At 64.5% G+C, this 115,343-nt stretch carries 94 protein-coding genes, 1 tRNA gene, 1 other RNA gene, 1 pseudogene and 2 riboswitches; of the genes and pseudogenes, 54 read left to right on the forward strand and 43 right to left on the reverse strand.

The window, feature by feature from the left end:
• The coding region (locus EAH75_RS10595) for a ligand-binding sensor domain-containing protein (RefSeq protein ID WP_240046144.1) at nucleotides 1–2,521 on the reverse strand (2,521 nt) is incomplete at its 3' end.
• A gap of 178 nt (nucleotides 2,522–2,699) precedes the next feature.
• On the opposite strand from EAH75_RS10595, the gene EAH75_RS10600 reads away from it, so the two are divergent.
• Together EAH75_RS10600 and EAH75_RS10605 are read left to right on the forward strand one after the other, a co-directional pair.
• Complete coding sequence (locus tag EAH75_RS10600; RefSeq protein WP_140649525.1) at nucleotides 2,700–4,160, forward strand: GTPase; 1,461 nt, start codon at nucleotides 2,700–2,702, stop codon at nucleotides 4,158–4,160.
• 31 nt (nucleotides 4,161–4,191) lie between these two features.
• Nucleotides 4,192–4,668 (forward strand): hypothetical protein, encoded by a 477-nt coding sequence (locus EAH75_RS10605; protein WP_140649523.1) that lies wholly within the window; start codon nucleotides 4,192–4,194, stop codon nucleotides 4,666–4,668.
• A 6-nt stretch (nucleotides 4,669–4,674) separates the two neighbouring features.
• Here EAH75_RS10605 and EAH75_RS10610 read toward each other — a convergent pair whose 3' ends face one another.
• From EAH75_RS10610 to ubiH, 3 genes are all read right to left on the reverse strand, one after another.
• Nucleotides 4,675–5,469: a dienelactone hydrolase family protein gene (locus EAH75_RS10610; RefSeq protein ID WP_140805437.1), complete on the reverse strand. Its 795-nt coding sequence runs from the start codon at nucleotides 5,467–5,469 to the stop codon at nucleotides 4,675–4,677.
• Between the two features lie 77 nt (nucleotides 5,470–5,546).
• The gene (locus EAH75_RS10615) at nucleotides 5,547–6,758 is read right to left on the reverse strand and encodes a UbiH/UbiF/VisC/COQ6 family ubiquinone biosynthesis hydroxylase (protein WP_140649520.1); all 1,212 of its coding nucleotides are present in this window, start codon (nucleotides 6,756–6,758) and stop codon (nucleotides 5,547–5,549) included.
• The gene (gene ubiH, locus EAH75_RS10620; RefSeq protein WP_140805439.1) at nucleotides 6,755–7,984 is read right to left on the reverse strand and encodes a 2-octaprenyl-6-methoxyphenyl hydroxylase; all 1,230 of its coding nucleotides are present in this window, start codon (nucleotides 7,982–7,984) and stop codon (nucleotides 6,755–6,757) included. Before ubiH ends, EAH75_RS10615 begins: the two co-directional genes overlap by 4 nt.
• An 86-nt stretch (nucleotides 7,985–8,070) precedes the next feature.
• Between ubiH and EAH75_RS10625 the strand changes: the two genes are divergently transcribed.
• The 9 genes from EAH75_RS10625 (at nucleotide 8,071) to EAH75_RS10665 (ending at nucleotide 17,294) form a co-directional block, all read left to right on the forward strand.
• On the forward strand, nucleotides 8,071–8,679 hold the full coding sequence (locus EAH75_RS10625) for a hypothetical protein (protein ID WP_140649518.1): 609 nt from the start codon (nucleotides 8,071–8,073) through the stop codon (nucleotides 8,677–8,679).
• Nucleotides 8,680–8,685: 6 nt separating this feature from the next.
• Nucleotides 8,686–9,258 carry a cob(I)yrinic acid a,c-diamide adenosyltransferase gene (locus tag EAH75_RS10630; RefSeq protein ID WP_140649517.1) on the forward strand — a complete coding sequence of 191 codons (573 nt, stop codon included), beginning with the start codon at nucleotides 8,686–8,688 and terminating at the stop codon, nucleotides 9,256–9,258.
• Nucleotides 9,259–9,269: 11 nt separating this feature from the next.
• On the forward strand, nucleotides 9,270–10,187 hold the full coding sequence (locus EAH75_RS10635; protein WP_170212216.1) for a histone deacetylase family protein: 918 nt from the start codon (nucleotides 9,270–9,272) through the stop codon (nucleotides 10,185–10,187).
• Nucleotides 10,188–10,426: 239 nt separating this feature from the next.
• Nucleotides 10,427–12,808 carry an LPS-assembly protein LptD gene (locus EAH75_RS10640; RefSeq protein WP_140805441.1) on the forward strand — a complete coding sequence of 794 codons (2,382 nt, stop codon included), beginning with the start codon at nucleotides 10,427–10,429 and terminating at the stop codon, nucleotides 12,806–12,808.
• Between the two features lie 34 nt (nucleotides 12,809–12,842).
• Entirely contained in the window at nucleotides 12,843–14,186 is a 1,344-nt protein-coding gene (locus tag EAH75_RS10645) for a peptidylprolyl isomerase (RefSeq protein ID WP_140649514.1), read from the forward strand.
• Nucleotides 14,187–14,201: 15 nt separating this feature from the next.
• Complete coding sequence (gene pdxA / locus EAH75_RS10650) at nucleotides 14,202–15,191, forward strand: 4-hydroxythreonine-4-phosphate dehydrogenase PdxA (RefSeq protein WP_140649513.1); 990 nt, start codon at nucleotides 14,202–14,204, stop codon at nucleotides 15,189–15,191.
• A complete protein-coding gene (gene rsmA, locus EAH75_RS10655; RefSeq protein WP_140649512.1) occupies nucleotides 15,188–15,976 on the forward strand; it encodes a 16S rRNA (adenine(1518)-N(6)/adenine(1519)-N(6))-dimethyltransferase RsmA in 789 nt (262 codons plus the stop codon). Before pdxA ends, rsmA begins: the two co-directional genes overlap by 4 nt.
• A 67-nt stretch (nucleotides 15,977–16,043) precedes the next feature.
• On the forward strand, nucleotides 16,044–16,427 hold the full coding sequence (gene apaG, locus EAH75_RS10660; RefSeq protein WP_140649509.1) for a Co2+/Mg2+ efflux protein ApaG: 384 nt from the start codon (nucleotides 16,044–16,046) through the stop codon (nucleotides 16,425–16,427).
• 15 nt (nucleotides 16,428–16,442) lie between these two features.
• Entirely contained in the window at nucleotides 16,443–17,294 is an 852-nt protein-coding gene (locus tag EAH75_RS10665) for a symmetrical bis(5'-nucleosyl)-tetraphosphatase (RefSeq protein WP_140649507.1), read from the forward strand.
• Between the two features lie 60 nt (nucleotides 17,295–17,354).
• Here EAH75_RS10665 and secA read toward each other — a convergent pair whose 3' ends face one another.
• Both secA and EAH75_RS10675 read right to left on the reverse strand, forming a co-directional pair.
• Nucleotides 17,355–20,084 carry a preprotein translocase subunit SecA gene (gene secA, locus EAH75_RS10670; protein WP_140805443.1) on the reverse strand — a complete coding sequence of 910 codons (2,730 nt, stop codon included), beginning with the start codon at nucleotides 20,082–20,084 and terminating at the stop codon, nucleotides 17,355–17,357.
• 182 nt (nucleotides 20,085–20,266) lie between these two features.
• Entirely contained in the window at nucleotides 20,267–21,196 is a 930-nt protein-coding gene (locus tag EAH75_RS10675; protein ID WP_140649502.1) for a M23 family metallopeptidase, read from the reverse strand.
• A 27-nt stretch (nucleotides 21,197–21,223) separates the two neighbouring features.
• Between EAH75_RS10675 and EAH75_RS10680 the strand changes: the two genes are divergently transcribed.
• A complete protein-coding gene (locus tag EAH75_RS10680) occupies nucleotides 21,224–21,706 on the forward strand; it encodes a DciA family protein (RefSeq protein ID WP_140649500.1) in 483 nt (160 codons plus the stop codon).
• Between the two features lie 231 nt (nucleotides 21,707–21,937).
• Here EAH75_RS10680 and lpxC read toward each other — a convergent pair whose 3' ends face one another.
• The 17 genes from lpxC to rsmI form a co-directional block, all read right to left on the reverse strand.
• A complete protein-coding gene (lpxC, locus tag EAH75_RS10685) occupies nucleotides 21,938–22,852 on the reverse strand; it encodes a UDP-3-O-acyl-N-acetylglucosamine deacetylase (protein WP_113723383.1) in 915 nt (304 codons plus the stop codon).
• Between the two features lie 462 nt (nucleotides 22,853–23,314).
• Nucleotides 23,315–24,499: a cell division protein FtsZ gene (ftsZ, locus tag EAH75_RS10690; protein ID WP_140649498.1), complete on the reverse strand. Its 1,185-nt coding sequence runs from the start codon at nucleotides 24,497–24,499 to the stop codon at nucleotides 23,315–23,317.
• A 130-nt stretch (nucleotides 24,500–24,629) separates the two neighbouring features.
• Nucleotides 24,630–25,862, reverse strand: coding sequence for a cell division protein FtsA (gene ftsA, locus EAH75_RS10695; RefSeq protein ID WP_140805445.1), 1,233 nt, complete (start codon nucleotides 25,860–25,862; stop codon nucleotides 24,630–24,632).
• Nucleotides 25,863–25,890: 28 nt separating this feature from the next.
• On the reverse strand, nucleotides 25,891–26,625 hold the full coding sequence (locus tag EAH75_RS10700; protein WP_140649494.1) for a cell division protein FtsQ/DivIB: 735 nt from the start codon (nucleotides 26,623–26,625) through the stop codon (nucleotides 25,891–25,893).
• Nucleotides 26,622–27,557, reverse strand: coding sequence for a D-alanine--D-alanine ligase (locus EAH75_RS10705; protein WP_193557776.1), 936 nt, complete (start codon nucleotides 27,555–27,557; stop codon nucleotides 26,622–26,624). Before EAH75_RS10705 ends, EAH75_RS10700 begins: the two co-directional genes overlap by 4 nt.
• 2 nt (nucleotides 27,558–27,559) lie before the next feature.
• Nucleotides 27,560–28,999, reverse strand: coding sequence for a UDP-N-acetylmuramate--L-alanine ligase (gene murC / locus EAH75_RS10710; protein ID WP_140649491.1), 1,440 nt, complete (start codon nucleotides 28,997–28,999; stop codon nucleotides 27,560–27,562).
• Entirely contained in the window at nucleotides 28,996–30,069 is a 1,074-nt protein-coding gene (gene murG / locus EAH75_RS10715; protein WP_140649489.1) for an undecaprenyldiphospho-muramoylpentapeptide beta-N-acetylglucosaminyltransferase, read from the reverse strand. Before murG ends, murC begins: the two co-directional genes overlap by 4 nt.
• On the reverse strand, nucleotides 30,066–31,304 hold the full coding sequence (ftsW, locus tag EAH75_RS10720) for a putative lipid II flippase FtsW (protein ID WP_140649487.1): 1,239 nt from the start codon (nucleotides 31,302–31,304) through the stop codon (nucleotides 30,066–30,068). Before ftsW ends, murG begins: the two co-directional genes overlap by 4 nt.
• Nucleotides 31,304–32,407 carry a phospho-N-acetylmuramoyl-pentapeptide-transferase gene (mraY, locus tag EAH75_RS10725; protein ID WP_140649485.1) on the reverse strand — a complete coding sequence of 368 codons (1,104 nt, stop codon included), beginning with the start codon at nucleotides 32,405–32,407 and terminating at the stop codon, nucleotides 31,304–31,306. Before mraY ends, ftsW begins: the two co-directional genes overlap by 1 nt.
• Nucleotides 32,397–33,785 carry a UDP-N-acetylmuramoyl-tripeptide--D-alanyl-D-alanine ligase gene (locus EAH75_RS10730; RefSeq protein WP_140649482.1) on the reverse strand — a complete coding sequence of 463 codons (1,389 nt, stop codon included), beginning with the start codon at nucleotides 33,783–33,785 and terminating at the stop codon, nucleotides 32,397–32,399. The genes mraY and EAH75_RS10730 overlap by 11 nt, the downstream gene beginning before the upstream one ends.
• Entirely contained in the window at nucleotides 33,782–35,290 is a 1,509-nt protein-coding gene (locus EAH75_RS10735; RefSeq protein ID WP_140805447.1) for a UDP-N-acetylmuramoyl-L-alanyl-D-glutamate--2,6-diaminopimelate ligase, read from the reverse strand. Before EAH75_RS10735 ends, EAH75_RS10730 begins: the two co-directional genes overlap by 4 nt.
• Nucleotides 35,287–37,104: a peptidoglycan D,D-transpeptidase FtsI family protein gene (locus EAH75_RS10740; RefSeq protein ID WP_140805449.1), complete on the reverse strand. Its 1,818-nt coding sequence runs from the start codon at nucleotides 37,102–37,104 to the stop codon at nucleotides 35,287–35,289. Before EAH75_RS10740 ends, EAH75_RS10735 begins: the two co-directional genes overlap by 4 nt.
• Nucleotides 37,104–37,364 carry a cell division protein FtsL gene (gene ftsL, locus EAH75_RS10745; RefSeq protein ID WP_193557784.1) on the reverse strand — a complete coding sequence of 87 codons (261 nt, stop codon included), beginning with the start codon at nucleotides 37,362–37,364 and terminating at the stop codon, nucleotides 37,104–37,106. Before ftsL ends, EAH75_RS10740 begins: the two co-directional genes overlap by 1 nt.
• A gap of 5 nt (nucleotides 37,365–37,369) precedes the next feature.
• On the reverse strand, nucleotides 37,370–38,326 hold the full coding sequence (rsmH, locus tag EAH75_RS10750; RefSeq protein WP_140649473.1) for a 16S rRNA (cytosine(1402)-N(4))-methyltransferase RsmH: 957 nt from the start codon (nucleotides 38,324–38,326) through the stop codon (nucleotides 37,370–37,372).
• Between the two features lie 42 nt (nucleotides 38,327–38,368).
• Nucleotides 38,369–38,815 carry a division/cell wall cluster transcriptional repressor MraZ gene (gene mraZ / locus EAH75_RS10755; protein WP_140649471.1) on the reverse strand — a complete coding sequence of 149 codons (447 nt, stop codon included), beginning with the start codon at nucleotides 38,813–38,815 and terminating at the stop codon, nucleotides 38,369–38,371.
• 324 nt (nucleotides 38,816–39,139) lie between these two features.
• Nucleotides 39,140–39,506: RNase P RNA component class A (rnpB, locus tag EAH75_RS10760), an RNA gene on the reverse strand.
• Nucleotides 39,507–39,533: 27 nt separating this feature from the next.
• On the reverse strand, nucleotides 39,534–40,361 hold the full coding sequence (gene rsmI, locus EAH75_RS10765; RefSeq protein ID WP_140649468.1) for a 16S rRNA (cytidine(1402)-2'-O)-methyltransferase: 828 nt from the start codon (nucleotides 40,359–40,361) through the stop codon (nucleotides 39,534–39,536).
• 81 nt (nucleotides 40,362–40,442) lie between these two features.
• Here rsmI and EAH75_RS10770 point away from each other — a divergent pair, with 81 nt between their 5' ends.
• The 28 genes and pseudogenes from EAH75_RS10770 to EAH75_RS10905 all read left to right on the forward strand — a co-directional run bounded on the left by EAH75_RS10770 (nucleotide 40,443) and on the right by EAH75_RS10905 (nucleotide 71,931).
• On the forward strand, nucleotides 40,443–42,347 hold the full coding sequence (locus EAH75_RS10770) for a penicillin-binding protein activator (protein ID WP_140649703.1): 1,905 nt from the start codon (nucleotides 40,443–40,445) through the stop codon (nucleotides 42,345–42,347).
• A complete protein-coding gene (locus EAH75_RS10775) occupies nucleotides 42,347–42,700 on the forward strand; it encodes a YraN family protein (RefSeq protein ID WP_140649466.1) in 354 nt (117 codons plus the stop codon). Before EAH75_RS10770 ends, EAH75_RS10775 begins: the two co-directional genes overlap by 1 nt.
• Before the next feature lie 689 nt (nucleotides 42,701–43,389).
• On the forward strand, nucleotides 43,390–44,052 hold the full coding sequence (locus EAH75_RS10780) for a DsbA family protein (protein WP_140649464.1): 663 nt from the start codon (nucleotides 43,390–43,392) through the stop codon (nucleotides 44,050–44,052).
• Nucleotides 44,053–44,467: 415 nt separating this feature from the next.
• On the forward strand, nucleotides 44,468–45,208 hold the full coding sequence (locus tag EAH75_RS10785) for a hypothetical protein (RefSeq protein WP_140805451.1): 741 nt from the start codon (nucleotides 44,468–44,470) through the stop codon (nucleotides 45,206–45,208).
• Nucleotides 45,209–45,312: 104 nt separating this feature from the next.
• On the forward strand, nucleotides 45,313–46,566 hold the full coding sequence (locus EAH75_RS10790) for an ABC transporter permease (RefSeq protein WP_277752540.1): 1,254 nt from the start codon (nucleotides 45,313–45,315) through the stop codon (nucleotides 46,564–46,566).
• 56 nt (nucleotides 46,567–46,622) lie between these two features.
• Nucleotides 46,623–47,801, forward strand: coding sequence for an ABC transporter permease (locus tag EAH75_RS10795; RefSeq protein ID WP_161596186.1), 1,179 nt, complete (start codon nucleotides 46,623–46,625; stop codon nucleotides 47,799–47,801).
• A 179-nt stretch (nucleotides 47,802–47,980) separates the two neighbouring features.
• A pseudogene (locus tag EAH75_RS10800) lies at nucleotides 47,981–48,097 on the forward strand (transposase); the annotation flags it as partial.
• Nucleotides 48,098–48,832: 735 nt separating this feature from the next.
• On the forward strand, nucleotides 48,833–49,312 hold the full coding sequence (locus EAH75_RS10805) for a toxin co-regulated pilus biosynthesis Q family protein (RefSeq protein WP_240046142.1): 480 nt from the start codon (nucleotides 48,833–48,835) through the stop codon (nucleotides 49,310–49,312).
• A 46-nt stretch (nucleotides 49,313–49,358) separates the two neighbouring features.
• Nucleotides 49,359–50,231, forward strand: a complete 873-nt coding sequence (locus tag EAH75_RS10810) for a virB8 family protein (RefSeq protein ID WP_140649453.1) — start codon at nucleotides 49,359–49,361, stop codon at nucleotides 50,229–50,231.
• Complete coding sequence (locus EAH75_RS10815; RefSeq protein ID WP_140649451.1) at nucleotides 50,228–50,995, forward strand: TrbG/VirB9 family P-type conjugative transfer protein; 768 nt, start codon at nucleotides 50,228–50,230, stop codon at nucleotides 50,993–50,995. The genes EAH75_RS10810 and EAH75_RS10815 overlap by 4 nt, the downstream gene beginning before the upstream one ends.
• On the forward strand, nucleotides 50,992–52,164 hold the full coding sequence (locus tag EAH75_RS10820) for a TrbI/VirB10 family protein (protein ID WP_170212213.1): 1,173 nt from the start codon (nucleotides 50,992–50,994) through the stop codon (nucleotides 52,162–52,164). Before EAH75_RS10815 ends, EAH75_RS10820 begins: the two co-directional genes overlap by 4 nt.
• A gap of 36 nt (nucleotides 52,165–52,200) precedes the next feature.
• Complete coding sequence (virB11, locus tag EAH75_RS10825) at nucleotides 52,201–53,232, forward strand: P-type DNA transfer ATPase VirB11 (protein WP_140649699.1); 1,032 nt, start codon at nucleotides 52,201–52,203, stop codon at nucleotides 53,230–53,232.
• Complete coding sequence (locus EAH75_RS10830; protein ID WP_140649449.1) at nucleotides 53,233–54,243, forward strand: lytic transglycosylase domain-containing protein; 1,011 nt, start codon at nucleotides 53,233–53,235, stop codon at nucleotides 54,241–54,243.
• Nucleotides 54,244–54,447: 204 nt separating this feature from the next.
• Entirely contained in the window at nucleotides 54,448–54,846 is a 399-nt protein-coding gene (locus EAH75_RS10835; RefSeq protein WP_140649447.1) for a TrbC/VirB2 family protein, read from the forward strand.
• Entirely contained in the window at nucleotides 54,839–55,147 is a 309-nt protein-coding gene (locus tag EAH75_RS10840) for a type IV secretion system protein VirB3 (RefSeq protein ID WP_140649445.1), read from the forward strand. The genes EAH75_RS10835 and EAH75_RS10840 overlap by 8 nt, the downstream gene beginning before the upstream one ends.
• 52 nt (nucleotides 55,148–55,199) lie before the next feature.
• Complete coding sequence (locus EAH75_RS10845) at nucleotides 55,200–57,680, forward strand: VirB4 family type IV secretion/conjugal transfer ATPase (protein WP_140649442.1); 2,481 nt, start codon at nucleotides 55,200–55,202, stop codon at nucleotides 57,678–57,680.
• A 39-nt stretch (nucleotides 57,681–57,719) separates the two neighbouring features.
• Entirely contained in the window at nucleotides 57,720–58,505 is a 786-nt protein-coding gene (locus EAH75_RS10850; RefSeq protein WP_140649440.1) for a hypothetical protein, read from the forward strand.
• 74 nt (nucleotides 58,506–58,579) lie between these two features.
• Nucleotides 58,580–59,689 (forward strand): type IV secretion system protein, encoded by a 1,110-nt coding sequence (locus tag EAH75_RS10855; RefSeq protein ID WP_140649438.1) that lies wholly within the window; start codon nucleotides 58,580–58,582, stop codon nucleotides 59,687–59,689.
• The gene (locus EAH75_RS10860; RefSeq protein ID WP_140649436.1) at nucleotides 59,686–60,204 is read left to right on the forward strand and encodes a DUF4189 domain-containing protein; all 519 of its coding nucleotides are present in this window, start codon (nucleotides 59,686–59,688) and stop codon (nucleotides 60,202–60,204) included. Before EAH75_RS10855 ends, EAH75_RS10860 begins: the two co-directional genes overlap by 4 nt.
• A gap of 68 nt (nucleotides 60,205–60,272) precedes the next feature.
• Nucleotides 60,273–60,608, forward strand: a complete 336-nt coding sequence (locus EAH75_RS10865) for a hypothetical protein (RefSeq protein ID WP_140649434.1) — start codon at nucleotides 60,273–60,275, stop codon at nucleotides 60,606–60,608.
• Nucleotides 60,609–60,909: 301 nt separating this feature from the next.
• Nucleotides 60,910–61,446 carry a hypothetical protein gene (locus tag EAH75_RS10870; protein ID WP_140649432.1) on the forward strand — a complete coding sequence of 179 codons (537 nt, stop codon included), beginning with the start codon at nucleotides 60,910–60,912 and terminating at the stop codon, nucleotides 61,444–61,446.
• Nucleotides 61,443–63,152: an XVIPCD domain-containing protein gene (locus EAH75_RS10875; protein ID WP_140649430.1), complete on the forward strand. Its 1,710-nt coding sequence runs from the start codon at nucleotides 61,443–61,445 to the stop codon at nucleotides 63,150–63,152. The genes EAH75_RS10870 and EAH75_RS10875 overlap by 4 nt, the downstream gene beginning before the upstream one ends.
• Before the next feature lie 191 nt (nucleotides 63,153–63,343).
• On the forward strand, nucleotides 63,344–65,020 hold the full coding sequence (locus tag EAH75_RS10880; RefSeq protein WP_140649428.1) for a type IV secretory system conjugative DNA transfer family protein: 1,677 nt from the start codon (nucleotides 63,344–63,346) through the stop codon (nucleotides 65,018–65,020).
• 50 nt (nucleotides 65,021–65,070) lie between these two features.
• Nucleotides 65,071–66,438: an FAD-binding oxidoreductase gene (locus EAH75_RS10885; RefSeq protein ID WP_140805453.1), complete on the forward strand. Its 1,368-nt coding sequence runs from the start codon at nucleotides 65,071–65,073 to the stop codon at nucleotides 66,436–66,438.
• Nucleotides 66,439–66,618: 180 nt separating this feature from the next.
• On the forward strand, nucleotides 66,619–67,221 hold the full coding sequence (locus tag EAH75_RS10890) for a uracil-DNA glycosylase family protein (protein WP_140805455.1): 603 nt from the start codon (nucleotides 66,619–66,621) through the stop codon (nucleotides 67,219–67,221).
• A gap of 121 nt (nucleotides 67,222–67,342) precedes the next feature.
• Entirely contained in the window at nucleotides 67,343–68,614 is a 1,272-nt protein-coding gene (locus EAH75_RS10895; RefSeq protein ID WP_140805456.1) for a nucleoside permease, read from the forward strand.
• A gap of 84 nt (nucleotides 68,615–68,698) precedes the next feature.
• Nucleotides 68,699–70,819 (forward strand): TonB-dependent receptor, encoded by a 2,121-nt coding sequence (locus EAH75_RS10900; RefSeq protein ID WP_140805458.1) that lies wholly within the window; start codon nucleotides 68,699–68,701, stop codon nucleotides 70,817–70,819.
• The gene (locus tag EAH75_RS10905) at nucleotides 70,816–71,931 is read left to right on the forward strand and encodes a PepSY-associated TM helix domain-containing protein (RefSeq protein WP_241668932.1); all 1,116 of its coding nucleotides are present in this window, start codon (nucleotides 70,816–70,818) and stop codon (nucleotides 71,929–71,931) included. Before EAH75_RS10900 ends, EAH75_RS10905 begins: the two co-directional genes overlap by 4 nt.
• A 60-nt stretch (nucleotides 71,932–71,991) precedes the next feature.
• On the opposite strand, the gene EAH75_RS10910 is transcribed toward EAH75_RS10905, so the two are convergent.
• A complete protein-coding gene (locus EAH75_RS10910) occupies nucleotides 71,992–73,773 on the reverse strand; it encodes a GGDEF domain-containing protein (protein ID WP_140649416.1) in 1,782 nt (593 codons plus the stop codon).
• Nucleotides 73,774–73,890: 117 nt separating this feature from the next.
• Between EAH75_RS10910 and dusB the strand changes: the two genes are divergently transcribed.
• The 3 genes from dusB (at nucleotide 73,891) to metK (ending at nucleotide 79,099) form a co-directional block, all read left to right on the forward strand.
• Nucleotides 73,891–74,877 carry a tRNA dihydrouridine synthase DusB gene (gene dusB / locus EAH75_RS10915; RefSeq protein WP_140649413.1) on the forward strand — a complete coding sequence of 329 codons (987 nt, stop codon included), beginning with the start codon at nucleotides 73,891–73,893 and terminating at the stop codon, nucleotides 74,875–74,877.
• A 98-nt stretch (nucleotides 74,878–74,975) separates the two neighbouring features.
• A riboswitch (cobalamin riboswitch) is annotated at nucleotides 74,976–75,184 on the forward strand.
• Between the two features lie 197 nt (nucleotides 75,185–75,381).
• Complete coding sequence (gene metE / locus EAH75_RS10920; RefSeq protein ID WP_140649411.1) at nucleotides 75,382–77,673, forward strand: 5-methyltetrahydropteroyltriglutamate--homocysteine S-methyltransferase; 2,292 nt, start codon at nucleotides 75,382–75,384, stop codon at nucleotides 77,671–77,673.
• Nucleotides 77,674–77,899: 226 nt separating this feature from the next.
• Entirely contained in the window at nucleotides 77,900–79,099 is a 1,200-nt protein-coding gene (gene metK / locus EAH75_RS10925) for a methionine adenosyltransferase (RefSeq protein WP_140649409.1), read from the forward strand.
• Nucleotides 79,100–79,171: 72 nt separating this feature from the next.
• Here the strand turns inward: metK and EAH75_RS10930 are convergent, their stop codons facing one another.
• From EAH75_RS10930 to EAH75_RS10945, 4 genes are read right to left on the reverse strand one after another with little or no spacing between them, the layout of a single operon-like run.
• Nucleotides 79,172–80,233 (reverse strand): GSU2403 family nucleotidyltransferase fold protein, encoded by a 1,062-nt coding sequence (locus EAH75_RS10930; RefSeq protein WP_140649407.1) that lies wholly within the window; start codon nucleotides 80,231–80,233, stop codon nucleotides 79,172–79,174.
• Nucleotides 80,234–80,286: 53 nt separating this feature from the next.
• The gene (locus EAH75_RS10935) at nucleotides 80,287–80,829 is read right to left on the reverse strand and encodes a DUF6933 domain-containing protein (RefSeq protein ID WP_140649405.1); all 543 of its coding nucleotides are present in this window, start codon (nucleotides 80,827–80,829) and stop codon (nucleotides 80,287–80,289) included.
• A gap of 19 nt (nucleotides 80,830–80,848) precedes the next feature.
• Nucleotides 80,849–81,037, reverse strand: coding sequence for a hypothetical protein (locus EAH75_RS10940; RefSeq protein ID WP_193557773.1), 189 nt, complete (start codon nucleotides 81,035–81,037; stop codon nucleotides 80,849–80,851).
• 15 nt (nucleotides 81,038–81,052) lie between these two features.
• Complete coding sequence (locus tag EAH75_RS10945; RefSeq protein ID WP_140649403.1) at nucleotides 81,053–82,216, reverse strand: Fic family protein; 1,164 nt, start codon at nucleotides 82,214–82,216, stop codon at nucleotides 81,053–81,055.
• A 133-nt stretch (nucleotides 82,217–82,349) separates the two neighbouring features.
• Between EAH75_RS10945 and EAH75_RS10950 the strand changes: the two genes are divergently transcribed.
• The 3 genes from EAH75_RS10950 to EAH75_RS10960 all read left to right on the forward strand — a co-directional run bounded on the left by EAH75_RS10950 (nucleotide 82,350) and on the right by EAH75_RS10960 (nucleotide 85,255).
• Nucleotides 82,350–84,224, forward strand: coding sequence for an ATP-binding cassette domain-containing protein (locus EAH75_RS10950; protein ID WP_140649401.1), 1,875 nt, complete (start codon nucleotides 82,350–82,352; stop codon nucleotides 84,222–84,224).
• A gap of 91 nt (nucleotides 84,225–84,315) precedes the next feature.
• The gene (locus EAH75_RS10955) at nucleotides 84,316–84,945 is read left to right on the forward strand and encodes a glutathione S-transferase family protein (RefSeq protein ID WP_140649398.1); all 630 of its coding nucleotides are present in this window, start codon (nucleotides 84,316–84,318) and stop codon (nucleotides 84,943–84,945) included.
• Between the two features lie 4 nt (nucleotides 84,946–84,949).
• Nucleotides 84,950–85,255: a GIY-YIG nuclease family protein gene (locus EAH75_RS10960; RefSeq protein ID WP_140649396.1), complete on the forward strand. Its 306-nt coding sequence runs from the start codon at nucleotides 84,950–84,952 to the stop codon at nucleotides 85,253–85,255.
• A 34-nt stretch (nucleotides 85,256–85,289) separates the two neighbouring features.
• Here EAH75_RS10960 and EAH75_RS10965 read toward each other — a convergent pair whose 3' ends face one another.
• The 8 genes from EAH75_RS10965 to ppc form a co-directional block, all read right to left on the reverse strand.
• A complete protein-coding gene (locus tag EAH75_RS10965) occupies nucleotides 85,290–86,618 on the reverse strand; it encodes a sensor histidine kinase (RefSeq protein ID WP_240046141.1) in 1,329 nt (442 codons plus the stop codon).
• Between the two features lie 7 nt (nucleotides 86,619–86,625).
• A complete protein-coding gene (locus tag EAH75_RS10970) occupies nucleotides 86,626–88,026 on the reverse strand; it encodes a sigma-54-dependent transcriptional regulator (protein ID WP_140649393.1) in 1,401 nt (466 codons plus the stop codon).
• A gap of 56 nt (nucleotides 88,027–88,082) precedes the next feature.
• Nucleotides 88,083–90,494 carry an ABC transporter permease gene (locus EAH75_RS10975; protein ID WP_140649391.1) on the reverse strand — a complete coding sequence of 804 codons (2,412 nt, stop codon included), beginning with the start codon at nucleotides 90,492–90,494 and terminating at the stop codon, nucleotides 88,083–88,085.
• Between the two features lie 2 nt (nucleotides 90,495–90,496).
• Nucleotides 90,497–92,932, reverse strand: coding sequence for an ADOP family duplicated permease (locus EAH75_RS10980; RefSeq protein ID WP_140805460.1), 2,436 nt, complete (start codon nucleotides 92,930–92,932; stop codon nucleotides 90,497–90,499).
• A 52-nt stretch (nucleotides 92,933–92,984) separates the two neighbouring features.
• Nucleotides 92,985–95,426 (reverse strand): ADOP family duplicated permease, encoded by a 2,442-nt coding sequence (locus EAH75_RS10985; RefSeq protein ID WP_140805462.1) that lies wholly within the window; start codon nucleotides 95,424–95,426, stop codon nucleotides 92,985–92,987.
• A complete protein-coding gene (locus EAH75_RS10990) occupies nucleotides 95,423–96,187 on the reverse strand; it encodes an ABC transporter ATP-binding protein (protein WP_140805464.1) in 765 nt (254 codons plus the stop codon). Before EAH75_RS10990 ends, EAH75_RS10985 begins: the two co-directional genes overlap by 4 nt.
• 151 nt (nucleotides 96,188–96,338) lie before the next feature.
• A complete protein-coding gene (locus tag EAH75_RS10995; RefSeq protein WP_140649383.1) occupies nucleotides 96,339–97,592 on the reverse strand; it encodes an efflux RND transporter periplasmic adaptor subunit in 1,254 nt (417 codons plus the stop codon).
• A 160-nt stretch (nucleotides 97,593–97,752) separates the two neighbouring features.
• Complete coding sequence (gene ppc, locus EAH75_RS11000; RefSeq protein ID WP_140649380.1) at nucleotides 97,753–100,458, reverse strand: phosphoenolpyruvate carboxylase; 2,706 nt, start codon at nucleotides 100,456–100,458, stop codon at nucleotides 97,753–97,755.
• A gap of 96 nt (nucleotides 100,459–100,554) precedes the next feature.
• Nucleotides 100,555–100,685: riboswitch (S-adenosyl-L-homocysteine riboswitch) on the forward strand.
• A gap of 80 nt (nucleotides 100,686–100,765) precedes the next feature.
• Here ppc and ahcY point away from each other — a divergent pair.
• Nucleotides 100,766–102,208, forward strand: coding sequence for an adenosylhomocysteinase (ahcY, locus tag EAH75_RS11005; RefSeq protein ID WP_140649378.1), 1,443 nt, complete (start codon nucleotides 100,766–100,768; stop codon nucleotides 102,206–102,208).
• A 100-nt stretch (nucleotides 102,209–102,308) separates the two neighbouring features.
• Here ahcY and EAH75_RS11010 read toward each other — a convergent pair whose 3' ends face one another.
• Together EAH75_RS11010 and EAH75_RS11015 are read right to left on the reverse strand one after the other, a co-directional pair.
• Nucleotides 102,309–102,872 carry a DUF3228 family protein gene (locus tag EAH75_RS11010; RefSeq protein ID WP_193557772.1) on the reverse strand — a complete coding sequence of 188 codons (564 nt, stop codon included), beginning with the start codon at nucleotides 102,870–102,872 and terminating at the stop codon, nucleotides 102,309–102,311.
• Between the two features lie 34 nt (nucleotides 102,873–102,906).
• Complete coding sequence (locus tag EAH75_RS11015) at nucleotides 102,907–103,569, reverse strand: FMN-dependent NADH-azoreductase (RefSeq protein ID WP_140649374.1); 663 nt, start codon at nucleotides 103,567–103,569, stop codon at nucleotides 102,907–102,909.
• Nucleotides 103,570–103,804: 235 nt separating this feature from the next.
• Between EAH75_RS11015 and EAH75_RS11020 the strand changes: the two genes are divergently transcribed.
• From EAH75_RS11020 to EAH75_RS11045, 6 genes are all read left to right on the forward strand, one after another.
• Nucleotides 103,805–105,226: a PLP-dependent aminotransferase family protein gene (locus tag EAH75_RS11020; RefSeq protein ID WP_140649373.1), complete on the forward strand. Its 1,422-nt coding sequence runs from the start codon at nucleotides 103,805–103,807 to the stop codon at nucleotides 105,224–105,226.
• A 146-nt stretch (nucleotides 105,227–105,372) separates the two neighbouring features.
• Nucleotides 105,373–105,825, forward strand: coding sequence for a carboxymuconolactone decarboxylase family protein (locus EAH75_RS11025; RefSeq protein ID WP_140649372.1), 453 nt, complete (start codon nucleotides 105,373–105,375; stop codon nucleotides 105,823–105,825).
• A 149-nt stretch (nucleotides 105,826–105,974) separates the two neighbouring features.
• Nucleotides 105,975–106,295 carry a DMT family transporter gene (locus EAH75_RS11030; RefSeq protein ID WP_140649371.1) on the forward strand — a complete coding sequence of 107 codons (321 nt, stop codon included), beginning with the start codon at nucleotides 105,975–105,977 and terminating at the stop codon, nucleotides 106,293–106,295.
• A 175-nt stretch (nucleotides 106,296–106,470) separates the two neighbouring features.
• Nucleotides 106,471–107,295, forward strand: a complete 825-nt coding sequence (gene metF / locus EAH75_RS11035; RefSeq protein WP_140649369.1) for a methylenetetrahydrofolate reductase [NAD(P)H] — start codon at nucleotides 106,471–106,473, stop codon at nucleotides 107,293–107,295.
• A gap of 25 nt (nucleotides 107,296–107,320) precedes the next feature.
• Nucleotides 107,321–107,914 (forward strand): DUF4124 domain-containing protein, encoded by a 594-nt coding sequence (locus EAH75_RS11040; RefSeq protein WP_140649693.1) that lies wholly within the window; start codon nucleotides 107,321–107,323, stop codon nucleotides 107,912–107,914.
• A gap of 67 nt (nucleotides 107,915–107,981) precedes the next feature.
• Complete coding sequence (locus tag EAH75_RS11045) at nucleotides 107,982–108,899, forward strand: branched-chain amino acid transaminase (protein ID WP_140649367.1); 918 nt, start codon at nucleotides 107,982–107,984, stop codon at nucleotides 108,897–108,899.
• A 69-nt stretch (nucleotides 108,900–108,968) separates the two neighbouring features.
• On the opposite strand, the gene EAH75_RS11050 is transcribed toward EAH75_RS11045, so the two are convergent.
• The 5 genes from EAH75_RS11050 to EAH75_RS11070 all read right to left on the reverse strand — a co-directional run bounded on the left by EAH75_RS11050 (nucleotide 108,969) and on the right by EAH75_RS11070 (nucleotide 112,746).
• Nucleotides 108,969–110,252 carry a sensor histidine kinase gene (locus EAH75_RS11050; RefSeq protein WP_140649365.1) on the reverse strand — a complete coding sequence of 428 codons (1,284 nt, stop codon included), beginning with the start codon at nucleotides 110,250–110,252 and terminating at the stop codon, nucleotides 108,969–108,971.
• A complete protein-coding gene (locus EAH75_RS11055) occupies nucleotides 110,236–110,922 on the reverse strand; it encodes a response regulator transcription factor (protein ID WP_140649363.1) in 687 nt (228 codons plus the stop codon). Before EAH75_RS11055 ends, EAH75_RS11050 begins: the two co-directional genes overlap by 17 nt.
• Nucleotides 110,923–111,236: 314 nt before the next feature.
• Nucleotides 111,237–112,157, reverse strand: a complete 921-nt coding sequence (rimK, locus tag EAH75_RS11060) for a 30S ribosomal protein S6--L-glutamate ligase (protein WP_140649361.1) — start codon at nucleotides 112,155–112,157, stop codon at nucleotides 111,237–111,239.
• Nucleotides 112,158–112,167: 10 nt separating this feature from the next.
• On the reverse strand, nucleotides 112,168–112,635 hold the full coding sequence (locus EAH75_RS11065) for an ATP-dependent zinc protease family protein (protein WP_140649359.1): 468 nt from the start codon (nucleotides 112,633–112,635) through the stop codon (nucleotides 112,168–112,170).
• Nucleotides 112,636–112,672: 37 nt separating this feature from the next.
• Nucleotides 112,673–112,746, reverse strand: a tRNA-Gly gene (locus tag EAH75_RS11070).
• Between the two features lie 313 nt (nucleotides 112,747–113,059).
• On the opposite strand from EAH75_RS11070, the gene EAH75_RS11075 reads away from it, so the two are divergent.
• Nucleotides 113,060–115,333: a DUF6600 domain-containing protein gene (locus EAH75_RS11075; protein ID WP_140805466.1), complete on the forward strand. Its 2,274-nt coding sequence runs from the start codon at nucleotides 113,060–113,062 to the stop codon at nucleotides 115,331–115,333.
• Nucleotides 115,334–115,343: the final 10 nt, after the last annotated feature.

Here is a 115,343-nt window from a genome sequence, read left to right on the forward strand (position 1 = left end):
GGATCTCGTGGCTCAGCGTGGCCAGGAACTGGGTCTTCGCCGCGCTCGCCGCTTCGGCCATCTGCCGTTGCTGCTCGACCAGTTGCATGTGATGGCGCTGCGCCAGCCGCCGACGCCAGCCGCGCAGGACCAGCCCGACGAAGGTGGCAAGCAGCAGCACGTAGATCACCCACGCCCACCAGCGCACCCACGGCGGGGCTTGTACATGGATGCTCAGCGGTGTCCGCAACGCGGTCCACTGGCCGTCTGCACCGGCCGCCATGACGTCCAGCGTGTAGTCACCGGCAGCCAGCCCGGCAAAATCCCGCTCGCCGCGATTGCCAGCATCGACCCAGCCGCTGTCAAACCCGTTCAATCGAAAGCGGTAACGGTTGACCGCCGGGTTGATGAACGAAGCGAGGCGCACACCCACGCGCAGGTCACGATCACGCCAGCCCAGTTGCACCACCTTGCCGTCGAGGGCAATGGCGCGCACTTCGCCGGCGCGTTGCACGTTGAGGTACGCCAGTGTCAATGCCGGTAACGGGCCGGTTTTTTCCGGATGCAGCAATCGCTCGGGCTGGAATGCCACGACACCGCCGCTGTTGACGGCAAACACCATTCCCCCGGGCGCCATGGCGGTCGCACCCCCGTCGAAATTCGCGTTCAACAGGCCATGCGCCGGACCAAACGACCGGAAGCGGCGTGTCTGCTGATCGAACTGCCACAGGCCCGGATTGGCAAACACCCATAACCGGCCTTGTCGATCCACCCGCAAATCGCGCAGATCAGACTTCAGCCCCTCATGGCTGAGGTCGATGCTGTCATCACGCACCGCACGTCCGTCGGCATATCGGTAGTGTTCGAGGTTCGTCCCGGTGGCCAGCCAGAAGCCCGTCGCATCGAAGGCGAAAGCAAGGATCTCCTGTCGTGGTACGCCGGGTACGAAAAGCAGCTTCCCGTCCTTGCCGTCTCGGCGCAGCAAGCCGCCTTCGCTCGCATACCAGAGGCTACCCGCATGGAAGGTGAGTTGATCGGGACGCAGGATGCCATCGTTTCCCTGCTCCATCACCACCGATGCAATGGTCAAGCTGTCGGGGTCTACGACGAATACGCCTTCACCCCATGAAGCGACGTATATCCGTCCATCGTCACCAGCACAGAGCAACACTGGTCGTGTCACCTGAGCATGGTCGAGATCGATCCGGATGAGCTTGCCGCGGTCGAACAGGTTGAGCTGGGGTGGGTTGTCGATCCATAGCCGGCCACGCGAATCCTCAGCCAGGGACACGATCTGGCCCTGCATTCCCTGCACCACATGCTGCACCCGACCGGTGGTCGCATCCAGCTTGTCGATCCACCCATTGTTGCCACCCAGCCACAACTTGCCGTCACGGCCGATGAGAATCGTCGACGCCGTAATCCCGGACAGGCTGCCAGGATCGTCAGGAATGTGGGTAAAGCGTGCAAACCCGTTCCAGCCCGGTGGCAGGTAGGCAATGCTGGACTGCTCGAAGGTGATCCACAGCCCACCTTCACCATCGAGCGCGGTCTGCCACGTCTTGTTGCCCGGCAGTCCGCCCGACAACAACGGTTGACCGGTGATCCGCTGCAGATGCCCATCGCCATGATCCAGCAGCACGCCATCGGCCGTGCCGATCCACAGTCGCCCCAACGAGTCGCGGGTGCTGCTCATGATCCGCTGCGATGACAGCTGCTGGCTCGCCAGCGGTCGCGCCACGCCATCAGTGCCGATGATCAGCAGGCCGCCCGTCAGCGAAACCCTGACTTCGCCGTGACCGCCATCGATGCGCCAGGCCTTGCCGATGTCGCCATGAAACGAGGGATCCACCGGCACCTGGTGCATCGTGCCATCGGGCTCGCGCAGGTAGAGGCCACTTTCTGCGCCGATCCACAAGCGACCATCGGCCTCGGCCAGCAGCGCACGCGTCTGACCAAACGAGGCAGAATGTTTCCCATCGACATCCAGCGGCACGTGGTCGAAGCCGCTCCGGTCCGGTCGCATGCGATCAAGGCCGTTTTCCGTGGCTACCCACAAACTGCCGTCGACTGTCTGCGCGAGACCCCAGACTTCATTGCCGGCGAGGCTGGCTGGCTGGCTGTCGTCATGCGTCCAGTGCCGGAAGCGCCCGCTGTTCTGGTCATAGGCAATCAGCCCGGTCGAAATACCACCGGTCCAGACCCGGTTGTCGCGATCGATCAGCAGCGAATATGTCGCATTGGCAGGCAGGGAGCCAGGGTCATCCGCCGCGTGCCGAAACACTTTGAAGCTGACCCCGTCGAAACGCACCAGGCCGCCGGCCGAGCCAAACCACATCAAGCCGTTGCGATCATGCGCCACGGCGTAGATCGCTCCACTGGGCAGGCCATCTGCCGTCTCATAACGTCGAAACTGCGGCGTCGGCAACAGGCCCGCCGCCTGCGTGCCGGGTGCCGTTGCGGCCACGGCGCCAGGCACGGGCACAAGCGCAGCCAGGGCCATGCCCAGCAGCCAGGTCGACAACTTCAGTGCTCCCCCCATCCAGCCCCTCCGCGAACCGGCACCACGAAATCCGCACCAGCTTCGATCGAAGCCATGTCACCTCAATGCCCGATAGTGCCAAAACCACGAACCGGGCGCGAGCAAAGCCTTGCGCGTGCCGCTGCGGAACGCTTCGTATCGGGCCCGGCACAAGAGCCAAGCCCGCTAGAATGCATGCATGTCCCGACGCCTGCGATTGCTGTTCACCGCACTGGCCCTGGCCGCGCTGCTGTGGCTGCTGTTCGCCGCCGCCGAACGCGCGCTGGCGCTGGCGCAGCGCTTCCTGGCTTTGCCGGAGTGGCTGCAGTGGACGCTCGGCAGCGTCCTGCTGGTCTTCGCCGCCGCCGGCTTGAGCGTGCTGTGGTGGCTGCTGCGCCCGCGACGCCGGCGTCGGCCGCTGCCGGTACCCGACCGCAGCAGCCTGGAACAGCGCATCGGCCAGCTGCGCGAACGCGGCGCGGATACCGGCGCACTGGCAGCCGAGCTTGGCGAGCTCGATCGGCGCCGCGTCAGTGCGCGCGTCTATGTCGCGCTGTTCGGCGAGATCTCCACCGGCAAGTCCAGCCTGATTCGCGCCCTGGCACCGCACGCCCAGGTCGCCAGCGATGCGCGCGGCGGCACCACCCGCGAAGTCGGTCATTACGACGGCGCCTTCCCGGACGGCCGCACGCTGGTGCTGGCCGACGTGCCCGGCAGCCGCGAGGCCGGCGGCGAGGCGCACGAAACGTTGGCATGCGAGGAAGCATTGCGCGCGCACGCCGTGATTTATCTGTGCGCCGGCGACCTCAACCGCAGCCAGGCCGACGAGCTGCGCTGGCTAGCCGACTTCGGCAAGCCGTTGCTGCTGGTGCTGAACAAGGCCGACCAGTGGACGGCGGTCGAACGCGACAAGTTGCTCGCGCGCCTTACCCAACAATCGCGCGGCATCGCCAGCGCGGTGCTGGCGATCAGTGCCGGCGGCAGCGAGCGTTATCAACGCCAGCTCGCCGACGGCAGTACCGAGTCGGTCGAACGCCAGCGCAAGCCGGCTATCGAGCCATTGTTGCAAGCACTCGATCGGCTCACCGCGCCGGGAGCCGAAGGCCTGGAGAACCGGCGCGAGAACGCCGTGCTGGCCGGCCTGCATCAACGCACCGGCACGCTGGAGGCACGGACTCGCGCTGAAGAAGCCGAGCGCATCGTGCGCAAATACGCCCGCCGCGCCATCGTCGGCGCGCTCGCCGCAGTGGCGCCGGGCAGCGACCTGGTGATCCAGGGCGTGCTCGCCACCGGCCTCACCCGCGCGCTGGCCGAACTGTACGGCGTGAAAGTCAGCGACGTGCAGATCGAGGACTTCGTGCAACAGGCCAAACTCACCCTGCGCACCGGCAGTTCGATCGTGCTCGCCGTCGCCGGCAATGCGCTGAAAGCGTTTCCCGGCCTGGGTACGCTGGGCGGTGGCGTACTGCACGCGTTCGCCTACGCCCTGATCTTCGACTCGATGGGACGTGCACTGGCCGCCTCGCTGGCCGAACGCCAAAGCCTGGACCAGGATGACGCCAGCGCCCGGTTGAAGGAACTGCTCGCCGATGCCGGCGGCACGCGGCTGCGCCAATTGGCTGCGCTTACGATCGACGCGGTGCGCGATCGGGTCGATTGAACAAGCACAATCCCAATCCATGGATGGCCCGATGCCGAAACCACTGCCCCCAGAATTCGCCAGGCTGTTTCACGCGTACCACATGGCCCTGGACACCGACCGATTGCCCCTCTGGCAAATGATCGCCATCGGAGCCGCCACGGTCGGCTTCGGCCTGTTCCTGGAGTCCGGCTACTTCAAACAAAAGCGTCAACTCATGGTCGGCTTCCGCGCCGGAGTGATGATGGGGCTGCTCGCCTCTTCAATGAGCGTTGGCTTGCTAGCCTTTGTGTCATACAGGTCGCTGCTCTGCGGGGCCATCAAATGCATGGGCAGGCACTGTCATGGTTACGATTTCACCGACCTTCTCGACCATAGGCATTTGTCCAGCGACAACTTCTTGTCCATGACATTCCAGCCCCTCAGTTTCTGGTTAAGCTATGCAGAGCTGTCCTTGTTCACCGCGGTCGCGCTGTTCGTACTGTTCGGGTGCATTCGCTCCGCGGCGCACTGGCGCGAGCTGGACTGACTACACCTACGGCGTTCCCGCAAATGCCGCCCGCAGCCAGTCATGCATCAACCGGTAACTGCGCGCGGCCGCGCGTTCGTCGTAGCGACAACCGGGGGAGTTCTCGCCGACCTCGGTAAAGCAATGCACCGCGTGGCCGATCACCACGAATTGCCAGTCGGCGGGGCTGGTGCGCATCTCGTCCATGAACTTGTCCGCGTCCGGCATGGTGCCCTTGTCGTCGGCGCCGTTCATCGCCAGCACGCGCGCCTTGATGTTCTTCGCCAACGTCGGATTGTCGGTATCCAGGCCGCCGTGGAACGAGACCACCGCGGCGACGTCGGCGCCACTGCGCGCCAGATCCAGTACCGCCGAGCCGCCGAAGCAGAAGCCGATCGCGGCCAGTTTGCTGCTGTCGATCGGCGCAGTCGCGACCTGAGCCTTGAGCTGGGCCAGCGCCTCGTTCACGCGTTTACGCATCAGCGCGCGGTCGCCGTACAACGGTTTCACCGCCGCCTGCGCCTGATCGGCATGGCCTTGTTGCGGACGCACGCTGGCGCCGTACATGTCGGTAAGCAGGATCACGTAATCCCTGCCGGCGATCATCTCGGCCTTCTTTACGGCCGCGTCGTTGACGCCGTACCAGTTCGGCACCATCACCAGGCCTGGCCGCTTCGTCGCGGTCGCATCGTCATAGATCAGGATGCTGTGGAAGCGGGTGCCGTCCTGGCTCCATTCGACGGTCCGGTGCACCATCTTCGCCTGGGCAGCGAAACTGGAACCGGCAAGCAACAGCAGACAGCAGAATCGGGCGATGCGCATGATCAATCCTCCGGTGGGCTGACAAGCTCCCGCCCCTGTACGCGGGGCGGATGGTATGGGTTTCTACCTTGCAGGGTTCACAGTCCGGCGGCGTGCTCCGAGAGGCGCCGCTTCAACGGGGCCAGGCGATCGAGCAGACACACGCCGACGCCGCGCGCGGCGACCAGCGCCGGCGACTGCCACGCATAGATGCGCGCCAGCGCGTCGAAGCCCAGCGCATCCAGCGTGTCGGCGCTGCGTCGGCGCCGCGCGTACCGGCGCAGCACATGCGCCGCGCCGATGTCGCGGCCGGCGGCGCGCGCGGCGACCAGCGTATCGCGCAGCTCGGCCACATCGCGCAGCCCCAGGTTCACACCCTGGCCGGCCAGCGGATGTACTGCATGCGCCGCATCGCCCAGCAGCACGAAACGGTCGGCCTGATAGCGCTCGGCCAGCTGCAGCTTCAGCGGAAATGCCGCGCGCTTCGTGGTGGCAAGGATGCGACCCAGCCGGAAATCGCTGGCGAGGCCGAGTTCATCGAGAAAAGCCTGGTCGTCCAGCGCCAGTACACGCTGGGCCTCGGCCTCGGGCAACGACCACACCAGCGAGCTGCGACCATCGCCCAGCGGCAGAAGGGCCAGCGGCCCACTGCGCATGAAGCGCTGCCACGCGGTGCTTTCGTGCGGCCGCTCGGTAGCCACATGCGCCACCACGGCACGCTGTGCGTAGTCGCGACCTCGCGTGTCGATGCCGGCCAGCTGGCGCAACGGCGAGGCCGCGCCGTCGGCTGCCACCAGCAATCCTGCCGCCAGGGTCTCGCCATCCGCCAGTTCCAGCTGGATGCGATCCTCGTGCGCCTCGAAACCTTGCACTTGGGCCGGGCACAGGCGATGCACGCCGACAGTTTCCAGTGCCTGCCACAGGGCCCACTGCACCAGCGAGTTCTCGACGATGTAGCCGAGCTTGTCGCGGCCTTCGCTGGCCGCATCGAAATCAATGGCCGCGCCGCTCTCGGCATCCCATACATGCATGTGCGCATACGAACCGGCGCGCGCCTGACGGATGGACGTCCAGACGTCCAGATCATCCAGCAGCGCGATCGACGAGGGTGCCAGGCCCACCACGCGCAGGTCCACCTCGGCGTGCACGCTCCATGGGGTTGGCGCATGTGCTTCCAGCAACGCCGTGCGGAAGCCGGCGCGCGCCAGCGCCAAAGCGGCGGCGGCGCCGACCATGCCACCGCCGACCACGGCCACGTCCATTGCCGGAGCGCGGCGGCGCGTTGAAACATCGAGCGACGAGGTATTCATGGCAGCCGCTCCAGCACGGCCAGCGGCGGTTCGCCGCGAAAACCCATGCCGCGGCGCGCCAGTGCCCGTTGCAGCGGTGGCACCCGATCGCAGGCCAGCAATGCCAGCGATCGCAGCGGCGCCAGCAGCGGTTGCGGCAGGCAGGCCAGTCGCACCAGGCCATGACTCATCGCCATGGTGCCTTCGCGATCCGGCGCACGGCGTACGGCATAACGTTGCAACACCTCGGCAGCACCGGGATCGGCAGCCGTTGCGATCAGCTCGGCCAGGGTCAGAGCATCGCGCAGGCCGAGGTTGAAGCCCTGCGCACCGATCGGATGCACGGTCTGGGCGGCATTGCCCACCAGCACAGCGCGCGGCCCGGTCAGCCGGGTCGCTGCGACGCGATGGATCGCGTACGGATGACGCTTGCCGGGCCGGCTCAAGCGGCCAAGGCGCCAGCCGAAACGCCGCTGCACCAGTTCGATGAAACCCGCATCATCCAGCGCAGCGACCGCGTCCGCCTCGTCAGCGGCCACGGTGAGCACCAGCCCGCAGCGCCCCTCGGCCAGCGGCAGCAGCGCGATCGGGCCGTCATCGGCGAACCGCTCCCAGGCGCGGCCGGCGTGGCTGCGCTCGGGCGTGACCGTGCAGACGAACAGTGTCTGCCGGTAATCGTGACGCTCGGCGTCGATACCCAGCTGCGCGCGAACGAAGGAAGCCGTGCCATCGGCGCCGACCAGCAGTGGTGTGTCGATGCAGCGCACGCCATCGGCATGGTTGATCTGGGCACGCCAGCCACCAGCCAGAGGTTGCAGCGCGGACAAGGTCGCGGGTGCGAGCCGGGTCAACTGGGTGCATTCGTCCAGCCGGCGCAGCAACGCCGCGCCCAGTTCGCGCGCCGGCAGGGTCCAGCCCAGCGCATCGACGCCCTGCCTGTCCGCATCGATGCGCGCACTGCCGAATTCTCCGGCGCGACTGACATGGATATGCCGGATCGGGGTAGCTCGCGCCGCGGCATGCCGCCACACGCCGATGGCCTCGAGGCCGTTGACGGTGGCCCGCGCCAGCGCCAGGTTGCGTTCGTCGTAGCTGGGCTGGGCATCGGCACGCGGGGCGGCTGTCTCGACCAGGGTGGCGGCAATACCCGCCGCATCCAGCGCAATGGCCAGGCTGGCGCCGACCAGGCCGCCGCCGACGATCAGTACGCCAGGTTCGTTCACGGCGGAGGATTCGTGGACATTCATGCGTCGATGATACGCGTTGGAGCCGCCTGCGTTGCAGCATTGGGCTAGACTAGCGGTCTGTTCAAACGCCCACATGGAGCCCCCTCATGGTCAAGACACTGGCCCAACGCCTCGGCATCTTCGTGGCACTCGCCGCGGTGATGGCGGCCACCCGCATGCATCACTCGCTGCTGCATCATTTCGATGCGCTGCCGGATGCCTCGTGGGGCATTTTCTTCCTGGCCGGTTTCTGGCTGCGTGGGTCCGGCCGCTGGGCGTTTCCGTTGCTGATGGCTGAAGCAGTGCTGATCGACTATCTGGTGATCAGCGGCCAGGGCCTCGACTTCTGGAGTCACTACTGCGTATCGGTGGCCTACTGGTTCCTGATCCCGTCGTATTTCAGCCTGTGGCTGGGCGGCAGCTGGCTGGCCAGGCACCAGATCGGCCTGCGTCTGCAGACGCTGGGCATGGCCGTGATCGCGCTGGCGGTCAGTTGGGCCGCCTGCTACCTGCTGTCCAATGGCAGCTTCTACTGGCTCAGTGACAGCGTGCCGCTGCCGCGCAACTCTGCTGCATGGTTCGCCAATCTGGGCGACTGGTATCTGCCGTTCCTGCAGACCACGGCCTTGTATGTCGGTATCGGCGCCGTGCTGCACGTACTGGCGGTGCAGATCGCCCGCGCACTGCACGCCGACCAAGCCAAGCTGTCGCGCTGAATCCCAGTGGGCAACCGGCTTTCGAAAATCTACACGCGCACCGGTGACGACGGCAGCACCGGGTTGGGCGACGGCTCGCGGGTAGGCAAGGACTCGCTGCGGGTCAACGCCTATGGCACCGTGGACGAGCTCAACAGCACCATTGGTATGCTGCTGGCGGCCGACGGCGTCACTGCCGACGTGCGCGAGGCGCTGACCCAGGTGCAACACGACCTGTTCGATCTGGGTGGCGAGCTGTGCATCCCCGGCATGGCGATGGTCGAGGACAGCGACATCAACCGGCTGGAAACCATCCTGGACGGCTTCAACGAGCCGCTGCCGCCACTGAAGGAATTCATCCTGCCCGGCGGCGGCATGGCGGCGGCCTGCGGTCATCTGGCGCGCACGGTATGCCGCCGCGCCGAACGCGAAGTCATCGCGCTGGCGCGGGTGGAAGCTATCCGCAGCCAGCCGCAGCGCTACCTCAACCGGCTGTCCGACTTGCTGTTCGTGATCTCACGCGTACTGGCGCGCACCAGCGGTCACGGCGAGGTGCTGTGGCAACACGAGCGCCGGCGCAAACCCCAGCCTGCCGAATAGGCCGCCGGGTGCTGCGGCTGTACACCCATCCGGCCTGTCTGCAACACGATCCGGGCCCGGGACATGCCGAGCGCCCGGCGCGGCTGCGCGCGGTGTTGCAGGCGCTGGACCAGGATCGTTACGCGGCGCTCGATCGCGTCGAGGCGCCGCTGGCCACGCGCGAGCAGTTGCTGCGGGTCCACAGCGCCGCCCACATGGAACGCGTCCTTGCCAGCGCCCCGGCCACCGGCCATCACCGTCTGGACGAAGACACCCTGATGTCACCCGGCTCGGTCGAGGCAGCACTGCGCGCAGCGGGCGCCAACGTGGCGGCGGTGGACGCGGTAATGAATGGCGACTGCCAGCGTGCGTTCTGCGCCGTGCGCCCGCCCGGCCACCATGCCACCCGTGATCAGGCGATGGGTTTCTGCCTGTTCAACAACATCGCCGTGGCCGCCGCGCACGCGCTGGCCGTGCACGGCCTCAAGCGGGTCGCGATTGCCGACTTCGACGTGCATCACGGCAACGGCACGCAAGCCATCTTCGAGCGCGAGCCGCGCGTGCTGTTCGTCTCCAGCCACCAGTCGCCGCTGTATCCGGACAGTGGCCATGAGGACGAGCGCGGCAGTGGCAACATCGTCAACGGCACACTGTCGCCCGGCGCCGGTTCGCACGAGTTTCGCGAACTGTGGGACATCGTGCTGCTGCCCCGTCTGGACGCATTCAGGCCGCAACTGGTGCTGGTCTCGGCCGGTTTCGATGCGCACCGCAATGATCCGTTGGCGGACATCCGGCTGGGTCATGAGGATTACGCCTGGATCACTGAGCGGCTAGTGACGCTGGCCCGCACGCATGCCGGCGGCCGACTGGTTTCCACGCTGGAAGGCGGTTACGACCTCGCCGCGCTGGCCGCCTGCGCCAGCGCGCATGTCGGCGCGCTGATGGACTGAATTTGCCTGCGACGGGCTGACTGTCCGCCCCGCCGCCCACACCAGCGGGAGTGATATCGGATGAAATCGACAGCAAGTGGTGCTGTGTCCCCTGCCAGCCCGACACCGTCTGCGACCGCGCCGTCGCTCGTTTCTCGCGCCGCATTGCTGAATCCGCGCCGCGGCCGGGAAACGTTTGCCTGCCGTATAAGAGGCGTTTCTGCTAGCTTAACGAGCCTTCAAAGTCGGCAGATTTCCCAGTGATGCACAAGCTACCTCCACGCCGCCTGTTGGCGATTGCCGCAGCACTTGCCCTGATCGGCGGCCAGGCCGACGCCAGCAGCGGTCAGAGCACTCCCGCCACCTCGCCCGGACAGGCCGATCAGGCCTGTCCGCTGGGTTCGTTTCACTGCGCACCGCGCCCCTACAACTACGCCATGTGCCGCCCGAATGCGTTGCTGGATTTCTACGACCCCAGCCTCGGCAAGGACGTCAGCCTGCGCGAAACCAGCCTTACCAAGGTTGACGCGCAGCATGTGGACAGCTCCAACCAGTCGGTCTACCACTTGTCCGGCGACGTGAAACTGCAGCGCGCCGACCAGCAGCTGCAAGCCGACAGTGTCGACTACAACAACGTCAGCACCGATTACGACGCTCGCGGCAACGTGCGTTACCAGGAGGCCGGCCAGCTGCTGGCGTCGTCGCACATGCGGGGCAATACCGATGCCAGCCGCGGCATCGCCGACGACGTGCGCTACCAGATGCTCGATGCGCGCGGCAACGGCGTGGCCAAACAGGGCCACATGCTGGATGCGCAGCACTCGCGCTATGTGATGGCAACATATTCCACCTGCGATGTCGGCCATCACCTGTGGGAGTTTCGTGCCAAGTCGATCACCATCAACAAGGAAACCGGCGTAGGTGTGGCGCGCGACGCCACCATGCGACTGGGCAACGTACCCTTCCTGTACCTGCCGTATTTCAGCTTCCCGACCGACGACCGGCGCAAGAGCGGCTTCCTGTATCCGGCCATCGGCAACACCAGCCGATCCGGTTTCGAGGTAAGCGCGCCGTACTATCTGAACCTGGCACCGAACTACGACGCCACGCTGGACCCACGCATCTACAGCGATCGCGGCGCGATGCTGGCCGGCGAATTCCGATACCTGGTACCGGGCAGCAACGGCCAGATCAACGTGGAATACGTGCCGAACGATCACGGCGAAAACGACGGCCTTGCCGACATCAAGGGCGACTCGCGCTATCTGGTCAACCTTTCCGATCGCACGCAGCTCTGGAAAGGCTGGCAGTTCGTGGGTTCGTACAACCATGCCTCCGACAGCAGCTACCTGTACGACTACGGCGACGCCCTGTCGCATGCCGCGATCTATACGCTGGCCTCCAATGCCGCGGTCATGGGCGGCGGAAAATGGTGGCACGCGTCGTTCGGCGGCACCATCTACCAGAACGTGAACCCGTTCGTGACCGACAGGGTACTGCCGTACGATCAGCTGCCCTACGCCACCTTCGGCATGAACGTGCCGCTGTCGCGCTGGCTGGAATTCGGCATGGACACCTCGGCCGTGGCGTTCCGCAAGACTGGCTTCGTCGAGGGCGAGCGCGAGGATCTGTACCCTTATCTGGCCGCCGATTTCGGCACCTCCGCATGGTTCGTCCGGCCGAAAGTGGCCTATCGCTACACCGCCTATCAGCTCGACAGCGGCTACGACAAGTATGGCTATGGCGGGCTGCTCGGCAGTGGCGGCGTCTCGCCGTTCACGCAGCAGTCTCCGAGCCGCGCCCTGCCGATCGTCAGCGTGGACAGCGGGCTGGTGTTCGATCGCAACGCCTCGCTGTTCGGCAACAGTTACACGCAGACACTGGAACCGCGGATCTACTACTTGTACGTGCCATATCGCAACCAGAATAATCTACCGGTTTTCGATACCAGCCTGATGTCGTTCGACTACTGGCAGCTGTTCTCGCCGAACCAGTTCTCCGGCGCCGATCGCCAGATGGATGCGAACAACGTCACCGCGGCGCTGACCACGCGCCTGCTCGACGACAGCGGCGCGGAACGGCTGTCGGCCAGCATCGGCCAGATCCGCTACCTCAGCCCGCAGCGGGTGCTCGGCACCGACTGGGTGCGCTCGGCTTACGTGGCCCAGCTCGACGTGCAACTCAGCGATCGCTGGCGGCTCGCCAGTTCCTACCAGTGGAGCCCGAACACCCGTCTCACCGACATGGCCGCGGTGGAACTGCAGCGTCGTCTGGGCACCGACGGCGTCTTCAATTTCTCGTACCGCTACCGTCGCGGTCTGCTGGAACAATACAGCGCTTCGGCGGTCTATCCGTTGTCCGAACGCTGGCGACTGGTGGGATCGTGGACTTATTCGGTAAAGGACCGCGAGACCGTCGAAGCGCTGGCTGGCGTGGAGTACGACAGCTGTTGCGTGTCGCTGCGGCTGGTCGATCGAAACTACGTCAACCAGGCTTACTACGGCTTCGGTCCTGCTCCCACGGGCGGCAATATCAACCAGCGCGACAACGCGATCATGTTCGAAGTGGTTTTCAAGGGGCTCGGCTCGTCGGGCGGCCAAATCGATCCACTGTTGCGCCGTGATATTCTCGGCTATCAATAAACGCATTCGCCCCGGCGATTCAGGCTTTCCATCGATGAAGCAATCCTTTGCATCTCTCCTGCTCGCGCTCGCGATCATGCTCCCCGCCCACGCCCAGATACTGGCGCCTGCCGCACCGGCCAGCCAGCCGCTGGACAGGATCGTGGCCGTCGTTAACGAGGACGTGATCCTGCAGAGCGAACTGAACGACGCCGTGGTGTCGGTACAACAGCAATATGCCGGGCACACCGAACAGTTGCCGCCGATGAACGTGCTGCAGCAGCAGGTGCTCAACCGCCTGGTACTCATGCGATTGCAGGTGCAGAAGGCGCAGGATCAGAACATCCGCATCTCCGACGCCGACATTGACCAGGCGATCGCGGGTGTGGCCGAGCAGAACAAGCTCACTCCCGAGCAGCTGCGCGCCGAAGTGGAGCGCAGCGGCTCCAGCTTTGCGTCGTTCCGCCGGCAGCTGGGCGACCAGCTCATCGTGCAGCGCCTGCATCAGAGTGTGGTCCAGGACTCGGTGTCGATCACCGACAGCGAGATCGACAACCTGCTCAGCAGCCCGACCTACAAGGCCGGCGAAGTGCACCTGGGGCATATCCAGATAAGCATTCCCGGTGGTGCCGACGCCGCCGCGATCCAGACCAGTCAGGCCAAGGCCGAGCAGGCGATTGCCGCCATCAAGGGCGGCATGGATTTCAACGCCGCAGCGATCCGCTTTTCCGATGCGTCCGACGCACTGGAAGGCGGCGACCTCGGCTGGCGCCGGATGGACGAGATTCCGCCCGCCTTCGCCGACACCATCGCCTCGATGAAGCCCGGCGAAGTCAGCCCGGCGCTGCGCGGCCCGACCGGCTTCCACATCCTCAAGCTGATCGACCAGCGTCAGAGCAGCCGCAAGGTGGTCACCGAGCTGCATGCACGGCAGATCCTGATCAAGCCGAGCGAGCTGGTATCAGCGACGCAGGCCGAGCAGAAAGCGCGCGACCTGTACAACCGCATCGTCAACAAGCATGAAGACTTCGCTACCCTGGCGAAGGAGAACTCCAAGGACGACACCACCGCCAATCTCGGCGGCGACATGGGCTGGTTCGCACAGCAGGCATGGGGTTCGACCATCGGCAAGGAACTGGGCCAGCTGAAGGACAACGAGGTGTCGCAGCCGTTCCAGAGCGAAGCCGGCTGGCACATCCTGCAGCGGCTCGGCTCACGTCAGAGCGACCAGACCGTGCAGATCGAACGCGACCAGGCCCGTCAGGCCATCGGTACGCGCAAGTCCGAACAGGTCTACGACGACTATCTGCGCGATCTTCGGTCCAATGCCTACATCAACATCCTGGTTCCCGAGTTGCGCGATACGGACACCCAGGCTGCCGCTGGCACCTCGCCGTAAGCTGATTTGAATACCATGCCACTGCCCCGGCTCGCGGTCACTGCCGGTGAGCCAGCGGGCATCGGTCCGGAATTGTTGATCCGGCTGGCCGCCACCTCGCTGGCGGCCAGTCTGGTCGCGATTGCCGATCGCCACGTGCTGGAGCGCGCCGCCATGCGCTGCGGACTGCGCATCGAGTTGACCGACGACGATGGCAGCGTGCAGACCGAGCGCCAGCCCGGCACGTTGCGTTTGCGGCACACGCCGCTGGCGGTCGACGAAGTACCTGGTCGACCCGACCCGCGCAATGCCCGCCACGTACTGGACACGCTGACCGAAGCGGCCGATGGCTGCATCGCCGGTCGCTACGACGCGGTGGTCACCGCACCCTTGCAGAAGTCCTCGATCAACGATGCCGGCATCCCCTTCAGCGGGCACACCGAGTTCTTCGCCGAACGCGCCCATGCCGACGTGGTAATGATGCTGGCCAGCCCGGAACTGCGCGTGGCGCTGGTCACCACGCACCTGCCGCTGGCCGCGGTATCGGCCGCCATCACGACCGAAGCGTTGACCCGCACGCTACGCATCGTGCATGCCGAACTGCGTCGCAAGTTCGGCATCGCCGAACCGCGCATCGCCGTGTTGGGCCTCAATCCACACGCTGGCGAAAGCGGATACCTGGGTCGCGAGGAAATCGACACACTGATCCCGGCACTGGATGTGCTGCGCGGCGAGGGCATGCACCTGCTCGGTCCGGTGCCTGCCGATACGGCGTTCGTTCCGGCCCTGCGTCACCATTACGATGCCGTGCTGGCGATGTATCACGATCAGGCGTTGCCGGTGCTGAAGAGCGAGGCGTTCGACCGCACCGTCAACCTCACCCTCGGCCTGCCGTTCATCCGTACCTCGGTCGATCACGGCACCGCGCTGGATCTGGCCGGCACCGGCCAGGCCGACCCTGCCAGCCTGATCGCGGCAGCGTGCATGGCCATGGATCTTGTCGCACGCAGCAAGGCTTCCGCATGAACGCCCGCCCCAAGAAAAGCTTCGGCCAGCACTTCCTGCACGACCGCCGCTACATCGAACGCATCGTCAGCGCAGTGGCGCCACGGGCCGAGGATTTCGTGGTCGAGATCGGTCCTGGTGAAGGCGCGCTGACGCTGCCGCTGCTGGCCGCCGCCGGCAAGCTCACCGCGATCGAACTGGATACCGATCTGATCCCCGGCCTGCAGGCGCGAGCCGCCAGCGTGGGTGAATTACACATCATCCATGCCGACGTGCTGAAGGTGGATTTCAGTGCCCTGGCGCACAGCCACGGCGTGCCGCGGTTGCGCATCGCCGGCAACCTGCCCTACTACATCTCCAGCCCGATCCTGTTCCACTGCGTCGAGCACGCGGCAGCGATCCAGGACATGCACTTCATGTTGCAGAAGGAAGTGGTCGACCGGATGGCCGCCGAGCCGGGCAGCAAGGTGTATGGACGGCTATCCGTGATGCTGCAGCTGGCCTGCCGGGTCGAGCCGCTGTTCAACGTGCCGCCGGAAGCGTTCCGGCCGCCGCCGAAAGTGGAGTCCGCGGTGGTGCGGTTGGTGCCTCTGGGGTCACACGAACTGCACGACGCGCGGCCCGAGCATGTCTATGCGGTGGTCAAGGCCGCCTTCGGCCAGCGGCGCAAGACACTGGCCAACGCGCTGAAGCAGTTGCTCGACAGCGATGCGATCCGCCGCGCCGATGTCGACCCCAAGGCCCGCGCCGAAACGCTCGCTCCAGCCGACTTCGTGCGCCTGGCTAAGGTCTACAGCAGTCTTTGATGACGAAGATGCGCTCCGATCACGGCCGCTCCGCCCCATTCGCAGCGGCAGGCCTTACAATCCGGGCATGACTGAAAAATCTTCCTACACGATCGATGTGCAGGTCGAAACACGCTTCGTCCCCGATCAATCGAAGCCCGGTGACAATCGCTACGTTTTCGCCTACACCGTCACGCTGCGCAATGCTGGCGAGATGCCGGCACGTCTACTCACCCGTCACTGGATGATTACCGACGCCAACGGCAAGGTGGAGGAAGTGACCGGCGACGGCGTGGTCGGCGAACAACCGTGGATGCGCCCCGGCGACGATTACGAATACACCTCGGGTACGGTGCTGGAAACGCCGGTCGGCACCATGGGCGGCAGCTACCAGATGCTGGCCGACGACGGTACGGAGTTCGAGGCGCCCATTCCGACCTTTACCCTGTCCATTCCGCGCACGCTGCACTGATGGCCCTGCTCTGACATGGCTACGTACGCGATCGGCGACGTGCAGGGCTGCTACCCTGAACTGCAACGCCTGCTCGACAAGCTGCGCTTCGATCCGGCGCAGGACCAACTGTGGTTCTGCGGCGACCTGGTCAACCGCGGCGGCCAGTCACTGGAGACGCTGCGGCTGATCCACAGCCTGCGCGAACAAAGCATCGTCACACTCGGCAATCATGACCTGAGCCTGCTGGCGATCGCCCAGCGCAGGCCCGATGCGCAGGCGCGGGTGAATCCCGAGCTGCGCGAAGTGCTGTTCGCCGACGACGCACCGGTGCTGTTCGAATGGCTGCGCTCGCAGAAGTTGCTGCACCACGACGAACAACTCAACTGGACCATGGTGCATGCTGGCCTGGCGCCGATGTGGACGTTGCGGCAGGCCCAGAGATCCGCCGAGGATGTCGAGCGTGAGCTGTCCAGCCCGCGTCATCCGCGCTTGCTGCGCAACCTGTTCGGCAACCGCCCCGCGGTGTGGTCGAGCCGTTTGCAGGGACTGGATCGCCAGCGCGCCACGATCAACACGATGACCCGGATGCGCTATTGCGACGTCAATGGGCGTATCGACTTCGATGCCAAGGACATTCCCGGGACACAGAAGCCCGGGCTGTACCCGTGGTTTGAAGTGCCCGGCATGCGCCGGCGCGATATCCGCATCGTCTGTGGCCACTGGTCGGCGCTGGGACGCTTTGCCGGGCTCGGCGTGCATGCGATCGATACCGGCTGCGTATGGGGCGGGCAACTCACCGCGCTGCGGCTGGACGGCGAAGAGCCGCAGTACATCACGGTCAACGCCGAGCCGCATCGCAAGCGACCGCCGGGCGTCGAGGACTGATTCACCGCGCATGAAAAACCCCGCCGCGGCGGGGTTTTTCATGACTGCCTGCCCGCAGGCTCAGGCCAGCTGGCCGTGGCAGTGCTTGTACTTCTTGCCCGAACCGCACGGACACGGCTCGTTGCGACCGACCTTGGGGCCCTCGTGCTGCGCCGACGACTGCGCCAGGCGCATGCCAGCGAGCTCTGCCTCGTCGCCGAACGCGCCGGCCGGCGGCGCACCGCCGCCAGTCGCCAGCATCTGCTTCTGTAGACGCTCCGCCAGACGCTGCTGCTCGGCCTCCATCGCAGCGACTTCCTCTTCGCTGCGAATGCGAATCCGCGCCAGCATCTGCACCACCTCGGTCTTGATCCGGCCGAGCATGTCGGAGAACAGTTTGAACGACTCGCGCTTGAATGCCTGCTTCGGATCCTGCTGTGCATAGCCGACCAGATAGATGCCCTGGCGCAGGTAATCCATGTTCGACAGGTGATCCTTCCAGGCGTTGTCCACCACCGTCAGCATGATGTGTTTTTCCAGCTGACGCATGGTGTCGGCGCCGATCTGGGTCTCCTTCGCCTGGAACAGTTCGTTCACCGCATTGCGCACGTGCGCGAGGATCATCTCGGCGTCGATCTCGTGCTGCTGCTCGATCCAGTGCTTCAGCTCCAGCGACAGGCCGAATTCGCTTTCCAGCTCGCGATCGAGGCCGGCCAGATCCCACTGCTCGTCGATGCTCTCGGCAGGGATGTAGGCACGAACCATGGTCTGCACCACATCCTCGCGGATGTCGGCGACGGTGGCGGATACGTCATCACCCTCGAGCAGCTCGTCGCGCTGGCGATAGATCACCTTGCGCTGATCGTTGGCGACGTCGTCGAATTCGAGCAGGTGCTTGCGGATGTCGAAGTTGTGCTGCTCGACCTTGCGCTGGGCCTTCTCGATCTGCCGACTGATCATGCGATCTTCCAGCGCGTCATCGTCCTTCATGCCGAAGCGCTTCATCCAGCGCACCAGGCCTTCGCCGCCGAAGATGCGCAGCAGGTTGTCTTCCAGCGACAGGTAGAAACGCGAGGAGCCCGGATCGCCCTGGCGGCCGGAACGACCACGCAGCTGGTTGTCGATACGTCGCGATTCGTGCCGCTCGGTGCCGATGATGTGCAGGCCGCCGGCGGCAAGCACCTGTTCGTGCAGCTTTTTCCACTCGGCCTTGACGCGCTGGCGATCGATCTCGCTGGCATCTTCCGGCAATGCCGCCAAGGCCACTTCCAGACTGCCGCCGAGCACGATATCGGTGCCACGGCCGGCCATGTTGGTGGCGATGGTGACCTGGCCGGGTGCGCCAGCCTGCGCCACGATGTGCGCCTCACGCTCGTGCTGCTTGGCGTTGAGCACTTCGTGCGCGACATTGGCCTTGGTCAGCATGCCCGAAAGCAGCTCCGACACCTCGATCGAGGTGGTACCGACCAGCACCGGCTGGCCGCGCTTGTGGCAATCCTTGATGTCCTCGATCACCGAGCGGTATTTCGGATCCTGCGCGAGGAAGATCATGTCCGAGTTGTCCACCCGGATCATCGGCTTGTGGGTGGGGATCACCACCACTTCCAGGCCGTAGATGCTCTGGAACTCGAACGCCTCGGTATCGGCCGTGCCGGTCATGCCGGCCAGCTTCTTGTACATGCGGAACAGGTTCTGGAACGTCACCGTCGCCAGCGTCTGGTTTTCGCGCTGGATCGGCACGCCTTCCTTCGCCTCGACCGCCTGATGCAAGCCGTCGGACCAGCGCCGGCCGGCCAGCGTGCGGCCGGTGAATTCGTCGACGATGATCACCTCGCCGTCGCGCACGATGTAATCCACATCGCGCTGGTAGATGCCGTTGGCACGCAAGGCTGCGTTGAGGTGATGCACCACCGCGAGGTTCTTCGAGTCGTACAGACCGCTGTCCTGTTCGATCACGCCAACTTCGCGCAGCAGCTCATCGGCGTGCTGCATGCCCGCCTCGGACAGGTGTACCTGCTTCTGCTTTTCGTCGACCCAATAATCGCCGTCGCCGTCTTCTTCAGCCTGCCGGATCATTCGCGGCACGATCTTGTTTACCGCGAGGTACAGCTGCGGCGAATCCTCGGCCGGACCGGAAATGATCAGCGGCGTGCGCGCCTCGTCGATCAGGATCGAGTCGACCTCGTCGACAATCGCGTAGTGCAGGCCGCGCTGGTAGCGCTGCTCCTTGCTCAACGCCATGTTGTCGCGCAGATAGTCGAAACCGAATTCGTTGTTGGTGCCGTAGGTAATGTCGGCTGCATAGGCTTCATGCTTGTCGGCGTGATCCATGCCCGGATACACCACACCCACGTTCAGGCCGAGAAAACTGTACAGCTTGCCCATCTGGGCGGAATCTCGTCGTGCCAGGTAATCGTTGACGGTGACAACGTGCACACCCTTGCCCGTGAGCGCATTGAGGTAGACCGGCAGCGTAGCCACCAGGGTCTTGCCTTCGCCCGTACGCATCTCGGCGATCTTGCCCTGATGCAGCACCATGCCGCCGATCATCTGCACGTCGTAATGGCGCATGCCCAGCGTGCGCTTGGCCGCCTCGCGCACCACCGCGAATGCTTCCGGCAGCAGCTTCTCCAGTGACTCGCCATCGGCAACCCGTTGCTTGAACTCATCGGTCTTGCCGCGCAACGCGTCATCACCAAGCTTTTCGTACTCCGCCTCCAGCGCGTTGATGCGGGAAACAGCTCGGGAAAGCTGGCGCAATACGCGCTCGTTGCGGCTACCAAACAGGCTCGTCAGGGCACGATTGAACATCGATCTTCCGGGTTGGGGAACAGAATGCCCGCAATAGACACGGGCCAATCGGGCATATTACTACATGCCTGCGAACGCACGGCCCCACAGGGCCCGGTCCATCGGCGCATGCCGGTCCGACCATTCTGAATGGCGCCGGCCAGGGTCGGATTCAAGGGACGTCCAGCCGGAAGGGCGGAGCGTTACCGGTGGTTGCGCACAAAAGCCAGCGGATTGACCACGCGGCCGTCGTACCAGACCTCGAAATGCACATGTGACCCGGTCGAACGGCCGGTGGAACCGGCTTGAGCCAGCACATCTCCCACCTGCACATGTTGCCCCGGGTGCACGTCCAGTGCGCTGTTGTGCGCATAGCGGGTCATGTAGCCATTCCCGTGATCGATCTCGACCACATTGCCATAGCCGCTGCGGGTGCCTGCAAACGTCACCATGCCCTCGGCCACGGCTTGCACCGCGGTGCCAAACGGGGTTGCTATGTCGATCCCGGTATGCCGCGCCGAGCGGCCGTCGAACGGATCGGGGCGCACGCCGAAATACGATGAGATATAGCCGGGCACGGGCATCCCGGTCGGCTTCAGGTTGGACTCGATCTTGGCATCCAGCAGCAGGCTCTGCAACGCCGACAACTGAACCTGCTGCAGATTGAACTGACTGGTCAGCAGCTTGATGCTGCCGTCCAGCGTCGAAGGCAGGGCATACGCACTGCCGCCGACATCCTCGACGCCGCCCACGGCCGGCTGCTGATCGAAATTGAACTCGCCATCATCGAGCTTGCCAACCTGGGCCAGTCGCTCTCCCAGGGCATTGAGCCGGATGGATTGCGCCTGCAGCTGTCCCAGTTTCACCGCCAATGCATCGATTCCGCGCTGAGCGTCCTGGCGCACGCTACCCAACTGGGCGTCCTGTTGACGGATCTGTTGCTGCAGGTCGCGTATCTGCGCCAGCGCTCGATCACGCGGGCTGGCCACCATCAGCGCCAGCGCCACTCCCGCACCCATGCACCCCACTACCGCCACGGACAACACCGACAGCAACTTCAGGCGCAAGCGCCGATCCGCCAGATCCAGCGTTTTCGGCAATTTCCGCGCACGTGATACGAGTATGATTTGCATGTGTTTCCAAAATCGAATTCCGGCACCATGCAACGCGCCGCCCCGGCCACTTCCCGCCGCATGGGCAACGGACCAAAGTCCCTTGCCGAATGCGGCTCCTTCGCGACGCTGGCCAAAAAGGCCAGCGCGCTGGAAGCGCTGGATCGCGCACTGCGCCAGACGTTGCCATCGCCGTTGCGCGAGCAGGTTAGATTCGCCAACCTGCGCAACGACCGCCTCGTCTTCCTGGCGTCTTCACCGGCATGGGCCTCGCGCCTGCGCTTGATGCAGACACATATCCTTGCCACCGCACATGCCATCGGCACCTGCGCCAGTTCAGTCACCGTGAAAGTGGTCCCCCATCCACCGGTTGCAACAGCGCCGGATCGGTCAAAACCGCTTTCGCCTGCCGCCGCCACCCATCTCCGGGCCGCTGCCGCGTCATTCACAGACCCCGAAATGCGGGTGCTGTTCCTTGAGCTGGCGTCCCTCGCCGAAACCGCTGATTCCGCCGTACCCGAAGCGGACTGAAGTCCGCCGGATGCCCAGCCTGCATATGCCGGAACACCTTTGTTGCCCTCGTCGGATCATGCCGCGAAGTTGGGTTTATAGCATGCACCGGGTTAAGTGGTAGCCGGCAATGTCATCGGGACGTGAACCCCAGCGCAGGCAAAATGGGCTATTCATCACAAAAAACGGCCATGTCTCCCGACATGGCCGTTTTATTTGAATGTTGCGTGCGGGCGGCGAACAGGTACGGGGTCAGATCGCCTGAGCGGGATGCGCATAGGAGATCGGTGAGGTCGCCGGATCGTCCTGGTAGCTGACCTCTTCCCACGCCGATGCATCGGCCATCAGCGTGCGCAGCAGCTTGTTGTTGAGCTCATGGCCCGACTTGTGGGCATGGTAGGCGCCGATCAGGCTGTGCCCGAGCAGATACAGGTCGCCGATCGCGTCGAGGATCTTGTGCTTGACGAATTCGTCCTCGTAACGCAGGCCGTCCTCATTCAGCACGCGGTAGTCGTCCAGCACCACGGCGTTGTCCATCGAGCCACCGAGCGCCAGGTTGTGCTCGCGCAGCATCTCGATGTCGCGCATGAAGCCGAACGTACGGGCCCGGCTTACTTCCTTGACGAAGGACGTGGTGGAGAAATCGATCTCCGCGCGCGAGGTACGCTTGCTGATGATCGGGTGGTTGAAGTCGATCGAGAAGCCGACCTTGAAGCCCTCGAACGGATCGAAACTGGCCCACTTGTCGCCTTCCTGCACCTTCACCGGCTTCTTGATGCGGATGAAGCGCTTGGCCACGTTCTGCTCTTCGATGCCGGCGGACTGCAGCAGGAAGACGAACGGACCGGCGCTGCCGTCCATGATCGGTACTTCCGGTGCGGAGAGGTCCACATAGGCATTGTCGATACCCAGGCCGGCCATCGCCGAGAGCAGATGCTCGACGGTGGAGACGCGGGCGTCGCCGTTGACCAGCGTGGTCGACAGCCGGGTATCACCGACATTGTCCTGGCGGGCACGAATGTCCACCGGCGGATCGAGATCCGTACGACGGAAAACGATGCCGGTATTCGGTGCCGCGGGACGCAAGGTCATGTACACCTTGTCGCCCGTATGCAGGCCGACGCCGGTCGCGCGGATGATGTTTTTAAGCGTACGCTGCTTGATCATTGTTGTTGGTACCTGTGTAGGCAGCAGCCAATCAGGGGCGGATGCTAACACAGTTTTAACCTGTGATAAAAGCAAACCGTACCGTACAGTCTGATTAAGCCTTCATGTTTCTTTCATCCTTGAAAGCGATGGGCATCCGCTGCCGTTGCTCCCGACAATCCGGCGAATCGACACGATGCCCCGTGCCTGGGACGGGAATCCGGCACGGGGCATCGGGCTGGCCGAAACGGGCGAACCCGTGGCGACTAGCCGTGCGCCATCCCGACGCACAGTCTGTGCTGCTACACCTACGAACGGTTGCCCGGCCCAGATCAATCCACACGCTCCGCGCTGCCATGACCCGGTAACGGCGGTACCAACCCTAGCTGTGGACAGCCGGCATGGGCACGCAGGAAGAGTGACCCGCCTAACGGGCGTTCGTTCAATATTTTCGCATCTCCTTAACTTGCCAGCCGGGCGGGATCAATCTGCCTGGCGTCGCAGAAACGCCGGAATGTCGAGATAATCGAAGCCCGGCTCCGCATTTTTCGCCGATGCAGCAGGTTCTGCGCGGCTGTGGCTGCTGATGCTCATCTCCGGCTGCGCATAGTCGACCACTTCATTGCCGGTGCCGGTGCGCAGCACGACTGGCCGCGGACGCATCTGCTGCGTTTCGACCATGCGGATCGGCGGCTGCTGGCGCGAGGCATTGGCACGGTTGAGGCCGGTGGCCACGACGGTGACGCGCACATCGTCCTTCATCTCCGGATCAAGCGAGGTGCCGATCACCACAGTGGCGTCTTCGCTGGCGAAATCGTGGATGATCCGGCCGATCTCGTCAAACTCGCGCATGGTCAGATTCGGACCGGCGGTGACGTTGACCAGGATACCGCAGGCGCCATTGAGGTTGACGTCCTCCAGCAGCGGGTTCTTGATCGCCGCCTCGGCCGCCGCCTGAGCGCGGTCGTCGCCGCGGGCGGTGCCCGAGCCCATCATCGCCAGGCCCATTTCGGACATCACGGTGCGCACGTCGGCAAAGTCGACGTTGATCAGGCCGGGGGCGGTGATCAGGTCGGCGATGCCCTGCACGGCGCCCTGCAGCACGTCGTTGGCGGCCTTGAACGCGTTCAGCAAGGTCACATCGCGGCCAAGCACGCTGAGCAGCTTCTCGTTCGGCACGGTGATCAGCGAGTCGACGTGCTGGGACAGATCCTCGATGCCCTTCAACGCCACCTGCATGCGTCGGCGACCCTCGAACGGGAACGGCTTGGTCACCACCGCCACGGTGAGGATGCCCTTCTCCTTGGCCAGTTGCGCCACCACCGGCGCCGCGCCGGTACCGGTGCCGCCGCCCATGCCGCAGGTGATGAACACCATGTCGGCGCCTTCCAGCATCGCTTCGATGCGTTCGCGGTCCTCCAGCGCGGCCTGCCGGCCGACCTCGGGATTGGCACCGGCGCCGAGGCCCTTGGTCACGTTGCCACCCAGTTGCAAGTGGGTGCGCGAGCCGCAGCTGGTCATCGCCTGCGCGTCGGTGTTGGCGACGATGAATTCGACGCCTTCGATGTTGGCATTGAGCATGTGCGCCACGGCATTGCCGCCGCCGCCGCCCACGCCGATTACCTTGATGACTGCATTGGGTGCGAGTTTATCGATCAGTTCAAACATTTCCCGTCCTCCGTAGAGTTGTTGTCGTTGTAACCAGGGAACGCGACTCCTGTCGGTCCATGGTGGTGGGCTGATCTCCTTCTGCCCGTGGCTGCGCCTCCTGCGCCACCTTGAAAGATGTTGTACGGCCTCAGAAATTCCTGGTGAGCCAGTTGCGCAACTTGCCGACCAGGCCACCTACGCTGCCGCCGGCCGATCCACCGATACGCGTGCCGCCGGCGCGTGAACCGTGCAATAGCAAGCCCACCCCGGTGGCATGCAGCGGACTGGAGACCACTTCACCGAGGCCATCGATCTGCTGCGGCACGCCGATGCGCACCATCTTGTGGAAAATCTCCTCGGCCAGTTCCAGCGCGCCTTCCATCTTCGAAGCGCCACCAGTCAGCACCACGCCGGCCGCGACCAGGCTCTCGTAGCCGGAGCGGCGCAGCTGGTCCTGCACCATTTCGAAAATTTCCTCGTAGCGCGCCTGCACCGACTGCGCCAGCGATTGCCGCGCCAGCCGGCGCGGCGGACGATCACCCACGCTGGGCACCTGAATGGTTTCCTCGGCGTGCGCCAATCCGGTCTGCGCGCAGGCGTACTTGATCTTGATTTCCTCCGCATGCGCGGTCGGCGTGTGTACGCCGTAGGCGATGTCGCTGGTGACCTGGTCGCCGCCGACCGGCAACGAGGCGGTGTAGCGGATCGAGCCTTGCGTATAGATCGCAATGTCGGTGGTACCGGCGCCGATGTCGACCAGGCACACGCCCAACTCACGCTCGTCATCGGTCAGCACCGCCTTGGCGCTGGCCAGCGCCGATGGCACCAGCTCGTCCACGGTGAGGCCGCAGCGCTGGATGCACTTGGTGATGTTCTGCACCGCCGCCGCCGCGCCGGTGACCAGATGCACGTTCGCCTCCAGCCGCACGCCGCTCATGCCCACGGGCGAGCGGATACCGTCCTGGCCGTCGATACGATATTCCTGCGACTCCTTGTAAAGCACCTTGCGGTCGGCCGGGATCGCCACGGCGCTGGCCGCTTCCAGCACCTGCTCCAGATCGCCGGCAGTCACTTCGCGATCGCGGATCGCCGCGTTGCCATGCGAGTTGCGCGTTTCCAGATGGCTGCCGGAGATCGACGCGTAGACCGAGCGGATGTCGCAGCCGGCCATCAGTTCGGCTTCTTCCACTGCGCGCTGGATCGAGTGCACGGTCGATTCGATGTCGACCACCGAGCCGCGCTTCATGCCGCGCGACACGTGAGTGCCGATGCCGATGATCGTGATCGGTTCACCCGGCTCGTACTCGCCGACGATCGCCACCACTTTCGAGGTGCCGATATCGAGCCCCACCACCAATTGCTTGTCGTTGCGCGGTTTCATAGCGCGGCCTTCAATAGGCAGATCGTCTTCATGAGCGGGGCGAACCTCCAGCGTTGGCGGCGGCCGCTTGTGGCCAGCGCACGGCAAATCCGTTGGTGTAGCGAAGATCGGCGTAGGCGAAACCGTCGGTGTGTCCGGCGATCAACTGTGGGTAGACATCGAGAAAGCGGTGCAGCCGGCGCCCGGCCTGATCGCGATCACCGATCACGATCTGCGCGCCGTTGGCGGTGCTGACACTCCAGCTGCCACGCTCGGTCAGCGCCACCCCGGTGATCTGCAGATGGGTGCCGGCGAATGCCTTGCGGGTCTCCGCATAGAAGCTCACCACCTCGGCCAGCCGCGCATCCGGCCCGTGCAGGCCCGGCAGCGCGCTGATATCAGTGGCACCCGGCGCGTCGAACACCAGCCCCTGCCGGCTGATCAATTGCTTGTCGTTCCAGCGCGCGAACGGCTGACGCTCGTAGATGCGCAACTGCAAGGTATCCGGCCAGCGCTTGCGCGCCTCGGCCGACTCCACCCACGGCAACGCGGCGACGGATTTCTGCACGGCATCGAGATCCAGCGCGAAGAAACCCTTGCCCAGCCGCGGCCGCACGGCAGCGCGAATCTCGTCCGCACTCACATGCTTGAACTCGGCCTGCACGGTCAGCCGGGTCACCGGCCAGCGGCCGGCCGCGAACCATCCGCGCAGCACGCCCACGATCGGTAGCGCGACCAGCGCGATGGCCAGACACCAGGCAACGAGGCGGACGGTGCCCTTCATGCACCCTCCCGGAAACTGGTTTCGAGCACGCGCCAGCACAGCTCCTGGTAATCGATGCCGGCCACCGCGGCCGCCTTCGGCACCAGCGAGTGCGAGGTCATGCCCGGCGCGGTGTTCACCTCCAGCAGCCAGTTGCAGCCGGCGTGATCACGCATCACGTCGACTCGGCCCCAGCCGGCGCAGCCCAGCGCGTCGAACGCCGCCAGCGACAGTGCTCCCAATTCCTCACCCGCCACACCTTCAAGGCCGGGGCAGATGTACTGGGTGTCCTCGGCCACGTATTTCGCGTTGTAGTCGTAGAACGCCGCCTTCGGCACGATGTGGATGCTGGGCAACACCTGTCGACCGAGGATCGCGACCGTGAGTTCGTCGCCCTCGATCAACGTTTCCATCAGCAGGTCGCCCGGATATTTCGCGGCCAGCTTGACCGCCTCATCCAGATCCTTCTCTGCGAACACGCGGGTCACGCCGACACTGGAGCCTTCGCAAGCCGGCTTCACGATCAACGGAAAACCGACCTGGCGCGCCGCCGCGTGCACATCCGCGCCGCGCGGCAAGGCCACGAACTTCGGCGTCGACAGGCCCAGCGACTGCCACACGCGCTTGGAGCGCGTCTTGTCCATCGACAGCGCGGAACCGAGCACGCCCGAACCGGTGTAAGGCACGTTGAGCGATTCCAGCGCGCCCTGCAGCACGCCGTCCTCACCGCCGCCATGCTGACCGTGCAGGATGTTGAACACGCGTGCGAAGTGACCAGCGCGCAGCGCGTCGAGCAGCGCGGGAATGCCGTCGATCGCGTGCGCATCGATGCCGCGCGCCTGCAGCGCGGCCAGCACGTTGCGGCCCGAATCAAGCGACACTTCACGCTCGGCCGAGCTGCCGCCCATCACCACGGCGACGCGACCGAACTGGGCGGGGTCTGTAATTTTCATGCTCACTTGCTTGTCCTCAGATGACCGACCTGGGCCAGCTCCACCGCCGCCGCACCGATGTCGCCGGCGCCCAGCAGCAGCAACAGGTCACCGTCGCGCAACAACGCCGGCAAGGTGTCCTTGAACTCACGCGGATGCTCGATCAGCACCGGGTCGACCTTGCCGCGCGCACGCACCGCACGCGCCAGTGCCCGACCATCGGCACCGGCGATCGGTGTCTCGCCGGCGGCGTAGACGTCGGTCAGCACCAACACGTCGGCGTCGGCCAGCACGTTGGCAAAGTCATCCAGCAGATCACGGGTGCGGCTGTAGCGATGCGGCTGGAAGCCCACCACCAGTCGACGATCGGGCCAGCCGCCGCGGGCGGCGGCGAACACCGCGGCCAGTTCGCGCGGGTGGTGGCCGTAGTCGTCGACCAGCAGCACGCTGCCGTGGTCCAGCGCGATCTCGCCGCGCCGATGGAAGCGGCGGCCGACGCCCTGGAAATGCTCCAGCGCGTGGGCCATGGCCTCGGCCTCCACACCCAGCTGCCAGCCGATCGTCGCGGCGGCCAGCGCATTGAGCACGTTGTGCCGCCCCGGCAAGTTGAGCTTCACCGGCAGCGTCTCGGCGCGGCCCGGCAGCACCAGGTCAAAATGCATTTCGAAGCCGTGCTGGGTCACGTTCAACGCGCGCACGTCGGCGTCGGCCGTGTCGATGCCGTAGGTCATCACGCGGCGCGTGGTGGACTTGGCCAGCTCGGCAACTTCCGCATCGTCCACGCACAACACGGCCAGCCCGTAGAACGGCAGCCGATGCAGGAAGTCATCAAATGCCTGCTTCACCTGGGCGAAGTCGCCGCCGTAGTTTTCCAGGTGGTCGGCGTCGATGTTGGTGACCGCAGCGATCACCGGCGACAGCAGCAGGAACGAGCCATCGGATTCATCGGCTTCCGCCACCAGATACTGGCCGGTGCCGAGCCGCGCATTCGCGCCGGCCGCGTTGAGCTGGCCACCGATGACGAAGGTGGGGTCGTAGCCGGCCTCGGCCAGCACGCTGGCGGTGAGGCTGGTGGTGGTGGTCTTGCCATGGGTGCCGGCGATCGCCACGCCACGGCGAAAGCGCATCAGTTCGCCGAGCATCTCCGCGCGCGGAATCACCGGAATGCGCGCCGCGCGGGCGGCGACCAGCTCGGCATTGTCCGGCTTGATCGCGCTCGAGGTCACCACCACGTCGGCATCGCCGATGTGTCCGGCAGCATGGCCGACATGCACCGTGATGCCGAGTTGCTGCAGGCGTTGTGCGGTCGGCGAATTCGCCCGATCGGAGCCGGACACCGCATAGCCAAGGTTGTGCAGCACCTCGGCGATGCCGCTCATGCCGACGCCGCCGATGCCGATGAAATGCACACGCTTGAATGTGCTCATCAGGTCTTCATGCGCATGCAGGCGGCGCGGCGTCATGCGGCCACCTCCATGCATGCACGCGCAATGGCCTGCGCCGCGTCGGGTTTGGCCAGCGTGCGCGCGGCCTCGGCCATCGCCAGCAGGCGATCGCGATCACCCAGCAACGACTCCAGTCGCTGCGCCAGAATCTGTACGTCCAGCTCACTCTCCTGCATTAATTCGGCAGCGCCGATCGCCACCAGGGCCTCGGCATTGCGGGTCTGGTGGTCGTCCACCGCATGGGGAAACGGCACCAGCACGGCGCCGAGTCCGGCCGCAGTGAGTTCGGCCAGGGTCAGCGCGCCGGCGCGGCACACGGCCAGATCGGCCCAGCCATAACTGCCGGCCATGTCGTCGATGAACGCCATTACCTGCGCCTCGACGCCGGCTTTTGCATACGCCTCGCGCGCCTCGTCGAGGCCGCGTGTACCGCACTGATGCAGCACTTCGGGACGCTGCGCCGAAGTCAGCTGAGCCAGTGCCTGCGGCACCGCCAGATTCAATGCACGCGCGCCAAGGCTGCCACCGAGCACCAACAGGCGTGGCTTGCCGCTGCGACCGGCCATGCGTTGTGCGGGCGACAACAACGCTGCGATCGCATCGCGCACCGGATTGCCGACCCACTCGGCGTGCGGTAACGCATCGGCAAAACCGGCCAGCACGCGTTTGGCGAGTCCGGCCAGCTTGCGGTTGGTGAAACCGGCCACCCGATTCTGTTCGTGCACCAGCAGCGGCCGCCGCAGCAGCCACGCGGCCAGGCCACCGGGCCCCGCCACGTAGCCACCCATCGACAACACGCTGCGCGGTTTCACCTGGTGCAGCACAGCCAGCGACGCGAACAGCGCACGCAACAGCATCAGCGGCGCCAGCAGCCGGGTCTTCAGTCCCTTGCCGCGCAGGCCGCCGACCGCCACCGTGTGCAGCTCGATCCGCTGCGCCGGCACCACCTTCGTCTCCATCCCGCCGACCGCGCCCAGCCACACCACCGGCACACCCTGCGCACGCAGGCATTCGGCCACGGCCAGGCCCGGGAAAATGTGACCGCCGGTACCACCGGCCATGATCAGCACGGGCGCCTGCGTCGTCATGCGACCACCGCCTCGCGGGGTTTGGCCGCAACGCCCGCATCCGCTGCAGCAACCGCTGCCGGCATGCGCGTGGTCATCTGCCGTGCGTCGAGCGCGCGGTTGATCTCGAAGGTGGCACGCAGCAACACGCCCGCCATCGCGCAGGTCAGCACCATCGACGAACCGCCGTAGCTGATCAGCGGCAGGGTCAGCCCCTTGGTCGGCAGTGCGCCGAGGTTGACGCCGACCGACACGATCGCCTGCATCGCCAGCATCAACGAGATGCCGAAGGCGACGTAACCGGCGAAGCGCTGGCCGATCTCGACGCCCTTCAAGCCCAGATACAGGCCACGCCCCACCGCCAGGCCGAACAGCCCGATCACCAGCACCACGCCGGCCAGGCCCAGCTCCTCGCCGATCACCGCAAAGATGAAATCGGTGTGCGCCTCGGGCAAGTAGGACAGTTTCAGTACGCTGGAACCGAGCCCGACGCCGGTCCACTCGCCGCGGCCGATCGCCATCAGGGATTGGGTCAGCTGAAAGCCGTCGTTGAACGGATCCTTCCACGGATCCATGAACGTGGTCAGCCGCTTCATGCGATAGCTTTCACCGGTGGCCGCGATGTACAGCAGCGGCATCAGCGGCAGGCCCATCACGAACAGGAAGATGGGCCGTGCACCGCCCAGCCAGACCATCGCGATGGTCACCGCGATCACCAGCGTGGCCGAGCCGAAGTCCGGCTGCGCCAGCAGCAGCAGCACGATCACGCCGGCCACCATCACCGGCTTGAACAGGCCCAGGAAGCGGGTCTCCACACTCTCGCGGTGACGCACCAGATAACTGGCGATGTACACCACCAGAATGAGTTTTACCGCCTCGACCGGCTGGAACGTGGTCACCAGCAGGTTCAGCCAGCGCCGCGCGCCGTTCAGGCGCATGCCCAGATGCGGCACGAACACCGCCAGCAGCAGCACGAACGCGAGCAGCATCAGATGGAACGCATACTTCTCGAACAACTTCAGCTCGGTGCGCATCGCCATGCTGGCCGCGATCAGGCCCAGGCTGAGAAAGACCAGGTGCTTGCGCAGGAAGTAAAACGGCCCAAGGTGCTGGCTGTCGGCCACCGCGATCGAGCTGGACGTCACCATCACCACGCCGACACTGACCAGTCCGATCAGCGCGACCAGCAGCCACAGGTCGAAGCTGCCGCGCGGGCCCTGTCGGCGTTTTGCCTGGGTGGAGTCGAAGCCGAACATCAACGCACCTTCAACGTGGCAAGACCGATCAGCACCAGCACCACGCTGATGATCCAGAAACGCACGATCACGCGAGGCTCGGGCCAGCCCTTCAGCTCGAAGTGGTGATGGATCGGTGCCATCCGGAACACGCGCTTGCCGGTGAGCTTGAAGCTGGCGACCTGGATCATCACCGACGCGGTTTCCATCACGAACACGCCGCCCATCACCAGCAGCACGATTTCCTGGCGCACGATCACCGCCACGCAGCCGAGCGCCGCGCCCATCGCCAGCGCACCGACGTCGCCCATGAACACCTGTGCCGGATACGTGTTGAACCACAGGAAGCCGAGTCCCGCGCCGGCCAGCGCGCCGGTGAAGATCGCCAACTCGCCCGCGCCGGGAATCGAGGGAATGCCCAGGTATTCGGAGAACACCTTGTTGCCGGCCAGGTACGCAAACACGCCCAGCGCACCGGAGACCAGCACGGTCGGCATGATCGCCAGACCATCCAGTCCATCGGTGAGGTTCACCGCGTTGGAGAAGCCGACGATCATGAAGTACGCCACCACCACGAAGAACAGCCCCATCGGCAGCACCACGTGCTTGAACAGCGGCACGTACAGCGCGGTCTCCGCCACCGGCAGGCCAGCGCCCCCCGCATGCGGCGCGCTGTAGTAGAGGAACAGCGCCGCACCGAGGCCGAACACCGACTGCCAGAAATACTTCCAGCGGCTGGCCAGGCCGCGGCTGTCCTTCAGCACCAGCTTGCGGTAGTCGTCATAGAAACCGATCGCGCCGTACGTCAGCATCACCACCAGCGTCACCCACACGTAACGGTTGTGCAGGTCGGCCCACAGCAGCGTGGCGACGGTGACCGAGAGCAGGATCATCACGCCGCCCATGGTCGGCGTGCCGGCCTTGACCAGGTGCGTCTGCGGGCCGTCGCTGCGCACCACCTGGCCGGCCTTCAGCGCGGCCAGCCGGTTGATCAGCCACGGCCCGCACAGCAGCGACATCGCCAGCGCAGTGAGCGCAGCCATGATCGTGCGGAAGGTGATGTACTGGAACAGATGCAGCGCGGTGAAATGCCGTGCCATCCAGTCGGCCAGTTCAAGCAGCATCGGATGCACCTCTATTGTTCTTGTCGGCATCGCTACCGAGCGCGGCCACCACCTGCTCCATTCCCGCCGAGCGCGAACCCTTCACCAGGCAGGTGACGCCGGCATGCAGCTGCGCCTGCAGCGCGGCGATCAGCGCCGGCTTGGCGTCGAAATGTTCGCCGTGCGCACCGAATGCCTCGACCGTGGCGGCGCCGAGCGGGCCGACTGCGAACAACCGGTCGACGCCGCGCTCGCGGGCGCGCGCACCGATGCCCGCATGCAGTGCTTGTGCATCTTCGCCCAGCTCCGCCATGTCGCCGAGCACCAGCCAGCGCTCGCCGTCAGCCAGCAGCAGCGTGTCGATCGCCGCCGCCATCGAACTGGGATTGGCGTTGTAGCTGTCGTCGATCAGGGTCCAGCCGTTTGCCATCACCTGGCGACGCAGCCGACCGGCCACGCCAGGCACGTGCTCCAGCCCGGCCACGATGGTGTCCAGTGGCACCTCCAGTGCCAGCGCCACCGCCGTCGCCGCGAGCGCGTTGGCGATGTTGTGGCGACCGGGCAATGGCAAGGCCACCTCGGCATCGCCGTGCGGCGTGCTCAGCACGAAGCGCGAACCGTCCACGCGCTGCTCGATGATGTCGGCGCCGACATCTGCCGGCTGCTCAAGGCCGAAGCGCAGCACCTTGCGCGCGCCGGCCAGCCCGCCGAAGAAACTGGCGAAACTGTCATCGGCGTTGATGATCGCGATGCCATCGGCCGGCAACGCCTGATACAGCGCACCCTTGGTCTCGGCCACGCCTTCGATGCTGCCCATGCGCGCAAGATGCGCCGGCGCGATGAGCGTGACGAGGCCGATATCGGGCCGTGCGATGGCGGCCAGATAACCGATATCGCCCGGCTTGCCGGCGCCCATTTCCAGCACTGCGTATTCGGTGTCCCGCGGCATTGCCAGCAAGGTCAGCGGCAGGCCCAGCTCATTGTTGTAATTGCCCGCGCTGACGTGGGTGCGGCCGTGTCGCGACAGGATCGAGGCAACCAGCGTCTTCACCGTGGTCTTGCCGTTGGAGCCGGTGATGCCGACCACGCGCACGTCACGCTGAGCGCGCACCGCACTGGCCAGGTCGCCCAGCGCCAGTGCGGTATCGTCCACCAGCACCTGCGGCAATTCGCTGTCGACCTTGCGCGTCACCATCGCGGCGACCGCACCGCGCGCGGCAGCCTCGGCCAGATAGTCGTGCCCATCCACCCGCTCGCCCTTGATCGCCACGAACAGGTCGCCCGACTGCAGCTTGCGCGTGTCGATGGCGACGCCGGTGATTTCGGTATCGGCCAGCTCGGCGCCGCTGCCGAGCAGGCGTCCGTGAGTCCACATCGCGATGGCACCCAGCCGCATCATGCGCGCGGCTCCCGGCTGATCCGTTCCAGCGCGGCATGCGCCACCGCCAGATCGTCGAACGGGTGCTTGCCGAGGGCGCCGTCCTGATAGGTTTCGTGACCCTTGCCGGCGATCAGCACCACGTCGCCGGCATGCGCCAGCTGCAGTGCATCGGCGATCGCCACCGCGCGATCGCGCTCCACCGTCATCGCCCGTGCCGCGGTCATGCCGGCGACGATCTGCGCCACGATCGCGTCGCCGTCTTCGCCGCGCGGGTTGTCGTCGGTGACGATGGCCACGTCCGCGAGTCGTGCCGCGATCGCACCCATCAGCGGACGCTTGCCGGCGTCGCGCTCGCCACCGCAGCCGAACACGCAGATCAGCTTGCCGGCACAATGCGCGCGCACGGCACCCAACGCCTGCTCCAGCGCATCCGGCGTGTGTGCGTAATCGACCACCACCAGCGGCTGGCCATGCAGGCCGCCGAGCCGGCTCATGCGGCCATTCACCGGCTGCAATTGTTCGATCGCGCTGACAATGCGCGCGAACGGTTCGCCCAGCGCACCAAGGCAGGCCACCACCGCCAGCAGGTTGGCCACATTGAAGCGGCCGATCAGGTGGCTGTGGATCGCCCGCGTGCCCCACGGCGTGCGCAGCTGAAATGCCAGCCCTTCGGCCGAGGTGATGATGGCGCTGGCGGCCACTTCCGCCGCGCTGTCGTCGGCCATGCTGAAACGCAGCGCCTGTACGCCGGCTGGCAACTTCGCCGCCAGTTCGTGGCCAAACGCGTCGTCGATATTAATCACTGCACTGCGCAGCCCGGGCCAGTCGAACAGCCTGGCCTTGGCCGCGCCATACGCTTCCATGCTGCCGTGATAGTCGAGATGGTCGCGGGTGAGGTTGGTGAACACGGCCACCTCGAAATCCACTGCGCCCACGCGACCTTGCTCCAGCGCATGCGACGACACTTCCATCGCCACATGGCTGACTTGCGCATCGCGGAAATCCGCCAGCAAGGCCTGGACCGTCACGGCATCTGGCGTGGTGCGCTCGCCTTCGTGCAACTGGCCATGCACGCCGGCACCGAGCGTGCCGATCGAGGCCGCGCGATGGCCGAGCAAGGTCAGCGCCTGCGCCAGCAACTGCACGCACGAGGTCTTGCCATTGGTGCCGGTGACGCCGAGCATGCGCATCGACTCGCTGGGGCGCTCGTAAAAGCGCGCAGCGGTCTCGCTGACCTGTTCGTGCAGGTTCTCGATCCACAGCAACGGCACGTCCAGCGGCTCCGCCGGGTCGACGGCAGGCGCTTCGGCCAGCACGACCCGCGCGCCACGCTGCACCGCGCCGGCAGCAAACCTGATGCCGTGATCCTGGGTGCCACGCAGGGCAAAGAAAGCGTCGCCGCGCTGCACATGGCGCGAGTCGAGCGCCAGCCCGGACACCACGATGCGGCTGACGTCCGGCGCAGCGGCAAGCTGCGCGTCGGCGATGCCCAGCAGCAGCTGGTCGAGGTGGCCGGTGCTCATGGCGTGTCCTCGTCGATCGGGGCATCGTCGATCGGCGCATCCACTGGCGCCTTGTTGCCCACCAGCCCATCCGGACTCTGCAGCGGGCCACCGACATACCAGCGGCCGATGTTGTCCGGCGGCACGTCAAGCAGGCGCAACGCGCCCTCCATCACCTTGGCGAACACCGGCCCGGACACCGTGCCGCCGTAGTAGCTGCCCTTCTGCGGATTGTCGACCACCACCACACCGACAAGGCGCGGATTCGACGCCGGCACGATGCCGGCGAATGCCGCCGTGTAGTTGCTCTTGGCGTAGCCGCCGGCACTCGCCTTGTGCGCCGTGCCGGTCTTGCCGGCCACGCTGTAGTTGGCGATGCGCGCCGTCGTGCCGGTGCTGCCGGGGCCGGTCACCGTCTCCATCATGCGCAGCAGTTGCTGCGACACCTCCGGCGAGATGATCTGCTTGGCGTTGTTGTCGTTGCCCTTGATGAAGGTGGGGCTGTGCATCACGCCGCCATCGGCGATGGTGGCGTAGGCATTGGCCAGCTGCAGCACGGTCACGTTGAGGCCGTAGCCATAACCGAGGATGGCCTTTTCCAGTGGCCGCCAGTCGCGCCCGATACGCAAATGGCCGGACGCTTCGCCCGGAAAGCCACTCTCGGTGCTGTCACCCAGACCGAACGCGCGGTAGGTGTCGTACATCAGCGTGGTGTCTAGCGCCATCGCGATATGCGCCGCGCCCACGTTGCTCGACTTGGTGATCACGCCGGTCGGCGTCAACAGTCCGTAATTGTGCGTGTCGTGGATATCGTGGCCCTGGAAATACCAGTGGCCGCCGGTGGTATCGATGATCGGGCTGGTCGGGGTGAACTTGCCGCTGGACAACGCCGCCGCCATCAGGATGGGCTTCACGGTGGAGCCCGGTTCCAGCACGTCGGTCATCGCGCGATTGCGACGCTGGCCCGGCTTGCTGTCGCTGAGCGCGTTCGGGTTGTAGGTCGGCAGGTTGACCATCGCCAGCACCTCGCCGGTCTTCACGTCGAGTACCACGATCGAACCGGAGTCGGCCTGCGACTTTTCCAGCGTGTTCTTCAGCTCGCTGTAGGCAAGAAACTGGATGCGCCGGTCGATGCTGAGCGTGAGGTTCTGGCCCGGCTTCGGCGCGCGGATCTGTTCGACATCCTCCACCACATGACCCATGCGGTCGCGGATGACCCGCTTGGCGCCCGGCTTGCCGGCCAGCCAATCGTCGTAGGCCAGCTCCAGGCCTTCCTGGCCGCGATCGTCGATATTGGTGAAGCCGAGCACGTGCGAAGTCACTTCGCCGGACGGGTAATAGCGCTTGAACTCGCGCAGGCCGTTGATGCCTGGGATGCCCAGATCCAGCACGGTCTGTGCGGCCGCCGGCGCCATCTGCCGACGCAGATAGACAAACTCGCGATCGGAGCGCTTAGCCAGTTGCTCTTTCAATTCGCCCGCATCCACGCCCAGCGCCTGCGCCAGCTGCGGAATGCGCTCGTCGTTGTCCAGCACTTCGGACGGGTTGGCCCAGATCGACATCACCGGGGTCGACACCGCCAGCGGCTCGCCATTGCGATCGAAGATGGTGCCGCGCGACACGGGAATCTGCATTTCGCGCAGGAACCGCGCCTCGCCCTGGCTCTGGTAGAACTGCTTGCGCACCACCTGCAGATCGAACGCCCGCGCCACCAGCCCGAGCGAGGTCAGGCCGAGCAGGCCGACCACGACCACCATGCGCTTGCGCGAACTGGGCCCGGCCTGGCGGCGGCGGCGGCCGTGCTGGGGCGGAGTGACGTGTTTGCGCCAGCTCATCAGCGCAGCAGCCGGATATCTTGCGGGCGCGGATCGAACATGCCCAGCTTCTGGCGCGCCTCGTCGTCGATGCGCCGCGGCTCGGCATAGGTAGCCTGCTCCAGTTCGAGCTTGCCGTATTCGATATTCAATTCATCGCGCTGGTTCTGCAACGCGGTCAGGTTGACGAACAGCACGCGGCTCTCGTGGCGCGTCCACACCACGCCGAGCGCGCTGGCCAGCACCGCCGCCAGCAGGGTCAGCATGAACAGGGCGCCGATGGCCTTCATGCGTGGCCCTCGTGCGATGGCATCTGCTCGACCAGTTTCTCCGCCACGCGCAACACGGCCGAACGCGAGCGCGGATTGGCCGCCATCTCGGCGTCGGACGGAAACTGCGCCTTGCCGATGGCCACCAGACGCGCCGGCGCCGCGGTGACCGGCGGCCCACGGCGGCTGTTCTTGACGCGGCCGGAGTGATCGCGGATGAACATCTTCACCGCGCGATCTTCCAGCGAATGGAAACTGATCACCGACAGCCGACCACCGGGCTTGAGCCGCTCCAGCGCAGCATTCAGGCCTTGCTGCAGGGCATCCAGCTCACCGTTCACGCGGATGCGCAACGCCTGGAAGCTGCGCGTGGCCGGGTGCTTGCCCGGTTCGCGCCGGCCGACCACGCGCTCGATCAGTGCGGCCAGCTGGCCGGTGCGGGTGAACGGCGTGGCCGTGCGATCGGCCACGATGGCGCGGGCGATGCGGCGGCCGTGGCGCTCCTCGCCGTAGTTCCACAGCACTTCGGTGATCTCGCGCTCACTGGCATGCGCCAGGAAATCCGCCGCGCTTTCGCCCTGGGTGGTATCCATGCGCATGTCCAGCGGCGCATCGGCCATGAAGCTGAAACCACGCGAGGCGTCGTCGAGTTGCGGCGAAGAGACGCCCAGATCGAACAGCACGCCATCGAGGCCGGCGGCGGTTTCGTCCCATTCGGCCAGACTGGAAAAATTGGCATGCCGGATCGACACGCGTGAATCGCCGGCAAATTCGGCCTGCGCCGTGGCAATCGCGGTGGGATCGCGGTCCATCAACAAGAGCCGGCCAGCGGGGCCGAGGCGCGACAGTACGGCGCGAGCGTGACCGCCGCGACCAAACGTTCCATCGAGATAGCGCCCGTCAGACTGCACGGACAGACCCTCCACCGCTTCACCCAGCATCACCGGGATGTGCCGCAATTGCTGCTCGGCCATGCCGCACTCCCGCTCCCAACCCTCGTGTGTCGCTGCGTCCGATTACAGGCGCAGTACGGCCATTTCGTCAGTGATTTCGTCTTCGCCGATGCTCTGGCGGATCTTGGCGAGGTGGGCCTGTTCGCTCCACAGCTCGAACTTGTTGCCCATGCCCAGCAGCACCGCTTTCTTCTCGATGCCCGCGGCTGCGCGCTGACTGGCCGGCAGCAACACCCGCGCCGAGCCATCAGGCTCGACCTCGGCAGCGGCACCGACCAGCTTCATCTGCATGTCGCGATGGGCCGCCTTGACCTTGGGCAGGGCGTTCACCTGATCGCGCACCTGCTCCCATTCGGCATACGGAAACAGCCAGAGGCAGCCCGGCTCGAACGGGTTGTAGGTGATCACCAGACGATTGGCGCACTCGCCCGCCACCTGGTCCCGATACATGGTCGGAATGGCCAGGCGGCCCTTGTCGTCAACAGTGATGGCGGTTTCGCCCTGGAACACGATCGGCAGACTCCACTAAAACCCACGATTTCACACTGGAACCCACGATAGTCTCGCCCTATGAGACTGTCAAGGGAATTTCGCTTGTGAATCAAGGAGAAAGGCGAAGTTCTGACCGTAATTCCAGCGTTTTCTCATGAACCTGTTCAAGGTGTTTGAAAGCTGGGGATTTTTTAATCTGCGACCAGTACCGCGCAGGCGCCAAACGAGGTGAAATCAAGCGCTTCGCCCACCCCGCGATGAATCGGCGTTCATGCGGAACACAAACCCACGCATCACCACCGGCGTGGCAAGAGCCGCGTCGGTGATGATCCATTTGTGAAGAGGTGGAGTCGGCCTGTAAGCCGGGTTCTGTACGTCTTGCGACGCGACAGTCATTCCTCTCGGCCAGACGTCGCCGTCTGGCTCCAGCAACCTACCCGGGAACAACGCGGGCCGCGTTATCGTTCCCCTATTTGGTCTTGCTCCGAGTGGGGTTTACCGTGCCGTACGACGTTAGCCCCGTACGCGGTGCGCTCTTACCGCACCCTTTCACCCTTACCACGCACATCCGAAGATGCCGTTCGGCGGTCTGCTCTCTGTTGCACTGGCCGTCAGCTCACGCTGCCCAGGAGTTACCTGGCACTCTGCCCTATGGAGCCCGGACTTTCCTCGATGCGCTTGCGCGCGACGCGACTGTCCGGCCGACTCCACCGCCGATTGTACTCCACGCGAGGCCTCAGCCCTCGTAGAGCAGCTTGCGTGGCGCGCCGGTGATTGCGGCGGCCATCTTCGCCGCCTTCGCCGGCGGCAGTTCCTCGCGCAGGATCGCGAAGATGCGCTGACCTTCGGCCAGCTTCGCATCGGCTTCCTCGCCACGACCGGCCACCAGCAAAACGCATTCGCCGCGCTGCTGATCGGGATCGGCGGCAACCCGCGCAGCCAGTTCCGCCAGCGGTTCGCCCAGCACCGTCTCGAACATCTTGGTCAGCTCGCGCGCCAGCACCGCCTCGCGGGTGGCGCCGAAGATGTCGCGCATGTCGGCCAGGCTTTCGGCGACCCGATGCGACGACTCATAGAAGATGACGGTGCGCGCATCGCCGGCCAGCTCCTGCAACCGGCTGCGGCGTGCCGCCGCCTTGGCCGGCAGAAACCCCTCGAACACGAAGCGGTCGCTGGGCAGGCCGGCCACCGACAACGCGGCAATCGCCGCACAGGCACCCGGCACCGGAATGCAGCGGATGCCGGCCGCACGCGCGGCACGCACCAGCCGAAAGCCGGGGTCGCTGATCAGCGGCGTGCCCGCATCGGAAATCAGCGCCACCGAATCGCCCGCCGCCATCCTGCGCACGATCGCGTCCACCGCATCGCGCTCGTTGTAGTCGTGCAACGCGATCAACGGTGTGTCGATGTTGTGATGAACCAGCAGCGGCCGACTGTGCCGGGTGTCTTCGGCAGCGATCACCGCAACTTCACGCAAGGTGGCGATGGCGCGGGCAGACAAGTCGTCGCGATGACCGATCGGGGTGGCCACCACCCACAGACAACCTGGCTGAACTGCTGACATCGTCATACTCCTGCGCCGTGAGCCGGCAATCCGATCGGCTATGATCGCGCATTGACGACCATGACGAACAAGGGATCTCCCATGCGCCTCATGCGCCTCTCGCGCGTCGCCGCGATCGGACTGCTTTTCTCGCTGGCGCTGACCGCCTGCGTGCCGATGAACGTGCAGCGTTCCCCGGCTGAAATCGCCGCCGCGCAGAGTGCCGAGGCGCTGGCCCGGCAAGGCCAGTTCGATCAGGCCGCGCAAGCCTGGCTGACGCTCGCCGGCCAGTCGCCCGGACACGCCGACAGCTATCGCCTGCTGGCTGCCGAAGCCTGGCGCCAGGAAGGCCAGATCGAACGCGCCGCCCCGGAGCTTGCCGGCATCAAACGCCCGCGTCTGAGCGGCGATGAACCGTTGCGACTCGACCTGCTGCAGGCCGAACTGGCGCTCAGCCAGCACGATGCAGCCACCGCGCTGCGGCTCACCACCCAGCCCACCGTGACCGTGCCGGCCGGCATGCAGATGCGCCTGCTGGAACTGCGCGCGCGCGCCATGGTGGCCAGCGGCGATGACTGGGGTGCCGCGCGCACCCGCGTGCAGATGGACGACCAGTTGAACGGTTATGACCACGCGCAGAACCGCCAGCAGGTTCTCGAGCTGCTCGGCAAGCTCGGTGTCGATCCACTCAAGCAGCGCGCCGCCGCGATGAAACCGGGCGACCGCATGCTGCCGTGGGTGAACGAGGCACTGAGCCGGCTCGGCGTGGTCGTGGCGCAAGCGCAACCGGAGCTGCAGCAGCCGGTGGGCACCTTGCTGCCGGGCGCCGACGCCAATGTGCGCGAGGGCTACAAGGTGCCGAGCCAGGTCGCCCTGCTGCTGCCCGGCGACGGCAACTACGCGGCGGCAAGCGCGTCGATCCGCGAAGGTTTCTTCGCCGCCTATCTCGACGCGGGGCGCAACCACGCACCGCGCCCCAGCGTGCGCGTCTACGACAGCAAGGGCACGGCCGACGGCGCGATCAAGGCCTACCAGCAGGCGGTCAGCGATGGCGCGCGGCTGGTGGTCGGCCCACTCACCCGCGGCGAAGTGGCCGCCGTGTTCGGCCAGGGGCAACTGCCGGTGCCGCTGCTGGCCCTGAATCACCCCGACGATCGGCAACTGCCGACAGGCGACGCCAGCGAATTCGGCCTGCTGCCGGAAACCGAAGGCGCCCAGGCCGCCGACCACATGATCGAGCGTGGCCTGCGCCAGGCCTACGTGATGATCTCCGACGACGATTTCGCGCAGCGTGCCGCCAGCGCGTTCAAGGCCGAGCTGGCCGCGCGCGGCGGTCAGCTCGCGGGCATGGTGGTGCTGCCGAGCGGTGCCACCAGTTACGCCGACACCATCGCCGGGCAGCACCTTCCGACAACCGCACCCGCCCCCGCGGCCGGCGCCGACACAGCCGCCGCCCCGGTCACCGGCGACACCGGCATCTTCATCAGCATGCGTCCCGCACAGGCGCGCCTGCTGATACCGCAGTTGCGCATCGCGCAGGTCACCCTGCCGGTCGTCGCCACCTCGCACGTCTACGAAGGCAGCGACGACGCCGCGGCCAACCGCGACCTGGATGGCGTGGAATTCTGCGATGCGCCGTGGCTGTTCGACGCCCAGCCCGGCCTGCCCAACCATGACGACATGGCCGCCCGTTTGCCGTCCGCCCGTGGCGGCGCCGCGCGGTTGTTCGCGTTCGGCATGGATGCATGGACCCTGGTGCCCTACCTCGACTGGCTACGCGCACACCCCGGCAGCTACCTACCCGGCGCCAGCGGCCAGCTCGCCGCCGACCAGTTCGGCCGCGTGCGCCGCGTGCTGATCTGGGCGAAATTCCAGGACGGCCTGGCCCACCCATTGGGCGGCAGCCTGCAGATGGACGACGTGCCCTCCGACGCACCGCCGCCGACCACTACGCCAGCACCCACCGGCGTCCCGACCGACGGCACCCTGCAGCCCGTCTCGGGCTGATGCGCGCCGCCGGCGACCGCTTCGAGCAGCGCGCCTGCACCGAACTCCAGCGCGAAGGCCTCGCCCTGCTGGCGCGCAACTACACCACCCGCCACGGCGAACTCGACCTGGTGATGCGCGACGGCGACACCATGGTGTTCGTCGAAGTGCGCTACCGCAAAAACGCCAGCCACGGCGACGCTGCCACCTCGATCACCGCCAGCAAACAGGCCAAGCTGATCCTCGCCGCGCAACACTGGCTGGCCGCGCATCCTCAGCACGCACGGCATCCTTGCCGCTTTGATGTGGTGAGCTACGACGGACCGGCAGAGGCCATTCGGTGTGAGTGGTTGCGGGGAGCGTTCGAGGCGTGACCTCAGCCCTGCGATCAGGTTGGCGCGAGATGTCGCGCGTGATGGGCATCATCAGTTCTTATCGACCGATCCGCATCGAAGTGCATGAGGCTGGTAGAGGCACGGCCTAAAGCATTGCAGGATCTCGCCTACAAAGAAATGCGAAACAACGCACAGTTAGCGAAGGTTATGAAAGAACCCACAGGTATAGACTCGATTGCATTGGTGTTTCCGCCAGCCGACGCGATTGGTTCCACGTGATTCGTTTTGGGGATTCATAGATGTATGCATTGGGAGCGCGAATAGCTCAACCCAAAGCATTCATGCGGTGGTCGGCCATAGGCAGGGATACCGCGCCACGCTCCGTATGCATGCGCTGCCGCGAACAACGGGAAGCACTACCCAGTGGGATACGGCCGGACAGGCTACGGGTATAGAGGTACGACATCAATTAACTAGGAGTGCAATGATGAAGCGTTACTTCCTAAACGTGTTTGCTCTTGCGGTGATTGCCGTTGGTGCTGCCAGCTCTGCTTTTGGGGCAGGCGCTGTCCATACGATGTTACTGAATAAATGCTCTGGCGGCGGCGGCTCGTGCGAGTGCTCGGGCGCTTGTTACGCCGATTCGACTGGTTGCGTTTGTCGCAGCAACTGATTGGCCATAAGGCCGCGGCAACCATTTGTCGCGGCCTTTTTCATGGAAGGCAAGCATGGCAAGCAAGAATCTTTTTCAGAATATCGTGACCGGTGCACTTTTGGCTTGTGCGGCGATGGTGGCCGTTTCTATGGTGCACAGGGAGTTCTTTACGCCGGCCCAAGACGGCATCCTCACCGGTCAACACGTCGCGAATTGGAAGGACTTGGCAGCAAATCGCACCCCAGCGACAGGAACTGCGGCTTCGCCAGTGACGATCTTGGATTTCTCAGACTATGAATGCCCTTTCTGCAAAAGCCTCGAAGGGAAGTTGAGAACACTGGCCGCGCAGCAGCCTGGTGTTATTAAGATTGTCCGCTACGAGTTTCCGTTGACGTTGGCTCATCCGCACGCTTATGAGGCTGCACTGGCCGGCAAGTGTGCAGCCAAGCAGGGCGTGGTAGGAGCCTTTCAAACGGTGGTCTATCAAAATAACGCCAAGCTCGGGACGCTCAACTGGAGAGATCTCGCAGCCAGCGCCCAAGTTCCTAACCTCGACCAATTTGCCTCCTGTATCGCGCAAAAGGAACTTGCTAGTGAGGTTGACGCGGACATGGCACAAGGTCAGCGACTAGGATTCACGAGCACACCTATGCTCGTCATCAATGGAGACGTGGTAAGCGGCGACCAGAGCAAAGAAACGCTCGCCGCGCTTGTTAAACGGTATGCAAAAGGGTGAGAGCCTGCGTCCCTCGTTCGATTGTGTGCGAGCGATGGATGCTGGGGTAGCCATCAACTGATGCGCTATCACAGAAAGCTGACACCTTTAGGTGCAAAGGAATTGCCCGATCCCGGGCAATGTTGGCAACAGCTCTCCTAAGGAGGAAGTGATGAAAAGGTACATCCTTAACATCCTCGCGATCGCAGTGATCGCTACCGGCGCAGTTAGCTCTGCATTTGGTGCATCAACCACGGTACACACCAACCTTTTGAACAAGTGCTCCGGCGGTGGTGGCACCTGCGAATGCGCAGGTGCATGTGCTGCAGATAGCACTGGCTGTAACTGCGTCTGATCGACGAGGGCCGCAGTGTATCTGCGGCCCTCCCGAGCGACTCACGTAGGTCGCTTACCTCCAAATTCAAGGAGATTCCCCATGTCAATTTCCCGACCTCTCTCTCTATCAACGGCTATGTTCGGTCTTGCGCTCGCTGCAACTTGCTCGGTTAGCCTCGCAAGTTCCTCTCCATCCAATCAACAGCCAACTCAAGAAAAAAAGGCAGAAGCCATCTTGTCTGAGCCGTCCTTTGATGTGGATGAGCTGGCCGCCAAGCGTATTGAAGTCAGCGACGCCCCAAGCGAAAACGGCGGATACGCACTTCTCGCGAAGGATGTGGTGATTGTGCGAGCCCAAAAGCGCGACCTTGCCGGAATCCGACGCCTTCGGATGACAAGAGGGCAGCAGCCCACAATGTGGTTTCGCAACAATAAGTCGAGCTTCACGGTCACAGATCCGACGCTGGTCAACAAAGCGATCGATCTCGATTCCCAAGTGGCGACAATCGCCTCTCAGCAAAGCGCTGAAATGAAACAGCTGGCCTCAGCAATGCGTGCCGCTAGGACATACGATCGAGAACTCGCTCAACTACGCATGGAGAGGGCGCAGACGAGGATGTCCACCTTATCGGGTACGAAATCGACCCAAGATCCGGCGCTCACTAGTCAAAAGGTTGCCGAAAACCAAGTCAAGCGGAAAGAAATTAATCAGCAGATCAAATCACTTGAAGCATCCCAGCGAACAACCGAGGCGCAGCTCGATCATGCAGTAGCTGTGCGGGATGCAGGGATGAAGCAGATCGAAGTTGACGCCCTCAAGGCAGGTCTAAACCAGGCTTAAGAAATTGGAATTTCGGGCGGCACTTGGTGCCGCCCGATTGATATTGCGTTGACCAAGGGGGCCGGGTGTTACGCTATTACCTACAGCTGAGTATCCGCAGTCTTGTGCGACACCGCGTCATCGCCGGCATGCTAATCGTTGCGATCGGATTGGGCATTGGCGCGAGCATGACCATGATCACGGTTATCCATGTGATGACCAAAGATCCTGCACCGGTCATAAGCGGAAGCTTGTTCTATCCCTTCGTTAACGCAAGCCCCCCCGGGTGGCAGGGAGCAGGAGGGGAGAGCTTCACCTGGGCCGATGCATCTAACCTTTTGGATGCCCATAGGGCTGATCGACAGGCGGCGATGGCCGGTGGCCGGGCATTGATCAGTCCACCCAGCGGGCGATCCACTCCGTTCTACGTCAGCGGACATTTGGTGACTGCTGAGTTCTTTGGCATGTTCGAGACGCCTTTCGTGAAGGGGGCTGGATGGACATCGCAAGAAGATAGTGACCATGATCGAGTGGTTGTGCTGAACGGTGAACTTGCCAAAAAGCTTTTTGGCTCAGCCAATCCTGTAGGTGAGATGCTTCATCTTGATAATGCTGATTACCGCATTGTAGGTGTGCTTTCCAATTGGCACCCGCAGCCCCTATTTTACGGTGGACTGAGCGGAGACTATGCCTTCGGCGAAGGGGATCAATTTTTCGTTCCCCTGCAAACGGCGCTTGACCAGAAAATGCGTATCGGGGGAGGCATGTCGTGTTGGGGTGAAGACAAAGATCCACACAAAGGGGATCAATGTGGGTGGCTCCAGTTTTGGGTTCGTCTAGACAGTCCTAAACACCGAGCTGAGTATCTCCAGTTTTTGAATTCGTATTGGAGCAACCAACAACAGCATGGAAGGATGCAGCGCGCCGCCAATGCTAGGCTGGATCCTCTGATGGAACGACTGCAGCACTTGAATCTTGTGCCCGACGACGTGTCACGGCAGCTGTTCCTTGCTCAACTATTCTTGATCGTCTGCCTACTAAATGCCGTAGGTTTGCTTCTTGCCAAGTTCTTGCAAATGGCACCCCAAATCAGCATTAGGCGGGCATTGGGTGCGAAGAAGCGGGATATTTTAGTCCAGCTGATGAGTGAGGCTGCGCTTGTCGGCGTGCTTGGCGGAGCCTTGGGCTGTGCACTGACAGCATTTGGGCTCAACCTCATTCGAGGTCAACCTGACCGATATGCCCAACTGGCTCATCTTGATGTCGGCATGTTGTCGCTCACCATAGGCCTTGCGATCTTCTCAAGCTTGGCTGCTGCCGTTGTCCCTGCTTGGCGAGCTTGCCAGATCCCCCCCGCGCTGGAGCTCAAGCTGCAATGACTCCCCGTGTGCACCTGGGACATATCCTGCACTCACTTCGCAGGCACCAATTGACCGTGCTGATCCTCATCATCGAGGTCGCATTTTCCTTTTCGGTAGTCTGCAATATGGCGCTAATGGCGAGCCATAGGGTACTTGCCTGGCATCAAGAAAGCGGCCTCCAAGAATCTGGATTGGGCATGCTATCCAGCACAGACAGGTCGAGTACGGGTGGGGATAACCATTGGGCGCGCACGGTCGAGGCAATGCGCGCTATCGAGACTATTTCAGGCGTCGAGGCAGTGGCAGCCGTACAGTCACTGCCCTTGAATGGAAATAGCTACAATATTTCTTTCTCACGGTCATTGCCAGCCGACTCGGGCAATGGTGAGGGTGTGCAGGTCAACGCATTCATTGGCTCGCCAAATATGGTGAAACTCCTTGGGCTTGAGATAACCAAGGGGCGGTCGTTTACCCGAGACGAGTACGTCCTAAACAAGGATCAGGGTGCCGCACTGGCAGAAGCAGGTTCGGTGCTTGTTTCTGAGCAACTCGCGAGGAAGTTGTTCGGCTTACGTAACGCGCTGGGTCAAGTGGTATATGTCGAACGCCACCCGATGCGCATCATAGGAATTGTCAAGCATCTACTCAGCCCGGCTCCCACTTTGGGTGCTGAGAATGAACTCACCGCTATCGTGCCAGTCCTACCAAACAGTGACACTATTACTTTTCTCGTCCGCGCCAGGTCAACTGATCTCGACCGCATGCTGCACCGTAGTGCCCAAGCCCTATTTACCGCAAATCCCAATGGGGTCATTGAAAATGTCTGGCCTTACGAAGATCTGCGTATGAAATACTTCCAGCATGACGTGGCTATGCTGCGTCTTATGATTTATGCATTGGTTGCTTTGCTAGTGGTCACCATCATCGGCATTGCGGGCTTGGTAAGTTTCTGGGTGTCGAGACGAGGGAAGTCCATCGGCGTTCGTCGCGCTTTGGGTGCACTCAGGAGTGACATTATCTTTCACTTCCTTGTCGAAAACATCTGCGTGGTAGTAGCTGGGCTCTGTGTCGGAGTCGCGGGAGCGTATACCCTCAACGCCTACCTTATTCGACATTATGGCGAGTCACCGATGTCAGTCATATTCCTCTTGTTCGGAATTGTGTTGATGGTTGTGGCTGGGCAACTTGCTTCTCTCGGGCCTGCCGTCCGAGCTGCCAAGATACCTCCTTCGGCGGCGATGCGCGGTATGTAACGCTTGTGTGAGTGCTCAGCCGATGGCCCGCCTAGAACGCCGTTGCGTCCAGCATCGCTTCGATAGATTCCATCCATGAAAGAGACGGTACTTCGTAGCTGGGGCAATCCCCCCGCAGGTTAGCTGACGCCAGAAGTGGAATTTTCTCTTAGTCTTTCCCGAGGAGATTCCATGAAAAGTCCCGATTCACCGACAGCCAGATCCTGGTCGTGCTCAAGCAAGCCGAAGCCGGCCCACCGGTACCACAACTGTGCGGCGAGCACGGGATCAGCTCGGCGACGTTCTACAGGTGGCGACGTCCCCCCGCTTTGAGTAGCGGGACGGTTTAGAGTCCATGTAATGACCCAGCACTTCCTGCACAGGTCAGGCCGCTAAAGCATAAGCCTCGGCGGGGGTCACCTGGCGACGCCATGTCGGCGCGGGACTACATTCTTGCGGCGCACTTCAACGCCGCTTGTAAGCAAATGCCCATCTCTCCCACACAGGCGCTTACCTTATATTTACATCTCAAATACGAGACGTGATCGGCGCAATTGTCGCGGGATGCGTGAAAGAATTTGCTCGCCTAGACAATAGAATTTTGCGGCAACGCGTAAAGCACCAAGCTCGACACGCAGATCAAAATGTAGCTTTTCGTCGGCTTGCGGTCGGTGATGAATCAAATTCAGGGGACGCCGTTGTGCGCCCTGAACAGGGGCTCGAATGGAATCGAACGACTTACGTGCGGGAGTCTGTCTTCCACACCGCCATCACGGCGAAATAGAGCATCGCGTCCGACACCGTCGGTCGATTCCACTGCGTTCCCTTGCTGACAAATCGCATGACTCACTCACCAGACACTGCCTGTAACGGCGGTGATTTTGGCGTGTCTGACGATTTTCCGATGAGCGAGGAACCTCATCCTTGGCGACTGCGGATTGAACATTTTCTGACTACTGCAAGCGAAGGCACGCGTCGGCGTCGGCGGCGAGGGCAACACTAAAGCTTCTGGCTCATGGTGACAATTCAATTACTCGATGCGGAATAAAAACGTGGAAACGAAGTTCTGGAATCACACCTTTAGAGTCAGCCTGATCATAGCGACCATCGCTTTGACAGGGTGCGGAACTCCAGCAGCCAAAAACTTCGGCGGCAGCTGGAAGCCCGTGAATCATTTTCGAGAGCAGCCCACCGAAATACCGTTGACCGCAGCCTATACATTCTATGCGGCACCCATGGATGAGACGCTCAAGACCATGCTCACCCGTTGGGCGAGCGATTCGGGGCGAGAGTTGTCATACCAGCTCCCCTTTGACGTCACCCTCTACACGCCGGTGTCGAGCATTCGCACAACCGATCTTGATGGTGCAGCCCAGCAGCTGACGACAATCTATGCCGCGCAGCACGTATATGTCTCCGCGACCGATCGAAAGATATTGGTGCTTCCATCCAGCACCGTCAGCAGCAGTGCGACCGACGTGGAAGCTGAACCCGCAGCGCCGACTCCCGCCAAACCGACAGGCAGCAAATGAAAAGGGAACTTATCGAGCTACCGCTCAGCAAGGCAGGCATTCACTGATGTTGAACAAGAAATCATCCAGTCGCAAAGTTGATGAAGCGGTGTCCAAATCCGTCAATTTCGAACTGACGATCGCTGATATCGCCAAACGCAGCGAACGGCGCGCGTGGTGGGTGGCATTTACAGCCATAGCGATGGCGCTGATTCTTGCCGGCGGCTACTTCTACATGCTTCCGCTCAAGCAAAAGGTTCCATATCTCGTCATGGCAGATGCCTATACCGGCACCGCCACGGTCGCGCGCCTGGACGGCGATTTCGCCATGCGCGGGATAACTACCAGAGAGGCCGTGAACCGCAGCAATGTCGCTCACTTCGTGCTGGCCAGAGAGTCCTACGATTTAGCCCTGGTGAATCTGCGCGATTGGAAAACCGTGCAGACCATGGCTTCCTCCGGGGTCAAGGCGGAATACACCGCGATGTTCTCCTCAACTAACCCGGACAGCTGGGCCAAGCAGTACGGCAAAGATCAGTCCATCCGCGTCAAATTACTCAGCATTCAGCTGATTGGTGGCGGCGACGGTGTGACGCCCCACGGTGCCACCGTGCGTTTCCAGCGCAGTCTCTTCAACAAATCGAATGGCGCCACCCGGCCCCTCGACAACAAGATCGCCACGATCGAGTTCACCTACAAGCAGAATCTGGAAATGGACGACCAGAATCGGATCGAGAATCCGCTGGGGTTCTGGGTAACCAGTTATCGCGTAGACGACGACTACGCTACTGCACCACCACCGGAAATTCCGGGGGCGCCCGTCGCCCCGCAGACCGCCGTGCCGACATTCGCCGCTCCTGCGAGCTCAGCGACTACCGCCGCAGCGATGTCGGCTACGACAACGTCTACCGATTCCGCCACGGGAGCGGCTCGCCAATGAAACGATCAAGCCTCTGGTGCCTTGGAGTCACCCTGTGCGTTGCCGCTGCCATTGCACCTACCATGGCAGCGGCGCAGGTGCTGACGCGCTACCAGTTCAAGCCCGACAGTATTTACCCGGTAAACACGGGCTTGGGTATCACTACCCAGATCGAGCTCAGCCCCAACGAGAAAGTGCTCGATTACAGCACCGGCTTCAGCGGTGGATGGGACCTCACCCGTCGTGAAAACGTGTTCTATCTAAAACCCAAGAACGTGGATGTGGACACCAACATGATGGTGCGCACCGCGACACACTCCTACATTTTCGAACTCAAGGTGGTGGCGACGGACTGGAAAACTCTGGCGCAGGCCCGCCGCGATGGCGTGCAGTACAAGATCGCCTTCACCTACCCGGCCGATACCAGCTTCGCCAACGAAAAGAAAAAGCAACTGCAGGCCGCCGCGCAGGACAGCAACCTGCTGCCTGATCGCAGCTACAACTTCGATTACGACTACGCCGCGAAGAGCAAGGCAGCCCCATGGCTGGTCCCGACCAACGTCTACGACGACGGTCGCTTTACGTATATCAAGATGAGCGACTTGAAGGCCTTCCCAACCGGCGATTTTCCGGCCGTCTACATGCGCGAACAAGAGCACGGCGAAGACTCGCTGGTGAACACCACCGTGGAAGGCAACACCATCATCATCCACGGCACTTACAACTATCTGGTCATCCGCCACGGCAACGACGTCGTGGGCCTGCGCAGGAATACCAAAAAGTGAATACTCCCCGGCACCCCGAAGACGAGCGCGCAGGCATCGAGTCGGCGCAGGCCACCCCGCGCGACCAGAGCGAGGCATTTCACAACAACCCTTACGCCAACCAGTACCAGCGTAGCGCCGAGCCTGATCTCGACGCCGGCGCGCCTGCGTTGCGTAGTAATGAACTGCGACAGATGAATCGCCGCGCGCTGTTCTTGTTGGGTGCCGTGGTGCTGCTGTTGTTGTTCCTGGCTTTCTGGTTGATCAGCGGCGCAGGCAAAAAGAGCGATCAGTCCAAGCCGCGCGAGGAGAAGGTGACGGTGGCCGAGGCGCCTGCATCTCTTGCCCTGCCGCAACTGCCGCCTGCGCCAGCCCCGCTGCCAGCAGCCCAACCCATTCCATTGTTACCGGCGCCTACGCCCGCACCGAACAGGCAGATGCCGGCACCGAGCGGCCCCACGCTGCTGCAGCGCCGGCTCGCCGCCAGCAGTAACGACACTGGAACAAGCGATTCCGGTTCGCTGGTTGCAGCTCAGCAATCGCTTGGAAAAAAGCTGCCCGGCGATGTCGATTCGGTTCCCACCAGTGCACAGCCACTGACCCATCCGGATACCCTGATGCAGCGTGGAACCTACATCCGCTGCGTGCTGGAAACGCGCATTGTTTCAGACATCCCCGGCTTCAGTACCTGCCTGGTCACCGAGCCGGTCTACTCTTTCAACGGCCATTCCTTGCTGCTTCCAAAGGGGTCCAAGCTGCTGGGTAGCTATAGCGGCGGCCCCACCGGCGATCGAGAAGCGGTGATCTGGGATCGCATCATCACGCCCACCGGTATCGACGTGAATATGTCCAGTCCTGGCATTGACAACCTCGGCGGCGCAGGTGTGCCCGGTTACTACGATGCTCACTGGGGCAAGCGCATTGGTTCGGCCTTGTTGATCAGTCTGCTCAGCGATGCCTTCAAATACGAAGCGGCCGAGCACGGGCCTCGAACCACCAGCATAAGCAATGGCGTCGTGACCCAGACACCGTTCGAAAGCAATACCGCTCAAACCATCCAGAACCTGGCCAATCAGGCCGTTCGTGAAGCCGCCAACCGCCCACCGACAGTCACCATCAACCAGGGCACCGTCATCTACGTCTACGTGACCAAGGATGTGGACTTCAGCGGTGTGGTTGCGCGCTCCTGACCCGGAATAGCCCAAAGGCACTTGACTGATATCACCATGGAAGACGTCACCACCCACATCTCGAATGATTTTCTCGACTACCAGTACGAGGTGCTGGGTGTGCGCGAATACATGGCCTCTCCCGAGGTCACCGAGATCTGCATCAACCGGCCCGGCGAGCTGTACCTTGAGAGCCGCGGTAGTTGGCAGCGGGTGGATGTGCCATCGCTCACTTTCGAGCGTGCGCGACAGTTCTGCACCGCCGTGATCAACGAGAGCAACACCGGCCAACGCATTACCGACGTGGATCCGGTGGTCTCGCTGACCTTTCCCACCGGCCAGCGCGCCCAGTTCGTGATTCCGCCTGCCTGCGAGGCAGGCTTCGTCTCCATCACCATCCGACTACCCTCCAAGCATCTCAAAACACTGGAACAGTACGAAAGCGACGGCTTTTTCGACGAGATCGTGGAAATCAGCCACAGTCTCAGCGACCTGGACAGCAAGCTCCTGGAACTGCGCGCGGCGCGGCGCTACGCCGAGTTCTTCCGCCAAGCCGTGCTCGGCAAGAAAAACATCGTGGTCTCCGGTGCCACCGGCAGTGGCAAGACCACTTTCATGAAATCCCTGGTCAACCACATCCCTGCCGATGAGCGGCTGGTCACCATCGAAGACGCGCGCGAGCTCTTTATCGAGCAACCCAACGTGGTGCACCTGCTGTACTCCAAGGGGGGTCAGAGCGCCAGCAACGTCACCGCCAAAAGCTGCATGGAAGCCTGCCTGCGGATGAAGCCCGACCGCATCATCCTGGCGGAGCTGCGCGGCGACGAGTCCTTCTACTTCATTCGCAACTGCGCCTCGGGTCACCCCGGTTCGATCACCAGTTGCCACTCCGGCAGCACCGAACAAACCTGGGATCAGCTCGCGCTGATGGTCAAGGCGTCCACCGAAGGTGCCGGGCTGGAGTTCAACACGATCAAGCGCCTGCTGATGATGACCATCGACATCGTGGTGCACATCAAGGCACACGGCGGACGTCGCTGCATCACCGGCATCGATTTCAATCCTCAACGCAGCCACGAGGAGCATTGAATGTTGCCCGGAATGGAAATGCTGGCCTGCCCCAATCTCGCCGTCTCGCCGGAGGTGATGCAGCACATCGTGCATGTCGAATCCAGCGCCAATCCCTACGCCATCGGCGTGGTCGGTGGCCAGCTGGAGCGTCAGCCGAGAAACCTGCCCGAGGCGTTGGCCACAGCGCAGATGCTCGATACCAAGGGCTACAACTTTTCGTTGGGTTTGGCCCAGGTCAATCGCGCCAATCTTGGTCGTTACGGACTCGATTCGTATCAGAAGGCGTTCAGCGCCTGCGCCAACCTGTCCGCCGGCGCACATATCTTGGCCGACTGTTACGCCAGCGCGCACGGCGACTGGGGCAAGGCCTTCAGCTGTTACTACTCCGGCAACTTCACCACTGGTTTTCGCGATGGCTATGTGCAGAAGGTTTATGCCTCGATCAATCGCGATGCCAACGCGCCCGGAAAAGTGATGTCTGCCTCGGTGCCTGCAGCAGAGGCCATTGCGCTGCGCTCGAAACCGGAAGCGCCAACGTCAGTAGCCGAGGCACCCACGCGCACAACCGATCTCAAACCCGTCACCGTCTACGCCCCCGGCGGCGCCAACTATCGCGTTGCCCTGCGCAGTATGGCGATAGACGCAGCCGCGGCAGCCACGGTACCCGCGATCATCGCTGCGATCAGCCGCGCCACGCCCGCGAATGCAGCAGCAGCCCCATCCCCAGGCTCGCCGGCGATCGGTCCCACCGACGCGAATACCAATCAAGCCGTGCCAGCAGCGCCGGGTCGGGTAGACGCCTCACTTGCACTGACGTTGACCGCAATAAACCAGACACCTACGGCACCCAGCGGCAACCCGTCGAACGACGCCGTCTTCGTTCCCCAGGTTCATGGCCCCAACGATTTACCCGAAGCCTCCGCATCCACTGAATCGGCCCCGTCCATAACCCAGGCAACGTCCTCCAACGCTGGCGCAGATCGCGCCGACCTCCACCAGGAGCAGCGCGATGCCGCTTTCGTCTTCTGACAAACCCGTTCTCTGCTCGATCTGGCGGTTTGCTTTTACCCGACGCGCACTCGGTACGCGTCGTCCTGGCCTCAGGGCCGTCCAAGCGTCGCGGGGCAACCCGGGGCATAACGCAGCACGCAATGCCGCCCAAGGCGGCCGAACCTGAACCGGCTGTCGCCACCTGTCTGGCGTACTGCTTCAACTATCGACAAGGAAACTCAGATGGCTATCCACTCGCTCAGCAACGAAAGCATTCTGCACTCTCAGCGCATGCGGCTTTTCATGATCATGTGCATCATGGCCTTTGTCGTGCTTCCCGGCCTTGCTTTCGCGCAGGACGCAGGCGCGACGATCGATACGACCTGCGGTTTCGCGTCGAATGTTCAGAAAATCCTAAACGCCTTGTCCATCGTCGTCGTCACGATCGCGGTGATTTTCTCCGGCTATCAAATCGCTTTTGCACACAAGCGCATCGGCGACGTGGCGCCGGTCATGATCGGCGCCATCCTGATCGGTGCCGCCGGTCAAATCGCCAATATGTTCCTGAAGCCCAGCGCGGGAACGGATGCCTGCAAAGCGACCACAAGCCTGATCACGCACGTCATCACTAACTATGTATAAAAACCCGCTATTTCGCGGCTGCACCCGCCCGCCGATGTTCATGGGCGTGCCGTACATACCTTTTTTCATGGGTGCGGGTGGGTGCTTTCTGCTGGCGGTATATACCAACTTTTTCTACCTGCTGCTGTTGCCGGTAGTGATCTTCATCATGCGGCAGATGGCACGCCGCGATGAGATGATTTTCCGTCTGCTGGGCCTGCGCTTGCAGTTTCGCACGCGGGTAAGAAACCTGGGCGATAACGATGGCATGTGGGTATTCACTCCCAATAACCATCGTGGCCAGGGCAAAGACAAATCGTAGCTTCCCCAGATGCCCTGATCGCAAGATCAGGGCATCATCTTGGACCCGGACCATGGCCAAACCCAGCTTTAGACCTGACACGCCCGTCGCCGAATTCCTGCCGCTGTCCACGCATGTGTCGCCCACTGTGCTGAAGACTACCGATGGGGATTTTCTGCTGGTGTGGCGCCTCGGTGGACTGCCATTCGTCGGTCGCGAAGAGTGGGAAATCGAGCATCGCCACAACACCTTCAACCGCCTGCTGCAAACGTTGCGGGCGCCAGACTTCGTCAACGTGGCGTTCTGGGTGCACGACGTGCGCCGTCGCCGCCGCCTGAAAGACCACAGCCAGTTCGATCAAAGCTTCAACCAGCAGATGTCGGACACCTACTACGAGGCTTTGTCCGCTCAGAAGCTGATGCAGAATGAGCTCTATCTGACGATGATGTACCGGCCCATCGTGAGCGGCAAACGCTTTGCGGAAAAGTCCAGCGATGTCGGCCGGCTTGAGTCTCAACAACTCGACGCGGTGAGCACCATACTGGAGCTGGCCGGCAACGTGGAAGCCGTGCTCAAGGATTACGCACCGTATCGTCTGGGCATGTACGAAGCCAGCAATGGTGTGGTGTTCTCCGAAGCGCTGGAGCTTTACGGCTATTTGCTCAATCGCATCGACGAGCCGGTACCCGTGATCAATGCGCCCGTCTACAACTACCTGGCGGTAAGCAAACAGCGTTTCTCGGCCAAGACGGGTGATTTCGTGATCACCACGCCCGAAGGCAAAAATCACTTCGGCGCCATGCTCAACATCAAGGAATACACCGACGGCACCTATCCGGGCATCCTAAACGGCCTGAAGTACCTGGATTTCGAATATGTCATCACCCACTCCTTCAGTCCCATGGGTCGCCAGGACGCACTGAAAGCACTGGACCGTACCAAGGGCATGATGATCTCCTCCGGTGACAAGGCCTTCAGCCAGATCGCCGAGCTCGATCACGCGATGGACCAGCTCGCCTCCGGTAACTTCGTCCTAGGTGAATACCACTTCTCCATGGCCATTTACGCACCTAGCCAGGAAACCCTTTCCCAACAGATCGCGACTACACGTGCGGAGCTTTCCAACGCCGGCTTTGTCTCGGTCAAGGAAGATCTGGCTGTCACCGCAGCTTTCTACGCCCAGTTTCCTGGCAATTGGAAATACCGCACCCGGCTGGCCAACGTCAGTTCGCTCAACTTCCTGGGCCTGTCACCGCTGCACAACTTTGCCACCGGGAAAAAAGAGAACAATCCCTGGGGTGACTGCGTCACTACCTTGCAGACTACCAATGGTCAGGCGTATCACTTCAACTTCCACGCCACCCACCCGGCGGAGAATTCGCTGGGGGAAAAGGCCATCGCCAACACCATGGTCATCGGCAAGTCCGGTACCGGCAAAACCGCGCTGATCAACTTCCTGCTCAGTCAGGTGCAAAAGCTGAAGCCCTCACCCACCATTTTCTTCTTCGACAAGGACCGCGGCGCGGAAATTTTTGTTCGCGCCTGTGGCGGCAACTACCTGGCGCTCGAAAACGGCAAACCCACCGGCTTCAATCCGTTCCAGTGCGAGCGAAGCGAAGCCAACGTCCAGTTCCTGGCCGAACTGGTAAAGGTATTGGTGGGCAAAAGCGTCTACAGCTCGCGCGAGGAAGAAGACATCTTTCGCGCGGTCGAGAGCATGCTCGATACGCCCATGCACCTGCGCACCATGACCAACTTCCAGAAGAGCCTGCCCAACATGGGCGATGATGGTCTCTTCATCCGCATGCGCAGATGGACCGCTGGTAACTCACTGGGCTGGGTTTTCGACAACCTTGTCGACACCATCGAACTGGAAAAAGCCAACATCATCGGCTTCGACTACACCGAGCTGATCGACAACCCCGAAGTACGCGTACCAGTCATCAACTATCTGCTGCATAAGCTGGAAGCGCTGATTGACGGCCGTCCGCTCATCTACGTGATGGACGAGTTCTGGAAAATTCTCGACGGCAAGGGCGGGCTTAAGGAGTTCGCCAAGAACAAGCAGAAAACCATCCGCAAGCAGAACGGCCTCGGCATCTTCGCGACCCAGAGCCCGGAAGACGCCCTGGCCAGCGACATCGCCGCCGCCCTCATCGAGCAAACGGCCACGATGATCCTGCTACCCAACCCCAACGCCAGTCGCGAAGACTACGTTGGCGGTCTCAAGCTCACCGACGCGGAATATCAAGTGGTGGTGAGTCTGGACGAGCGATCCCGCTGCTTTCTGGTCAAGCAAGGCCATGCCAGTGCCGTCTGTCAGCTCAATCTTCGCGGCATGGACGATGCGCTGGCAGTCATCTCGGCCTCCACTGACAACATCGAAATCATGCACGACGTACTGTCGCAGCGCGCAGAGGCCGAAGGCATACCCGTCGATGCCCTCAGTCCTGAGCAGTGGCTCAACGATTTTTATGAAAATCGAAAAGGCAGCGGTAAATCCAGATCCAAGCCACCGTCCACCTCCAGTGCTGCCCGCACGGCGGCCAGTTAGTCCGTGTGTGATCGACCTCAATCACAAAAGGAGTGCGTCATGACCCATTTGCCCACCCGTCCGATGAAATTGCAATTGCGCCAGGTAGCTCTGACCTTGGCCTTCCTCGGCATCTTTGCCGGCACGGCCCACGCTCAAGTCTTGGTCACCGATTCCACGGCTATTTCGACCAGTGAGGAGGGCTTCAAATCGCAGTTGGCCCAGACCGTAGAGCAGTACACCAAACAGGGCATGCAGTACGCAAAACAATTGGAAGAATATGAAAAGCAAGTACAGCAATACGAGCAAATACTAACGTCTATCCAAAGCTTGGCCACCGGCGGCATCACACTTACTTCCGGGCGGCTCACACCAATCAGCGATGCCAGCAACCTCATCCAGCAGTCCTGTCCGGGCGCCAACGGTGGCGGCATCTTGGGGAGTATGACCTCCATAGCCACCTCCACCTTCGACAGTTCCATTACCAAAAATCAGCAAAACATCTGTGTGCAGATCGTTCTGGCCCAAGTCGACAGGTACAACAAAACCGTCAAAATGGTCAACGATACCCAGCAGTTCGGCCAAGAGCTGCAGCAGATCACAGCCAGCTTGAGCCAGATGAGCACGCAGGGTGATTCAAACAGGGTCTCCGCCAATACCGGAACGCATAGCGAGCAACTTGCTTGGGAAATGCAGGACTGGCAAAGCCAGATGAAAAAGGACGACGCCATCATCACCACGCTGCAGCAGCAGCAGAGTCTTCTGGCCAAGGTGGCTTTGAACGGCAGCAACACCATCCTGGGCAATGTGGTGCAAGCCGGGGCATTCGCGGCGGCGTTCCACTGACACAAGCAAACTGCTGACAACAGGGTAGATCGATACAACTGCAATGCGCGACTCGGCTGGGGATCACGAGCACCATGGTTTACTTCGTCCTTATCTACAATTGGCTTCATAGCAGGATCGACAGCTTCGGGGCCAACCTGATGGGTGCCGTGACTAGCTGGATGACCGCTATAGCCCTGCTGCTGGTCACCATCTGGATCATGATCCAGGGCTACCGTCTGATCACCGGCCAGTCGCGCGAGTCGATGATGGGACTGGTGACCAACATGGTGCGGGTAGTGGTAATCGTCGCCATCGCCACTACCGTCGGAGCTGTAGGTCATAATCTGCACACTCTCGTCACCACCGAGTTGACCACCGACATCAATCAGTTGTTCACTGGTGACGACACCACGCTGGCGCAGACCATCGATAAAAACCTCGCCTACACTCAGCTCGCTATGTCAGCCATCGACACCGTGCAGGTACCTCCTGGCGACACTGAAAGCGCCTCCAGCAAGGCGCGAGCCCAAGCCTTCGCCACTTTCGGCACTGCCAGTCCCGCCATGGCCGCTGCCGCCATGCTGCTGCTGTACGAGATCACACTTGCCTTGGTGATTGGCTTGGCGCCGTTGTTCATCATGTGTCTGATCTTTGAGCAGACCAAGGGCCTGTTCCAAAAATGGCTGCTCTACGGCATCGGCACACTGTTCTCGATGGGTGTGCTGGCCTTTATCAGCTCACTGGTGCTGCAGCTCACTCTGAAAGTTGCCGAGGCGCTGTGGGCGGCCAATATCATCAACGGTATCACCGGCATGGGTGCCGAGGGCTTCACCAACCAATCGATGCAGCAAGGCGGCATCGGTCTGTTGATGACCGTGCTGATCGTCTCCTCGCCCCCACTGGCGGCGATGTTCTTCCAAGGTACCGTGGGAAATTTCATGCACTTCTCAGCCTTTGGTGGCGGCATGGCCAGCCGACCTGGCCCGCAGGGGCAACCGCCGGGATCGTATGGTGGATATGGCGGTGGTGCGTATGCGCCGCCGCCATCGGGAACGGCGCAAACGACTGATCCAGGAGGGCAAGCTCGCCCTAATGGCTTTGGCAATAAACCCGGTGCCGCCACACGCCTGCCCGGCGCACCTAGCTCCGCCTACGCTGACATCATCAGACCGGCACCCACGCCGACGGGCGGTGCACGATGAAAGCCTGTCGCTTTCTGTTATTTGGGCTGCTGTTGCTGCTGGGCCGTGTCGTCCATGCCGAGGGCGGCTGTCCGCCCGGAATGATTCCCGCCAGCGGCACGGATATCAATTCCTGCGTCCCCGTCCCTCCCGGGTATTACCGCAATCAACAGCAGGCACAACCTCAACTTCCGCTTCCCCCGCCGCCCCAATGGGTTACTCGGTGGGGGGCAATTGCGACTGATGCGATCAAGGGGATTGTGGGCGCAGTAACTGGCTTATCTAGCAAGAACGAAGCGCAACAAGCAGCGATGGCCGATTGCCGAGCAAAGGGTGGATCACTTTGCAAGCTCGAAATTGCCTACGACAACGAGTGTGTAACGCTCGCAGCAGACAGCATGGGATACAGCATCAACACTGGGAATACAGTAGATGCAGCAAATCAATTAGCCATGAAAACTTGTAGTGCTATTGGTGAACATCTCGACTGCCACGTCTATTACTCCGCCTGCAGTCTACCTGTGCGGATTCAATAGTCCGATTTTCGTTCGTGAATTTATATTCCCTCGTAGAGGAAGCTCACCACACAACACGGAGGTATTCCATGAAACTGCGTGCCCTGTTCACCACGATTGCCATTGGCACTGCCACCGGCCTGACCATCGCCCCCGTCCAGGCCCAGAGCGTGGACCCCTGCACCGTCTACATGTGCATGGCGGGCATCTCCGGCTTCGGAGTCGGTGGCGGAGGTGGGCCCGCATGCGCCCCAGCAATTACTTACTGGCATACCGCTCTGGCCGTCTACAGTCCCTACTTCAACCCGCCTGCCAGTGCTGCACGGCGAAGGGGATATCTGACGCCGGCTTGTCCTGGCGCCAACGTCACCACCAATACCGCCGTGTTGAACGCCATCATGACCGAGTGGGGCTGGGTGCCGTAGGGGTCTTGGTTGAACGTGACCTATCGCTGCAACAGCTGATCGCTCGAAGGTGATGCGCAATGAAAACCCTTCCACACATGGATGTACTCATGGCTTGCACCTTTGTTATATCACCGCTAGGAGGCACTCCATCGCCTTCGCACAACATCGGTCTCGGCGTTGTCGGCATGACGTCTGATCGACCTACCTCAAGGCAGCCCCTATTCATACGAATCACCGTAATCGAGCCGCCATGTCAAAGCGACTGACTTCCTCGCTGATTCTTTCGCTGGCCCTGATCACCTCTGCCTGTGGTTCCCCCATGAAAACTCCCGATATCAAGCAGAACCCACATCCGAAGATGCGCTACGAAATCACCATGACCATCCAGGGCGCACCGGGGCCGTTCGATTCGGTCAGCGGGTTCGTGCAGTACAAGGTGTCGAACGGCCACTGCGTGCCTTTGACACCGATCAGCGGTGCCACGCTTCCACCGGAAAGCCGCATCCCTATCTCCTTTACCCGCGTGAGCGACAACCTGTACAAAGGCGTGATCTATACCGACTTGATGCAGGACGACGACTACTACGGCCTTGGCGTCTGCCATTGGTCGGTGGTAGCGGCATCGGCCGATCTGAAGATCAAGACCACGGCCTTGAGCCCGGCGATCTTTCACGACGACATCGTGGCGCAAAAATCCGTGGCCACCTATTTCGTCAACAGCGATTACCTCGACAACAGCAGTGCAAATGGCGAAGAACGCGTGGTGTCGGGCAATCCCAACCGTGCTTTCTACCTGCCTGCATCGCGGACTGATCTGTTCTCGATCGCGCTTGCCGCCAAGGAAGACTTCCAATGAGTATCAGCTCAAGCGATTACGCCTTGCTGTCTCAGGACTCGTACCACGATCACCAGTTAAAGGACAAAGTCACACTCGGCGGTGTCCAGTACGAAGTACAGGACTACACCGACAATCCTAGGACTGGCTATCAAGGCACCGCGTACAAACGGCTGGATACGGGTGAAGTCGTCATCGCCCACCGTGGCACCGAGTTCGATAGAGAACCGGTTCATGACGGTGGCGTCGACGCAGGCATGGTGCTGGTTGGAGTGAACGCTCAGACGGCCGATGCGATGGCTTTCACTCGGAAGGTATTGGAAGAAGCGGGAGTCGATTCGGAACGGAGTGGACGACCCCTGAGTGTCACCGTCACCGGTCACTCACTCGGTGGCACCTTGGCTGAGATCACCGCGTACGAATGCGATTTGCATGGTGAGACGTTCAATGCCTATGGCGCCACCAGTTTGGTGCAGGGCGTTCCCCACGGCGGGCACCAGGTCATCGATCACGTTCGGGCGGGCGATGTAGTCAGCGCCGCCAGTCCCCATTTCGGTGAAGTGCACATCTATGCCGCTCAGCAGGATATCGACACACTGAGCAAGGCTGGCTATCGGGACGATGGTGGTTTGTTGACTCCGCGCGCCCCTCTAAAGGCAATCGACTTCGGCGCCCACGCCATCGACAATTTTGTACCCGACAGCAAGGCACTTGGCCACTCGATCATCAACCCGGAAAGCGAAGCGCGGTATCGCGCGCATCACGGCATGATCGACCGTTATCGCAGCGATGTCTTGGATCTGCGCACCGGTCTATCGACGAGCTGGGAGATACCGAAGCTGGCGACAGAAAGTGGCATGGCGCTTGGTCGTGTCGCTATCCATGAAGTCGTACAAGGCGTGCATGCTGTTGAGCATGGTGCGCAGTACGCCGCTCACGAGGCCGTGCAGGGCATGCACGCCGTCGAGCGTGGAGTTCATGCGGTAGAGCGCACAGCGCAGAGCGTCGCGCATACCGTCCACGATGACATGCTGAAAGGCGTCCACGCTACGGAGCGCGCTTTGTCGCAGGGCGCCCATGCTGCCGAGCGTGGCGTGCAGCATGCAGCACAGGCCGTCGAGCACGCGGCGAGTAATGTCGCCCACGCGGTTGGAGAAAATGTTTCGCAGGGCGTGCACGTCACCGAGCACGCTGTTTCGCAAAGCATCCATGCCGCGGAACATGTCGCGCAATCCCTGGCCAGCGACGCGTCAAAGGCATTCGATGCACTGCGCCATCCCGGTTCGTGGCTCGACGACAAGCCGGTGTCAACAGCGACTCCGGTGCTGCTGGATCACACGACGCATCCGGATCATCCGCTCTATCAGCAAACGCGCGATGCCGTGCACCGGCTGGATGCCGAACATCATCGAACGCCCGATCAGCACAGCGACAATCTCGCCGCTTCCCTGGTGGTGGCTGCACGGCGTGATGGCTTGCAGGCAGTCAACCACGTCGTGCTCAGCAACGATGCGGCACGGACCTTTGCCGTGCAGGGTGATCTGAACTCGTCGTTCAACCAGATCACCCATGTGGAAACTGTGCAGGCCAGCAACACATCCATCGAACAGAGCAGTGCAGCATGGCAACGCGCCATGCAACAGAAGCAGTCGGATCCGACGCACGCGCCGCAGATGACGCAGGACCAACGGACTCAACAATCACCCCACCCTGCGGTGAGGCCGTAGCTCGTCGTGCGTGTAATCCCGCAAACCGGATGCTCGGCGCCGACTCCTTTGCCCCCTCAACGAAGCGTGCGCGCTTTCGTAATTCGCACTACGCGCCACGAGAAACAGCCGACGGATGGCGCGCTACGCGTATGGGACCTTAGATTGAATATGAAGTGCGTTCAAAAATACGTATCGCAGGATAGAACTTCATGAACAGGGGCAAGTGGTATTGGGCGATATTCCTGGCGCTGATCGGGCTGGCGGCGGGCGAATATTTTTCCGGGTTCCTGACGCTGCTGTTCCTCCGGCTGGATACTGGCCTGCTCAAGTGGAATACCTATCTGGGCTACCTGCGCGCGCTGAGTCTGCCGGAAGTTCAACCGTACCTTGGCCGCATCAAGGCGAGCGGTTATATCGGTTTCGGCCTGCCGGCCCTGCTGTGGTTGCTGGCGCTGTATTTCATGGCCCGGAAGAAGAAGCCGTCCATCCACGGCGATGCCCGCTTCGCCCACGGTGGCGACCTGAGCAGGCACGGTATGTTCAAGCGCACGGACAGCAGCATCCTGGTCGGAAAGTACAAGGGCGATTTGGTCAGGCTGAGCGGGCAGCAGTTCGTGATACTCGCCGCACCGACACGCTCGGGCAAAGGTGTCGGCGTGGTGATCCCGAACCTGCTCGAATACGGCGAGTCGATGGTGGTTCTCGACATCAAGCAGGAGAACTACGAGTTGACCAGCGGCTGGCGCGCCAGCCAGGGACAGGAAGTCTATCTGTTCAATCCCTTTGCAGAAGATCGACGCAGTCACCGCTGGAACCCGCTGAGCTATGTGTCGAAGGATCCTGCCTTCCGCGTTTCGGATCTGATGAGCATCGGGGCGATGCTTTATCCAGACGGCGCGGACGATCATAAATTCTGGGTGAGCCAGGCGCGCAACGCATTCATGGCCTTCACGCTATACCTGTTCGAGAAATGGGATGACGACGAAAGGAACAGCATCCCGCTGCAGTTGCGCAGCAAGCCTACGCTCGGCGCCGTTTACCGGCTTTCATCAGGCGATGGCTCGGACCTGAAACAGCTCTATCAGCTGCTGGCACAACAGGCCTTCCTCACCGGCAATGCGCGATCCGCGTTTGCCAACCTGTTGTCGCAGGCGAACGAAACGTTTGCCTCGATCCTCGGCACGTTCAAGGAGCCACTCAATGCATGGATCAATCCCGTGCTCGACGCGGCGACCAGCGATGACGATTTCCTGCTGACCGACATCCGCAAAAAGAAGATGACGATCTACATCGGCATCCAGCCCAACAAGCTGGCGGAGAGCCGGCTGATCGTGAATCTCTTTTTCAGCCAGTTGATCAATCTGAACACCAAGGAGCTGCCGCAGACCAATCCGTCGCTGAAATACCAGTGCCTGCTGCTGATGGACGAGTTCACTTCGATCGGCAGGGTGGAGATCATTGCCTCGGCCGTTTCGTTCATGGCCGGCTACAATCTGCGGCTGCTGCCGATCATCCAGAGCATGTCGCAGCTCGACGCCACCTACGGGAAAGACGTGTCGCGCGCGCTGATCACCAACCACGCGCTGCAGATCGTGTTCGCGCCACGCGAGCAACAGGACGCCAACGATTACTCCGACATGCTTGGCTATACCACCGTGCGCAAGGAGAACATTACGCGCGGACGCGAGACATCCCGCAGCCACTCGGAAGAGCGTCGGGCGTTGATGCTTCCCCAGGAGTTGAAAGAGATGGGGAATGAGAAGGAAGTCTTCCTGTACGAAGGCATCCCGCATCCAGTCATGTGCAACAAGATCCGCTACTACCAGGACAAATATTTCACCGTTCGCCTGCTACCCAAGGTCGATATTCCAAGGCTTGCGGTCTAGGCTGAGGCGACATCGGCTGCCACGCGCCGGTTCGGCGCTAGACTTGGCGGATGCTGCCTCCTTTCCTTCTCGATACGCTGCGCACGATCTTCGTGGGCGATGCGCTCTCGATCGGCGAAGCCGAGCGCATCGCCTACTCCTACGACAACTCCCGCCTGCACGCGCTTCCGGAAGCCGTAGTGTTCCCCACCGAACACGCACAGGTCGAAGCGCTGATCCAGGCCTGCCGCGCGCACAAGGTGCCGGTGATCGCGCGCGGGCGCGGCAGCAATACCACCGGCGCGACAGTCCCGGTCAACGGCGGCGTGGTGGTGAGTTTCGAGCGGATGAACCGGATCCTGCGGATCGATCCGGACAACCGCCTGGCGGTGGTCGAGCCGGGGGTGTTGAACGGCGACCTGCAGCAGGCGTTGGCGCCGCACGGTTTCTTCTGGCCGCCCGATCCCACCTCGGCGCCGTGGTGCAGCGTCGGCGGCAACCTGGCGTGCAATGCGGCCGGGCCGCGCGCGGTGAAGTACGGCAGCCCGCGCGAGAACACGCTGGGCCTGCGCGCGGTGGCCGGCAGCGGCGAGGGCTTTCGCTGCGGCACCTATACCAGCAAGGGCGCGACCGGTTATGACCTGACTCGGCTGCTGATCGGCTCGGAAGGCACGCTGGCGCTGATCACCGAGGCCACGCTGAAACTGACGCCGAAGCCGTCGGGCCTGCGCACGTTGCGCGCGACCTATAGAGATGTGGGCGCGGCGGCGCGTGCGGTGGCGCGGATCATGGCGCAGCCGGTGACGCCGTGCGCGCTGGAGTTCATCGACGACGTGGCGCTGAAGTTGGCGCGCGCACACGGCGGCGACAGCGTGCCGTTGGCCGGCGCGATGCTGATGATCGAGGTGGATGGCGAACCGGCCACACTGGACAGCGCGGTCGAGGCGGTGGCTGCTGCCGCACGCGGCGACGGACTGGAGGAATTGCGGGTGGCGCAGAGCGCCGAGGAAACCCGTGCGCTGTGGGCCGCACGCCGGGCGTTGTCGCCGGCACAACGCACGATCTCGCCGAACAAGATCAACGAGGATGTGGTGGTGCCGGTCAGCCACCTGCCCGCGCTGGTCGATGGCATCAAGCGGCTGTCGGCGCAGCACGATGTGTTGATCGTCACCTTCGGCCACGCCGGCAACGGCAACCTGCATGTGAACCTGCTGCCGCGCGACGAGGCCGAACGCGAACGCGCGCATGCCTGCCTCGCCGACGTGTTTGCGCTGGTGATCTCGTTGGAGGGCACGCTGTCGGGCGAGCACGGCATCGGCATGGTCAAGCGCGAGTTCATGCCGCTGGCGCTGTCGAGTGAGACGCTGGGGCTGATGAGAAACATCAAGGCCGCGTTTGACCCGGATGGGATTCTCAATCCCGGGAAGCTGCTGCCTTGAGTCCCATCGACACGCTTCATCATTGCCCTCACCGTCATTACGGCGCGGCCCGGAGGCGCTCTTTCGGCAGCGAAGCTGGTCATCCCATGCCGGTCGTGCGCGAAGCCATCGGACTTCATGCAGTAATCCGACGGCCTCGCCATGCGATTCCGGCCTGCGCCGGAATGACGACGGTGTGTTGTGGTTGATCCTGTCGAACCTCTACTCGCGGAGATCCGCGCCTGCCGCCTGTGCGAGGCGCATCTGCCGCTGGGCCCGCGGCCGGTGCTGCAGGCGTCGGCCACGTCGCGGTTGTTGATCGTCAGCCAGGCGCCGGGACGCAAGGTGCATTTGAGCGGGGTGCCGTTTGACGATGTGAGTGGCGATCGCCTGCGCGAGTGGCTGGGCATCGATCGCGACACGTTCTACGACGCCGGCCGCGTGGCGATCGTGCCGATGGGCTTCTGCTTTCCCGGCAGCGGCCGCGGTGGCGACCTGCCGCCGCGGCCGGAGTGCGCGCCGACCTGGCACCCGCCCCTGCTGCCGTTGTTGACGCAGGTGCGACTGACCCTGGTGATCGGGCAGTACGCGCAGGTAGGCATGCTGGGTACGGCGCGGGCCGCCTCGCTGACCGACACCGTGCGCGCGTGGCGCACGCACCTGGCCCACGGGTTGCTGCCGCTGCCGCATCCCAGCCCGCGCAATCGACCGTGGGTGATGCACAACCCGTGGTTCGAGCAGGAGCTGCTGCCGGTGTTGCGCGAACGCGTGCGGTTGCTGCTGCGCGACGTCGATGCGGATTGAAGCGGCGCTGCAGCGCGCCTTGCCGGTCGGGCGCCGATTCATCTAACCTGCCTAGGCTTTGTGGCCACGGGGTGTTCCCTCGGCCTTGCCTGGGGAAAACCAATATGCGGGTTATCGGTCGATGAGCATCAAGCTCCGTCTTGTGGCGATGAATTTTTTGCAGTTTTTCGTGTGGGGAGCCTGGCTGATCACCATCGGCGCGTACTGGTTCCAGTACCGGCACTGGTCGGGCGCGCAGTTCGGCGCGATCTTCTCGACCATGGGCATCGCCTCGCTGTTCATGCCGTCGCTGATGGGCGTGGTGGCGGACAAGTGGCTCAATGCGGAAAAGCTCTACGGCCTGCTGCACATCGGCGGCGCGGTGGTGCTGTTCATCGTGCCCTCGATCGACAACCCGGGCACATTGTTCTGGGTGATGCTGCTGAACATGATGTGCTACATGCCGACGATCTCGCTGGCGATCGCGGTGGCGTACAACGCGCTGAAGACCAACGGCGCGGACGTGGTGCTGGTGTTTCCGCCGATCCGGGTGTGGGGCACGATCGGTTTCATCGCCGCGATGTGGATGGTGAGCCTGCTGCACCTGGAAACCTCCGGCGGCCAGTTCTACGTCGCCTCCGGCGCGTCGCTGCTGCTGGGCCTGTATGCGTTCACCCTGCCGAAGTGCCCGCCGCGCCTGCGCGGGCAGGCGCACACGTCATGGCTGGATACGCTGGGGCTGACCTCGTTCGCGCTGTTCAGGAACAGCAAGATGGCGATCTTCTTCGTCTTCGCCATGCTGCTGGGCGCGGCCTTGCAGCTGACCAACGCCTATGGCGATACGTTCCTGCATGACTTCGCCAACGTCGATGCGTACAAGGGCATGCTCGCCGTGCGCTATCCGGCGATCATCATGTCGATCTCGCAGGTTTCCGAAACGCTGTTCATCCTGGCGATCCCGTTCTTCTTCAAGCGCTTCGGCATCAAGACGGTGATGCTGATCAGCATGCTGGCGTGGGTGCTGCGCTTCGGCCTGTTCGCCTACGGCAACCCGGGGCCGGGGCTGTGGATGATCGTGATGTCGTGCATCGTGTACGGCATGGCATTCGACTTCTTCAATATTTCCGGCTCGCTGTTCGTCGAGGAGCAGAGCGACCCGGCGATCCGCGCCAGCGCGCAGGGTCTGTTCATGCTGATGACGAACGGCATCGGCGCGATCCTGGGCAGCTCGATCAGCGGGGTGATCATCGACCTGTGGTTCACCCATGCCGACGGCAGCAAGGACTGGCCCGGCATCTGGACGACGTTCGCGTCGTACTCGCTGGTGGTGGCCGTGCTGTTCGCGATTTTCTTCAAGCACCGGCACGTGCGGGCCGTGGTGGTGCAACCCACGGAAGGCGCCCTGCACGGCTGACGGTGACGGCGGGCGGCGGGTGTCGCCTGATTGTTATTGCGAATCATTATCATTTAAGATGCGGGTCCCCACAGGAGGCCCCGCATGTCATTTTCCGTTCGTCCACTCGTTTTTGCCTGCGCGCTCGCGCTCGCCGGCATTGCCCACGCCGCGGACCAGAAGGACGCCGTAGCGCTGAAGCGGGTCGAGGTTTCCGCCAGCACGCTGCGCATGCCGCAGAGCCAGGGCGCGCTGCCGACCACGATCACGGTCATCACCCAAGAGGACCTGCGCCAGCAGCTGGCGCTGACGCCGGACCTCGGCGACGCCATCGGCAACCTGGTGCCGTCGTTCTCGCCGTCGACCCAGAAGCTGAGCACCCGCGGCCAGACCCTGCGCGGACGCAACCCGCTGTACATGGTCGACGGGGTGCCGCAGTCCAGCCCGCTGCGCAACGGCTCGCGCGATGGCTACACGATCGACCCGGCGATGATCGAGCGGATCGAGATCGTGGAAGGCTCCAATGCGATGCAGGGCCTGGGCGCGGCCGGCGGCATCATCAACATCATCACCAAGCAGGCGCCCAAGCAGGACGGCGTACGCCAGGAAGTCACCGTCAATACCAGCGCACCGACCCGCGGCGGCGACGGCCTGGGTTACGGCGCGGCGTACCTGCTGGGCGCGCGCAGCGGCACGTTCGACATGGTGGTGGGCGCGTCGTGGCGCCAGCGCGGCATGTATTCGGACGCGAAGGGGCGGCTGATCGGCGTCGACGGCACCCAGGGCGACCTGATGGATTCGAAAAGCAGCGACGGCTTCGCCAAGTTCGGCTACGAGTTTGCCGGCGCGCGCCATCTGCAGTTGACCGTCAATCGCTTCGACCTCGACGGCAACGGCAACTACACCGCGGTGCCGGGCGACATGGCCGCCAACCTGCCGACCACCTCGACACGTGGCAGGCAGCCCGGCGATGCGCCGCGCAACCGCGTGCTGACCAGCAGCCTCGACTACCGCGACCCGCAGCTGGCCGGCGGCGAGCTGCGCGCGCAGCTCTACCATCAGAAGAATCGCGAACTGTTCGGCGGCGGTCGCTTCGCCACTTTCCAGGACCCCGCCTACGGCCCGAACCTGTTCGACCAGTCGCAGAACGTGTCGACCAAGGACGGCGCGCGGCTGTCGTGGTCCAAACGCGGCCTGCTCGACGACAAGCTGACCGTGCTGGTCGGTGCCGACGGTTATCGCGATACCACCTTCCAGGCACTGACCCATACCGGCCGCCACTGGGTGCCCGACAGCACCTACACCGGCTGGGCGCCGTTCCTGCAAGCCGAATACTGGCCGCTGCAGACGCTGTCAGTGTCTGGCGGTCTGCGCCAGGAGCACGGCACGCTCGACGTGCCGACCTTCCAGACGCTGGCGGCGTACAACGGGGTCACCGTGCAGGGCGGCTCGACCGGTTTCAAGAAGACGCTGCCGAACTTCGGTGCGGTCTGGTATCTCACCGGCCAGCTCAACGTGTTCGCCAGCTACGCCGAGGGCTACACCCTGCCCGACGTGGGTCGCGTGCTGCGCGCCATCAACAAACCTGGCCAGGACGTGGCCGGTTTCCTCGGGCTCAAGCCGGTGGTGTCGGACAATCGCGAACTGGGCATCGACTACAGCGGCGATCGTTACGGCGCGCGGGTGAGTTACTACACCTCGCGCTCGAAGCTCGGCTCGGTGCTGGTGTTCGACGCGCCGAATCAGGTCTACAACGTGATGCGCCAGCGCGTGGCGATCAGCGGTTGGGAGGCGCGCGCGAACTGGCAGCCGGTCGACGGTGCGCTGCTCAACGCGTCGTTCGCGATCAATCGCGGCCGCTCCGACCGCAACGGTGACGGCCAGGTCGACTCCGATCTCGACGGCGCGAACATCGCGCCGAACCGGCTCAACCTGTCGTGGACGCAGCGTTGGAACGATGCACTGTCGAGTTACCTTCAGCTGAGCCATGCCTACAGCCGCGACTTCGCCACGCTGGGCCGGCGCAGCGCGCACTTCGACGGCTACAGCACCGCCGACGCCTACGTGAAATGGCACACCGATGCCAGCGGCGACTGGACGCTCGGCGTGCAGAACCTGGCCAATACGCAGTTCATCAATTACGTCTCGCAAACGGTCGGCGACAACGACTCGTACTTTGCCGGCCGCGGCCGCGTGCTCTCGCTGACCTGGCAGCAGGTGTTTTGAACGCGTCCGCCACAGCCTCCCCGGCACAGCCGCCGTGGCGATTGCGCGGACGCGTGCGGCAATGGATGCAGCGCCTGCACCTGTGGCTGGGGCTGAGCGTCGGCCTGGCGTATGCGCTGATCGCGCTGAGCGGCAGCGTGCTGGCGTTCCAGCAACCGTGGCTGCGTGCCGCCTATCCGCAACTCGCCGCGCATGCCCTGCCCGATGCCACGCAACGCGCGGCAGTGCTGACGCGCATCGCCGACGAGTGGCAGCCGCGCGGCCTGCGCGCGGCGGACCTGCCGCTGGCCGGCCTGCCGGCGTGGCAGCTGTATTTCAAGGATGGCACGCGGCGCTACCTGGATCCGGCCGAAGGCAGCCTGTTGCTGACCCGCTCGCGCAACGGCGACACCTTGCAGTTCCTGCACTACTGGCATACCCACCTGCTGGCCGGCAAAAGCGGCGAGCATGTGCTGGGCGTGATCGGCTGGCTGGCGCTGTTCCTGCTGGTATCCGGCCCGCTACTGTGGTGGCCGGGGCGGCGCCACCTGCTCGCCAGCCTGCGCCCGCACGCGCAGCCGCCGACCCGGCGCTGGGCCAGCTGGCATCGCGGCGCCGGCATCCTCAGCCTGCCGCTGCTGGTGCTGGTGAGCCTGACCGGTACCTTGATGATCTACGGCGCCGGCACCGCACAGGTGCTGCGCAGTGCGTTTGGCGACCCGTCGAAAACAACCGCGCCGCCAGCGCTGGCCGCACGCGCCGCGCCGATCGACTGGAACGCCGTACTGATAGCCGCGCAACGGGCCATGCCGGGCGCGGCGCTGCACCGGGTGACGCTGCCGACCGCACGCAATGCACAGGTCGTGATCCGCGCGCAGGCGCGTGGCGAATGGCATCCGGTGGGGCGCAGCACGATCTGGCTGGATCCGTACACGGCGAGCGCGCTGGCCAGCGATGATGCCACCCGCGACGGCACCGGCACGCGCATCAACGATGCGATCTATCCGCTGCACGCCGGCCGCGTCGGCGGCTGGGCATGGCAGCTGGCGGTGGCGCTTGCCGGGCTGTTGCCGCTGTTCTTCTTGGTGACCGGGTTCCTGTTCTGGCGCGCACGCACGCGCCGGCGCAACTGATCGCGAGCGCGCGCCGCGCACCGCCGGCAGGGCAATCGTGCGTGCGCGGCGGCCCGTGGCTCAGTGCAGCACCGTGCTGGACACCACGCGGTTTCGGCCAAACGATTTGGCCGAGTACAGCGCCGCGTCGGCGGCCTTCATCCAGCTGCTGAGGTCGTGGCACTGGCTGCCGTCGAACAGGGCCACGCCGATGCTCACCGTGATGTGGTCCAGCAGCACCGTGGCCGGCAGGGGCAGCGCGGCCACGCCCGCGCGCAAGGTTTCGGCCAGGCGCAGACCGGCCTCGGCGCCCAGCCTGGGGCACAGCACCGCGAACTCCTCGCCGCCGATGCGCGCCACGTGACCCGTCGCGGCCACGGCACGGTTCAGGTATCCGGTAACCAGCGACAGCACCCGATCGCCTTGCGGATGGCCGGCGCTGTCGTTGACCTGCTTGAAGTGATCGAAGTCGATCAGCATCAGTACGTGCGGTTGACGCGATGCGTGACCGTCACCCAGCAGGGCCATCGCGCGCTGCATGAAGGCACGACGATTTTCGATGCCGGTCAGCGGATCGCGCAGGGTCTGGATGCGCAGCTCCGCCGCATGGCGGCGCTGGGCGCGCAGCAGCAGGTACAGCAGGCCGACGATCAGGATCAGCGCCACGCTCACGCCCTTGACGACCATGCCGATCAAGGCCTGGTGCTGTTGCGCCTCGGTGCGCTCGGCGGCTTGTGCGCGGGCGGTCTTGAGCGCCAGATCCTGCAGCCGGTTCTGGTGCTCCAGCGTCCGGATGCGCAGCTCCCTCTCGCGGCCGGCATAGCGGGTTTCCAGCGCCGCCTCGTCCGCACGCAGCGCCTTGGCATTGTGCTCGCCCAGCAGGCGGATCGCTTCGCGCGCGTCGACCAGCGCCTGCGCGGAATGACCGGCCCGCTCGTTCATCTGGCTGCGCCGCGCCAGCAGGTCCGGCAGCAGGCCGTCCATGCCGGCGGCGCGGGCGTCGGTGACGGCGATGCTGATGGTAGACAGCGCCAGCGCCGGCTGGCCGAGGGCGGCGTAGTCGGTGGCGATGTTGGCGCGCGAGACCAGCGCGTCGCTGACCCGGCCGGTGGCCAGCTCCTGCGCCAGCGGGGTCTGCGACAGCGCCAGCGCCTCGCGGACGCGACCGGTTTTCAGGTACATGCGCGCCATGTTGTCGCCGACCATCACCACCAGCTGGTCCATGCCGATGCTGGCGAAGTGCTGGCGCGAACGCTGGTAGAGCTCGATCGCGTTCTCCGCCTGGTCCAGGTTGGCGAAGTTGATGCCCTGGTCGTTCTCGGCCTGGGCCAGGCCCCAGGTGTCGCCCAGTTCGCGATAGGCGTCCTGCGCCTTCTCGCACAGCGACAGCGCGCTGCGCGCCTTGTCGCTCATGGCATAGGCATCGCACAGGTTGTAACTGGCCCAGGCGCGCACGACGGGGTTGCTATCGTTCTGCACTTTCGCGGCCGCGCGCAGGGCCTCGCTGATGCCGTCGCCGATGCCGGTGGCGATCAGCTGGCGCGAACGCAGGAAGCCGGCCGATGCCGCCGCCAGGGAGAAGTGCTGCGCGCTTGCCAGGCTGTCCAGCCGCAGCACGGCCTCGGTCAGCGCGGTGTCGTCGTTGACGTTGACCGCGGCGGTGCCCATCAGCCACAGCAGGTCGCGTTCTCGCGCGGACGACGCGCTGTCGCCCAGGTGATCGAGCTGCTGGCGCATGTCCGCGATCAGGCCGCGCGGATCGGACTCGGTGCGATAACGCAGTGCATCGCGCTCGGGTACGACAACGCGTGCGTGCCCTGGCAGCGCCAGCAGGCACAAACAGATCAGCAGCATGCCCCGCATGGCGGCCATCCCCTGGCGTGCACGAACATCTGCCATTCTGCGGCATGCCGCGGGGCAAGCAAAGACCCGCCGCCGCGCACGGCATCGCCGCCCGGGTGCTGCCGTTACAATGGCCGGATGCGCATCGGCCCCTACCTGATCGACCCGCCCGTGGTGCTGGCCCCGATGGCCGGCGTCACCGACAAGCCGTTCCGCCTGCTGTGCAAGCGGCTGGGCGCGGGCCTGGCCGTGTCGGAAATGACCAACGCCGATCCGCGGCTGTGGCATACGCGCAAGTCGCTGCAGCGGATGGATCATGACGGCGAGCCCGAGCCGGTCAGCGTGCAGATTGCCGGCTACGACCCGGCGATGCTGGCCGAAGCCGCGCGCTTCAACGTGGCCAACGGCGCGCAGATCATCGACGTCAACATGGGCTGCCCGGCCAAGAAAGTGTGCAACGTGTGGTCCGGCTCCGCCCTGCTGCAGGACGAACCCTTGGTGGCGCGCATCGTCAAGGCGGTGGTCGACGCGGTGGACGTGCCGGTGACGCTGAAGATCCGCACCGGCTGGAATCGAGACAATCGCAACGCCCTCAACATCGCCCGCATCGCCGAGGATTGCGGCATCGCCGCGCTGGCGGTGCACGGGCGCACCCGCGCCGACAAGTACGAAGGCGACGCCGAGTACGACACCATCACCGCGGTGAAAGCCGCCGTACGCATTCCGGTGCTGGCCAACGGCGACGTGAACACGCCGCAGCAGGCGCGCCACGTGCTCGACGTCACCGGTGCCGACGCGCTGATGATCGGCCGCGGCGCGCAGGGGCGGCCGTGGATCTTTCGCGAGATCGCGCACTTCCTGACCACCGGCGAACTGCTGCCCGAGCCGGCGCCGGCCGAAGTCGCCACGATCCTGCTCGGCCATCTCGAACAGCTCTACGCGTTCTATGGCGAACAGGCCGGCGTGCGCATCGCGCGCAAGCACCTGGGCTGGTACGCGAAGGACCGCCCGGAGAACGCGGCGTTCCGGCAGGTGGTCAACCGCGCCGAATCGGCCAGCGAGCAGCTGCGCCTGACCGGCGACTACTTCGCCGCACTCGCCGCCGGCGAACGCCTGGCTGCCTGAGCGATCCTTGTCGAGCGTGACGGCTCCGCCCGTCACGTGCACGTCGTTACGCACCCATCGCATCGCCAGGCGTCATTTGACTTTGGACGTCCATACGTCTAATTTCGAAACGCTGATGGTAGTCATCCCGATGCATATCGGGTAGTGACCTCAAGGGAAGCCGGTGCGAATCCGGCGCTGCCCCGCAGCGGTATGTGGAAACGACCTCCGTCACAGGCACTGGACCCGACACGTCCGGGAAGCGACGGACAGTAGGCCGCGCAATACGTCCACGAGCCCGAATACCTGCCTCAGCCTGAAGCGCACGAATGCGCTTCTGCCCGACCTGGCGTTTCCGCGGGGGAACACCGGAGCCCGTGCGCTGCCGCCCTTCGTGGCCGTGGCGATGGCTTCGCGTCTCCCCGCGTCGACACCGGTTCGCCCGCGGGGGCGAAGGTCAACGGCGCGGCAGTCATGTCGTCCACCCTTCGTTCCTCTTTGCCCATCATTGCAGGAGGAATTTCCATGTCACTCGTTACTTTTTCAGGCTTTCCACGCATCGGCCTAAAGCGCGAACTCAAGCGCGCGCTCGAATCCCACTGGCGCGGCGCCATCGGCGGCGAAACCCTGCTCGACACCGCCCGCCTGCTGCGCGCACGGCACTGGCGGCTGGCGGTCGATGCCGGCGCCGATGTCGTGCCCTGCAACGATTTCAGCCTGTACGACCAGGTGCTGGACACCGCCGTGCTGTTCGACGCCATTCCGGCGCGCTATCGACCGGTGTTTTCCGGCAGTGCGCTGGACGGCTATTTCGCGATGGCACGCGGCCACAAGCGCGACGGCCACGACCTGCATGCGCTGGAGATGACCAAGTGGTTCGACACCAACTACCACTACCTGGTGCCGGAACTGGAGGCCGGCCAGCGCTTCGCGCTCGCCTGCGACAAGCCGCTGGCCGAATTCATCGAGGCGCGTGAACTCGGCCACCGGGCACGCCCGGTGCTGTTGGGGCCGGTGTCGTTCCTGCTGTTGTCAAAGACGGTGGATGGCAGTGACCGCCTCGCCCTGCTCGACGCTTTGTTGCCGCCTTACGTCGAGCTGCTGGGACAACTGGCCGATGCCGGTGCCGACTGGGTTCAACTGGACGAGCCCTGTCTCGTGCTGGACCTGGACAATGACGACCGCGCGGCGTACCGCCGCGCCTATGCGGCGCTTGCTGCGGCGCGCACGCCGCGCCTGCTGCTGGCCAGCTATTTCGGCGCGCTGGGCGACAACCTGGCGCTGGCCGTCTCGCTGCCGGTGGACGGGCTGCATGTCGACCTGGTGCGCGCATCGGAACAGCTCGATGCCGTGCTGGATGCGCTGCCGGCCAGCTTCATCCTGAGTGCCGGCGTGGTCGACGGCCGCAACATCTGGCGCAGCCGCCCCGAACGCGTGCTGCCGCTGCTGCGCAAGGCACAGGCATGCCTCGGCGACGAGCGCCTGTGGCTGGCGCCGTCATGCTCCCTGCAGCACGTGCCGATCGATCTCGAGGCGGAAACCGCACTCGATCCGAGGCGCCGCGCGCCGATGGCGTTCGCGCGGCAGAAGCTGGAGGAACTGCGCGTCTACGCCGATGCCCTCGCCGATCTGCCTGAGGCCCACGCCGCGCTCGCCGCGCAACAGGCCCTGCTGGACACGCAGGCGCACGCGCCCGGCGTGGTCAATGCCGGAGTGCGCAACCGCCTACGCACGCTCAGCCCGCAGGCCACGCTGCGCCGGTCCGCCTACCCGACGCGCCGGGCGACCCAGTCCGAAACGCTGGTGTTGCCGCCGCTGCCCACCACCACCATCGGTTCCTTCCCGCAGACCGACGCACTGCGCCGCGCCCGTGCCGACCACCGCGCCGGCAAGCTCGGCGACGATGCCTACGACAGCCTGCTGAAGGCAGAGGTCGAACGCGTCGTGCGTTTCCAGGAGCACGTCGGCCTGGATGTGCTGGTGCATGGCGAGCCCGAGCGCAACGACATGGTCGAGTACTTCGGCGAGCAGCTGGACGGCTATCTGTTTACCAAACTGGGCTGGGTACAGAGCTACGGCTCGCGCTGCGTCAAGCCGCCGGTGATCTACGGCGACATCGCCCGTCCCGCACCGATGACCGTGCGCTGGTCGGGGTACGCGCAATCGCTCACCGACAAGCCGGTGAAGGGCATGCTGACCGGGCCGGTGACGATGCTGCAGTGGTCGTTCGTGCGCGACGACCTGCCCCGCGAAACCGTCTGCCGGCAGATCGCGCTGGCCCTGCGGGATGAAGTGCATGACCTGGAAGCCGCGGGCATCGGCGTGATCCAGATCGACGAACCGGCGCTGCGCGAGGGCCTGCCACTGCGCCGCGCCGACTGGCTGGCCTATCTCGCCTGGGCGGTGGAATGCTTCCGCATCGCCGCCGGCGGCGTGCGCGACGCCACGCAGATCCACACCCACATGTGCTACTCGGAGTTCAACGACATCATCGAGGCGGTGGCGGCGATGGACGCCGACGTGATCTCGATCGAAACCAGCCGTTCGCGGATGGAACTGCTCGACACCTTCGTGCGCTTCCGCTATCCCAACGGCATCGGTCCGGGTGTGTATGACATCCACTCCCCGCGTGTACCCGACGCGGCGGAAATGCTCGACCTGCTGCACAGGGCACTCGACGTGTTGCAGCCGGAACAGCTGTGGATCAATCCCGACTGCGGCCTGAAGACCCGCGGCTGGCCCGAGGTGGAGCTGGCGCTGGGCCACATGGTAGCTAGCGCGCGCCAGCTGCGCCGTGAACTTCAGCTGCCGGCGTGATCAGAGGCGCCCCTTCTGCAGCGATAGCGGGAGGGGCGCACCGGCAACCCCGGCCGGCCGCGCGCTTGCCAGCCGGCACAACGAAACTGAACAGCCGTCCAAACGGCTGAACATGCGCCGAACCCGGTGGACACCCGAAACACTCCGGGCTGCAAAATCGGACCCGGCCATGTATCATGCCCGACTTCATTTATCTTTCTATCCGTACAAAGGGATATATACCGCGATGTCCAACTACCTGTTCACGTCCGAATCGGTCTCCGAAGGCCATCCGGATAAAGTCGCCGACCAGATCTCCGATGCCGTGCTCGACGCGATCCTCGCGCAGGATCCGCGCGCCCGCGTCGCCTGCGAAACCATGGTCAAGACTGGCGTGGCGATCGTCGCCGGCGAAGTCACCACGAGTGCGTGGATCGACCTGGAGGCGCTGACCCGCAAGGTGATCGTCGACATCGGCTACAACTCCAGCGAAGTCGGTTTCGACGGCGAGACCTGCGGCGTGCTGAACCTGATCGGCAAGCAGTCGCCGGACATCAACCAGGGCGTGGACCGCAAGAACCCGGAAGACCAGGGCGCGGGCGACCAGGGCCTGATGTTCGGTTACGCGACGAACGAGACGAAGGACATGATGCCGGCGGCGATCTACTACTCGCACCGCCTGGTCGAGCAGCAGGCCAAGGTGCGCAAGAAGAAGAACTCGCCGCTGCCGTGGCTGCGCCCCGATGCCAAAAGCCAGGTCACCCTGCGCTACGAGCACGGCGTCGCCACCGCGATCGACGCCGTGGTGCTGTCGACCCAGCATGATCCGGACGTCAAGCAGAAAGACCTGATCGAAGCCGTGCGCGAATACATCCTCAAGCCGGTGCTGCCGGCCAAGTGGCTGCACAAGGGCACCAAGTTCCACATCAATCCGACCGGCAAGTTCGTGATCGGCGGGCCGGTGGGCGACTGCGGCCTGACCGGCCGCAAGATCATCGTCGACACCTACGGCGGCTGGGCCCGTCACGGCGGCGGTGCGTTCTCGGGCAAGGATCCGTCGAAAGTCGATCGTTCGGCCGCCTACGCCGCGCGCTACGTGGCCAAGAACATCGTGGCCGCCGGCATCGCCGACCGCTGCGAAGTGCAGGTGAGCTACGCGATCGGCGTGGCGCACCCCACCTCGATCTCGGTCACCACGTTCGGCACCGGCAAGATCAGCGACGACAAGATCGAGAAGCTGATCCGCAAGCATTTCGACCTGCGCCCGTACGGCATCCTCAAGATGCTCGACCTGATCCACCCGATGTACCAGCAGACCGCCAGCTACGGCCACTTCGGCCGTACCCCGCAGAAGGTCAAGGACGCCAACGGCAACACCTACACCACGTTCTCGTGGGAGCAGACCGACCGCGCCGAGGCGCTGCGCAAGGATGCCGGGCTGAAGTAAGCCGATCTCGCGCGCTGCAAACGAACGGGCCGCCTTGTGCGGCCCGTTTTTCGTTGCCGTCGAATGGTTTGCTCAGCGGCCCTGCTCTTGGTTGGCGGATTCAAGCCAACCGCGCACGGCGAGTTCCGGCGCAAGCTTGTCGACAGCGGTCAGCCCACGCAAGGCGCGCGTCTTCCAGCCCGGCCCGCGCGACAGCAGATCGCTCCACGCTTCACGCGCCGCCCAGTCGGAACCCTGCTGGTAATACGCGAACAGCGCCGCGCTCTGGCGCAGGTCCTTGTTCGACTTTGCCGCGCGGGTTGCGCCTCGCTCACCGGCCACGATCAGTTTGTGCATGGCGTAACGCAAAGGATGCGGCACGTTGACCACTACCGCACCGTCGGTACAGAACAGCACCGCCTGCTGCACGTCCTGCAGCAGATACTCCATGAACTTCAACGGCTGCAGCGTGATCCCCAGCTGCGCATGCCGATAGGGCTTGCCGCCACGGTGTTGCGGTGTGATGAAGTCCAGCTGGAAATCCGGATCGCGCGGGCTCAGCCACGTACCACCGACCTTGCCATCCGAACTGCCCAGCGGCAAAAAGCCCATCTTCAGCGAGTCGATCGCGGCGGGTGTGTCGATCTCGATGTTCGCCGGCAGTGCAATCGCCAGCTGCTTGCCGGCATGGGCGAAATCGACGTCCTGCGTGCGCGAGGTATCGCCCCAGCTCACGCCCAGCATGTTGCCGAACGCCAGGAACGCATGCGTGCCCACCAGCACCCCGCCCGCACGAAAGAAGCCGTAGTCCGACAGCCGACGGATTACCCGGAAATGCGGCACCAGCACCGGCGCGCAGCCCAGCGCGATGGCCGAGCGTGACAACGGTTCCAATGCCGCAGTCGGTCGACCGTCACCGTGCTGTGCGATCAACTCGCGCACCTGCGGCGAATCCGGGCCCACGTAGAACTGGCGCAGGCGACCGGACAACTCGGTGTACTGGAAATACCAGTAGACGTTTCCCTTCACCGTCTTGCTGGCAAACGAACCGCGCAGGTTGGCCACTGACCGCGCCAGCTCAAGCGCCTGCGCGGCATCCAGCAGCTGGGCATAGGCTGTTTGCGCAGACAACGAAAGCGATGTGTAGTGATTCATGGCGGTTATACTAGTTTTTATCTTTACTTAGTATAACCAGACCCGTTGGCGGATCAATGCACGGTCTCAAGTGGCCAAGCTTTCAGTCGATGCTTCAGGTCCAGCGGCGCCAGGCCAAACGCCTCGCGCACGCGATCGGAAGGGAACCCCACATCCTTCGGCTTGATCACCACCATTTCAGCCAGACGGCAGGTCAGATCGCGTGCCGAACACGCCTTGTCATGCCACAGATCGCTTTCGATCTGATACGCGAACTGGTTCAACGTGCCCAGAACCGAACGGGAGCTGCTCGCGGCCAATTCCATGTCACGCATCGATTCGGCTTCCACAGCCGCCATATCGGCCGGGATATCCAGATAAAGCAGCGCCTTGAACAACGCTTGACCGAAGCGCTCAGGAATGAGCGCATACGGCGCCGCGTCGATCACCACGCCCATTCGCGTCGGCTCGCTCACCGCCAGCACGAGCTGGATGCGCGATACACGGATCAGATTGGCCGTCCATTCGCCAAGACGGTTCTTCGCCCGCGCAGGCTCGACCACCGGTCTGGCTTTCATCGCCTTGAGAAGTTTGGCCGTGCAGCGCAAGACGGTCATCGCAGGGGCCTTGCGACCTTCATGCGCCGATCGCCTGGCCGGCGTACAGCGGCAGCAGGCTTTTCAGCGCATCGAGGTTGTCGCCCTGGATCAGCAGGTTGCCGCTGGCGGCATCGCCGACCTCGGCCAGCGGTTCCAGCAGGCGATACGGCACTTTCTTGGCGGCGTCCTTGGCCTTGCGGTCGCCGAGCCAGTTCAATTCGGGCATGCGGTGTTCTCTTGGCTATTCATGGTCATCATTCGTTTCGGTCGGATTCTCGATCGCCTTGAGCACGCCGCGCGCCAGATACTGACGACCCCATTGGCGACCGCTGGTTTCCTGGATCAATCCGGCCTGCTCCAGCTCGGCAAGCGCGGCGCGCGCGGTGGGGTCGGACACACCGAGCAGCACCTTCACCCGCGCCGCGTTGATGTGCGGATTGGCGAACAGCTCGTCGACAAGCGCCAGCGCCTTGGGCGACTCGGCAACCTTGCGGCGCATGCTCTCGCGCAGATCCATCAACTCGCGCGCCTGTCGCGCTGCCCGCCGTGCGCTCCAGTTCACGCCGGCGAGAAAGTAGTGCAGCCAGCCGTTCCAGTCGCCATGGGTGCGGATGCGCTGCAGGCTGTCGTAGTAGCCGCGCCGCTCGCGTTCGATGTATTCGGACAGGTACAGCAGCGGCTGGCTGAGACGCTCGCGCTCGATCAGGAACAACGTGATCAACAACCGGCCGACGCGACCGTTGCCGTCGAGAAACGGATGGATCGCCTCGAAGTGCTCGTGGATCAACGCGCACTGAATCAGATCAGGTAGCTCGTCGCGCCGGTGCAGGTAGCGCTCCCAATCACTGAGCGCCTGCTTCATCTCCTCGACCGGCGGCGGCACATAGAACGCACTGGCCAGCGTGCTGCCCGGCGGCCCGATCCAGTTCTGGCTGCGTCGGAAGCGACCCGGCGTAGCCGTTTCGCCGCGCACGCCGTGCAGCAGTTTCTCGTGCAGCTCGCGTACCAGCCGCAGCGAGAGCGGCAACGTGTCGAGCCGCTGCACGCCGTGCTCCAGCGCCGTGACGTAGTTGCGCACTTCCAGCACGTCGTCGGCTGGCACTTGCGGCGATTGCCCGGCCTCGTCGGCGAGCAGGTCAGTGATGCTGGCCTGGGTGCCTTCGATACGCGAGGACAGCACCGCCTCACGGCGCAGATAGGGCGCAATCAGCAAGTGCGGATTGGGCAGCTGACGACCAAGACCGGACAGTTCACTAAGCGCGGCATCAGCACGTGACAGCGCAAGCACCAGCGCATGATCGAAATCGACTCGGGGAGGCAGAGGCGCTGGCACGAAGGCCGGCGGGCCCTGTGGGGTGCGTACCACGCGGCCGGCTTCGGCTGACTGAAAGTCCGCAGCATCCACGGTCCGGTTCCTTATGCGGCGGTTGATCCAAATGCTGACTCTAGAGAGCTTTGAAAGAAATAACAATAAATCTTTCAATAAGATCGGAGCTCTGAAACGCGGCTTTCAAAGTGGCAACCGCTACAATGGGCCGATGTCTCTTATCCAATTGCAACGCGTCGACTTCAGCATCGGCGGCCCGCTCCTGCTCGAACACGTCGATCTGTCGATCGAGGCGAACGAGCGGGTATGTATCGTCGGCCGCAACGGCGAAGGCAAATCCACCTTGATGAAACTGATCGCCGGCGAGCTGCATGCCGACGATGGCGAGGTGCGCATCCAGAATGGCGTCGTGGTGGCGCGGATGGCACAGGAGGTACCGCAGGACACCGCCGGCAGCGTGTTCGATGTGGTGGCCGAAGGGCTGGGCGATCTTGGCCGGTTGTTGGCGCGCTATCACCATCTGTTGCACGAGCTGCACACGCCTGCCGATTTCGAGGCGCTGGGCGACGTGCAGCATGAGATCGAAGCACAGCACGGCTGGGATCTGGACCGGCGCGTCGAAGAGGTGCTGACCCAGCTGGAACTGCCCGGCGACACCGACTTCGCCGCGCTGTCCGGTGGCATGAAGCGGCGCGTGCTGCTGGCCCAGGCGCTGGTGCGCAAACCCGACGTGCTGTTGCTGGACGAGCCGACCAACCACCTGGACATCGAGGCGATCGGCTGGCTGGAAAGCTTCCTCAAGCAGTTCGCCGGCAGCATCCTGTTCGTCACCCATGACCGCAGCTTCCTGCGCGCGCTGGCCACGCGCATCGTCGAGATCGATCGCGGCGCACTGACCGACTGGCCGGGCGACTACGACAACTACCTGCGCCGCCGCGAGGAGCGCCTGCACGCGGAGTCACAGGCCAACGCACTGTTCGACAAGAAACTGGCGCAGGAAGAAGTGTGGATTCGCCAGGGCATCAAGGCCCGGCGTACCCGCAATGAGGGCCGCGTGCGCGCGCTGAAGGCATTGCGCAACGAGCGCGCCGAGCGGCGCAACCTCACTGGCAACGCGCGCATGACGCTGGCCAATGCGCAGGCGTCGGGCAAGAAGGTGATCGACCTGCAGCATGTCCACCAGGCTTACGGTGGCCGCGTGCTGATCGACGACCTGACCACCACCATCATGCGTGGCGACCGCATCGGCATCATCGGCCCGAACGGCGCCGGCAAGAGCACGCTGCTGAAGATCATGCTGGGCGAACTGACCCCGCAACGCGGCACGGCGGAAATCGGCACCAGCATCCAGATCGCCTACTTCGACCAGCATCGCCTGCAGCTCGACAACCGCCTCAGCGCGGTGGACAACGTGGCCGAGGGTCGCGAGTTCATCGAGCTCAACGGGCAGCGCAAGCACATCATCGGCTACCTGCAGGATTTCCTGTTCTCGCCCGAACGCGCGCGCGCACCGATCACCCGATTGTCCGGTGGCGAGCGCAACCGCCTGCTGCTGGCCAAGCTGTTCGCGCAGCCATCCAACCTGCTGGTGATGGATGAGCCGACAAACGACCTGGATGTCGAAACGCTGGAGCTGCTGGAAGAATTGCTGACCGATTATCAGGGCACCCTGCTGCTGGTGTCGCACGATCGCGCGTTCCTCGACAACGTGGTATCGAGCACGCTGGTGCTGGAAGGCGAAGGCCAGGTCGGCGAATACGTCGGTGGTTACACCGACTGGCTGCGCCAGCGACCCGGTGCCCGCAGCGCGACGATAGCCAAGCCGGCGGCGCCAGGCGCGGCGTCCGTTGCCGCGCCAGCGGAGTCCAGGCGCAAGCGCAGCTTCAAGGAACAACATGAGCTGGAACAGTTGCCCAAGCGCATCGAGCAACTGGAAGGCGAGATCGGCAGAAACAGCGCGGCGATGAACGAGCCCGCCTTCTTCCAGCAGGACAGCGCCACCATCGTCAAGGCGAACGAGGCACTCGCCACGCTGCAGGCGGAACTCGACGCCGCCTACGCGCGCTGGACGGAACTGGACGGCTGAACGCCCGGCCATTCGCGTCGCCGAAGCGGCGGCGCGGCGGCGCGGCGGCGCGGCGGCGTATCATCCGTGCATCAACCTGGGGACGATCGCCATGTATACGCTGTACTACAGCCCCGGCTCGGCCAACATGCTGGTGCATCTGATCCTGCTGGAATGTGGCGCACCGTACACGCTGGAGCGGGTCGACCTGGACGCCGGCCAGCAGCGCAGCGCGGCGTATCTTGCGCTGAATCCGAACGGCGTGGTGCCCACCCTGGTGATCGACGGCGTGCCGCACGGCGAAGCGGCGGCATTGGCGACGCTGCTGCTGGAGCGCCACCCCGATGCCGCGCTGGCACCGGCCGCGGACGACCCGCAGCGGGCCGACTATCTGCAGTGGATGTTCTACCTGGCCAACTCGCAGCAGTCGCTGTTCCGGCAGTGGTTCTATCCCGGCGACCATCTCCCCGCGGCCGCCGACAGTATCAAGGAGGCCGCTCGCATCGGCATCGAGGCGGGCTGGTCGCGCATCAATGCGCACCTGGCTACGCATGGCCCGTATCTGCTCGGCAACCGCTTCAGTGCGGTCGACCTGTATGTGCTGATGTTGATGCGCTGGTCGCGCAATATGCCGCGCCCGGCAACAAGCTGGCCGCACCTCGCCGAGCTGGCCGCACGATTGAAGGCCCGTGCCTCATGGAAACAGCTGTGCGCTGCCGAGGGTCTGGTCGAGTGGGCCTGAGCAGATGAGCACCGCACCCGGCGCCGATGCCTGGGCCGTCTATCTGCTGGAATGTGCCGACGGCCGCGTCTACACCGGTATCGCCCGCGATCCCGAACTGCGCTACGCCAAACATCTCAGCGGCAAAGGCGCGCGTTTCACCCGCTCCAATCCGCCACGCAAGTTGCTCGGCTGGGTCTGGGTTGCCGGTCACGGCGACGCGCTGCGGCTGGAAATTGCGTGGAAGCGGCTGCCACGCAATGAGCGGATCGCGGCGTTGCGCGCGAGCCTGCAAACTGCGGCGCATCCTGTGCGCGATGCTCTTTCGTGACATGACCGAAGAGCATCGCGCTCGTGGTGTTCTCCTACAGCGGCAACCAGAGTTGCGCCATGACACCGGGTGCGTCGCTGCGCGCGGAAAGGCTGACGCCGCCTTCGTGAGCTTCGGCGATCTGCCGAACCAGTGCGAGACCGATGCCTGAACCGCCCGGCTTGGTGGTGAAGAACGGCACAAACAGATTGTCGCTGCCGGGAAGGCCGGGGCCGTCGTCGAGTATTTCGATCAATACGCGCTCGCCCTCGGCGCGCCAGCGCGTCACCACCCGCCCACCCGTCATCGAGCTTGCTTCGACGGCGTTGCGCAGCAGGTTGATCAGCGCCTGTTCGAGCTGGTCGGGATCGGCCTGCACATGCAACGGCGCGCCCGCGTCCACTTGCACGTCCGTGCGTTGTTCCAGCCGCGCCACTGTCTGCACCAGTGCGGCCAGGTCGAACTCGCGTTTCTGTGGCGGTGGCAGCGCAGCGAGCCGGCTGTAACCGGCGAGGAAGCGCGCCAGCGATTCGGCGCGATTGCCGATCACCTGCAGGCCGCTGCGTGAATCCTCGCGCCAGTCGTCGGCCAGCGGCTCGCGTTCGATCAAGGTCGCCAGCGTGCCAGCCAGCGAGTGGATCGATGCCAGCGAGTTGTTGACCTCGTGGCCGAGCACGCGGAGCAGGCGTTGCCAGGCCTGGCGTTCTTCTTCGCGCAGCACGCGGCCCACATCGTTGATCACCAGCAGCTGGCCGCTGCGACCTTCGTTGCGCAATGGCGCATGGCGGATGTCGAAGCGACCGCTGCGACCGGGGAAGGTGTGCTTGATCACACGCGCATCCGGCGCAGCCAGCAGCGCGTCGAGCGCAAGCTCGCTGGCCTGCCGACCGATCAACGTGCTCCGATCACCGGCGAGCAGGCGCTGCGCCGCCGGATTGAGCAGACGCAGGCGCACGTCGTGGTCGAACACCAGCACCGCGCTGTCCAGCGCGGCCAGCGTCTTGCCGAGCAGGCGCGAGGAATCCTCGAATTGCAGGCGTTCCTGCTGCAGGCGATCGGCCAGTGCATTGACGTCATAGATCGCATCGCCGAGCACACCGCCCCGCACGCCGCGCATGCTGTAGTCGCCTTCGCGCAGCGCCTCCAGCAAACCGGCCAGCGTGTATAGCGGATACACCACGCGCCGATGCTGCCAGCGTGCGATCAATGCGGTGGCCACCATCACGGCGATCGCCAGACTCCAGCACAACACGCGATCGGGGATACCGATCAGCAGCAGCACCGCGATGCCGATCAGTGCAGGCAGAGCCACCAGCCAGCCGCCGAGCAGAACCCGGCGCTCGAACGCCGGCATGCGCGCGCGATGCCGACGTGCAGACGGCATCGAAGGTTCAATCGGCATCGTCAGCCGAAGGGTCGCGCAGTGAATGCTTTTCCAGTCGCCGATACAACGTCTGCCGCGTGATGCCGAGCGCATCGGCGGCGTGCTGCAGGTTGCCGTGATGACGTTCCAGCGCACGCCGCACAAGATGCGCCTCAGCCTGGTCGATGGTCATGCCGTCGATATCCTGTGCGGATTCCATTCCTGCCGGACCGGGACCAAACGCCAGTGCCGAGTCGCTGACCAGGTCGTGTTCGGCCAGCAACGCGGCGCGCTCCATCAGGTGACCGAGCTCGCGCACGTTGCCCGGCCAGCGCCACGCCAGCAGAGCGCGTTCGGCCGATGGCGCCAGCCTCAGATCACTGCGGCCATAGCGTGCGGCGCTGCGTGCGAGGAAGCTGCGCGCCAGCGGCAGGATGTCGGCACTGCGCTCGCGCAGCGGTGGCAGACGGATCTCCAGCGTATTGAGCCGGTACAGCAGATCCTTGCGGAAGCGGCCCGCTTCCACTTCGATGGCGAGATCCGCATTGGTAGCCGAGACCAGCCGCACGTCGGTGTGCTGCGTGCGCGACGAACCGAGCCGCTCGAACTCGCCATCCTCCAGCACGCGCAGCAGCTTCGGCTGCTGCGACGGCGGCACGTTGCCGACCTCGTCGAGGAACAGCGTGCCGCCGTCGGCCAGCTCGAAGCGGCCGATGCGCTCGCTCTTCGCGTCGGTATACGCGCCGCGCACGTGGCCGAACATCTCCGACTCGAACACGTTCTCGGCGATGCCACCCATGTTGACCTTGACCAGCGCCCGCGCCGCGCGGCGCGACTGTGCATGCAGCTGCTGCGCGATGACGCCCTTGCCGGTGCCGTTCTCGCCCAGTACCAGCACGTTGGCGTCGCTGGGCGCGACCCGCGCCACCAGCTCCATCACCCGCCGCATCGCCGGCGATTCGGCGATCAGCGCGTCGTTGCCGCCGCGCAGCAGCGCGTTCTCCGCTTCCAGCCGACGCTGCCGCCGCGCACTCTCGCCCAGCGCGATCTGCGTGCGCACGATGCTGAGCAGACGCGCGTTGTCCCACGGCTTCTCGATGAAATCGCCGGCGCCGCGGCGCAGCGCATCCACCGCCAGCGGCACGTTGCCCCACGCCGTCATCACCACCACCGGCAGTTCCGGCGCGTGTTGGCGCAACTGATCGAGCAGGGCCAAGCCCTCTTCGCCCGAGGTAGTGTCGCGGGTGTAGTTGAGGTCGATCAGCGCGCAGCCGAAATCGCGCTGACGCACCGCCTCCAGCGCTGCCGCCGGGCCGTCCACGCCGGTGCTCGTGATGCCCTCGGACTTCAGCAGCAGGCGCAGCGCCTCACGCACGTCAGCCTGGTCGTCGACGAGCAATACGGTGGAAGAAGCGGTCGATCGCGCCATGCTGTTGAAAGATTCCTGCGGGGTGGAATGAAGAGCGCGCGCCGATCGCGGTGGGCTCACTCGCAACTCAAGGCTACCAGCGGATCGACCCGCAGCGCGCGAATCAGCGGCAGCAGACCCGCCAGCAGGGTGATGACCACGATCACCAGCACCACAGGCAGGAATACCGTCATGTCGTGGGCCCGGGTTTGCAGGCCCGAATCTGCCAACAGACCCGACCACGGCCAAGCCAGCAGCAAGCCCACGCCAAGACCCAGGCCGAGTTGCCAGATCAACTGTCGACCCACCGTGCCCACGATCGCGGCAGAGCCGGCGCCGATGGCGCGGCGAATGCCGATTTCGCGCGTGCGCTGCGCCACCGAGAACGCCAGCACGCCGTAGAGTCCCGCTGCCGCCAGCAGCAGCGCCACCAGGCCGAGCGCACCGAATACCGCGGTCAGCACCACCAGATGCACGCGCCCGGCGGCGATCGCCGTTGCCTGGCTGCGCGGTACGTACACGGCGGCCTGTGCGTCCACGCTGCGCACGATCGCGTTGAGCCGTGCCGCAAACACCAGCGGATCACCATGCGTGCGCAGCGCCAGACCTACGCTTGCCAGCGGCGAAGATCCGGCTGACTGCTGCAGTGGCATCAGCAAGCCCGGCAGTGACTTCTCCAACTCGTTGTCCATCTGCAGCGGCTCGATCACTCCGATCACCGTCCTCGTGCTGGCATAGGACTGGCCCGGATACAGCACCACACGCTGCCCCACGGCGTCGCGCCCCGGCCACAACGCCTGCGCGGTTTTCCGGTCGATCACCGTCACCGGCAGGCTGTCGGCGCGATCACGTATATCGAAGAAGCGGCCCTCGGCCAGGTGCACCCCGTACGTGCCGAGAAAATGGCTGTCGACGATACCCATCTGCGCCCACGGCCAGCCGTCGGCCGGGCGCGCCTGGCCCAGTGCGGAAATCGTTTCGTGGCTGCCCAGCTGTGCGCCGGGCACGGTATTGGCCGCCGTCGCGTCGAGCACGTTGCCGTCGGCACGCAACTGTTCGGTCACGCTGGCAAAGAAGCGCAAGCGCTGCTTGTCATCGGCATACGCCTTGGTCGGCAACGCGACTTGCGCAGTCAGCACATGGCTGGCAGCGGTACCGCCGGCCAGCGGGGCCGCGAACAACGTATCCAGTGAACGGATGAAGGTACCCGCGCCGACCAGCAGCACCACGGTGAGCACGATCTCCAGCACCACCAGCGACTTCGCCACTCGAGCGAACGCGCCGCCGGATCCCTTGCTGCCCTCGCGCAACGCGCCGGACATGTCGGCATGCGCGGCGCGCCACGCCGGAATCAGCCCGGTCAGCGCGGTCGTGAGCAGCGCAAGAACCACTGCAAACGCCAGCACGTTGCCGTCGATACCCATGTGCTGCAACTTGCTGGCCGAGCGACCCACTCCCAGGTATTCCGTCACCAGCCAGCGCTTGCCGAAATGCATCATCGGCAAGGCCACGCCGAAAGCCGCTGCGGCCAGCAACAAACTCTCCGCCAGCACACCGGCCATCAACCGCCCGCGGCTGCAGCCCAGGGCGCTGCGCAAGGCTAGCTCACGGCGGCGATTCAAGGTTTGCACCAACTGCAGGTTGGCCACGTTGACGCAGGCGAGCAGCAGCACCATGGCACCGGCCGCAAACATCAGCCATACCCAGTGGCGCACGTCCTCGGGCACGAATTGCACGCCCAGCGGCTTTACCGTCAGACGCATTTGCGCATCGGAGGCGGCTGCGCCATGACGCAGGCTCGCATTCAGCGCGTCCAGCTGCTGACGCACCTCGGTCAGGCTGACACCGGGCCTGAGCCGGGCCACCATCGCCACGTCCTCGTGCTCGCCGGCGCTCAACGGCAGCGGCATCCACAGCTGGCTGGCGTAGGGGAAATCGAAATCCTTCGGCATGACGCCGACCACCGTGGCCCAGTCGCCGTTCACCCTCACCGCGCGGCCCAGCACGCCCGGATCGGCGTTGAAATCATGCCGCCACAAGGTTTCGCCCAGCAGTACCACGGGCGCAGCACCCGGCTGATCGTCGGCCGCGCTGAACGCGCGCCCGAGTATCGGATGGATGCCGAGCATGTCCATCATCGACGCAGTCCAGCGCGTGCCGTCGAGCCGGATCGGGCCCTTGCCGCTGTCCAGGCTGATGCCCATGGGCAGGTAGGCGCCGTCGGATGCCACGCCCTGCAGGCGCCCCTGCCGCTGCAGGTAGTCATCGCTGTCGAGGTCATAGATGCCGATGCCGCGGTCGGTCGTCGCGCCGATCGCCATCAGCCGATCGGCCGGCGCAGGCAGCGGATGCACGATCAGCGTATCGATCAGGCCGAACAGGAACAGCAGCACACCCAGCCCCACGCCAAGCACACCGGCCGACAGCGCGGCGTAGCCGGGCCGCTTCATCAGGCGCCGCCAGGCGTTGCGAAATTCACGCACGAACATGGTCATTCTCCGCGCAAGGCGCGCATGGGATGCACGCGGCCGGCGCGCAGCGCCGGAATCAGACAGGCCAGCAGGCCGGCGATGGCCAGCAGCACGCAGACGCCGGCGAGCGCCACCGGATCGACCGCACTGCGGCCGATGTCTTCCAGCACCGCACGCAGCACGCCGGACAGTGCCAGCGCCAGGCCGACGCCAAGCACCAGGCCGAGCGCGATCTGCCACAGGCCGCTGCGCAACACCAGCCGCGTCAATCGCGACGGCGCGGCGCCGAGCGCGCTGCGCACGCCGAACTCGCGTTCGCGCGCCGCGACCGCCACCGCCATCACCGCGTACATGCCGGCCGCGGCGAGCAATAGCGCCAGCGCGGCAAAGATGCCGACCAGCAGCAGGTTGAGGCGCATGTCGGCGGTGGTGCTGCGCACGATGCCCTGCATGGTGCGCAGGTTGGCGATCGGCTGGTTCGGCGCGACCGCGGCCACTGCCTTGCGCAGGGCGTCGCGCCAGGCGTTCGGGTCGCCATGGCCGCGCAGCGCGAAACGCATCGGCTCGAAGCTGCGGAAGATCTCCATGGCGTTGTCGGTCATCTGCGCCAGCGGCACGTACAGCACTTCCGGCTGCCCTTCCAGCGGACCGTACTGGTTGGTGTCGCCGACCACGCCGACGATGCGCGCCGACCACACGCCGGAGTGATCGCCGCGTTCGCCACGCTGGATCGTCTGGCCGAGCGCATGGCCGCCGTAGCGCTGTTCCGCCATCGTCCGGTTGATGATCGCCACCGTCTCGCCGCCGCGAATGTCGTTGCGGTCGAACGCACGCCCTTCGCGCATGGCGATGCCGAACAACGCGAAGAAATCGGGGCCGACGCCGTGGTACTGCGTGTTGAACTCTGTCCCGCTGCCGGGCAGGTGCAGGCCGCCGAGGTTGAACTGCCCGCTGCGCAGGTCCGCCGGCAGATTGGTGGTGGAGGTGACAGCGGTCACGCCGGGAATGGCGCGCAGTCGCTCGAGCACGCGCCCGGACAGGCCGTCCACCGCGGCGGCATCGGGATAGTCGGCGCGCACCGGCGAAAGCTCGAAGGTGAGGATGCCATCGCTGGTGAAACCCAGCGGCGTGCGCGCGGCATCGTACAGTGTGTGCAGGAACAGGCCGGCGGAGCTCAACAACGCCGTTGCCAGCGCCACCTGCGCCACCACCAGCACGCGGCCCAGCCGCCCGCTGTGCTGGCCGAGGCCGCTGCGTCCGCCTTCGCGCAATTCGTCGATCGCCGTCGCACGGCGGCCGCGCCACAGGCCGAGCGCCGCGGCCGCCAGTGCGCCCACCAGGCCAACCGCCAGCGCCAGCAGCCAGGTCGTGATGCCGAAATGCAGCTGACTGTCCGGCAGCCACTCCGCCGGCATGCGGCTTCGCAGCGCGCCGAGGCCCACCATCGCCAGCAGCATGCCGGCAAGGGCGCCGACGACGCCAACCAGCAGGCCTTCGGCCAGCGCCGGCAGCGCCAGCCGCAACATCGGTGCCCCCAATGCACCACGCACCGCGGCATCGTGGCTGCGCGACAGCGCGCGCAGCAGCATCAGATTGGTCAGGTTGACCAGCGCAATCAGCAGCACGAACAGCGCGCTGGTGAGAAACAGCATGAGCGCGTGCCTGGCATCACCATGCTGCCAGGCGCTGAACGGTTGCGTGGCGAAGTGGGCACGCTTCCAGTTGTCGTCGCCCATCGCGACGTACATCGCGTGCAGGCGCGTGTCGACCTCGGCGGCCACCGTCGCGGCGGCGACGCCTTCGCTCGGGCGCAGCAGGGCCATGTAGTTGGTGCCGTCGTTGGCGCTGTTGGCCGGCAGTGCGGTCGGCAGCATGACGTCGCCATCGAAACCCAGCGCGGCGAAACCTCGCGGCAACACGCCGATGATGGTGCGCGGCACGCCTTCGACCTTGAGACTGCGGCCGATCACGCTGGCGTCGCCGCCGTACCGGCGCTGCCAGAAACCGTGGCCCAGGATCACCACGGGCGGCCCGTGCGGCCGGTCCTCCTCGGCGCTGAAGCCGCGACCCAGCCACATCGGCAAACCGACCGTGGGCAGCAGGCCGCTATCGGCGTAAAGCGCCGGCACCAGTTCCGGCTGGCCATCGTCCGCGACGTTCAATTTCGGGCCGTCCTGTATCAGGCCGATGGATTGCACCCCGCGCAGCGATTGCAGGTGCTGGTACTGCTGCGGCGACACCGCGTTGACCTGATCCCGGTCCCAAGGGCCGGCCACCAACAGCCGCGAAGCCTGCGGCACCGGCAGCGGCTTCAGCAGCACTTGGTCGATCAGCGTGGAAACTGCCGCGGTGCAACCGACGCCAAGCGCCAGCACACCAGAGGCCAACAGCAAAAACCCCGGGCGGCGCAGACTCGCGCGCCAGGCTCGCCAGATTTCGGTCAGCCACACGTTCATGCGTCCACCTCCATTCGCAACGCCATGCGGCATACATGCTCGATCATTCCCCTCACTCCCCGCGCAACGCGCGCATCGGATGAACACGACCGGCGCGCAGCGCCGGCAACAGGCAGGCCAGCAGGCCAGCGGCGGCGAGTACCGCGCAGACGCCCAGCACCACCACCGGATCGAAAGCATTGCTGCGGCCGAGCAGGGTCATCAGCAGCACGGCCACGGCATGCGATGCACCCAGCGCGACCGCCACACCGATCGCCAGTCCCGCCACGATCTGGATCAAACCGCCGCGCAACACCAGGCCAAGCAAACGCCGCGGTGCGGCGCCCAACGCCATGCGCACGCCAAACTCGCGCTCGCGCGCGGCCACCGCCACCGCCATCACCGCATACAGGCCTGCTGCGGCGAGCAGCAGCGCGAGCGCCGCGAACAAGCCGATCAGCCACAGGCTGAGCCGGGCGTTCTGCGTGGTCTGGCGCACGATGCCGCGCATGTCGCGCATGTTCGCAATGGGCTGCTGCGGCGCAACTTGCGCCAGCGCCTCGCGCACGCCGGCTTGCCAGTCCATCGGGTTGCCATTGCCGCGCAACGCGAAACGCAGCGGTTCCATGTCGCGGATGATCGTCATCGACGGATCAGGCATCTGCGCCAGCGGTATGTACAGCACCGGCTGCAATGGCTGCAGCGGCCCGCGCTGATAGGTGGCACCCACCACACCGACGATACGCAGCGGCCATACGCCGTCACCCTCACGAGGCACGTCGATCATCTTGCCCACCGCGTGACCACCATAATACGTGTCGGCCAGATCCTGACTGACAATGACGACCCGTTCGTTGCCTGCGGCGTCGGCGAGCCTGAAGTCGCGCCCCTCACGCAAGGGGATGGAGAACAGCTTGAGGAAACCCGGCCCGATGCCGTGGTACTGCGCCACGAACTCCTTGCCGTCCGGCGTCTGCGGGTTTGTCTGGAGCTGCCCGTACAGGTCGTTGCTGGCAGGCAGGTTGGTGGTCACCGCAGCATCGGTGACACCGGGTATCGCCTGCAGCCGTTGCACCAGCCGCTGCGTCAGGACATTTATCGCGACCACGTCCGGGTAATCGGCCTTTACCGGCGCCAGCTCGAAAGTGAGCACGTGGTCGTCGGCAAAGCCCAGCCGCAGTTGCGAGGCGTCGTAGAGCCCGTGCATGAACACGCCGGCCGCGCACAGCAACACCGCCGCGAGCGCCACCTGCGCCACCACCAGCGTGTGACCCAGCCGGCCGCTGCGCAGGCCGACGCCGCTGCGGCCGCCCTCGCGCAGTTCGTCCACCGTCGTGGCGCTGCGGCTGCGCCACAGCGCCAGTATCGCCGCCAGCAGCGCGCCCAGCAGACCCACGCCGAACGCCGACACCCACGCCGCCATGCCGATGCGCAGCTGGCCGCCCCACAGCCATTCGGCGGGAATGAAGCCTTGCAGCAAGGCCAGACCCGCCAGGGCAAACACCATGCCCAGCAAGGCGCCGACGCCGCCCACCAGCAGGCCTTCGCCAAGCGCCGGCAGCATCAGGCGTGGCAATGACGCGCCCAGCGCACTGCGCACCGCGGCGTCGTGGTTGCGCGACAGCGCGCGCAGCAGCATCAGGTTGGTCAGGTTGACCAGCGCGATCAACAGCAGCAGCAGCGCGCTGGCCAGGAACAGCAGCAGCATCGGCCGCGCGTCCTGCTGCACGGTCGCGGCCAAGCCTTCCGCACCGAAACGCGGTTTCTGCCAATTGCCGCCCATGGCCATGTCGCGGTACATCGCGCGCTCGCGCGCATCGACCTGTGCCGACACCGCGGCGAGGTCGGCGCCACGCGCCAGCCGCGCGATCGCCACGGTACCGTTATGGTTGTAGTCGCGGCTCGCTTGCGGGAGCGCCGTTGGCAGCACCACGTCGCCCGCGCCGAGCACGGTGTTGAAGCCCGCCGGCAGCACGCCGACGATGGTGCGCGGCACACCTTCCACGCGCAGGCTGCGACCGATGACATGGGTATCGCCGGCATAGCTGCGCTGCCAGAAGCCATGTCCGAGGATGACGGCGGGCGGGCCGCTCGGGCGATCCTCCTGCGCATCGAAGTTGCGCCCCAGCACCGGCGACAGGCCCAGCGTGGGCAGCATGTTGCGATCGATGTAGATCACCGGCACCTGCGCCGGCGTGCCTGCACCAGCGACGTTCACCGTCGAACCGGGCCGTTCGAGGCCCAGCGACGTCACGCCGTCGAGCTGCTCCAGATACTGGTATTCGTGCGGCGAGATGCCGCCGGGATGGCCGTTGTCGTGCAGTTGGCCAAACACCACCAGCTGCTCCGGCTGCGGCACCGGCAGCGGCCGCCACAAGGTATTGCCGATCAGCGTGGCCACCGCCACGCTGGCGCCGATGCCCAGCGCCAGCACGCCGGTCGCCAGCATCAGGAAACCGGGACGACGCACGCTCGCGCGCCAGGCGCGCCAGATTTCGCTGAGCCACACGTTCACGCGTCGACTTCCACGCGCTGGCCGATCAGCGCATCCAGCCGCTGCTCGTCTTCATGACGTAGGCGGTCGTAGGTTTCCTCGTCGACCACGCGGCCGTCGAACAGGCGGATCTTGCGCTGGGCCAGTTCGGCGTAGCGGGCGTCGTGGGTGACCATGCAGATGGTGGCGCCACCTTTGTGCAGTTCGTCGAGCAAGGCCATCACGGCTTCGCCGTTGCGCGAGTCGAGGTTGCCGGTGGGCTCGTCGGCGAGCAGGATCGCCGGCCTGCCGACCAGCGCACGCGCCACCGCCACGCGCTGCTGCTGGCCGCCGGACAACTGCGCCGGGTAATGGCGCATGCGGTGCGCCATTCCGACGCGCTCCAGCGCTTCCTGCACCCGATCACGTCGCTCGCCAGCGCCAATGCCGTTGCGATAGGTCAGCGGCAGCTCGACGTTCTCCTGCACGCTGAGGTCGCCGATCAGGTTGAACGCCTGGAAGATGAAGCCGATCTCGGCATTGCGGATGCGCGCGCGTTCGGCTGCGTTGAGCTCGGCAACGTCATGGCCGTTCAGCACGTAGCTGCCGGCGCTGGCGGTGTCGAGCAGGCCGAGGATGGAAAGCAGCGTGGTCTTGCCGCAGCCGGATGGGCCGGAGATGGAAACGTACTCCCCACGCTCGATGTTGAGGTGCACGTCCGAGAGTGCGTGAGTTTCCACCTCGTCGGCCTGAAACACCTTGCGGATTCCGCCGAGGGTGATGACGGAAGATGTGTCGTTCATGGTTGCTCCGAAAGCTGTTCGAGGTTGTGTGGTGGCTTTTGTGGGAGCGGCTTCAGCCGCGATGACTTTGCCTTGAGCTCCGAAGCAGGAGCATCGCGACTGAAGTCGCTCCCGCAAGTCGCTGCGGCGCCGAGGTAGCGGACAGGCAAGTTCATTTCACCCTGATCCGATCATATTTATCCCATTGGCTGGTATCGGAAAGGATTACCCGGTCGCCCGGCTGCAGTCCCTGCAGCAGTTGCGCACGATCGACCGAGGTGGCACCCACATGCACTTTGACGCGGACGGCGATGCTGCCGGAAGCATCGAGGCGGAACAGGCCCACTTCGCTGTTCGCCTCGACCTGGGCGGGCCGACCCAGCGACAGCACCTGGTCGAGTTTCGCGATACGGATGCGGCCATCCACCGACAGGTCAGGACGTGCGCCGGCCGGCAGTGCGCCGGTCGGGGTCACATCCACCTGCACGCTGCCATCGACCACCGCCGGATCGATCCGCGTGACATTGCCATCGATCATGCCGTTATAGGTGTTGACCTGCGCCGACATGCCCAGCGCCACGTCCTTGGCCTGCACCTCGGGCACGCGCAGTCGCGCGATCAGCACGTCACCGCGCGCCACCCGCGCCAGGTCGGTACCGGCGGCGACCAGCTGGCCTTCCTGCACCGCCATCTGCTGCAGCACGCCGGCGATGCCGGCACGCACGTCGAGCGCGGCGGACTGACGCTGACGCAAGATCAGGTTGCTGCGTTGCAACTGCAGTTCGGCCTGCACGGCAGCCAGTTGCGCCTTGATACCGGCATCGAAGGTCTGCACGCGCTGCTGTTCGATCTCGGCACGACGCCTGAGCTGGTCCAGCGCGATCTGTTCCTGCTCGTACTGCACGCGCGGAATCAGGTTTTTCGCCATCGCCTTGGCATCGGCTGCGCTCTTCACTTTGGCCGAGGCGTAATCCGCCTGCGCCTGCGCCAGCGAGGAGCGTTCGTCCAGCAATTGCGATTGCAGCTCCGCGCGCTTGGCGGCGACCTGCGCCTCGGCCGCGGCGACCTGGGCCTGCGCATTGCGCAGCTCGTTTTCCACCTGTGGACTGACCAGACGCAGCAGCACCGTGTCGGGTTCGACGCGAGTGCCTGGCCACACTTCGATCTTCGCCACCTGCGCGCTGGTCTGCGCCGCCAGCCAGTGGATGTCGCGCGGCACCAGCGTGCCCGGCGCGCGCACCTCGCGAAGCATGTCGCCGCGCTGCACGGTGTCGATCCACAGGCTCGATCGCTCCGCCACCGGCAAGGCCGGCCCGAGGGTGGCTGCGCCGACGGCGAGGCCGGCGAGCAACAGCGCAGCGGCACCGAAGGCGATCTGTTTGCGGCGGCGTCTGTGCCGGGCGGCGAGAGGGTTGGCGATATCCATGAGCCTGATGGAGCAAGGCCCATGCCACGGACGAAATCGCCATTTCATGCGCTTTCGGCGGGTGCCGGCAGCGAGCCGTCGTCTGGATCCGGACAGTGGCGTCCGGACACGTACACCCACAGAGCATCATGACCGAAGCCGTGCATTGAGAGAGACGGCTTCAGCCAGTGTTCTGCAGGCCCTGCGCAACACCGTTGACACAGGCAACCAGCGCTCGCAGCAGGGCATCGTCCTTGCCCGCGCCTTCACGCCAGCGTTGCAGCAGATCGACCTGCAGCAGGCTCATCGGATCGACGTAGGGATTGCGCAGGCGGATCGATGCGGCAAGGCGCGGGTCGCCCTGCAGCAGCACATCGCCACCCTTGAGTTGCAGCAGCCAGTGACGGGTGCGGGCGAATTCGTCGCGGATCAGGCCGAAGAACTCGCCGTGCAGCGGACCGGACAGTTTCGAGAACGCCTCGGCGATATCCAGGTCGCACTTGGCCAGCACCATCTCGACGTCGTCCAGCAAATTGCTGAAGAACGGCCAGTCGCGTGCCATCTCCACCAGCGAGGCCTTGCCAAACTGCTGCGCGCCCAGTTCCAGCGCGCTGCCAAGACCGTACCAGCCGGGCAGGATCGAGCGGCATTGGGTCCAGGCGAACACCCACGGGATCGCGCGCAGGTCGTGCACGCCGCGCATGCTGCGACGGCTGGCCGGCCGCGAACCGAGTGTCATCTGCTCGATCACGTCGATCGGCGTGGCGGAACGAAAATAGTCGACAAAATGTTCGTGTTCGACGAAGGCGCGGTAGGTTTTTCGGCTGCTCGCCGACAACGCGTTCATCTGTTCGCGCCAGCGCTCCTCGCGCGGCTCGGTCTCGCGAGGACGCAGACTGGCGCGCAACACCGCGCCGACGGTTTGCTCCAAGTTACGTAACGCCAGCGCGCGAATGCCGTACTTGCGATGGATCACTTCGCCCTGCTCGGTCACCCGCAGCACGCCGGCCACCGCGCCACGCGGCGACGACATCAGCGCTGGCGTGATGCGCGCACCGCCGCGGCTGGCCGAGCCACCGCGGCCGTGGAAGAACGCCAGCTGGATGCCGGCGGCGTTCGCCACTTCCAGCAACTCCACCTGCGCCCGCTGCAGGCCCCAGCGCGAGGCCAGCGTGCCGCCGTCCTTGCCGCTGTCGGAATAGCCGAGCATCACCCATTGCTGGTTGTCACGCGCGGCCAGATGCTGACGGTAGACCGGATCGTCAAGTAGCGCGCGCAAGGTGGCTGGCGCATTCGTCAGGTCGTCGACGGTCTCGAACAACGGCGCGATGTTGAGCGGCACGCTGTCGTTCTCGATCAACCCGCCGTAACGCGCCAGCGCCAGCACCGCGAGTACGTCGGCGGCCGAGCGCGCCATGCTGATGATGTACAGGCCGACAGCCTCCCGGCCGTAGCGGCGACGGGCATCGCCCAGGGTGGCGAACACGTCGTATAGCGAGGTGACCACGTCGGCGTGGCTGATCGGGAAGCGTGCCTTGCCGCTGGCGTAGTCGCGCAGCTGCTGCGTGCGTTCGCCGGGCGCGAGCTGCGGCCACGCCGCGTTGCCCAGCAGCGCAGCCAGTGCATCGTCATGCACGCGCGAATCCTGCCGCACATCCAGCCGCGCCAGGTGCAGGCCGAAGGTGCGCACGCGGCGGATCAGGCGTTGCACCGCATATGCGCCGGCGTGCAGGCCACGATGGTCGACCAGGCTGGCGGCGATGAGCTGCAGATCGTCGAGCAATTCGGCAACGGACGTATAGCCTTCCGAATGATCGTCTGCATGGGTCGCTTCGAGGCGGGCACCGATCACCGTGAGCAGGCTTCGATAAGGCATGTCGGCATGCCGTGGCCGCACCTTTCCGGCGGCGGCGGGAAAACGTGCACGGTAATCGTCGAGCCGCTGCTGCAGGCGCACGTCGACCGTCACGCGGCCCTCGGTCTGGCTGAGCAGGCGTGCCAGCGCGGCCACGTCGGCCGCGTAATGCTCGATCACATGCGCACGCTGCGTCGACAGGCTGGCGGCGATGGTATCCGCACCGACATTCGGGTTGCCGTCCATGTCGCCGCCGACCCAGGTGGCGAAGCCGAGCAGCTGCGGCAGCTTCGCCGCGATCCCGTAAACCGTCTGCAGCGCCTCGGCCAGTGCTTCGAACAGTGCGGGCACGATGCGGTAGATCGGGTTGGCCAGGTAGAAGCCCACGTGGTGGTGTTCGTCCTGCACGGTGGGCCGTACTGGCGAGGCCTCGGCGGTCTGCCAGCCGGAGGACAACGCCATGTAGATGCGGTCGTCGTCCTCCTTGCGCTCCTGTGGCGTGCGGTGCTGGTCGAAACCGTCGATCAGCGAGCGCACTATCGCCTGCTCCTTCTCCAGCAACGAGCGGCGCACCGCCTCGGTCGGATGCGCGGTGAATACCGGCTCGATCCATAGGCGGTCCAGCCAGCCCAGCAGCTCATCCGCGCCGACGCCTTCCGCCTTCAGCCGACCGAGCACATCGAGCAGCGACTCCGGCTGCGGCGTACTGCCCTCACGCTGGTAGTCGCGCCGACGACGGATACGGTGCACCTGCTCGGCGGTGTTGACCGCCTGGAAATAGGTGGCGAAGGCACGCGCCAGCGCTTCCGCGTCCGGGGCCTCGAGACCGGCCAGCGAGTCGGCCAGTTCATCCACCGAGGCGCCTTCGCGACGGCGGCGAATGGCCGCGACGCGCACCTGTTCGACGCGGGCGAAGAACGCCGCGCCGCCCTGCTCGGCCAGCATCCTGCCGACCATCGCGCCGAGCCGGCTGACGTCCTCGCGCAGCGGGCCATCGGGTGGCAGGAACTCGGCTTCGCGGCTCTCTTCCATGCGGTCATTCCGGTGCTGGGTGAAGGGTCAGCCTATCGAATTGCGGCGCGGGAGGCATCCCTTGCCGTCTCCCGCTACAATAACGGGCTAGTACTGCCCGCCGAGGGGCGCTGCGACCGTTCACTGTGAATGCGGCTCCATCCGCAAAAAACCGCACATCCCTGTGCGGACTCTTCACAAAACGGCCAGGCTCGGCGCGGCACGTTCCACAACGGCGCCCGGTTGCCATACGCGAATCCCTTCGCAACAGACCGGCCATCCATGGCCGGACTCTTCGAAAGAGCCTCGCAATAAACCGGAGAAACCCATGAACGCCGTCACCAAAGAAACCGCTATCCACGACTACAAGATCCGCGACCTCTCGCTTGCCGACTGGGGCCGCAAGGAGCTGGACATCGCCGAGCACGAGATGCCCGGCCTGATGTCGATCCGCAAGAAGCACGCCGCCACATTGCCGCTGAAGGGTGTGCGCGTGACCGGCTCGCTGCACATGACGATCCAGACCGCCGTACTGATCGAGACGCTGAAGGACATCGGCGCCGACGTGCGTTGGGCCTCGTGCAACATCTTCTCGACCCAGGACCACGCCGCCGCCGCGATCGCCGCGACCGGCACACCGGTGTTCGCCTGGAAGGGCGAGACGCTGGAGGAATACTGGGACTGCACGATGGACGCGCTGTCCTTCCCCGACGGCAAGGGCGGTTTCCTCGGCCCGCAGCTGGTGGTGGACGACGGCGGCGACGTCACGCTGCTGATCCACAAGGGCTACGAGCTGGAGAATGGCTCGAAGTGGGTCGACGAAAAGGCGTCCTCGCACGAGGAGCAGGTGATCAAGAACCTGCTCAAGCGCGTGCACAAGGAGCGCCCGGGCTACTGGCACACCGTGGTGAAGGACTGGAAGGGCGTCTCCGAGGAGACCACCACCGGCGTGCATCGCCTGTACCAGCTGGCCGAAGCCGGCTCGCTGCTGATCCCGGCGATCAACGTCAACGACTCGGTGACCAAGAGCAAGTTCGACAACCTGTACGGCTGCCGCGAGTCGCTGGCCGATGGCCTGAAGCGCGCGATGGACGTGATGCTGGCCGGCAAGGTCTCGGTGGTCTGCGGCTACGGTGACGTCGGCAAGGGTTGCGCGGCCTCGTTGCGCGCCTATGGCTCGCGCGTGGTGGTCACCGAGATCGATCCGATCAACGCGCTGCAGGCGTCGATGGAAGGCTTCGAGGTCAATACCGTCGAATCCACTCTCGGCCGCGGCGACATCTACGTCACCACCACCGGCAACAAGGACGTGCTGACGCTGGATCACCTGAAGTCGATGAAGGATCAGGCGATCGTCTGCAACATCGGCCATTTCGACAACGAGATCCAGGTCGACGCGCTGAACGCGATGGCCGGCGTGGAGAAGATCAACATCAAGCCGCAGGTCGACAAGTACGTCTTCGCGGACGGCCGCGCGATCTTCCTGCTGGCCGAAGGCCGCCTGGTCAACCTCGGCTGCGCCACCGGCCACCCCAGCTTCGTGATGTCCAACTCGTTCTCCAACCAGACCCTGGCGCAGATCGAGCTGTGGGCGAACAAGGACAAGTACGAGAACAAGGTCTACATCCTGCCGAAGAAGCTCGACGAGGAAGTCGCGCGCCTGCACCTGGAGAAGATCGGCGTGAAACTGACCACACTGACCAAGGAGCAGGCCGGCTACCTCGGCGTGTCGGTGGAAGGCCCGTACAAGCCGGAGCATTACCGCTACTGAGTAACGCGGAATTCCGTGACGAAATCGAACGGGCGCCGAAAGGCGCCCGTTTTTTTCTTTGACCGGATCGACCACGGCGCACAGCGTCCACTCACGCCGTTCACGGCCGCCAGTTGGCATGACTCTCCCAGAACGCCACGCTGCGCCGGTAAGCCTCCCGGTCCAGCGGCACGTCCGAGCCGCCCTCTTCCACACCGAGCGCGTTGCGCATCATGGTGATCGGCGCCATCGGGATCTCTTCGGGCTCCATCGTGTACAGGCAGCCCACCACGCCCCAGTCGCCATCGATGGACGAGCCTTCCTTCGCCAGCTGCTCACGGCTGTAGAGGATGGGAATGATGTAGCGCGCCGCCGGCGACTCCACGCCCTCGAACCAGCGCACCAGCACCGGCAGCTCGTCCGACGAACGTGCCTCGTAGCCACTGCGCAGCCGATGGCGATTGTCGTCGGTGATTGGCACCGCGTAACAGCGTGTGGGCGTCCAGTTGGCGTGCACGTGCAGCTGGCAGAACGGCGCATAGCCGTCGAGTACCTTCAACGGCTGGTGCTCGTTGAGATGACGCTCGAACGCGTCCGCCGTGCAATCCTGGATCGCATTGCCGCGCTGGTCGCGGGGAAACAGGCGGGTACGGGCGAAGGGTGTGAGAACGATCATGGGCTGCATCGACGGGAGACCCGCACAGGGTAGCGTTTCCGCGTCACGGAGAAGTCGCGACCGATCGAGGTGACGCGCTTCTTTCCCGCGACGGGTGGTGGAACGAAGAAAAGTGCTCCTGCAGCGCGTGGTCCGTCCTGGCCCTGGCCTCGGCCAGGGCATCCGGCCCGAAGGCAGTTCCTTGAACGGTGAAGAACGCGAGGTCATGCAGTCCGACCATGCCGAGGATGGCTTTCAGATACGGCGTGAGGAAGTCGGGCTGGCGTGCGCGCTCCCCGGCAAACCGGCCGCCCGAGGACACCGCGACGAAGACGGGACGGTCACGCAGCATGCCGACTTTTCCTTCCGGACTGACATGGAATGTCTTTCGCACCCGAACGACATGATCGATCCACAGCTTCAACGCAGCAGGTGCGGTGAAGTTGTGCATGGGCGTTCCGATGACCACCACATCCGAACTCTCCAGCTCCCGGATCAGTTCTTCGGAACGGGCCGCGGAACCTTCCTGCGATACATCCTCGGACGCGTGCTGGGACATCGCGTAGTCCTCATCGATGGGTGGCAGGCTGGCAGCGCCGCCAATGACCCGCTCCTTCACGGTAGCGCCGGGCCGGATGTCCAGCAGGCACGCGACGATTTTCTGCGAGAGCCTGTAGCTCTCCGAAGCCCGATCGCGCGGACTGCAACTCACATGCAGGATGTTCATCGTCCACCTCTTCCACCTTCTCGCCGATTGCCGAAACCCATTCCGACCGCCGGACGTCACCTGTCCATGCGTTGGAGAACGCCATCACTTTACAAACCCGGTGACCCGCGCCCAAGGTCCATGAATGCGGCTTCGGACTGGTCCATGCCGACGACGACGGGGCCCATATGGAGCCGGGACGCGGAATGCGCGTGGTACATTCAAGAGTGTCGTCAGAACAGGATCCGACTAGTCCATGACCATCGCGACGACCAGCCACATCGCGCCGCTGGATCACGCGGCGGCCGAGCCTTTTTATCGGCAGATCTACGATCGCTTCCGCAGCGCCATCGGCAGCGGTTTGTTGAAACCGGGGGACCGCATTCCTTCGGCACGCGCGCTGACCAGGGAACTGGGCCTGGCACGGGGCACGATCGAGGCGGCCTATTCCCTGCTGGCCGCCGAGGGTTACATCCAGGCGCGCGGCCAGGCCGGCACCGTCGTGACACCGGACCTCAAGCTGCGAACACCGGTGGCAAGCGCAAGGCTCCAATCCCATAGCGGCACGCCCGCGACCAGCTTCCGCCCGGATTCGATCCTTCCGTTCCAGATGGGCCTGCCTGCGCTGGATGCGTTCCCCCGGAAGATCTGGGCCCGCCTTGGCGCGCGTTGCGTGCGCGCGATGCAACCGGCCGACATGGTTCACCCTTCGGTGTACGGCCTGCAGGGATTGCGCACCGAGATAGCCGCCTATCTGCAGGTATCGCGTGGCATCGATTGCTCGCCTTCCCAGGTCTTCGTGACGTCGGGCTATCGCCATACCCTGGAACTGATCGTTCATGCCCTGCTGAAGGCGGGCGATCGCGTGTGGCTTGAAGACCCCGGGTATCCGCCCACGCGGGAACTGTTGGGGCACATGCACATGGCTGCCGTGCCGGTGCCGGTGGATCGCGAGGGCATGATCGTATCCGAAGGATTGAAGCGGGCACCGCGGGCGCGCGCGGCGGTGGTGACACCGGGGCACCAGAGTCCGCTGTGCGTGTCGTTGTCCCTGCCCCGGCGGCTGACGTTGCTGGACTGGGCAACGCGCAATGGCGCCTGGATCGTCGAGGATGACTACGACGGCGAGTACCGCTATGTCAGCCGCCCGCTTCCCGCGCTGAAGAGCCTGGATCGCGACGGGCGCGTGCTCTATGCCGGCACCTTCAGCAAGGTGCTTTTCCCGGGCATCCGGCTTGCGTATCTCGTCGTACCGGAGGCCCTGGTCGAGACATTCGAGCAGATCAGCCAGACGCTGGCGGCCGGCAGTCCCCAGCTGATCCAGGCCATTGTCACGGCGTTCATCACCGAGGGGCACTTCGCACGCCACGTCCAGCGGATGCGCAAGCTCTATGCCGAGCGCCGCAAGGCAACAGCGGAAGGTCTGGAAAGCGTGCTGGGGAATCGCGTACGGATCGATCCGCAACCGGGAGGGATGCACCTGATACTGCGCTTGCAGGGACGAAAGTCGGATCGCCAGCTCGTTGCGCGCATGCGCAAAGAAGGCCTCTACGCAGAAGCGCTGACAGACTGGACCATGGCCGGGGAAGGAGCCTCCGCCTTGCTGTTGAATTTCACCAACGTCGATTCCCGGGGCAGCGCGGAGAATCTCGCGAAGCGCATCCTGAAACTGCTGTGACGGTGGTGGCGCTCGCGTGTCCGTCGAGTCCGCAACTGGAAAGGGGAACGATCATGGCCCATGCAACAAGACCGATCATGGCTCTTCTGGCCTGAGCCAAGACGCAGCACGATGGAGTCCCCAAACAGCACATGCTAGGACTCGTCATGACCCATCGTATCGACTACGCCAAGGCTTCGCCGGAAGGCTACAAGGCCTTCGGCGGCGTATATGTTTCGCTCCTGAAATGCAGCCTGCCGCAGGAACTGGTCAACCTGGTGTATCTGCGGGTGTCGCAGATCAATGGTTGCGCCTACTGCATCGACATGCATTCCCGCGACCTGCTCAAGCAGGGCCTTGCCGTCGACAAGCTGGTGTTGGTACCGGTGTGGCACGACGCGGGTGAGGTCTTCAGCGCGCGCGAGCGCGTCGCACTGGCTTGGGCGGAAACCGTCACGCGCGTCGCTGAGACCGGTGTGCCCGATGCCGACTATGAAGCCGCTGCCGCCGAGTTCAGCGAGAAGGAACTGGCCGATCTGACCTATGCGATCGGCCTGATGAATGCCTTCAACCGCTTCGGTATCGCGTTCCACACGACTCCTGCTGCCGCCAAGGCCTGAGCTACCGGGCTTCGCCAAAGCCGCTTGTTCGGATGCGGTCATGCTTTGTGAAAAGCGGATCCGCACGCGGTGGCCCACTCAGCCATGCAACTTTCACCAAGGTTCGCCGGGCGCAATGGCCGGCGAACCACTTCAAGGAACCTACGGCTATGGCATGGCTACTGCTCGGCATCGCCGGCATTTTCGAAATCGCGTTTGCCTTCGGCATGAAGTGGTCCGAGGGCTTCACGCGACTGGTACCTGCGCTCTTCACCGTCGTCACCGGCTTGTCGAGCGTGTTCCTTCTTTCGTTCTCGCTGCGCACCTTGCCGGTAGGGACGGCCTACGCGGTCTGGACCGGCATCGGCGCGGCGGGCACCGCCATGCTGGGAATGGTGGCGCTGGGCGATTCCATCGCGCCACTGAGGATGCTCTGCATCGGTCTCATCCTGGCGGGCGTCATCGGACTCAAACTGGTGTCGGGACACTGAACATGAAGCCAGCCAGTCTGAGGGGGGTGCGGCAGCGTTTACTGCGTCGCCTGCCATCGCCGAGCCACCACGTAACCACGGGGACGATCGCTGGAGGGGATCGTTTCGCTCTTATATCGCTTCATCGCGAAATGGAGATATATACTTGCCGCCATCGTCCATCTGGAATCCAGCGATGCCGGCCATCAGCTTCGAATTCTTCCCGCCCAAGACCGATGAACAGCGCACGCAGCTTGATCGTGCCGCACAGGTTCTGAAAGCGCACCAGCCGGACTACGCCTCGGTCACCTTCGGTGCCGGCGGCTCTACGCTCAGCTACACCGGCGACACCGTGGCACGGCTGCACACGCACCATGGCCTCCATGTGGCGCCGCACCTGTCCTGCGTGGGCGGCACCCGCGCCGAGCTGGCCGATTTGCTGGATGGCTATCGCGCCGCCGGATACCGGCGCATCGTGGCGTTGCGCGGCGACATGCCTTCGGGCATGGCCACGGCGGGCGACTTTCGCTATGCCGCCGAACTGGTGCAGTTCATCCGCGAGCACAGCGGCGACCACTTCCATATCGAGGTGGCGGCGTATCCGGAAACCCATCCGCAGGCCGACGATGCGCTGCGCGACCTGCAGCATTTCAAGGCGAAGGTCGATGCTGGTGCGAACGGCGCGATCACCCAGTATTTCTTCAACCCCGACGCCTACTTCCGCTTCGTCGACGACGTGCGCAAGCTCGGCGTCAACGTGCCGATCGTGCCGGGCATCATGCCGATCTCCAACTACAGCCAGCTGAAACGCTTCTCGGACATGTGCGGCGCGGAGATCCCGCGCTGGATCGCCAAGCGCATGCAGGCGCATGGCGACGACGCGGAATCGGTTCGAGCGCTCGGCGCCGAAGTGGTGGCGCAGATGTGCCGACGGCTGCTCGATGGCGGCGCGCCGGGCCTGCATTTCTATACGCTCAACCGCGCCCGGGCGACGCAATTGGTGCTGCAGCAACTTTCCTGATGCATCGGGCGGGTATGCTGCGGCGATGCTCCGGTCGCCCGCCCTGTTGTGCCTCGTCGTGCTCGCCTGGACTGTGCCGGCCTGCGCGCAGACGGAGATTCATCGCTGCATCGGCGCCAATGGCAGCGCGGTCTTCACCGATCAGCCCTGCGCCGCGTTGCAGGCAACTCCGGTCAACCCGGTGGTCGTGCCCGACCGCAGCGCGCCTCTGGCCGCACCGCCGCCCGTCCTGTGCGCTGCCAGCCTGGGGCAATTGCGGAAAAACGTGATCGACGCGTTCGCCAGCCGCGATGCGAATCGAATGGCCGGGCTGATGCTGTGGGACGGCTACGGCCGTGGCGCCGCGATTGCCGATATCCGTTCGCTCGGCGACCTGATGAAGCAGCCGCTGCTGGACGTCGATATACCCGGCGATCCGGTGCCCGCCGACGGTGGCGAACCAGTCCCGGTGATGTCCAGCAGCAGCGATCCCTTCGCTGCTGCCCCCGCATTCCCGCTGCCCGCCAATAATCAGTTGGTGCTTCACATCACGGGCAACGACGGCAGCGGCAATCCGCGCGAGATCCGCTTCGGCATCGCGCACCAGGCCGGTTGCCTGTGGCTGCGCAACGTCGATTGATGCAGGCGGATTGACGCTGGGCGGACGCCGAGCAGTTATCATGGGCGGTCCCCATTGGAGAAGTGACATGGCGCAGCAATACCCCGAGTGGATCTGGCAGAACGGCAGCATCAAGCCCTGGGCCGAGGCAACCACGCACGTGATGTCGCACGCGCTGCACTACGGCTCGTCGGTGTTCGAGGGTATCCGCAGCTACGCCACGCCGGATGGCGCAGCCATCTTCCGCCTCACCGACCATCTGAACCGGCTGTACCAGTCCGCCAAGATCTACGACATGGTGCTGCCGTATTCCGCCGACGAGCTGGCTGCGGCCTGCCGTGCGGTGATCGGCAAGAACGGGCTCGGCGCCGCCTACCTGCGTCCGGTCGCCTACCGCGGCCTGGGTGGTTTCGGGTTGTCCGCCGAAACGCCGATCGACGTTGCGGTGGCGGCGTGGCCGATGGGTCCGTATCTCGGACCGGACGCATTGAAGAACGGCATCGACGCCTGCGTATCGAGCTGGCAGCGCTTCGCGCCGAACACCATCCCGGCCGGCGCCAAGGCCGGCGGCAATTACCTGTCCGGCCAACTGATTGCGCGCGAGGCGCGCCGGCTTGGTTTCGGCGAAGGCATTGCGCTGGCGTCCACCGGCCTGCTCAGCGAGGGCGCGGGCGAAAACCTGTTCCTGGTGTTCGATGGCGTGCTGCATACCACGCCGGCCAGCGCCTCGATCCTTGCCGGCATCACCCGCGACACGTTGAAGACGCTGGCCCGCGAGGACGGCATCGAGGTGATCGAACGCGACATCCCGCGTGAGTATCTGTACCTCGCCGATGAGCTGCTGATGTGCGGCACCGCCGCCGAGATCACGCCGATCCGCTCGGTCGACGGCAAGCAGGTCGGCACCGGCAAGGCCGGGCGCGTCACCCTGCGCCTGCAGGAGCTGTTCTTCGGCCTGTTCGACGGCCGCACCCACGACAAGTGGGGGTGGCTGGAACAGGTGTGAGGCACGGCTACTGCAAACGAAAACGCCCCGCATCGCGGGGCGTTTTCGTTTATCGATTTCGGACAGACGTCAACTGAACTTGATGCTGGCGATCGCACCATTCGCATCGCTGCGCGGGCGCATCGACACATCCCAGCCATACAGTTCGCACAACCGGCGCACGATCGCCAGGCCGAGGCCCGCACCGCTGCCTCCGGCGCCTTCGCCACGCACACCGCGCTGGAACAATCGCTCGGCGTCTTCGGGCTTGATCCCGGGGCCGGTATCGATCACCTCGATGCGGCCGGCACCTACTTCGACTCGCACGTTGCCTTCAAGGGTGTACTTGATCGCGTTGCCGATCAGGTTGGTCAGCGCCACCGACAGCACCGAAGCAGGGGCATTGACACTGACCGGTTCGTTCACGCTCAGCTCGATGGTCAGCGGCTTGCCGCGCATCTGCGGACGCTGGCTCTCGATCACGTCGGCGGCGACCTTGCCGACTTCGGTGGTTTCACCGCGAGTCGGGCCACGCCGCTCGGCGCGAGACAGCAGCAGCAGTGCCTCGATCAATTCGGTGGCCTGACGCGAGGCGCGTTCGATCCGTTTCAGCCGCTCGCTGATCTTCTCGGTGAGATCGGGCGAACCCTGCAAAAGTTCGGTGGTGCTGGCGATTACCGCCAATGGCGTGCGCAACTCGTGGCTGACGTCGGAGTTGAACTCGCGATCACGCTCGACCATCGCGGTGAGCCGTGCCGAATATTCGTCCAGCACGTGAGCCAGTTCACCCACCTCGTCATCGGCAAAATGCGGCGCCAGCGGCTCGGCCTTGCCGGCCTTGCGGTAGTCGCGCAGCCGATTGGCCAGATCGCTGACCGGCTTGAGCACCTTGCGCGACAACCACATGCCCAGCACCAGAGAAAGCAGGCCGAACAGAAACACCGCAGCGATCACACTGATCAACAACTGTTGTTTGCCCAGTTCGTCGCGTGACACATCGTAGCGAAGGAAATTGATCACCCCGCCCTGCCGTCGCACGGCCAGCTTGTAACGCTTGGTCTGGCCATTTGCATCGGTTTCAGTGATGTCGTGGACGCCGGTCGCCAATTGCTGCCAGTTCAACGGGGCCTTGTAGATCGTGCGGTCACTCCACGTCCACGCCTTGACGATATTGAAATGCGGAATCTGCGTGCGATCTGCAAGCACTTGCGCATTGAGGTTGTCGACCTCGTCCTGCAGGCTGGCGGTGACCAGTTGGTCCTCCACCTTGGCGCGAATGTTCAGCGCGGCCACAGCAAACAACGCGCTGAGGCCGAAGCCGAACAGCGCGAAGGAGACGATCAATCGAAAGCGAAGCTTACGCCTGGACTGCATCCGGCTCGACCATCCGATAGCCAATGCCGTGCCGCGTATGAATCAGCGGCTTCTCGAACGGTTTGTCGATGGCGGCGCGCAGGCCGTGGATATGCACGCGCAGGGAATCGCTGTCGGGCAGCTCCTCGCCCCACACGCGCTGTTCCAGATCCTGCCGGGTGACCACCGATGGGCTCGCTTCCATCAGTGCCTGCAGCAGCTTCAGGCCGATCGGATTGAGCTGGATCGACTTGCCCTCACGGTTCACCGTGAGCGTGTCGAGGTTGAAGGTAAGGTCGGCCACTTTCAGCACGCGGCTCTGCGGACCCTTGCCGCGGCGCGCCAGCACTTCCAGTCGCGCGGCCAGTTCCTGCAGCGCGAACGGCTTGGTCATGTAGTCGTCGGCGCCGGACTCGAAGCCGGTCAGCTTTTGCTCCAGCGCATCGCGTGCGGTCAGCATCAGGATCGGGGTCTGCTTGTGCGCCTCGTGGCGCAACTTGCGGGCCACTTCCAGGCCGTCCATGCCAGGCAGCGTGAGATCCAGCACGATCACGTCGAAGTCGTGCACTACCGCCAGGTGCAGGCCGGTTACGCCGTCGCCCGCGAAATCGACCACGTTGCCGCGGTCTTCCAGATAATCGCCGATGTTGGTCGCGATATCGCTGTTGTCTTCAATCACCAGTACGCGCATGGGTCACTCCTGCGCAGCCGGCGCACGGGCCGACTGTGGTTGCAAGCTTAACAATCTTGTGTGAACGCGGCGCGCCGGCCGCGCCGTGAAACTGAATGAGGGTGTCGCACAGGCAAGAAAAAGGCCCAGATGCACGACTTGCCGTCGCCCACCTGGGCCCAAACTACTGCCCCGATACCATCGTCTGCCGTCACCGGGCCCTACCGGCCAGCTGTCCACGCAAATAACAGTGCCTGCTTTATAGGGGGTCTGTGGTTACGATGGGGTTAACCCGTTCTCACCAGGCGGTCAACGTGGGCGCGGGCACCCAGGGCTCAAGCCTTTGTCGGCTTGCGGCGTGCTCGCGGCTCGACAGGCGAATCGCTCGCCTGGGCCTGCAGCAGGTCCATGATGGCTCCGGCCACATCGACGCCCGTGGCTGCCTCGATGCCTTCCAGGCCAGGCGAGGCGTTCACTTCAAGCAGCAACGGTCCACGATTGGAGCGCAGCAGATCCACGCCGGCGATGCCCAAGCCGAGTGCACCAGCCGCCTGCACGGCGATGCGCTTTTCCTCCACGCTCAAGGTCGCCGCCATCGCGCTGCCGCCGCGGTGAAGGTTGGCGCGAAACTCACCCGGACTGGCATCGCGCTGCATCGCCGCCACCACCTTGTTGCCGACCACGAAACAGCGCAGGTCGCTGCCCTTGGCCTCGGCGATGAACTCCTGCACCAGGAAGTTGGCGTACAGGCCGCGAAACGCCTCGATCACGCTTTGCGACGCACTGCGCTTTTCGGCCAGCACCACGCCGGTGCCCTGGCTGCCCTCGTTGAGCTTGATCACATGCGGCGGATCGCCGAGCAGGGCCAGCACGTCGGCAGTGTCGTCGGGGTTGTCGCCGAATACCGTGATCGGCATGTCGATGCCCTGCGCGGCAAGGATCTGCAGGCAGCGCAACTTGTCGCGCGCGCGCAGCACCGCATCGGACGGGTTCGGCGTGTACACGCCCATCATCTCCAGCTGGCGAAGCACGGCGGTACCGTAGAAGGTGCTGGTGGTTCCGATGCGCGGAATCACCGCGTCGATGTCGCGCACTTCCTTGCCCTTGTAACGGATCGCCACTGCACCCGGCGCGATACGCACATAGCATCGTAGCGGGTCGAGCACGCGCACCACGTGGCCACGCTCACGCGCGGCCTCGACCAGCCGCTTGGTGGAATAAAGGCGGGTATTGCGCGACAGAATGGCAATCTTCATGCAGTGGCCGTCATGAGGGATCCGTGGCCACCGTCAGCGGCCGTGACTGGGTATAGGAACGCGCCGGATCCACTGCAAACCGCCCGCTCAGGGCACTGCGGCCCAGCAACATCGGAAACAGCATATGCCGGCGATCGGTCAGATTGATGTCGACACTGAAATGCCGCCCGGCCAGTTGTACTTCGCTGCGGATGAACCAGCGCTCAGTGCGGCGCCCGCCGGTGTCGGTCACCGTGCGCCGGTCCAGCGCCGGCGCCTCGCAGCACACTTCCACTGGCTGGCGCCGGCCGACATGCATGGTGAAGCGCAGCCAGGTCGCGCCATCGCGATGAAACTCTTCCAGGGTGTCGACATGCAACGCGCTGCTGCGGGCACCGGTGTCGAGCTTGGCCTTGAGCAGGCCGATACCCAGTTGCGGCAACGCCAGACGCTCGCGCCAACCCAATGTAATCAGGCCCGCGGTGATCAGATCCGCCATAGGGTTTCGGGATAGCTCGGATCGATGCGGCGGGGAATGGAGCGGGTGAAGGGAATCGAACCCTCGTCAGTAGCTTGGGAAGCTACAGCTCTACCATTGAGCTACACCCGCCTTGGCCGGCGGATGGTAACGCGTGATGCGCGCCGTTGGAAAGCCGGCCGCCGCGAAGTTTCGCCGCGCAGAACCGGCTGCCGCTCCGGCATGTGCCAGTAAAGAGGGACGCGATCACTGACCCAACGCCGCATGAATCACAGATGGCGGCCAGCTGAATCGCCCGCCGCGCGGGCGGCCAAAACTAAGATTGGCCTAACTTTTGATGTGCGCATAATCGGATCGTCATCGCCACCATGCTGCAGAGTCGGCTGGCGAATCGGATGAACGCATCGCGCGAGGACACATCGCGCTTACCCAGGGGGAACATCACATGCGTGTGCTCGCCGAATTCCTCACTCCATCGCGCGGCAGCTGGCGATTGCTGGCGATCTTGCTGCTGTGCGCAGCCGCCGGCCTGGCCCAGGCGCAGTCCGCTGCCAACGACAGCGCCGACCCGCCGAGTCGGGTGGCGCGGTTGTCGTACATCTCCGGCGATCTCGGCTTCCTGCCGGCCGGCGCAAAGGACTGGAGCGACGCCAGCGTCAACCGCCCACTGACCCGCGGCGATCGGTTGTCCACCGGCCGCGATGCCCGCGCCGAACTGGAGCTGGGCGGTGGCACCCTGCGCATGGACGGCCAGACCGACTTCGGCCTGCTCGACCTGAATGACCAGCTGACCCAGATCGAACTGACCCAGGGCACGCTCAACGTCACCGTGCGCCATCTCGATGCTGGCCAGAGCTACGAAATCGACACGCCGACCGTGGCGCTGATCATCGATCAGCCCGGCACGTTCCGGGTGGACATCGACGACAACGGCGGCGGCACCCAGGTCACCGCATTCGACGGCGGCGCCACCGTATATGGCGAAGACAATGCGCAGCGCACGATCAATCCCGGCCGCAGCTATCGCTTCGTCGATTCCAGCCTCGCTGCCGTGGCGATCAGCGACATCGACGGTGGCGATGCGTTCGATGCATGGTCCAGCGAGCGCGACCGCCGCTATGCGCAGTCGAACAGCAGCCAGTATGTGTCGGACGACGTGGTCGGATATCAGGATCTGGATCAGTACGGCGACTGGCAGGACACCAGCGACTACGGTGCAGTGTGGTACCCGACCCGGGTCGCCGCCGACTGGGCGCCGTATCGCGACGGTCATTGGGCGTACATCGCGCCGTGGGGCTGGACCTGGGTGGATGATTCGCCGTGGGGTTTCGCGCCTTATCACTACGGTCGCTGGGCCTACACGCACCGCGGCTGGGGCTGGATTCCGGGACCGCGCGGCATGCGCTCGATCTATGCGCCGGCACTGGTCGCGTTTGTCGGTGGCGGTGGCTGGTCGGTCGGCATCGGTGGTGGCCCGGTGGGCTGGTTCCCGCTCGGCCCTGGCGACATCTACAACCCGTGGTACCGCTGCGGCCGCAGCTGTTACACCAATGTCAACATCCGCAATATGCGCGGGCGCCGCGGAGATGACCGCCGCGCCGACATCGACGACCACTACAACCGATACCGCAACGGCACGCCGTCGCGCGGCGACCGCTACGTCAACCGCGATGCGCCGCGCGGCTTCACCGCCGTACCGGGCAACACCTTTGCCGGTGGCCGGCATGTACAGCGCAACCTGGTGCAGGTCGATCAGCGCCAACTCGCCACTGCCCCGCTGGTCTCGCGCGATGCCAACAAGCTGCGCCCGATCGCGGGTGGCGCACAGCCATCGCGCAACCCGCGTGTGCGCAACCTGCCGGCCGGTGGATTCGATCGCGAAGTGGTGGCGCGCCACGCGCCGCCAGTGATGGCGCACGATGTGGCGCAGGACGCACGCGGCCCCGGGCGCGGCAGCCATCTGGCCGACTCGCCACGCGCCGGCATGCCCGGATCCAACATCCGCGTGCTGAATCCGCGCGACAACCGTGATCGCGGTACCCGCCCCTTCCCGGCCGATCGCGCGGGTAGTGATCGCATTGCCGGCGATGATCGACGCCGGTCCTCCGGCACACCGCAGCAGCTTCCTGCCATCACCCGCATCACCGCAGGTACGCCGACGGAAACGCACAACGACAATCGCACCGATGCGCGCAATGCCGCCGCCCTGCCCTCGGCGCGCTTCGTCCATCCGCGCGGCCGCGATAGCGCCGACCCTCGCGAATCGATACCGCGCCCGGGCGTCAGCTACATTTCCGGTGCCGACGAAAGCCGGTCACGTCCCGCTTACCGCGACAACTCGACGCTGCCGCAAGTGCCGCAGATCCAGCGTGCCGATCAAGGTCCGGGCAACCGGGACGTGCCAGCTGGCAACGAACGTTTCCAGCACTTCCAGTCCAACCGCGCGATGCGGCAGGACTCGCCGATGCCAACCGCACCGACACGCAACGCCGACGAGCCTCGCTTCCAGCGCGCCGAGCCCGCCCCGCGCAGCTACGTTCACGAACAGCCACGGCCAATGCCCGCACCGACGCGCAATGAACCGAAGCAACCGACCTTTCAGCAGCCGCACTACCAACCGGCGCAGCCGCGCGCCGAAACGCCCCGTCCGCAACGCAGTGAATCGCGACCCGCGCAAAAATCCGCGCCACGAGTGAGAGACGACGCGCAGCAGCGTTGAGGCATACCTG

The organism is Rhodanobacter glycinis (assembly GCF_006438785.1).
Taxonomy (GTDB): domain Bacteria; phylum Pseudomonadota; class Gammaproteobacteria; order Xanthomonadales; family Rhodanobacteraceae; genus Rhodanobacter; species Rhodanobacter glycinis_A.

Coding starts and splice junctions, on each gene's coding strand:
- EAH75_RS10600 (WP_140649525.1), top strand. CDS start 2,700: ATGTCCCGACGCCTGCGATTGCTGTTCACCGCACTGGCCCTGGCCGCG.
- EAH75_RS10605 (WP_140649523.1), top strand. CDS start 4,192: ATGCCGAAACCACTGCCCCCAGAATTCGCCAGGCTGTTTCACGCGTAC.
- EAH75_RS10610 (WP_140805437.1), bottom strand. CDS start 5,469: ATGCGCATCGCCCGATTCTGCTGTCTGCTGTTGCTTGCCGGTTCCAGT.
- EAH75_RS10615 (WP_140649520.1), bottom strand. CDS start 6,758: ATGAATACCTCGTCGCTCGATGTTTCAACGCGCCGCCGCGCTCCGGCA.
- ubiH (WP_140805439.1), bottom strand. CDS start 7,984: ATGAATGTCCACGAATCCTCCGCCGTGAACGAACCTGGCGTACTGATC.
- EAH75_RS10625 (WP_140649518.1), top strand. CDS start 8,071: ATGGTCAAGACACTGGCCCAACGCCTCGGCATCTTCGTGGCACTCGCC.
- EAH75_RS10645 (WP_140649514.1), top strand. CDS start 12,843: ATGAAGCAATCCTTTGCATCTCTCCTGCTCGCGCTCGCGATCATGCTC.
- pdxA (WP_140649513.1), top strand. CDS start 14,202: ATGCCACTGCCCCGGCTCGCGGTCACTGCCGGTGAGCCAGCGGGCATC.
- rsmA (WP_140649512.1), top strand. CDS start 15,188: ATGAACGCCCGCCCCAAGAAAAGCTTCGGCCAGCACTTCCTGCACGAC.
- apaG (WP_140649509.1), top strand. CDS start 16,044: ATGACTGAAAAATCTTCCTACACGATCGATGTGCAGGTCGAAACACGC.
- EAH75_RS10665 (WP_140649507.1), top strand. CDS start 16,443: ATGGCTACGTACGCGATCGGCGACGTGCAGGGCTGCTACCCTGAACTG.
- secA (WP_140805443.1), bottom strand. CDS start 20,084: ATGTTCAATCGTGCCCTGACGAGCCTGTTTGGTAGCCGCAACGAGCGC.
- EAH75_RS10675 (WP_140649502.1), bottom strand. CDS start 21,196: ATGCAAATCATACTCGTATCACGTGCGCGGAAATTGCCGAAAACGCTG.
- EAH75_RS10680 (WP_140649500.1), top strand. CDS start 21,224: ATGCAACGCGCCGCCCCGGCCACTTCCCGCCGCATGGGCAACGGACCA.
- lpxC (WP_113723383.1), bottom strand. CDS start 22,852: ATGATCAAGCAGCGTACGCTTAAAAACATCATCCGCGCGACCGGCGTC.
- ftsZ (WP_140649498.1), bottom strand. CDS start 24,499: ATGTTTGAACTGATCGATAAACTCGCACCCAATGCAGTCATCAAGGTA.
- ftsA (WP_140805445.1), bottom strand. CDS start 25,862: ATGAAACCGCGCAACGACAAGCAATTGGTGGTGGGGCTCGATATCGGC.
- EAH75_RS10700 (WP_140649494.1), bottom strand. CDS start 26,625: ATGAAGGGCACCGTCCGCCTCGTTGCCTGGTGTCTGGCCATCGCGCTG.
- EAH75_RS10705 (WP_193557776.1), bottom strand. CDS start 27,557: ATGAAAATTACAGACCCCGCCCAGTTCGGTCGCGTCGCCGTGGTGATG.
- murC (WP_140649491.1), bottom strand. CDS start 28,999: ATGACGCCGCGCCGCCTGCATGCGCATGAAGACCTGATGAGCACATTC.
- murG (WP_140649489.1), bottom strand. CDS start 30,069: ATGACGACGCAGGCGCCCGTGCTGATCATGGCCGGTGGTACCGGCGGT.
- ftsW (WP_140649487.1), bottom strand. CDS start 31,304: ATGTTCGGCTTCGACTCCACCCAGGCAAAACGCCGACAGGGCCCGCGC.
- mraY (WP_140649485.1), bottom strand. CDS start 32,407: ATGCTGCTTGAACTGGCCGACTGGATGGCACGGCATTTCACCGCGCTG.
- EAH75_RS10730 (WP_140649482.1), bottom strand. CDS start 33,785: ATGATGCGGCTGGGTGCCATCGCGATGTGGACTCACGGACGCCTGCTC.
- EAH75_RS10735 (WP_140805447.1), bottom strand. CDS start 35,290: ATGAGCACCGGCCACCTCGACCAGCTGCTGCTGGGCATCGCCGACGCG.
- EAH75_RS10740 (WP_140805449.1), bottom strand. CDS start 37,104: ATGAGCTGGCGCAAACACGTCACTCCGCCCCAGCACGGCCGCCGCCGC.
- rsmH (WP_140649473.1), bottom strand. CDS start 38,326: ATGGCCGAGCAGCAATTGCGGCACATCCCGGTGATGCTGGGTGAAGCG.
- rsmI (WP_140649468.1), bottom strand. CDS start 40,361: ATGTCAGCAGTTCAGCCAGGTTGTCTGTGGGTGGTGGCCACCCCGATC.
- EAH75_RS10770 (WP_140649703.1), top strand. CDS start 40,443: ATGCGCCTCATGCGCCTCTCGCGCGTCGCCGCGATCGGACTGCTTTTC.
- EAH75_RS10775 (WP_140649466.1), top strand. CDS start 42,347: ATGCGCGCCGCCGGCGACCGCTTCGAGCAGCGCGCCTGCACCGAACTC.
- EAH75_RS10780 (WP_140649464.1), top strand. CDS start 43,390: ATGGCAAGCAAGAATCTTTTTCAGAATATCGTGACCGGTGCACTTTTG.
- EAH75_RS10785 (WP_140805451.1), top strand. CDS start 44,468: ATGTCAATTTCCCGACCTCTCTCTCTATCAACGGCTATGTTCGGTCTT.
- EAH75_RS10810 (WP_140649453.1), top strand. CDS start 49,359: ATGTTGAACAAGAAATCATCCAGTCGCAAAGTTGATGAAGCGGTGTCC.
- EAH75_RS10815 (WP_140649451.1), top strand. CDS start 50,228: ATGAAACGATCAAGCCTCTGGTGCCTTGGAGTCACCCTGTGCGTTGCC.
- virB11 (WP_140649699.1), top strand. CDS start 52,201: ATGGAAGACGTCACCACCCACATCTCGAATGATTTTCTCGACTACCAG.
- EAH75_RS10830 (WP_140649449.1), top strand. CDS start 53,233: ATGTTGCCCGGAATGGAAATGCTGGCCTGCCCCAATCTCGCCGTCTCG.
- EAH75_RS10835 (WP_140649447.1), top strand. CDS start 54,448: ATGGCTATCCACTCGCTCAGCAACGAAAGCATTCTGCACTCTCAGCGC.
- EAH75_RS10840 (WP_140649445.1), top strand. CDS start 54,839: ATGTATAAAAACCCGCTATTTCGCGGCTGCACCCGCCCGCCGATGTTC.
- EAH75_RS10845 (WP_140649442.1), top strand. CDS start 55,200: ATGGCCAAACCCAGCTTTAGACCTGACACGCCCGTCGCCGAATTCCTG.
- EAH75_RS10850 (WP_140649440.1), top strand. CDS start 57,720: ATGACCCATTTGCCCACCCGTCCGATGAAATTGCAATTGCGCCAGGTA.
- EAH75_RS10855 (WP_140649438.1), top strand. CDS start 58,580: ATGGTTTACTTCGTCCTTATCTACAATTGGCTTCATAGCAGGATCGAC.
- EAH75_RS10860 (WP_140649436.1), top strand. CDS start 59,686: ATGAAAGCCTGTCGCTTTCTGTTATTTGGGCTGCTGTTGCTGCTGGGC.
- EAH75_RS10865 (WP_140649434.1), top strand. CDS start 60,273: ATGAAACTGCGTGCCCTGTTCACCACGATTGCCATTGGCACTGCCACC.
- EAH75_RS10870 (WP_140649432.1), top strand. CDS start 60,910: ATGAAAACTCCCGATATCAAGCAGAACCCACATCCGAAGATGCGCTAC.
- EAH75_RS10875 (WP_140649430.1), top strand. CDS start 61,443: ATGAGTATCAGCTCAAGCGATTACGCCTTGCTGTCTCAGGACTCGTAC.
- EAH75_RS10880 (WP_140649428.1), top strand. CDS start 63,344: ATGAACAGGGGCAAGTGGTATTGGGCGATATTCCTGGCGCTGATCGGG.
- EAH75_RS10885 (WP_140805453.1), top strand. CDS start 65,071: ATGCTGCCTCCTTTCCTTCTCGATACGCTGCGCACGATCTTCGTGGGC.
- EAH75_RS10895 (WP_140805456.1), top strand. CDS start 67,343: ATGAGCATCAAGCTCCGTCTTGTGGCGATGAATTTTTTGCAGTTTTTC.
- EAH75_RS10900 (WP_140805458.1), top strand. CDS start 68,699: ATGTCATTTTCCGTTCGTCCACTCGTTTTTGCCTGCGCGCTCGCGCTC.
- EAH75_RS10910 (WP_140649416.1), bottom strand. CDS start 73,773: ATGCGGGGCATGCTGCTGATCTGTTTGTGCCTGCTGGCGCTGCCAGGG.
- dusB (WP_140649413.1), top strand. CDS start 73,891: ATGCGCATCGGCCCCTACCTGATCGACCCGCCCGTGGTGCTGGCCCCG.
- metE (WP_140649411.1), top strand. CDS start 75,382: ATGTCACTCGTTACTTTTTCAGGCTTTCCACGCATCGGCCTAAAGCGC.
- metK (WP_140649409.1), top strand. CDS start 77,900: ATGTCCAACTACCTGTTCACGTCCGAATCGGTCTCCGAAGGCCATCCG.
- EAH75_RS10930 (WP_140649407.1), bottom strand. CDS start 80,233: ATGAATCACTACACATCGCTTTCGTTGTCTGCGCAAACAGCCTATGCC.
- EAH75_RS10935 (WP_140649405.1), bottom strand. CDS start 80,829: ATGACCGTCTTGCGCTGCACGGCCAAACTTCTCAAGGCGATGAAAGCC.
- EAH75_RS10940 (WP_193557773.1), bottom strand. CDS start 81,037: ATGCCCGAATTGAACTGGCTCGGCGACCGCAAGGCCAAGGACGCCGCC.
- EAH75_RS10950 (WP_140649401.1), top strand. CDS start 82,350: ATGTCTCTTATCCAATTGCAACGCGTCGACTTCAGCATCGGCGGCCCG.
- EAH75_RS10955 (WP_140649398.1), top strand. CDS start 84,316: ATGTATACGCTGTACTACAGCCCCGGCTCGGCCAACATGCTGGTGCAT.
- EAH75_RS10960 (WP_140649396.1), top strand. CDS start 84,950: ATGAGCACCGCACCCGGCGCCGATGCCTGGGCCGTCTATCTGCTGGAA.
- EAH75_RS10965 (WP_240046141.1), bottom strand. CDS start 86,618: ATGCCGTCTGCACGTCGGCATCGCGCGCGCATGCCGGCGTTCGAGCGC.
- EAH75_RS10970 (WP_140649393.1), bottom strand. CDS start 88,026: ATGGCGCGATCGACCGCTTCTTCCACCGTATTGCTCGTCGACGACCAG.
- EAH75_RS10975 (WP_140649391.1), bottom strand. CDS start 90,494: ATGTTCGTGCGTGAATTTCGCAACGCCTGGCGGCGCCTGATGAAGCGG.
- EAH75_RS10980 (WP_140805460.1), bottom strand. CDS start 92,932: ATGAACGTGTGGCTGACCGAAATCTGGCGAGCCTGGCGCGCGAGTCTG.
- EAH75_RS10990 (WP_140805464.1), bottom strand. CDS start 96,187: ATGAACGACACATCTTCCGTCATCACCCTCGGCGGAATCCGCAAGGTG.
- EAH75_RS10995 (WP_140649383.1), bottom strand. CDS start 97,592: ATGGATATCGCCAACCCTCTCGCCGCCCGGCACAGACGCCGCCGCAAA.
- ppc (WP_140649380.1), bottom strand. CDS start 100,458: ATGGAAGAGAGCCGCGAAGCCGAGTTCCTGCCACCCGATGGCCCGCTG.
- ahcY (WP_140649378.1), top strand. CDS start 100,766: ATGAACGCCGTCACCAAAGAAACCGCTATCCACGACTACAAGATCCGC.
- EAH75_RS11010 (WP_193557772.1), bottom strand. CDS start 102,872: ATGCAGCCCATGATCGTTCTCACACCCTTCGCCCGTACCCGCCTGTTT.
- EAH75_RS11015 (WP_140649374.1), bottom strand. CDS start 103,569: ATGAACATCCTGCATGTGAGTTGCAGTCCGCGCGATCGGGCTTCGGAG.
- EAH75_RS11020 (WP_140649373.1), top strand. CDS start 103,805: ATGACCATCGCGACGACCAGCCACATCGCGCCGCTGGATCACGCGGCG.
- EAH75_RS11025 (WP_140649372.1), top strand. CDS start 105,373: ATGACCCATCGTATCGACTACGCCAAGGCTTCGCCGGAAGGCTACAAG.
- EAH75_RS11030 (WP_140649371.1), top strand. CDS start 105,975: ATGGCATGGCTACTGCTCGGCATCGCCGGCATTTTCGAAATCGCGTTT.
- metF (WP_140649369.1), top strand. CDS start 106,471: ATGCCGGCCATCAGCTTCGAATTCTTCCCGCCCAAGACCGATGAACAG.
- EAH75_RS11040 (WP_140649693.1), top strand. CDS start 107,321: ATGCTCCGGTCGCCCGCCCTGTTGTGCCTCGTCGTGCTCGCCTGGACT.
- EAH75_RS11045 (WP_140649367.1), top strand. CDS start 107,982: ATGGCGCAGCAATACCCCGAGTGGATCTGGCAGAACGGCAGCATCAAG.
- EAH75_RS11050 (WP_140649365.1), bottom strand. CDS start 110,252: ATGCAGTCCAGGCGTAAGCTTCGCTTTCGATTGATCGTCTCCTTCGCG.
- EAH75_RS11055 (WP_140649363.1), bottom strand. CDS start 110,922: ATGCGCGTACTGGTGATTGAAGACAACAGCGATATCGCGACCAACATC.
- rimK (WP_140649361.1), bottom strand. CDS start 112,157: ATGAAGATTGCCATTCTGTCGCGCAATACCCGCCTTTATTCCACCAAG.
- EAH75_RS11065 (WP_140649359.1), bottom strand. CDS start 112,635: ATGGCGGATCTGATCACCGCGGGCCTGATTACATTGGGTTGGCGCGAG.
- EAH75_RS11075 (WP_140805466.1), top strand. CDS start 113,060: ATGCGTGTGCTCGCCGAATTCCTCACTCCATCGCGCGGCAGCTGGCGA.